This is a genomic window from Micromonospora sp. NPDC005174 (genome assembly GCF_040608495.1).
Classification (GTDB): domain Bacteria; phylum Actinomycetota; class Actinomycetes; order Mycobacteriales; family Micromonosporaceae; genus Micromonospora.
In genome coordinates this window covers 1-115001 of record NZ_JBEXIJ010000014.1, presented here as the reverse complement: position 1 = coordinate 115001, position 115001 = coordinate 1, and the positions used below count along the sequence as shown (strand labels likewise).

At 71.3% G+C, this 115001-nt stretch carries 96 protein-coding genes and 4 pseudogenes (1 of these 100 running past the window's edge); 46 read left to right on the top strand and 54 right to left on the bottom strand.

Features of this window, described 5'->3' with window-relative positions; genetic code table 11:
* The 3 genes from ABZU91_RS17490 to ABZU91_RS17480 all read right to left on the bottom strand — a co-directional run.
* Positions 1-588, bottom strand: partial view of a serine protease gene (locus ABZU91_RS17490; RefSeq protein ID WP_355240982.1) — the 5' portion only. It extends 198 nt beyond the left edge of the window; the window shows 588 of its 786 coding nt (coding positions 1-588); the start codon lies at positions 586-588; its stop codon lies off the left edge, out of view.
* Between the two features lie 56 nt (positions 589-644).
* Positions 645-857, bottom strand: a complete 213-nt coding sequence (locus ABZU91_RS17485) for a hypothetical protein (protein WP_355240979.1) — start codon at positions 855-857, stop codon at positions 645-647.
* A gap of 152 nt (positions 858-1009) precedes the next feature.
* Positions 1010-1951 (bottom strand): hypothetical protein, encoded by a 942-nt coding sequence (locus tag ABZU91_RS17480; RefSeq protein WP_355240976.1) that lies wholly within the window; start codon positions 1949-1951, stop codon positions 1010-1012.
* Between the two features lie 277 nt (positions 1952-2228).
* Here ABZU91_RS17480 and ABZU91_RS17475 point away from each other — a divergent pair, with 277 nt between their 5' ends.
* Positions 2229-3209 carry an ATP-binding cassette domain-containing protein gene (locus ABZU91_RS17475; RefSeq protein ID WP_355240974.1) on the top strand — a complete coding sequence of 327 codons (981 nt, stop codon included), beginning with the start codon at positions 2229-2231 and terminating at the stop codon, positions 3207-3209.
* The gene (locus tag ABZU91_RS17470; RefSeq protein WP_355240971.1) at positions 3206-4033 is read left to right on the top strand and encodes an ABC transporter permease; all 828 of its coding nucleotides are present in this window, start codon (positions 3206-3208) and stop codon (positions 4031-4033) included. Before ABZU91_RS17475 ends, ABZU91_RS17470 begins: the two co-directional genes overlap by 4 nt.
* A gap of 6 nt (positions 4034-4039) precedes the next feature.
* Here the strand turns inward: ABZU91_RS17470 and ABZU91_RS17465 are convergent, their stop codons facing one another.
* On the bottom strand, positions 4040-7219 hold the full coding sequence (locus ABZU91_RS17465; RefSeq protein WP_355240968.1) for a BTAD domain-containing putative transcriptional regulator: 3180 nt from the start codon (positions 7217-7219) through the stop codon (positions 4040-4042).
* A 151-nt stretch (positions 7220-7370) separates the two neighbouring features.
* Here ABZU91_RS17465 and ABZU91_RS17460 point away from each other — a divergent pair, with 151 nt between their 5' ends.
* Together ABZU91_RS17460 and ABZU91_RS17455 are read left to right on the top strand one after the other, a co-directional pair.
* A complete protein-coding gene (locus tag ABZU91_RS17460; protein WP_355240965.1) occupies positions 7371-8816 on the top strand; it encodes an SDR family NAD(P)-dependent oxidoreductase in 1446 nt (481 codons plus the stop codon).
* A gap of 18 nt (positions 8817-8834) precedes the next feature.
* Positions 8835-9311, top strand: a complete 477-nt coding sequence (locus ABZU91_RS17455; RefSeq protein WP_355240962.1) for a heme-degrading domain-containing protein — start codon at positions 8835-8837, stop codon at positions 9309-9311.
* Positions 9312-9362: 51 nt separating this feature from the next.
* Here ABZU91_RS17455 and ABZU91_RS17450 read toward each other — a convergent pair whose 3' ends face one another.
* Positions 9363-10739: an FAD-dependent monooxygenase gene (locus tag ABZU91_RS17450; protein WP_355240959.1), complete on the bottom strand. Its 1377-nt coding sequence runs from the start codon at positions 10737-10739 to the stop codon at positions 9363-9365.
* 227 nt (positions 10740-10966) lie between these two features.
* On the opposite strand from ABZU91_RS17450, the gene ABZU91_RS17445 reads away from it, so the two are divergent.
* Positions 10967-12352 (top strand): serine hydrolase domain-containing protein, encoded by a 1386-nt coding sequence (locus tag ABZU91_RS17445; RefSeq protein WP_355240956.1) that lies wholly within the window; start codon positions 10967-10969, stop codon positions 12350-12352.
* A gap of 16 nt (positions 12353-12368) precedes the next feature.
* On the opposite strand, the gene ABZU91_RS17440 is transcribed toward ABZU91_RS17445, so the two are convergent.
* Positions 12369-13589 carry an MFS transporter gene (locus ABZU91_RS17440; protein ID WP_355240953.1) on the bottom strand — a complete coding sequence of 407 codons (1221 nt, stop codon included), beginning with the start codon at positions 13587-13589 and terminating at the stop codon, positions 12369-12371.
* Positions 13590-13630: 41 nt separating this feature from the next.
* On the opposite strand from ABZU91_RS17440, the gene ABZU91_RS17435 reads away from it, so the two are divergent.
* Positions 13631-14788 (top strand): ROK family protein, encoded by a 1158-nt coding sequence (locus ABZU91_RS17435; RefSeq protein WP_355240950.1) that lies wholly within the window; start codon positions 13631-13633, stop codon positions 14786-14788.
* Here the strand turns inward: ABZU91_RS17435 and ABZU91_RS17430 are convergent.
* The 4 genes from ABZU91_RS17430 to glsA form a co-directional block, all read right to left on the bottom strand.
* On the bottom strand, positions 14764-15141 hold the full coding sequence (locus ABZU91_RS17430) for a MerR family transcriptional regulator (RefSeq protein WP_355240948.1): 378 nt from the start codon (positions 15139-15141) through the stop codon (positions 14764-14766). The genes ABZU91_RS17435 and ABZU91_RS17430 overlap by 25 nt on opposite strands.
* A 184-nt stretch (positions 15142-15325) precedes the next feature.
* Positions 15326-16645, bottom strand: a complete 1320-nt coding sequence (locus tag ABZU91_RS17425; protein ID WP_355240945.1) for an ammonium transporter — start codon at positions 16643-16645, stop codon at positions 15326-15328.
* Between the two features lie 80 nt (positions 16646-16725).
* A complete protein-coding gene (gene glnII, locus ABZU91_RS17420; RefSeq protein ID WP_355240943.1) occupies positions 16726-17745 on the bottom strand; it encodes a glutamine synthetase in 1020 nt (339 codons plus the stop codon).
* Between the two features lie 63 nt (positions 17746-17808).
* Positions 17809-19362 carry a glutaminase A gene (gene glsA, locus ABZU91_RS17415; protein WP_355240940.1) on the bottom strand — a complete coding sequence of 518 codons (1554 nt, stop codon included), beginning with the start codon at positions 19360-19362 and terminating at the stop codon, positions 17809-17811.
* Between the two features lie 400 nt (positions 19363-19762).
* On the opposite strand from glsA, the gene ABZU91_RS17410 reads away from it, so the two are divergent.
* Positions 19763-20443 (top strand): SDR family oxidoreductase, encoded by a 681-nt coding sequence (locus tag ABZU91_RS17410; RefSeq protein ID WP_355240937.1) that lies wholly within the window; start codon positions 19763-19765, stop codon positions 20441-20443.
* A gap of 76 nt (positions 20444-20519) precedes the next feature.
* On the opposite strand, the gene ABZU91_RS17405 is transcribed toward ABZU91_RS17410, so the two are convergent.
* From ABZU91_RS17405 to ABZU91_RS17375, 7 genes are all read right to left on the bottom strand, one after another.
* The gene (locus ABZU91_RS17405) at positions 20520-21497 is read right to left on the bottom strand and encodes a hypothetical protein (protein WP_355240934.1); all 978 of its coding nucleotides are present in this window, start codon (positions 21495-21497) and stop codon (positions 20520-20522) included.
* Positions 21498-21529: 32 nt separating this feature from the next.
* Positions 21530-23059, bottom strand: a complete 1530-nt coding sequence (locus ABZU91_RS17400) for a plastocyanin/azurin family copper-binding protein (protein WP_355240931.1) — start codon at positions 23057-23059, stop codon at positions 21530-21532.
* An 8-nt stretch (positions 23060-23067) separates the two neighbouring features.
* Entirely contained in the window at positions 23068-27018 is a 3951-nt protein-coding gene (locus ABZU91_RS17395) for a ThuA domain-containing protein (RefSeq protein ID WP_355240928.1), read from the bottom strand.
* 18 nt (positions 27019-27036) lie between these two features.
* Entirely contained in the window at positions 27037-28041 is a 1005-nt protein-coding gene (locus ABZU91_RS17390) for a multicopper oxidase domain-containing protein (RefSeq protein WP_355240925.1), read from the bottom strand.
* 232 nt (positions 28042-28273) lie between these two features.
* Positions 28274-29113: an amino acid ABC transporter ATP-binding protein gene (locus ABZU91_RS17385; RefSeq protein ID WP_355240922.1), complete on the bottom strand. Its 840-nt coding sequence runs from the start codon at positions 29111-29113 to the stop codon at positions 28274-28276.
* Positions 29114-29118: 5 nt separating this feature from the next.
* Entirely contained in the window at positions 29119-29913 is a 795-nt protein-coding gene (locus tag ABZU91_RS17380) for an amino acid ABC transporter permease (protein WP_355240919.1), read from the bottom strand.
* 78 nt (positions 29914-29991) lie between these two features.
* Positions 29992-30810 (bottom strand): basic amino acid ABC transporter substrate-binding protein, encoded by an 819-nt coding sequence (locus tag ABZU91_RS17375; RefSeq protein WP_355240916.1) that lies wholly within the window; start codon positions 30808-30810, stop codon positions 29992-29994.
* Between the two features lie 350 nt (positions 30811-31160).
* Here ABZU91_RS17375 and ABZU91_RS17370 point away from each other — a divergent pair.
* A pseudogene (locus ABZU91_RS17370) lies at positions 31161-31547 on the top strand (helix-turn-helix transcriptional regulator); the annotation flags it as partial.
* Positions 31548-31761: 214 nt separating this feature from the next.
* Here the strand turns inward: ABZU91_RS17370 and ABZU91_RS17365 are convergent.
* From ABZU91_RS17365 to ABZU91_RS17355, 3 genes are all read right to left on the bottom strand, one after another.
* Positions 31762-32670 carry a hypothetical protein gene (locus tag ABZU91_RS17365; RefSeq protein ID WP_355240914.1) on the bottom strand — a complete coding sequence of 303 codons (909 nt, stop codon included), beginning with the start codon at positions 32668-32670 and terminating at the stop codon, positions 31762-31764.
* Between the two features lie 73 nt (positions 32671-32743).
* Complete coding sequence (locus ABZU91_RS17360) at positions 32744-33406, bottom strand: response regulator transcription factor (protein WP_355240911.1); 663 nt, start codon at positions 33404-33406, stop codon at positions 32744-32746.
* Positions 33403-34521, bottom strand: a complete 1119-nt coding sequence (locus ABZU91_RS17355) for a histidine kinase (protein ID WP_355240908.1) — start codon at positions 34519-34521, stop codon at positions 33403-33405. Before ABZU91_RS17355 ends, ABZU91_RS17360 begins: the two co-directional genes overlap by 4 nt.
* Positions 34522-34732: 211 nt before the next feature.
* Here ABZU91_RS17355 and ABZU91_RS17350 point away from each other — a divergent pair, with 211 nt between their 5' ends.
* On the top strand, positions 34733-35116 hold the full coding sequence (locus tag ABZU91_RS17350) for a DUF6223 family protein (RefSeq protein ID WP_355240905.1): 384 nt from the start codon (positions 34733-34735) through the stop codon (positions 35114-35116).
* 69 nt (positions 35117-35185) lie between these two features.
* On the opposite strand, the gene ABZU91_RS17345 is transcribed toward ABZU91_RS17350, so the two are convergent.
* Positions 35186-35608 carry a DUF6069 family protein gene (locus tag ABZU91_RS17345; RefSeq protein ID WP_355240903.1) on the bottom strand — a complete coding sequence of 141 codons (423 nt, stop codon included), beginning with the start codon at positions 35606-35608 and terminating at the stop codon, positions 35186-35188.
* Between the two features lie 152 nt (positions 35609-35760).
* Between ABZU91_RS17345 and ABZU91_RS17340 the strand changes: the two genes are divergently transcribed.
* Positions 35761-36255: a MarR family transcriptional regulator gene (locus ABZU91_RS17340; RefSeq protein WP_355240900.1), complete on the top strand. Its 495-nt coding sequence runs from the start codon at positions 35761-35763 to the stop codon at positions 36253-36255.
* 23 nt (positions 36256-36278) lie between these two features.
* Entirely contained in the window at positions 36279-37790 is a 1512-nt protein-coding gene (locus tag ABZU91_RS17335; protein WP_355240897.1) for a PLP-dependent aminotransferase family protein, read from the top strand.
* On the opposite strand, the gene ABZU91_RS17330 is transcribed toward ABZU91_RS17335, so the two are convergent.
* The 10 genes and pseudogenes from ABZU91_RS17330 to ABZU91_RS17285 form a co-directional block, all read right to left on the bottom strand.
* A complete protein-coding gene (locus ABZU91_RS17330; protein ID WP_355240895.1) occupies positions 37735-39195 on the bottom strand; it encodes a UbiD family decarboxylase in 1461 nt (486 codons plus the stop codon). The genes ABZU91_RS17335 and ABZU91_RS17330 overlap by 56 nt on opposite strands.
* On the bottom strand, positions 39192-39560 hold the full coding sequence (locus ABZU91_RS17325; RefSeq protein WP_355240892.1) for a chorismate mutase: 369 nt from the start codon (positions 39558-39560) through the stop codon (positions 39192-39194). The genes ABZU91_RS17330 and ABZU91_RS17325 overlap by 4 nt, the downstream gene beginning before the upstream one ends.
* Complete coding sequence (locus ABZU91_RS17320) at positions 39557-39904, bottom strand: cupin domain-containing protein (RefSeq protein WP_355240889.1); 348 nt, start codon at positions 39902-39904, stop codon at positions 39557-39559. The genes ABZU91_RS17325 and ABZU91_RS17320 overlap by 4 nt, the downstream gene beginning before the upstream one ends.
* Positions 39894-40592, bottom strand: a complete 699-nt coding sequence (locus ABZU91_RS17315) for a flavodoxin family protein (RefSeq protein ID WP_355240886.1) — start codon at positions 40590-40592, stop codon at positions 39894-39896. Before ABZU91_RS17315 ends, ABZU91_RS17320 begins: the two co-directional genes overlap by 11 nt.
* A 60-nt stretch (positions 40593-40652) precedes the next feature.
* On the bottom strand, positions 40653-41957 hold the full coding sequence (locus ABZU91_RS17310) for a TrpB-like pyridoxal phosphate-dependent enzyme (protein WP_355240883.1): 1305 nt from the start codon (positions 41955-41957) through the stop codon (positions 40653-40655).
* Between the two features lie 25 nt (positions 41958-41982).
* Complete coding sequence (locus ABZU91_RS17305; protein ID WP_355240880.1) at positions 41983-43203, bottom strand: MFS transporter; 1221 nt, start codon at positions 43201-43203, stop codon at positions 41983-41985.
* Positions 43194-44429 carry an ATP-grasp domain-containing protein gene (locus ABZU91_RS17300; RefSeq protein ID WP_355240877.1) on the bottom strand — a complete coding sequence of 412 codons (1236 nt, stop codon included), beginning with the start codon at positions 44427-44429 and terminating at the stop codon, positions 43194-43196. Before ABZU91_RS17300 ends, ABZU91_RS17305 begins: the two co-directional genes overlap by 10 nt.
* Positions 44426-45214, bottom strand: coding sequence for a phenylalanine--tRNA ligase beta subunit-related protein (locus ABZU91_RS17295; protein WP_355240874.1), 789 nt, complete (start codon positions 45212-45214; stop codon positions 44426-44428). The genes ABZU91_RS17300 and ABZU91_RS17295 overlap by 4 nt, the downstream gene beginning before the upstream one ends.
* 125 nt (positions 45215-45339) lie before the next feature.
* Positions 45340-45903 (bottom strand): annotated as a pseudogene (locus tag ABZU91_RS17290) (aminodeoxychorismate/anthranilate synthase component II); the annotation flags it as partial.
* Positions 45900-47360 (bottom strand): anthranilate synthase component I family protein, encoded by a 1461-nt coding sequence (locus ABZU91_RS17285; protein ID WP_355240871.1) that lies wholly within the window; start codon positions 47358-47360, stop codon positions 45900-45902. The pseudogene ABZU91_RS17290 and the gene ABZU91_RS17285, both read right to left, overlap by 4 nt.
* Positions 47361-47772: 412 nt before the next feature.
* Between ABZU91_RS17285 and ABZU91_RS17280 the strand changes: the two genes are divergently transcribed.
* Entirely contained in the window at positions 47773-49122 is a 1350-nt protein-coding gene (locus ABZU91_RS17280) for a PLP-dependent aminotransferase family protein (protein WP_355240868.1), read from the top strand.
* On the opposite strand, the gene ABZU91_RS17275 is transcribed toward ABZU91_RS17280, so the two are convergent.
* Positions 49123-49581 (bottom strand): GNAT family N-acetyltransferase, encoded by a 459-nt coding sequence (locus ABZU91_RS17275; protein WP_355240865.1) that lies wholly within the window; start codon positions 49579-49581, stop codon positions 49123-49125.
* Positions 49582-49636: 55 nt separating this feature from the next.
* The gene (locus tag ABZU91_RS17270; RefSeq protein ID WP_355240862.1) at positions 49637-50344 is read right to left on the bottom strand and encodes an alpha/beta hydrolase; all 708 of its coding nucleotides are present in this window, start codon (positions 50342-50344) and stop codon (positions 49637-49639) included.
* A gap of 363 nt (positions 50345-50707) precedes the next feature.
* On the opposite strand from ABZU91_RS17270, the gene ABZU91_RS17265 reads away from it, so the two are divergent.
* The 11 genes from ABZU91_RS17265 to ABZU91_RS17215 all read left to right on the top strand — a co-directional run bounded on the left by ABZU91_RS17265 (position 50708) and on the right by ABZU91_RS17215 (position 63477).
* A complete protein-coding gene (locus tag ABZU91_RS17265; RefSeq protein WP_355240859.1) occupies positions 50708-52216 on the top strand; it encodes a family 43 glycosylhydrolase in 1509 nt (502 codons plus the stop codon).
* A 91-nt stretch (positions 52217-52307) separates the two neighbouring features.
* Complete coding sequence (locus tag ABZU91_RS17260; protein ID WP_355240856.1) at positions 52308-53363, top strand: SMP-30/gluconolactonase/LRE family protein; 1056 nt, start codon at positions 52308-52310, stop codon at positions 53361-53363.
* Between the two features lie 69 nt (positions 53364-53432).
* Positions 53433-54578, top strand: a complete 1146-nt coding sequence (locus tag ABZU91_RS17255; protein ID WP_355241104.1) for an AAA family ATPase — start codon at positions 53433-53435, stop codon at positions 54576-54578.
* Positions 54575-54985 carry a hypothetical protein gene (locus tag ABZU91_RS17250; RefSeq protein WP_355240854.1) on the top strand — a complete coding sequence of 137 codons (411 nt, stop codon included), beginning with the start codon at positions 54575-54577 and terminating at the stop codon, positions 54983-54985. Before ABZU91_RS17255 ends, ABZU91_RS17250 begins: the two co-directional genes overlap by 4 nt.
* Positions 54982-56649: a hypothetical protein gene (locus tag ABZU91_RS17245; RefSeq protein WP_355240851.1), complete on the top strand. Its 1668-nt coding sequence runs from the start codon at positions 54982-54984 to the stop codon at positions 56647-56649. Before ABZU91_RS17250 ends, ABZU91_RS17245 begins: the two co-directional genes overlap by 4 nt.
* Complete coding sequence (locus tag ABZU91_RS17240) at positions 56646-59342, top strand: bpX6 domain-containing protein (RefSeq protein WP_355240848.1); 2697 nt, start codon at positions 56646-56648, stop codon at positions 59340-59342. The genes ABZU91_RS17245 and ABZU91_RS17240 overlap by 4 nt, the downstream gene beginning before the upstream one ends.
* Before the next feature lie 303 nt (positions 59343-59645).
* On the top strand, positions 59646-60161 hold the full coding sequence (locus ABZU91_RS17235) for a hypothetical protein (protein ID WP_355240846.1): 516 nt from the start codon (positions 59646-59648) through the stop codon (positions 60159-60161).
* A gap of 9 nt (positions 60162-60170) precedes the next feature.
* Positions 60171-60743, top strand: coding sequence for a hypothetical protein (locus ABZU91_RS17230; RefSeq protein ID WP_355240843.1), 573 nt, complete (start codon positions 60171-60173; stop codon positions 60741-60743).
* Positions 60744-60750: 7 nt separating this feature from the next.
* Positions 60751-61968, top strand: coding sequence for an MAB_1171c family putative transporter (locus tag ABZU91_RS17225; RefSeq protein ID WP_355240840.1), 1218 nt, complete (start codon positions 60751-60753; stop codon positions 61966-61968).
* The gene (locus ABZU91_RS17220) at positions 61965-62831 is read left to right on the top strand and encodes an oxygenase MpaB family protein (RefSeq protein ID WP_355240837.1); all 867 of its coding nucleotides are present in this window, start codon (positions 61965-61967) and stop codon (positions 62829-62831) included. The genes ABZU91_RS17225 and ABZU91_RS17220 overlap by 4 nt, the downstream gene beginning before the upstream one ends.
* An 88-nt stretch (positions 62832-62919) precedes the next feature.
* Positions 62920-63477: a hypothetical protein gene (locus ABZU91_RS17215; RefSeq protein ID WP_355240834.1), complete on the top strand. Its 558-nt coding sequence runs from the start codon at positions 62920-62922 to the stop codon at positions 63475-63477.
* A 67-nt stretch (positions 63478-63544) separates the two neighbouring features.
* On the opposite strand, the gene ABZU91_RS17210 is transcribed toward ABZU91_RS17215, so the two are convergent.
* Positions 63545-64780, bottom strand: a complete 1236-nt coding sequence (locus ABZU91_RS17210) for a low temperature requirement protein A (RefSeq protein ID WP_355240831.1) — start codon at positions 64778-64780, stop codon at positions 63545-63547.
* Positions 64781-64971: 191 nt separating this feature from the next.
* Between ABZU91_RS17210 and ABZU91_RS17205 the strand changes: the two genes are divergently transcribed.
* From ABZU91_RS17205 to ABZU91_RS17195, 3 genes are all read left to right on the top strand, one after another.
* Entirely contained in the window at positions 64972-66819 is a 1848-nt protein-coding gene (locus ABZU91_RS17205; protein ID WP_355240828.1) for a glycoside hydrolase family 15 protein, read from the top strand.
* A gap of 86 nt (positions 66820-66905) precedes the next feature.
* A complete protein-coding gene (locus ABZU91_RS17200; RefSeq protein ID WP_355240825.1) occupies positions 66906-68024 on the top strand; it encodes an IS630 family transposase in 1119 nt (372 codons plus the stop codon).
* Positions 68025-68950: 926 nt separating this feature from the next.
* Positions 68951-69328, top strand: a complete 378-nt coding sequence (locus tag ABZU91_RS17195; protein WP_355240822.1) for a hypothetical protein — start codon at positions 68951-68953, stop codon at positions 69326-69328.
* Positions 69329-69386: 58 nt separating this feature from the next.
* Here the strand turns inward: ABZU91_RS17195 and ABZU91_RS17190 are convergent.
* A pseudogene (locus ABZU91_RS17190) lies at positions 69387-69968 on the bottom strand (ice-binding family protein); the annotation flags it as partial.
* 390 nt (positions 69969-70358) lie between these two features.
* On the bottom strand, positions 70359-71252 hold the full coding sequence (locus ABZU91_RS17185) for a LysR substrate-binding domain-containing protein (protein ID WP_355240819.1): 894 nt from the start codon (positions 71250-71252) through the stop codon (positions 70359-70361).
* Between the two features lie 70 nt (positions 71253-71322).
* Here ABZU91_RS17185 and ABZU91_RS17180 point away from each other — a divergent pair, with 70 nt between their 5' ends.
* Complete coding sequence (locus tag ABZU91_RS17180) at positions 71323-72204, top strand: NAD(P)H-binding protein (RefSeq protein ID WP_355240816.1); 882 nt, start codon at positions 71323-71325, stop codon at positions 72202-72204.
* On the opposite strand, the gene ABZU91_RS17175 is transcribed toward ABZU91_RS17180, so the two are convergent.
* Both ABZU91_RS17175 and ABZU91_RS17170 read right to left on the bottom strand, forming a co-directional pair.
* The gene (locus ABZU91_RS17175) at positions 72190-73008 is read right to left on the bottom strand and encodes a class I SAM-dependent methyltransferase (RefSeq protein WP_355240813.1); all 819 of its coding nucleotides are present in this window, start codon (positions 73006-73008) and stop codon (positions 72190-72192) included. The two genes, ABZU91_RS17180 and ABZU91_RS17175, sit on opposite strands and share 15 nt — an antisense overlap.
* 35 nt (positions 73009-73043) lie before the next feature.
* The gene (locus tag ABZU91_RS17170; protein ID WP_355240811.1) at positions 73044-73196 is read right to left on the bottom strand and encodes a VOC family protein; all 153 of its coding nucleotides are present in this window, start codon (positions 73194-73196) and stop codon (positions 73044-73046) included.
* Between the two features lie 99 nt (positions 73197-73295).
* On the opposite strand from ABZU91_RS17170, the gene ABZU91_RS17165 reads away from it, so the two are divergent.
* Together ABZU91_RS17165 and ABZU91_RS17160 are read left to right on the top strand one after the other, a co-directional pair.
* Positions 73296-74783, top strand: a complete 1488-nt coding sequence (locus tag ABZU91_RS17165) for a sulfatase (RefSeq protein ID WP_355240808.1) — start codon at positions 73296-73298, stop codon at positions 74781-74783.
* 416 nt (positions 74784-75199) lie between these two features.
* A pseudogene (locus ABZU91_RS17160) lies at positions 75200-75950 on the top strand (IS481 family transposase).
* Here ABZU91_RS17160 and ABZU91_RS17155 read toward each other — a convergent pair.
* Entirely contained in the window at positions 75947-77584 is a 1638-nt protein-coding gene (locus ABZU91_RS17155) for a lectin (RefSeq protein ID WP_355240805.1), read from the bottom strand. The pseudogene ABZU91_RS17160 and the gene ABZU91_RS17155 overlap by 4 nt on opposite strands.
* Positions 77585-77842: 258 nt before the next feature.
* Here ABZU91_RS17155 and ABZU91_RS17150 point away from each other — a divergent pair, with 258 nt between their 5' ends.
* Positions 77843-78328 carry a GNAT family N-acetyltransferase gene (locus tag ABZU91_RS17150; protein WP_355240804.1) on the top strand — a complete coding sequence of 162 codons (486 nt, stop codon included), beginning with the start codon at positions 77843-77845 and terminating at the stop codon, positions 78326-78328.
* Positions 78329-78466: 138 nt separating this feature from the next.
* Here ABZU91_RS17150 and ABZU91_RS17145 read toward each other — a convergent pair whose 3' ends face one another.
* On the bottom strand, positions 78467-79534 hold the full coding sequence (locus ABZU91_RS17145) for a hypothetical protein (protein ID WP_355240801.1): 1068 nt from the start codon (positions 79532-79534) through the stop codon (positions 78467-78469).
* An 811-nt stretch (positions 79535-80345) separates the two neighbouring features.
* Between ABZU91_RS17145 and ABZU91_RS17140 the strand changes: the two genes are divergently transcribed.
* Both ABZU91_RS17140 and ABZU91_RS17135 read left to right on the top strand, forming a co-directional pair.
* The gene (locus ABZU91_RS17140; protein ID WP_355240798.1) at positions 80346-80924 is read left to right on the top strand and encodes an SMI1/KNR4 family protein; all 579 of its coding nucleotides are present in this window, start codon (positions 80346-80348) and stop codon (positions 80922-80924) included.
* Between the two features lie 115 nt (positions 80925-81039).
* Positions 81040-81774: a hypothetical protein gene (locus ABZU91_RS17135; RefSeq protein ID WP_355240796.1), complete on the top strand. Its 735-nt coding sequence runs from the start codon at positions 81040-81042 to the stop codon at positions 81772-81774.
* Positions 81775-81835: 61 nt separating this feature from the next.
* Here ABZU91_RS17135 and ABZU91_RS17130 read toward each other — a convergent pair whose 3' ends face one another.
* Genes ABZU91_RS17130 through ABZU91_RS17120 form a run of 3 tightly spaced genes read right to left on the bottom strand, consistent with a single transcriptional unit; the run spans position 81836 to position 86604 of the window.
* Positions 81836-82273, bottom strand: coding sequence for a DUF2690 domain-containing protein (locus tag ABZU91_RS17130; RefSeq protein WP_355240793.1), 438 nt, complete (start codon positions 82271-82273; stop codon positions 81836-81838).
* A gap of 14 nt (positions 82274-82287) precedes the next feature.
* The gene (locus tag ABZU91_RS17125; RefSeq protein ID WP_355240790.1) at positions 82288-82719 is read right to left on the bottom strand and encodes a DUF2690 domain-containing protein; all 432 of its coding nucleotides are present in this window, start codon (positions 82717-82719) and stop codon (positions 82288-82290) included.
* Between the two features lie 18 nt (positions 82720-82737).
* Positions 82738-86604: a hypothetical protein gene (locus ABZU91_RS17120; RefSeq protein WP_355240787.1), complete on the bottom strand. Its 3867-nt coding sequence runs from the start codon at positions 86602-86604 to the stop codon at positions 82738-82740.
* 142 nt (positions 86605-86746) lie between these two features.
* On the opposite strand from ABZU91_RS17120, the gene ABZU91_RS17115 reads away from it, so the two are divergent.
* From ABZU91_RS17115 to ABZU91_RS17090, 6 genes are all read left to right on the top strand, one after another.
* Positions 86747-87472 (top strand): alpha/beta fold hydrolase, encoded by a 726-nt coding sequence (locus ABZU91_RS17115; RefSeq protein ID WP_355240784.1) that lies wholly within the window; start codon positions 86747-86749, stop codon positions 87470-87472.
* A gap of 36 nt (positions 87473-87508) precedes the next feature.
* Positions 87509-89953: a tetratricopeptide repeat protein gene (locus ABZU91_RS17110; RefSeq protein WP_355240782.1), complete on the top strand. Its 2445-nt coding sequence runs from the start codon at positions 87509-87511 to the stop codon at positions 89951-89953.
* A gap of 145 nt (positions 89954-90098) precedes the next feature.
* Complete coding sequence (locus tag ABZU91_RS17105; RefSeq protein ID WP_355240779.1) at positions 90099-90965, top strand: ABC transporter permease; 867 nt, start codon at positions 90099-90101, stop codon at positions 90963-90965.
* An 11-nt stretch (positions 90966-90976) separates the two neighbouring features.
* Positions 90977-92005, top strand: coding sequence for an ABC transporter substrate-binding protein (locus ABZU91_RS17100; RefSeq protein ID WP_355240776.1), 1029 nt, complete (start codon positions 90977-90979; stop codon positions 92003-92005).
* A complete protein-coding gene (locus ABZU91_RS17095) occupies positions 91992-92762 on the top strand; it encodes an ABC transporter ATP-binding protein (RefSeq protein ID WP_355240774.1) in 771 nt (256 codons plus the stop codon). The genes ABZU91_RS17100 and ABZU91_RS17095 overlap by 14 nt, the downstream gene beginning before the upstream one ends.
* Positions 92759-93616, top strand: coding sequence for a TauD/TfdA family dioxygenase (locus ABZU91_RS17090; protein ID WP_355240773.1), 858 nt, complete (start codon positions 92759-92761; stop codon positions 93614-93616). Before ABZU91_RS17095 ends, ABZU91_RS17090 begins: the two co-directional genes overlap by 4 nt.
* Before the next feature lie 29 nt (positions 93617-93645).
* Here the strand turns inward: ABZU91_RS17090 and ABZU91_RS17085 are convergent, their stop codons facing one another.
* The 11 genes from ABZU91_RS17085 to ABZU91_RS17035 form a co-directional block, all read right to left on the bottom strand.
* Complete coding sequence (locus ABZU91_RS17085; protein ID WP_355240770.1) at positions 93646-94773, bottom strand: LLM class flavin-dependent oxidoreductase; 1128 nt, start codon at positions 94771-94773, stop codon at positions 93646-93648.
* Between the two features lie 19 nt (positions 94774-94792).
* Entirely contained in the window at positions 94793-95860 is a 1068-nt protein-coding gene (locus tag ABZU91_RS17080) for an LLM class flavin-dependent oxidoreductase (protein ID WP_355240767.1), read from the bottom strand.
* The gene (locus tag ABZU91_RS17075) at positions 95857-96372 is read right to left on the bottom strand and encodes a GNAT family N-acetyltransferase (protein ID WP_355240764.1); all 516 of its coding nucleotides are present in this window, start codon (positions 96370-96372) and stop codon (positions 95857-95859) included. The genes ABZU91_RS17080 and ABZU91_RS17075 overlap by 4 nt, the downstream gene beginning before the upstream one ends.
* Entirely contained in the window at positions 96369-97724 is a 1356-nt protein-coding gene (locus ABZU91_RS17070) for an NtaA/DmoA family FMN-dependent monooxygenase (protein WP_355240761.1), read from the bottom strand. The genes ABZU91_RS17075 and ABZU91_RS17070 overlap by 4 nt, the downstream gene beginning before the upstream one ends.
* Positions 97725-97739: 15 nt before the next feature.
* Positions 97740-98948 (bottom strand): LLM class flavin-dependent oxidoreductase, encoded by a 1209-nt coding sequence (locus ABZU91_RS17065; RefSeq protein ID WP_355240758.1) that lies wholly within the window; start codon positions 98946-98948, stop codon positions 97740-97742.
* The gene (locus ABZU91_RS17060; RefSeq protein WP_355240755.1) at positions 98945-100588 is read right to left on the bottom strand and encodes an ABC transporter ATP-binding protein; all 1644 of its coding nucleotides are present in this window, start codon (positions 100586-100588) and stop codon (positions 98945-98947) included. The genes ABZU91_RS17065 and ABZU91_RS17060 overlap by 4 nt, the downstream gene beginning before the upstream one ends.
* Positions 100588-101478 carry an ABC transporter permease gene (locus ABZU91_RS17055; RefSeq protein WP_355240752.1) on the bottom strand — a complete coding sequence of 297 codons (891 nt, stop codon included), beginning with the start codon at positions 101476-101478 and terminating at the stop codon, positions 100588-100590. Before ABZU91_RS17055 ends, ABZU91_RS17060 begins: the two co-directional genes overlap by 1 nt.
* A 4-nt stretch (positions 101479-101482) precedes the next feature.
* On the bottom strand, positions 101483-102418 hold the full coding sequence (locus ABZU91_RS17050; RefSeq protein ID WP_355240749.1) for an ABC transporter permease: 936 nt from the start codon (positions 102416-102418) through the stop codon (positions 101483-101485).
* 1 nt (position 102419) lies between these two features.
* Positions 102420-104066 carry an ABC transporter substrate-binding protein gene (locus ABZU91_RS17045; protein WP_355240746.1) on the bottom strand — a complete coding sequence of 549 codons (1647 nt, stop codon included), beginning with the start codon at positions 104064-104066 and terminating at the stop codon, positions 102420-102422.
* A 460-nt stretch (positions 104067-104526) separates the two neighbouring features.
* Entirely contained in the window at positions 104527-105060 is a 534-nt protein-coding gene (locus ABZU91_RS17040; protein ID WP_355240743.1) for a flavin reductase family protein, read from the bottom strand.
* Positions 105057-105959 carry a DUF1684 domain-containing protein gene (locus ABZU91_RS17035; protein ID WP_355240740.1) on the bottom strand — a complete coding sequence of 301 codons (903 nt, stop codon included), beginning with the start codon at positions 105957-105959 and terminating at the stop codon, positions 105057-105059. The genes ABZU91_RS17040 and ABZU91_RS17035 overlap by 4 nt, the downstream gene beginning before the upstream one ends.
* A 595-nt stretch (positions 105960-106554) precedes the next feature.
* On the opposite strand from ABZU91_RS17035, the gene ABZU91_RS17030 reads away from it, so the two are divergent.
* The 8 genes from ABZU91_RS17030 to ABZU91_RS16995 all read left to right on the top strand — a co-directional run bounded on the left by ABZU91_RS17030 (position 106555) and on the right by ABZU91_RS16995 (position 114524).
* Positions 106555-107067 carry a flavin reductase family protein gene (locus ABZU91_RS17030; protein WP_355240737.1) on the top strand — a complete coding sequence of 171 codons (513 nt, stop codon included), beginning with the start codon at positions 106555-106557 and terminating at the stop codon, positions 107065-107067.
* Positions 107068-108132, top strand: coding sequence for an ABC transporter substrate-binding protein (locus ABZU91_RS17025; protein WP_355240734.1), 1065 nt, complete (start codon positions 107068-107070; stop codon positions 108130-108132). It begins immediately after the preceding gene.
* A complete protein-coding gene (locus ABZU91_RS17020; RefSeq protein WP_355240731.1) occupies positions 108129-108965 on the top strand; it encodes an ABC transporter permease in 837 nt (278 codons plus the stop codon). The genes ABZU91_RS17025 and ABZU91_RS17020 overlap by 4 nt, the downstream gene beginning before the upstream one ends.
* The gene (locus ABZU91_RS17015) at positions 108941-109678 is read left to right on the top strand and encodes an ABC transporter ATP-binding protein (protein WP_355240728.1); all 738 of its coding nucleotides are present in this window, start codon (positions 108941-108943) and stop codon (positions 109676-109678) included. Before ABZU91_RS17020 ends, ABZU91_RS17015 begins: the two co-directional genes overlap by 25 nt.
* 2 nt (positions 109679-109680) lie before the next feature.
* Positions 109681-111012 carry an LLM class flavin-dependent oxidoreductase gene (locus ABZU91_RS17010; protein ID WP_355240725.1) on the top strand — a complete coding sequence of 444 codons (1332 nt, stop codon included), beginning with the start codon at positions 109681-109683 and terminating at the stop codon, positions 111010-111012.
* Between the two features lie 20 nt (positions 111013-111032).
* A complete protein-coding gene (locus tag ABZU91_RS17005) occupies positions 111033-112097 on the top strand; it encodes an aldo/keto reductase (protein WP_355240722.1) in 1065 nt (354 codons plus the stop codon).
* A 62-nt stretch (positions 112098-112159) separates the two neighbouring features.
* Positions 112160-113401 carry a vanadium-dependent haloperoxidase gene (locus ABZU91_RS17000; RefSeq protein WP_355240719.1) on the top strand — a complete coding sequence of 414 codons (1242 nt, stop codon included), beginning with the start codon at positions 112160-112162 and terminating at the stop codon, positions 113399-113401.
* Positions 113402-113462: 61 nt separating this feature from the next.
* Positions 113463-114524, top strand: a complete 1062-nt coding sequence (locus tag ABZU91_RS16995) for an LLM class flavin-dependent oxidoreductase (protein WP_355240716.1) — start codon at positions 113463-113465, stop codon at positions 114522-114524.
* Positions 114525-115001: the final 477 nt, after the last annotated feature.

Genomic DNA, 115001 nt, shown 5'->3' with positions numbered 1-115001 from the left:
GTAGCCGGCGCAGATCTCCTCGGCGGGGATGAGATCGCCTCCGTAGTTGGAGTTGCAGGTGGAGTCGCTGACGAACGGCACGGTGGCCTTGAGCAGGTACCGCTGCTGCGCGCCACCCTCACGGGCCGCGCCCCAGCCGGCGACCGTGAAGGTGCCACTGTCGTACGCGGTCGTGGTGGCGATCTTCAACGTGCTCAGCCCGGTGACGGGGGTGGCCAGCCGGATGAGCGCCCAGTCCTTGCCGGACCCGTTGTAGCCGGGCGCGCGGTAGACGTAGTTGGACCGGACGGTGATCCGGCTGGACGACTGGAGGTCGACGACGCCGAGCGTCGCGGTGATGCTGGTGTTGGTGCCGGTCGCGCCCACGCAGTGTGCGGCGGTGAGCACCAGCCGGGAGCTGTAGAGGGCTCCGCCGCAGCCCATCGAGAGCCGCACCATGAACGGGAACTCGCCCTGGGTGGCGCGGGTGCCGCCAACCACGTTCGGCGTGACGGGGTTGTCGGCCGCGGCGGCGGGCGCCGCGAGGGTGAGGCTGGCCGCGGCCAGCGCGGCGGCCACCAGGCCGGTGAGGGTACGCCAGCGAACCATGCATTCCTCCGCTTCGGTACGGCACGCCTCGTGAGCGCACCTGATCGAGATAACGGTCATCGTATTGATTCGCATGGATGTTGCGCGTCATCTCCGCTGGGTCGTACCTCGGAGTTATGGAACCGCTGGACGTCGCGGTCCCGCCGGCCGCGACGCCCGCGAGCGGTGGCGACCGCCAGGAGGCTGACCACGGCGGCGGCCAGTTGCAGCACCGCGCCGAGCAGGTCGACCAGGCTGGAGAGGGCGGTAGCGTCGGGGACAAGGTCCATCGCGGCCTCCGGGTTTCGACCCCCACCGTCCGCGCCTTGCGGAGGGCTTCCCCCGGGCCCAACCGACATCGACGGGCGCCACCGTCAGTATGGCAGCGGCCGGCGAGGCCACCAACCCCGAATTCCGGCCCCTGGACCCGACGCTGGCCCGCTCACCGCGGAACGGACTCCTGCCCGGCAAGCACCACCAGGTCGTCGGCCACGACGGACACGGGGGCCGTCGCGCCGTCGGGCCAGACGAGGTAGCCCACCGGCGGCCCCGCCGACCCCCACCGCGCTCCGACGATCGTGGCCAGGCGGACGTCGGCCGCCCCCGTGACACGTCGTACCCGGGTGCCCGGCGCATGCCCGTCGTCGGCCACGATGAGCAGCGCGTCGAGGATCTGCCGTACGCCGGTGGTGGGTAGTCCCGGCACGTACGGCTCGTCCGCGTACCCCAGGCGCGGCGTCATCATCGTGCGCAGCAGCGCTGCCTGGCGGACCGCCGCGTGCCGGAGCTGCCCGTCGACGCCGGCCTCGACGACGGCCAACGCCTCCTCGATCGCCGACCAGAGTCGCGTCGGCGTCTCCTCGAGCAGCCGGCGGGCCTCACGGTCGACGTCGGCGCAGGCCGTGTCGACCGCCGTGTCCTCGCCCAGCTCCGCGATCCAGGCGACGTCCCCCACCTCGGGCAGCAGTCCCGGCGACTCGGCCGCGACCACGAGGTACAGCATGGCGAGCAACTCCTGCCGACCCTCGCCGTGATAGAGCCGACCGACGCCGGAGCCGGCCGGCCCACGGCTGGGTGGGAATCGCTCGACGAGGTGAGCGGCGCGGCCCTCCGGCAGGGTCGCCGCGCGGCGCGTGTCTGCCACCCGTTCGCCGAACGAGCGCCGTTCGCGGTGGTCGACGAGGGCCTGACGGTACGGGTCGACGCCGGTCGGATAGATCGTCCGGCCGTACGTGGCGAGAGTTTCGCCGGGCGTCAGACCGGCCGAGTCGAGGTGCCGGGCGGCCATCGAGTAGGCGACGCCGCTGCGGGCCGCCTGCTCCCGGATGGCGCGCCTGCGGGCGCGGCCCGCAACGGGGGTACGGCGGGACGGGTGATCGGACATGACGCCTCCGGTGCAGCCCCACGCGCTCCACGGAGCGGGCGGCGTGACCGGCACGCCGAGAATCGACACGACCGCGCGGAGTCGGCGACTCTTGGCCCCTGGCATGTGGTCGGGCGTGGGCCACCACATCGGGCGCGGGCAGGCGCTCTGCCGCCGTCAGCATATCGTGACCCCGCGCCCGGGGCGGCCCTCGCGACGCCGTGGTGTCAGCCCGCGTCGGCGCGGCTGTCAGCGGCGTGTCGGAGGCGTGTCAGGCGCGCGGCGCACGCTGGTCGGCATGACAAGCGATCTGGTGATCGAGGCCGAGGGCCTCGTCAAGACGTTCGGGAAGACGAGGGCCCTGCAGGGCGTGGACCTCGCCGTACCCCGGGGAACGGTGCTCGGGGTGCTCGGCCCCAACGGCGCCGGCAAGACCACAGCCGTCCGCATCCTCTCCACCCTGCTGACCCCGGACGCCGGCAGCGCCCGCATCGCCGGCTTCGACGTCGTCCGCGACGCCGGGCGGGTCCGGCAGCGTATCGGCCTCACCGGTCAGTACGCGTCGGTCGACGAGGACCTGACCGGTCGGCAGAACCTGGAGCTGTTCGGCACGCTGCTGGACCTCGGTCGCGCCGGCGCCCGGCGGCGGGCCACCGAACTGCTCGACTGGTTCGACCTGACCGAGGCCGCCAACCGGCCCGCCAAGACGTACTCCGGAGGTATGCGCCGACGGCTCGACCTGGCCGCCAGCCTCGTGGGCTCGCCGGAGGTGATCTTCCTGGACGAACCGACGACCGGACTGGACCCGGCCAAGCGCGAGGACATGTGGGACGTGGTCCGGTCGCTGGTGACCAACGGCTCGACGGTGCTGCTCACCACGCAGTACCTGGAGGAGGCCGACGCGCTGGCCGACGCGATCACGGTGATCGACCACGGCCGGGTCATCGCGCACGACACGCCCGACGGGCTCAAGCGGATCGTCGGCGGGCAGACCCTCGAAGTCCGGCCGTCCGACCCGGCGCAGCTCTCCCGGACCGCGGCGATCCTGACCGAGGTCGGCTCGGGCGGGCAGGCCGACGAGATCCGCAGGGGCGTCCTCGCGGTGCCGGTCGCCGACGACACGGCGCTGACCGAGAGCGTCGCTCGTTTCGCCACCGCCGGCATCGCGGTCACCGAACTGTCCCTGCACCTGCCGAGCCTGGACGAGGTGTTCTTCACCCTCACCGGGCGTACGGCAGCCGAGGACGACACCACTTCGCGCACGGAGGTAGCGGCATGAGCACCCTGGTCGGCGCACCACCCACACCGAACTCCACGCCGTCGACGGCGGCGGTGAACCCACGACCGTTCCGGCTCGTGCGGCACTCGCTGGCACTCGCCAAACGCAGCCTCATCAAGACCTGGCGTACGCCCGAGGCGCTTATCGACGTCACGCTGCAACCGGTGCTGTTCCTGGTCATCTTCGTCTACATCTTCGGCGGCGCGGTCGCCGGCTCCACCCACGACTACCTGCAGTTCCTGCTACCCGGAATCCTGGCGCAGACGATCGCCACCGGGGCCATCGCGATCGGCGTCAACCTCAACACCGACATCGCCAAGGGCATCTTCGACCGGTTCCGGTCACTGCCGGTCCCCCGCTCCGCACCGCTGGTCGGCGCGGTCCTCGGCGACGTCGTCCGGTACGTGATCGTCACGGTCTCGACCCTCGCGATCGGCTACCTGATGGGTTTCCGGATCGACACCGACCCGTTCCGGGCCATCGCGGGCTGCGTGCTCGCGGTGCTGTTCGCGCTCTGCCTGAGCTGGCTGCCGGTCTGGGTGGCGATGAAGGTGCGCACCCCCGGCGCCGTGCAGGGACTGATGTTCGCCCTGATCATGCCGCTGAGCTTCGGATCGAACGTGTTCGTCGGCACCGACACCCTGCCCGGCTGGATGCAGGCCTTCGTGAAGGTCAACCCGATGACCCATCTGGTGGCATCGGTACGCGGCCTGTTCCTCGGCACCCCGCTCGACGCGCACGTGTGGTGGACCCTCGCCTGGTGCGCCGGCTTCGTGGCGGTGTTCATGCCGATGGCGCTGCGCGCCTACCGCAAGAAGGTCTGACCCGGGCTAGGCGAGCAGGTCCTCCATCAGCTCACGGACCCGGGTGACGGCCGCGGCCACCGGCCGGGCACGCCAGACGGCCAGCAACGACTCACGCTGCTCCTCGTTCCCGAGGGCGGCGTCGAGTCGTTCGCTGCGTTCGCTCGGGAAGAACAGCTCCATGTGCGTCCCGAGCCGCCTCGCGAGCGCGGACAGCTCGCGGGTGGTGGCGATGTCGTCCCGGTACGCGGCGAGGTCCGCGCCGCCCGACGCCCACGCCCCGATCACCGGCAGGTCCTTCGAGTTGAGCGCGTCGTCGCGGGCGAGCGCCAACAACGTGGCCGCCTGGGCGGCGGCGTCGGCGCCCGACAGCCCTCGCGCCTCGGCCACCCGCAGGTACAGGACCGCCACCGAGGCCCGCAGCATCACCCGCGGCTGCGGTGGCGGGCCGGTCCAGCCGGCGAGAGTGCGGTTCACCTCGTCGGCGTGGGCCAGCGCCTCGTCATAGCGCTCGCGCTGCCAGGCGAGGTGCGCCAGGCCGAGAAGCGCCTGCGCGACGTCCATCTGCTCGGCCTGGCCCCGCGTCGCCGTCTCACCCAGCCGCCGTTCCGCGTCCGCGTCACCGGTCAGGGCGAGCTGCACGTCCAGCCGCACCCGGATCGACCGGGCGTCCTGCTGTGCGCCGATCATCTCCATGTGCCGGACGCTGCGCGCCAGCCACTCGGCCGACCGCCCCTCCCTGCCAGGGAGCAGGAACTGCCCGACGGCGCCCGCGGCCATCGCCATGCCCCAGTGGTCGCCCGCGACCTCGAAGCGGTGGTACGCCTGCTCGGCGTCCTCGATCGACGCCTCCGGCAGGCCGCTGTTCTCCCGTACCGCCGCGCGCGCGATCAGGCCGAGCGCCTGGACGTACGGGTCCGGGTTCGCGATCAACTCGGTCGCGGCCTTCAGGCTCTTCTCCGGGTCGGCCTCGTCGAAGCCGGGCAACGCCACCGCGAACGCGGTCAGCCGCGGCGACACCTCGGCGGGCCGCTCCGCGAGCAGCGTGCGCAGGGCGCGTCGCGCGAGCACGGCAATCCGCAGGTCGGCGCTGATGCCGCCGTTCGCGCTGGTCAACAGGCACGTCCAGGCGAGTCGGTCCCCGTGCGGCAGGGGCCGGCCGCTGGCCCGGCCCCGCAGGATCGCCGAGCGTCGACGCCGGTGCGGCTCGTCGACGTGCAGCATCCAGCGTGCCCAGGCGAGGACTTCCAGGTGCAGGCCGCGCACCGTCCAGAGGTGCAGCAGCGCGGTGGCGACGTCGACGGCTGCCGGCTCGTCGTCCTGACCCAGCGCCCACCGCAGGCCGGCGACCAGGTTGTCCTGCTCGGCGGCGCAACGGTCGAGCGCCTCCACCTGGTCGGGGCCGACGAAACGGTCGCCGAGCGCGACGGCCTCGTCCCGGCACCACCCCGCCAGGCCGGCCATCGCCGCGTCCCGGTCGCCGGACGCACCGAGCCGGGCCTCGCCGTACTCGCGGACGGTCTCCAGCATCCGGTAGCGGGGCGGCCCGTCCCCCTCGACCAGGGTCAGCAGGGACTGTTCGACGAGCCTCGCCAGACCTCGTCGTACGTCGGGGGTCCGCGCGACCGCGGCGGCGAGGTCGGCGGTGAACGGCGCGGGGATGACGGCGACCCGCTCCAGCAGCGCACGGTCGTCGGGCGCGAGCAGTTCCCGGCTCCAGTCGACCATCGCCCACAGGCTCGCGTGGCGTTCCGGCAGACCCCGCAGCGCGTCGTCGAGCAGGGCGAACCGGTCGGTCAGCCCGGCGAGCACGTCGTCGATCGGCATGTGCCGCAGCCGCGCGGCGGCCAGTTCGAGGGCCAGCGGCAGGTTGTCGAGCCGGTTGCAGAGCGCGAGAACCCGGGCGGTGGCCCAGGTCGGGACCGCGCCACCGGCCCGCGCCCGGGACTCGACCAGCCCGAGCGCGTCGGAGTCCGGCAGGGCGGTCAGTCGGTGGACCCGCTCACCGGCCAGGCCCAGCGGGGCACGGCTGGTGGCGAGCACCGCGACCTCCGGTGACGTCACCGCGAGCAGGTCGGCGACGACGGTGGCCACCGCGTCGAGGACGTGCTCGCAGTTGTCCACCACGATCAGGCCGTCGAGGTCCGGCGCCACGGCACGCATCCGCTCCTCGGGACTGAGCACCCGGCGTTCGAGGCCCAGGTTGCCGCCGGTGGACGAGGTGTCCGCGCCGCCGAGCGCCGCGAGCACGGTGGGCAGCACCTCGTCGGGCGAGCGCAGACCGGCCAGCTCGACCACCCGTACCCCCTGCCCGGCCGCCGCCGCGCGCCGGGTTACCTCGGCGGCGAGGCGGGTCTTGCCCGCGCCGCCGGTCGCCACGATCGTCACGAGCGCCGACTCGTCGAGCGCCGCGTCCAGGGCCTCGACGTCCCGCTCGCGGCCCAGCAGGGCGGTCATCGGCCGGCGCCACGCGGCGGGCAGGACGACGCGCGCCGGCGGACGGGGTGGTGCGACGACGGCCGGCGCGGTGAGTTCGCCGCGCAGGAGGGCCAGGTGGACCTGTGTGATCACCGGGGACGGGTCGGTCCCGTAGCGGTCGGCCAGCTCGTCGCGGAGACGCTCGACCACCTCCAGCGCCTCCGCCTCCCGCCCCTGGACGGCGAGCACCCGCACGAGCAGGGCGGCCGACGGCTCGTCCGGGGGCGTCCGCGCGGCCAGCCGGCGCAGGTCGGCCTCGTCGTACGGCCCCGCGCCGACGAGCGCCGCCTCGGCGCGCAGCGCGGCGACGTCGGCGAACAGGCGCGTGTCGTCCGCACTGACGATCTCCGGCACCTCGGGGAACAGGGCGCGGGCCCGGTCGGCCGAGTCGCGGGCCGCGCGTGCGTCGCCGGTCCGCAGGGCGGCCCGACCATGGTCGACGAGCGCCCGTGCCTCGACGGCGTCGACGGTAACCTGCTCGGGGGGCAGGCGGTATCCCCCCGGTACGGCCACCACGGGCAGCCCGAGCCGGCGTACGCGGGACACGAGCGCCTGCACGGCGCCGGTCGCGTCGTCCGGCGGGGCACCAGCCCAGACCGCGTCCACGAGCAGGCTGGTGGAGACCGCCCGGCCACGCGCGTCCACGAGCGCGCGGAGCACCGCGGCCAACCGCTCGCCCCGGACCGGCCGGCCGTCGACGGCGAGGGGACCGAGGATGGTGATCTGCACGGGACCAGCATCCCTCACGCGCACCACAGAGCCGTGCAGGGTGCCCGACGGCGCGGGGTGCGGCCGGGACGCCGCGGTGCGTACAGTTTCGGGTCGGACTTGGGGTGGGCCGGCGAAATCCGGCACAGGAAACGGGACGAGACAACGACGCATGACGGTGGACAACATTCCCGACAACGCTCAGGGCGGCATCGACCGGAACCGGCTGGAGACCTGCCTGAGCGTCTTCGAGGCGTTGGAGGCCCTTCCTCCCGACCACCCCGACGTGGTGCGGGTGCAGCGGGCCACCGCACGGCTCTACAAGGTGATCAAGCAGCGGCGTCGTGAGGAGCGGCGCGACGCCATCCTGGCGGCCGACCGGGCGGTGACGGAGGCCACGGCCACCGGCGCTCCGGGCCGGATCGACGACGAGACGCAGGGCATCCCCCTCGCCTCCCCCACCACCGGCACGACGGCGGGGCTCCTGCACAACCCGCGCGGCTGCTACATCTGCAAGCAGCGCTACCGCGAGGTGGACGCCTTCTACCACCAGCTCTGCCCGTCCTGCGCCGCGCTGAACCGGGAGCGCCGGGACGCCCGTACCGACCTGAGCGGCCGGCGCGCCCTGCTCACCGGCGGGCGCGCGAAGATCGGCATGTACATCGCGCTGCGGCTGCTGCGCGACGGCGCGCACACGACGGTGACGACCCGGTTCCCGCACGACGCGGTCCGCCGGTTCGCCGCGATGCCCGACAGCGCGGACTGGCTGCACCGCCTGCGGGTCGTCGGTATCGACCTGCGGGACCCGGCACAGGTGATCGCCCTCGCCGACTCGGTCAGCAGCCAGGGCCCTCTCGACATCCTGATCAACAACGCGGCGCAGACGGTCCGCCGGTCGCCCGGGGCGTACGCCCAGCTCGCCGCCGCCGAGGCCGCAGCCCTGCCGGACGGTCCCCTGCCGGAGCTGATCACGTTCACCAAGCCGAGCGGTCCAGGCGGCAGCCTCACGGCCGGGTCGTCCGCCCTCACCCCGCACGCGCTCACCGCACTGGCGTTGACCAGTCGTTCCGCCTCACCGGAGCGGATCGCGGCGTCCACCGCCATCGACGCCGGTGGGCTCGTGCCGGACCTCGACCCGGTCAACAGCTGGGTGCAGCGGGTGCAGGAGGTCGACCCGGTCGAGCTGCTGGAAGTGCAGTTGTGCAACGTCACCGCACCGTTCGTGCTGGTCAGCCGGCTACGTTCGGCGATGGCCGCCGCGTCGGCCCGCCGCAAGTACGTGGTGAACGTCTCCGCGATGGAGGGTCAGTTCGGTCGCGGCTACAAGGGTCCGGGGCACCCGCACACCAACATGGCCAAGGCCGCGTTGAACATGCTGACCCGCACCAGCGCCCAGGAGATGCTGACCGACGGCATCCTGATGACCAGCGTCGACACGGGTTGGATCACCGACGAGCGGCCGCACCCGACGAAGATGCGAATGGCCGACGAGGGGTTCCACGCACCGTTGGACCTGGTCGACGGCGCGGCGCGGGTGTACGACCCGATCGTGCGCGGCGAGCAGGGCGAGGACCTGTACGGCTGCTTCCTGAAGGACTACGCGCCATGCGCCTGGTGAGACGACGAGGAGACACCCATGCCAACTGACAACGAGTCCTGGCCGACGCTGGACGAGCTGCTGCGCGAGGAGGAGGAGCTGGAGCGTACCGGCCTGTCCGAGACCGACGCGTACGAGCTGGGGATGCGCGCCGTGGCCGCCGCGAGCGAGCGGGGACTGCCGGTCGCGGTGGGCGTGTGGCGGGCGGGGCGTCAGTTGTTCCACTGTGGCCTGCCCGGCTCGACGCAGGACAACGACGCCTGGCTGCGCCGCAAGGGGCGGGTGGTGATGCGGTTCGAGCACTCCTCGCTCTACATGGCCCGACTCTGCCGGGACAGGAACGTGACGCTGACCGAGCGCTACGGCCTGCCGGCCGCCCGGTATGCGGCCGCCGGAGGCGCGCTGCCGCTGCGCGTACGCGGCACCGGCGTGGTGGGTTGGATGGGCGTGTCGGGGCTTCCGCAGGTGGAGGATCACCGCTTCGTCGTCGACGTCCTGCGCAAAGCCGCGCAGTAGTCGGCGAACCCGCCGCCCACCAGGCTCCTGGCGGGCGGCGGGGCGCATCGGTCAGCCCGCGCGTCGGTTGGCGCGCACGGCGCCGAGGATCACGCCGGGGGTGGCCAGCGACAGCGGGTGCGCGCGCATGGAGACGACCTCGTTGAACCGGCGCGCGATCGCCACGTCCGTGACGGTCGCCGTGAGGATCTGCCGGCTCGCCCAGCTGGTGACCCGGTAGCCGCGCGGGTAGGGCCCGTCGACGTGCGGCAGCGCCAGGTCGGCGGAGGTGGACGTCGACCAGGCGGCGTCGACCACGACCTTCTGCAGGTCGAGGAAGTGCCGGGCGGGGACGCTCAGGTCGGGCCCGGAGCGCAGGTACGCCGACAGGCAGGCCGCGTGCAGGGCCGCCGCCGTCATGCCCTGCCCGTAGACCGGATTGAACGACGCCACGGCGTCGCCGACGCTGACGAGCCGCGCCGGGAAGCGCGCCAGCGCGTGGAAGTCCCGTCGCCGGCTGTCGGCGTGGTGGTAGGTCTGCACGTCGCCGAGCATCTCCTGATCGGCGAGCTCGCCGAACTCGGGTGGGAACTGCTCGCGCAGCCGCCGGACGAAGTCCTGCGCGGTACGTCCGGGCCGGTCGTCGCCGTAGCCGGCCATCATGGCCATCCACCGGTCGTCCTCGATGGCGAAGAAGGCGGCGCCGGCGACGTCCGTCATCGTGCCCGGGGTGTGCAGGGCCATGACGACACGGGTCTGCGGGCTCTGCTCCGGGCGCCGGAACAGCGCGGTCGCGTAGTTGAGGTGCACGGGCATCCGGCGGGTGGCGGGGCGCTCCCAGCCGGTCTGCTCCAGCCAGTCCGAGAGCCGGCTGGACCGGCCCATGGCGTCGACCACCAGGTCGCCGCCCTCGACGCCGGCTACTCCGTTGACCTCACAGCGCACGCCGGTGACCGCGTCGCCGTCGACGGCGAGCCCGGTGGCGCGGGCCGTGACCGTCTTGACGTTTGGCAGTCGGAGCACCTGCTGACGGATCAGCCCCTCCAGCAGCGGCCGGCTGCCCGCCAGGCTGTTGTCGTCGTCGGGTACGACCACCTTGCGGCGACCGTCGAGGTAGCTGCGTCGGGTGGCGGGTGGCGCCTCGACCGCGCCGTGAGCCAACGCGTGCTGGCGGAACCCGGGAAACAACTGCTCCAACTGCAGGAGACCGCCGGGCAGCAGCGCGTGCAGTTGGGTGCCCTGGGGCACGCCGGGCCGCGCGCCGCTGACCTGCGGGTCGTCGCGGTCGATGAGGACCACGCTCTCGGCGTGATCGGACAGGACCCGGGCGGCGAGCAGGCCGGCGACGCTGCCGCCGACCACCACCGCCTTGCCCAGGATCGGGTTCGGCTGCTCGGGGAGCCGCACGGCGTTCAGTGCGGCGAAGGCCCGAACGGGGGAGAGGGACATGGTGCTCTCCAAAGGAGTACGAGGCGGGGCACCCTCCCCCGGGTCTGCCGCACGGACAGACCGGCGGCGCCGGCCAGTCGACTGGATGCCCGACGATCGTTGCACAGGCGGTCACGGTCGCCCGTACGGCCCGCTCGGTTGTCGGAAACCGGCCAGAACGCTGGACGCCACCGGCGTACGGGTGATCGGGGTTGGCGTACCAGTTCGGGTCTGTCAGCATCACCGGCATGCCTGTCGCTCGTCGTACCCTGCTCGGGGTTGGCTTGGCCGCTGCGGCCTCCGCCCTCACCGGCTGCGGCGACGGCGGCGGTGAGTCGCCGGGCGGGGCCGACCCGGGCGGCACGGTGACCGCCACCGACGCGGCGGGGAACAGGGTGGGGTTCGGCGCCGCCGGGAAACCGGCGGCCTCCTCGTCGGGTACGCCGAGCACCTCCCCCACGGCCGGCGCGGGCGCGGCGGGCAACCAGGCCCGGTACGCCGCGGACGTGACCGCGCTGCTGAGGCGGCACCTGCCCGCCTCACCGCAGACCGTCACGCACCACGATTTTCCCGGTGCGGTCGCCGTCGTGCTGGTCAACGGGAAGGTGACAGTGCACACCGCCGTCGGGGAGGCCCTGCGCTACGCGGCCGGCCCGAAACTGCTCACGGCGAAGAGCCGGGTCGCGATGCGCCCGGACTCGATCTTCGATCTCGCCTCGGTCACCAAGGTCTACACCGCCATCCTGCTGCTCCAGCAGGTCGACAAGGGCCGCGTCGACCTGGACGCCCCGGTGCGCGACTACCTGCCGGCGTTCACCGGCACGGGCAAGGACCGCATCACCGTCGAGATGCTGCTCACCCACACCAGCGGCCTCCCCGTCGGCGCCAAGGTCACCGGCCTGTCCGACAACGCCGCCCGCTGGAAGGCGGTCCTCGCCACCCCGCTGGTCTCGGGCGCGGTGCCCGGCGACACGTTCCGCTACTCCAGCGTCGGCGTCATGACCGCCGGCAAGATCGTCGAGAAGGTCACCGGCAGCCGCCTCGACCAGGCGCTCAAGGCGAATCTCACCGGTCCCCTCGGCCTGCGCGACACCGGCTTCAACCCCACGACCTGGCTGTCGGCCACCGACAGGTCGGCCCGGATGGTCGCCACCGACGCCCGCTCGTCCCGCGGCCTGCTCCGCGGCACCGTGCACGACGACGTCGCCAACAACCTCGGGGGCGTCGCCGGTCACGCGGGTGTGTTCGCCAGTGCCAGCGATCTCGCGGCCGTCGGCCAGATGCTCCTCGACGGTGGCACCTACCAGGGCCGGCGGGTCCTCGCCGCCGGTACGGTGCGCCGGATGCTGACCAACCACAACGCGGGCAAGCCGGCCGTCGACCCCGAGCGCCCGCAGCGCACGGCCGCCCACGGTCTCGGCGTCGTCCTCGACCAGCCGTGGTTCATGGGCCGGCTCGCGTCGGTGAGCACCTTCGGCCACACCGGCTTCGCCGGCCCCTCGCTGCTGGTCGACCCGGGCCACAAGCTGGTCCTGGCCCTGCTCACCAACCGGGCCCACCCCAACTGGTCCTGGGCGAACCCCGATCCGGTCCGGGCGGCCGTCGGCGACCTCCTCGCCTCGTCGGTCAGCTGAGCCGGACCGCCAGGAGTCAGCCCGCCACGGCGGCCGGTTCCCGGTCCCGGCGACGCCCCGCGTAGCTGACGATTCCCACGCCCAGCCCGACGACCGCCAGGACCAGTCCCACCCGGGCCGGCGCGAGGTAACCGAGCCCGGCGGCGATGGCCACGCTGCCCAGGGCCGCGCCCAGGCTGTTCGCGATGTTCATGGCGGACTGGTTGAGGGCGGCACCCATCAACTGGGCGCCGGGAGCGACCGTGATGAGGCGTGCCTGCAGGACCGGACCGAGGTAGAGACTCGTCGCGCCGACCAGGAACGCGCCCACGAACAGACCCACCGGATGCGACGCGACGAGACTGAACGCGCCGATGCTGGCGATCATCGCGACGAAGCCGATCAGCTGGCTGCGACGCAGGTCCCGGTCGGCGAGCCAGCCGCCCAGGGCGTTGCCGACGGTCATGCCGAGGCCGACCGCGACCAGCACCCAGGGCACTGTCGCGGCGGAGAGGCCGGCGACGTCGGTGGTGACCGGCGCGATGTAGGAGTCGACCGCGAAGAACCCGGCGAAGCCGATCGCGCCGGTGGCCGCGACCAGCCAGACCTGCGAGGTCCGCAGCGCGCGCAGTTCGGCGGCCGGCGAGCCGTCCGCCGCCGCGGCCACCTCCGGGACGACCGCCAGGACCGCCAGCAGCGTGAGCAGGAAGACCCCGGCGATGACCAGGTACGCCGTCCGCCAGCCGGCTGCCTGCCCGAGCCGGGTGATCAGTGGTACGCCCACCACGTTGCTCACGGTCAGGCCACCGAGCACGGTGGCGAAGCCCCGCGCCTCGTTGCCGGGGCCCATCAGGGTCGCCGCGAGCAGGCCGGCAGCGCCGAAGTACGCGCCGTGCGGCAGCGCGGCGACGAACCGCGCGACGAGCACCAGCTCGAAGTTCGGGGCGGTCGCGGAGGCGATCGTGCCGGCGGCGAAGAGGACGAGCAGTCCGAGCACGAGCCTGCGGCGGGGCAGGCGCGCGCTGAGCGCGGCGATCAGTGGAGCGCCCACGACGACGCCCAGCGCGTACGCCGTGATCATCCAGCCTGCCGTGGCGACGGCGTCCGACGAGGATCGGGCGTAGTCCTGGGCGAGCAGGTCGCGTGCCATCTCGGGCAGCAGGCCCATCGCCACGAACTCCGTCAGGCCGACCGCCACGCCGCCCAGTGCCAGGGCCGCCAGCGCCGCGAGGCGCTGACCTCTGCTCAGTCCGTTCACCGAGCGAATTTAGCAACAGCGTTGCGTAATAGGCTGGCGAGATGACGCGCACCACAGCCGACGTGACGTTCCTGCGCGGATACAACCAGGCGCTCGTCATGGCCGTGGGGCGCACCACGCGGACGTTCGAGCGGTCGACTGTCGTCGCCGCCACCGGCCTGACGCCGCAGGCGGTCTCCAAGGTCATCGCCCGCCTGACCGCCGACGGGCTGATCCGCCCCGCCGGCGTCCGACGCCCCGGCATCGGCAAACCCGCGGTCGTCTACGAGTTGGTCCCCGACAGCCGGTACGCGATCGGCGCGCACGTCGCCCGGCGCACGCTGCGACTGGTCCTGGGCGACCTGGCCGGCGTCGTGCGCCACTCGACGGTCAGCCCGCTGCCGGAGGACTTCACCCCGGAGCAGCTCCTCGACGCCCTGAGCGCCGGCATCGACGCGATCACCGCCGACACCGCGCCGCGGAGCCGCCTGACCGGGGTGGGTCTCGGCATGATCGGGCCACTCGACCACGCGAACGGGCTGGTCCGCGACGCACACGGCCTGCGGCACTGGCACGACGTACCGCTGCGCGCGTTGGCCGAGGCGCGGCTGGGGCTGCCGGTGCACCTGGACAAGGACGTGACCGCCGGGATCACGGCCGAGGCGTGGCGGCAGGGTGCGGCGTTCGGTGACGCGGCGCTCGTCATGGTCGAATCCGGCATCGGCGGTGGCTTCTGGCTGGGCGGCGCCGCCCACCGGGGCGCGCACACCAACGCCGGTGAGTTCGGGCACACGGTCGTCGCCCTGGACGGGCCGGGCTGCGTCTGCGGACGGCACGGCTGCCTGGAGGTCGTCCACCTGCGCGCCACCGAGGCGGGGGACATCGCTCGTGCGGCCCGCGTCCTGGCGATCGGCGTCGTCAACCTGCTCCAGACCCTCGACCTCGCCCACGTGGTGCTGGCCGGTGCGGATCTGCTACGCCACGCGGAGGTCTACCGCGCGGCGGTCGAGCAGGCCGTCCGCACGGACGTGCAGCGCACGGACTGGCTGGCCCCGACGGTGACCCTGTCCAGCCTGGGCGCGGACGTGATCGCCGCCGGCGCCGCGATGCAGGTCCTGGACCAGCTCTACGGCATCCCCGACCTCACCCTCGGCGCCCCGCCCACGACCGTGCGACAGCACCGCCCCACGGGCGACTACCGCGGTGCGGCGTCCGTGTAGACGCAGCCGTTGCCCGGGGCCTCGCTGGCGCTGATCACCGCGTCGAGCCGGTCCCTGACCTGGGCGAGTTGGCCGATCTGCCGGGTGATGCGGTCACGTTCGGCGTTCAGCAGGGCACGGGACTGCGGAGTGTTGACCTTCGCGTCGACACAGGGCAGCAGATCCAGGATCGTCCTGCTGGACAGGCCCGCGGCGTACAGCGTCTGGATGAGCTGGACGCGGTCGACCGCGTCCTGGTCGTAGTGGCGCTGGCCGCCGCCGCTGCGCCCGGGGATCAGCAGCGACTGTTCCTCGTAGTAGCGCAGGGCACGCACCGACACACCCGTGCTGGCGGCGAGCTCTCCGATCCGCACGACCCCTCCCCTCACCTGGCGACGCCGACGATACTACCTCTCACGTCAGCGTCAGATTCCAGCGTGGTTCAGGGGCTGCCGGCGCGGGGCGGCTCCTGCCGACGCACGCACCCGTACGCCTGCGGACCGGGAGGGTTGGCGTACCCCTCCCGGTCCGGACCACTGCGACGTTCGTCGCAGTCGGTCAGCGGGTGTACGGGCCGTTGACGACGCCCGCTGTCGGGTGCTGGGCGGTCCTGCCCTGCGCCCAGTCGCCTGTCGAGTCGGCAGGGGCGGCCTGCCCCCTGCTCGCGTCGAAGTCGTAGGCGCTCTCCGCGTGCAGAACCTGGTCGATGCCGGTGACCTCGTCCGATCGCGGCACCCGGAAGCCGATCGTCATATCAATGATCTTGACGAGCAGCCAGGTCAGCGCCACCGAATACGCGGCGACGGCGAGGGCGCCGACCGCCTGCTTCCCCAGTTGCCCGGCACCGGCACCGGCGACGAGGCCGTCGGTCGTGTCGAACACTCCGATGAGCAGCGTGCCGACGAAACCACCGACCGCGTGAACCGCCACGACGTCCAGCGTGTCGTCGTAGCCGAAGCGGTCCTTGAGGCCGACGGCCAAGGCGCAGACGACACCGGCGATGACACCGATGGCGATCGCACCCCAGGTGTTCACGACCGCACAGGCGGGGGTGATGGCCACCAGGCCGGCGACCGCGCCCGACGCGGCGCCCAGGGAGGTGAAACCACCCTTGCGTACGCGCTCCCAGAGAAGCCATCCGATCATGCCGGCACCGGCCGCCACCTGGGTGTTCATGAAGGCGACGCTGGCGGTGCCGTTGGCGGCGAGAGCCGAACCGGCGTTGAACCCGAACCACCCGAACCACAGCAGGCCCGAGCCGAGCATCACGAGCGGCAGGCTGTGCGCCCGCATCGACTCACGCCTGAAGCCGACCCGGTTGCCGAGGACGAGGAGCGCGCCGAGGGCGGCCATACCGGCGTTGATGTGGACCGCCGTGCCTCCGGCGAAGTCCTTCACGCCGAGCTTGAAGATCCAACCGTCGGCCTGCCACACCCAGTGGGCCACCGGGAAATACACCACGGTCACCCAGAGCGCGACGAACAGCATCCACGCGCCGAACTTGGCACGGTCGGCGATCGCCCCGCTGATCAGCGCGGGCGTGATGACGGCGAACATCATCTGGAAGACCGCGAAGGCGAGCACCGGAATGCTGCCCGTCAACGTGGTGTCCGAGATCCCGCTCATGCCCACGTTACCCAGGTCACCGATGAGTCCGCGTCCACCGACGTCATCGCCGAAGGCGAGCGAGTATCCGTAGGTCACCCAGAGCACGCTGACGATGCCCAGGCTGATGAAGCTCATCAGCAGCATGTTGAGAACGCTCTTCACGCGAACCATGCCGCCGTAGAAGAACGCCAGGCCCGGGGTCATCAGCATGACCAACGCGGCGCTGATCAGAACGAATGCGGTATCCCCCGCGTCGAAGCCGTCTGGCATCGAGATGCACTCCATGTCGTGGTAGCTGCCGCAGCAGTGCGGCGTGGTGAATGTCGTCCGCGGACCGTGGTCCGCGTGCCTCACACGAGGTCGGCGGCCTCCAGCGCGCTGCAGCAGGTGTCGACGATGAGGCGGGTGACGGTGTACGGGTCGACGTTGGCGTTGGGCCGACGGTCCTCGATGTAGCCCTTCTTGTCGATCTCCACCTGCCACGGGATGCGGACGGAAGCACCGCGGTCGGAGACGCCGTAGCTGTACTCGTTCCAGGGCGCCGTCTCGTGTGCGCCGGTCAGGCGGGCCTCGACGCCGGCGCCGTAGTTGCGGATGTGCTCCGCGGGCTTGTCGCCCCGACCGAGGGCCTCGCAGGCCTCGATGATCGCCGGGTAGTTCTCGCGCATGGCGCGCGTCGAGAAGTTGGTGTGGGCGCCGGCGCCGTTCCAGTCACCCCGCGCGGGCTTCGGCTCCAGGGTCGCGGAGATACCGAAGTCCTCGGCCGTGCGGTGCAGGAGCCAGCGGGCGATCCACAGCTGGTCGGAGACCTCCAGCGGGGACAGCGGACCGACCTGGAACTCCCACTGGCCGGGCATGACCTCGGCGTTGATGCCGGAGAGGGACAGGCCCGCGGCGAGGCAGTTGTCCAGGTGCTTCTCGACCACCGCGCGGCCGTAGATCTCGTCCGCGCCGACGCCGCAGTAGTAGCCACCCTGCGGAGCCGGGTAGCCGCCGTCCGGGAAGCCGAGCGGGCGGGAGCCCTTGAAGAACGTGTACTCCTGCTCGATGCCGAACAGCGACTCCTGGGCGGCGAACTGCTCCGCCACCGGGCGCAGCAGCGCCCGCGTGTTGGACTCGTGCGGGGTGCCGTCGGTGTTGAACACCTCGCAGAGCACCAGCAGATGCGCCCCACCGCGGATGGGGTCGGCGTAGGTGGCGACCGGCTCGAGGACGCGGTCGGAGCTGCTGCCCTCGGCCTGGTTGGTGCTGGAGCCGTCGAAGCCCCACGTGCCCGGTGCGACGCCGTCCTCGATGATCTTCGTCTTCGACCGGAGCTTCGCGGTCGGCGCGGTGCCGTCGATCCAGATGTATTCAGCCTTGTACGCCATGGGTCTCTTCTCCTGTGAACGGGCCGGATGGCCCACGAAATCGTGATCGGTGGAACCGACGGTTCAGACCGCCGCGAGCGGCGCGTCGGTTCGCACGGGGGTCGCTGACGCCTGGCTCTCGCCCAGCGTCGACCCGAGCAGCGCGACAACGTTGTCGTGTGCTCCGCGTTCGGCGTCGGAGAGCGCAGTGCCTCCCCAGCGGTCCCGCAGCGTTGGATCGGCTCCGCGGTCCAGGAGGTACTGGACCACGTCGAGGTTTCCGTCGGAGGCAGCCAGGTGCAGCGCGGTCCGCCGGTCGTAGTCAGCGGAGTTCGGATCCTTCCCCGCGGCCAGCGCGAGCCGGACGTACTCCAGATCGCCGTGACTGGCGGCCCACAGCAACCGCGTGGTCGACGCCACCTCGTCCTCGTTCCTGCCGCGACGCGGGTCGCGTTTGCCGGAGTCCTCGCCGGCGGCCAACGAGTCATAGACGTGGAAGTTGAACCGGTTGATGAGTTCCTTGCAGAACGCGACTCCCCGGACGGAGTTGCCGAGCGCGTCGAGGCGGGGCGACCAGACGCAGACGCCCATCACGCCGGGAACCACGATCATCAGTCCGCCGGAGACACCGCTCTTGGCCGGCAGACCGATCGTGAAGGCGAACTCCCCCGAGTAGTCGTACATCCCGCACGACGACATCAGCGACAGGCACTTGCGCGCGGTGTCGGCGGAGAAGATCCGCTCCCGGGTCAGGGGGTTGACACCACCGTTGGCGAGCGACGCGGCAACGACCGACAGCGACCGCGCGTCGACCTCGATGGAACAGCACTGGAAGTAGAACTCCAGCGTCTCGGTGAGGTCGGTGCCGTCCGGAAAGGCCCGGTGTTCGCGCATGAAGTACCCGAGAGCGAAGTTCCGATCCGCCGTACGCCGTTCCGAGAGATAGATGGCATTGTTGAAGCCGACCGTCCCACCGCCGGCCAATCTGCGCCATGTCTCGGCGACGTGGTCGAAACGGTCGGCCATCTCCCAACTCGGGCGCAGCAGCGAGCAGCACATGATCGCGCCAGAATTGATCATCGGGTTGTGCGGAAGGCCCTCGTTGTTCAATGTCAGCTCGTTGAACCCGCGACCGCTGGGCTCCCGTCCCACATGCCGGTGAACCTGTTCGGCACCGTGCTGCTCCAGCGCGAGACAATAGTTGATCGGCTTGCAGACCGACTGGACGCAGAACGGGGTCTCCGCATCCCCCACCGCGAAGCGCTGCCCGTCGGTGGTGCACAGCGCGATCCCGAAATTCTCCGGATCGACGCGGCCGAGCTGCGGGATGTAATCGGCGACCTGCCCCCCGTCGACACCCCTGAGGCCCTCGTAGATCGAGAAGATCTCCGCCTGCAATGCGGCGAAGTCCGGAATCACGAGGTCCCCGCGAAGTGACCTTTCGATGACACCGCCACTCGCCCTGCACCACGCAATGAAGCGAGACATGTCGATGCGTGTCGGACCGACGCCGCTGGTGACGGACCGCACCTCGACCAGGCGCGGGTCCGTCTCGGAGATGCCTGCGGCTCGCAGCCGGTCGACAAGTTCCCGCACCGCGATCGTTCCGTCGTCGTCGACCGCGAAAGATCCGAACAACTTCCCGTACTCCCCGGCTGCGAAATCGTCGAAGCCGGACGGCTCAAGGCCGTGGGACCACGCCTGATCGGGACGACGTGGCGCGGCTCTGGTTTTCCTGGTCGCGGGCATAGCGTGTTTCAACTACTCCGTAATTGTCGGTGACGGCGTGGTGGCGACGCCATGACGCGGCAGTCCCGCTCTGGTGGCAGTCGACCCACCTTGGAAAGACTAGGAAGGGCCGGTGTACGGCCGCTGGATTTCGACTTACCGGCGACTGGTCCCGGCATCCGCACCATCGCGGGTGCCGGGACATGTGAGTGAATTGGGGCGGCGGCGCACCTTCGCTGGCCGAATTCCTTACCGGTACGGTGATTTCCCGCACACCAGAGAGAGTGAGCAGGTTGTGAGAATCGTTGTGGTGGGCGCCACACAGGGCATTGGCCGCGAATTGGCCGCCGAGTACGCCAGGCGGGGCAATGAGGTGATTATTACCGGACGGGCGGCGGAACGGGCCGGTGTCGAGGCGAAGCGACTCGCCACCGAGACCGGGGGCCCGGTGTCCGGACTGGCGCTCGACCTGTCCCACCCGGAGTCGGTCGCGGAGGCGCTCAGGAGTGTGGAGCGAGTGGACCGGGTCGCCGTCGCCGGCATGATCCGGGACCGGAACACCGTAGCGTCCTTCTCGGTGGCGGAGGCGGTGGCACTCGCGACCACCAAGATCGTCGGCTATGCGGCGGTGGCGGCCGCCCTCCGCGACCGCCTCGCACCGGGTGCCGCCGTGCTGCTGTTCGGTGGGATGGCGAAGGATCACCCGTACCCCGGCTCCACCGTGCTGTCCAGTGTCAATGCCGGGGTGGTGGGCCTGGTGCGCACCCTGAGCGTGGAACTCGCCCCGGCACGGGTCAACTCGATCCACCCGGGCGCGGTCACCGACAGTCCCGCGTGGGTGGACAAGCAGGCCGTCCTCGACCCGCTGCGCAGGATCTCCCTGACCGGGGAGCTGCCCACCATGCGGCAGATCGTCGACGGATGCGTCTTCCTGCTGGAGAACGCGGCTGCCAACGGCGTCAACCTCACCCTCGACGCCGGGCGCGCGTAGCCCCTGCCGGGGCCGCCACGACAACGGCCGGTCTCCCCGGATCCGGGGGTGACCGGCCGCCGCCGTGACCTGACCGTCAGAGCTTCGCGGCGCCCGCCTCGGCGGCCTCCCGCACCGCCGAGGTACGACGAACCTCGGCCCGCTGGTCGCCCGCGTCCTCCCGGTCGGCCGCGGCCATCCGGGCCGCCCGGTTGGCGCTCGGCGCGGCCTGGTCGCCCGTCACACCGCCCCGGATGCGGTTGTTCGCGGCCACCTGCGCGGCCGGGTTGTTACCCGTCACGGTCAACTGACCGTTGATGATGTTGTCGTCGACGGTGACGCCACCGGTGGTGCTGGTGACGCTGACGTCCGTGCCCCAGTAGCCGCCCGAGGCGCAACTGTCGAGGGCGCCGTTCGGCCCGAGCTGGACGCCGCCGAGGTTGCCGGCGAAGGTGGCCCTGCCCCGGACGGCACTGCCGCACACGACGCTGCCGGTGGCGCTGTTGAGCACCGACAGGGTGCCGTCGACGAACGAGTCGTGCACGTCGGTGTAGTAGGTGCCGGTGCTGCTGAGGTTGCGCGTCACCTGCGTGCCGTCGTCGAGGCGTACCTCGCCGGCGCCGACGGTGACGTTGCCGCCGATCGTCGACGCCTCGGCGAACAGGAAACTGTCGATGGTCGCCGAGCCCTTCGGCCGGACGGTCAGCGCACCGGTCTGCGCGTTCTTCAGGAAGAGGCCGTAGCCACCGGCGGCCACCACCACCTGGCCGTCGACTGTCGTGTCGGTGGCGTCGAGGTAGCCGTCGGCGGCGACGCGTACCTCGCCGCTGACCCGGCCGCCGGTCACCACCAGGTTGGCGCCGGCAGCGACCGTGACGTTCCCGGTGATGGTGGTGCCGGTCAGCGCGCAGGACTCGCCGGCCGGGACGAGCAGGTCGTTGGGCACGGTCACCGCACCGCCCGTGCCGATGCAGTGGGTGACCAGGTCGGCGTGGGCGGTGGGCGCCACGGCCAGCACCGAGGCGGCGATGACGGCGCTCACGGTGGCCAGCTTGGCGACGGTACGTCCGGGCATCGTGGTACTCCCTCTCGATGGGATTCGGGTGCTCATGCGCCGACGTCCGATCGGGCCGCGGCCCGGACGATGGCGCCCTGCTGGCGCTTGTTGAGCGTTCCGGCGGTCACCAGCGCGGCGGTGACCGCCTCGACGTGCCGGACGAAGTCGGCGTGGCCGGGGTAGTCGGCGTGCTCGTCGATCAGATCGTTGATGGTGCAGCCGTCGCCGGTGTCGACGTTGGCGACTCCGGTGTCGGCGCCGTCGATGACCACCGTGTCGCGGGTGTCGGACGCGGGGCAGGCATCGGTGCCGTCGGCCACCACCGTGAACGTCGCCGACTGCTCGGCGGAGGTGTTCTGCGCGGTGTCGGTCGCCCGGTAGCGCAGGGTGTGCGCCCCCACGGTGCGGACGGTGACCGGAGCGGTGTACGCGGTCCACGCGCCCGCGTCGAGGGCGTACTCGATCTTCGCCACACCCGAGTCGGCGTCGGTGGCCGTGACGGTCACGGTCGCCGCGCCGACGTACGCGCCGTCGCCGTCGCGGTCGCCGGCCACCGTGGCCGTGACGGTGGGTGCTGTGGTGTCCTCGGCCGGCGGCGCGACGACCGTGAAGTGGGCCATCTGCTCGGCCGAGGTGTTGCCGGCGACGTCGGTGGCCCGGTAGTGCAGCATGTGCATCCCGGCGGCGGTCACCACGATCGGGTTCGTGTACGCCGTGAAGGCGGCGTCGTCGAGGGCGTACTCGATGGTGGCGACCCCCGAGCCGGCGTCGGTGGCGGTCAACGTGGCGGTGGCCGTACCGACGTAGTTGCCGTCGCCGTCGCGGTCGCCGGCCAGCGCGGCCGTGACCACCGGCGCGGTGGTGTCCTCCTCGGTCGGCTCGACGACCCGGAACGACACCGAGCCGACCGCGCTGGTGTTGCCGGCCTGGTCGGTGGCGCGGAACTGCACCGAGTGGTCGCCGACCGCGCTGACCTGCACGGGCTGGGTGTACGGCTGGAAACTGGTGTCGTCGACCTGGTATTCGACTGTCCCCACGCCGGAGTCGGCGTCGGTGGCCGTGACGGTCACCGTCGCCGCGCCGACGTAGTTGCCGTCGCCGTCACGGTCACCGGACACGGCGGCGGTGACGGTCGGTGGCGTGGTGTCGCCGCCTCCCCCGCCGTCGGTGACCACCAGCTCGCCGACCATCTGGCTGTGGCCGGGGATCGAGCAGAAGTAGCGGTACCGGCCCGGGGTCAGCGTGACGGTCGCCTGGTGGCGGCCGTCGTTGGCGTCGAACGGGCTGGCCAGGATGTTGAGTGTGACGTCGTGGTTGTAGCCCTCGGTGGACGTGTCGAAGGTCAGCGTGTGCGGCATGCCGGTGGTGTTGCCGGTGGCCGCGCTGTTCTCCCAGATGATCGTCGTCGCGCCGGCCACCGCCGTGGTGGGCGTGGACTTGTAGCGCGTGGTGTTGTCGTCGGCGGTCCAGGTCAGCACCTGGTCCGCGGCGGCGCGCGGCGCGGCGGACGCGGGCGGCGCGGCCAATGGTGCGGCCAAGAGCATGAACGCCGCCAGCGCTGCCGTGAGTCGTCGAATCATCGTCTCTCCTAGAGTTCCCGCACGCGGATGTTGCGGAACTCGGTCAGGTCGTTGTCACCGTGGTTCTGCAGGCCGATGAAGCCGCGCAGGAACTGCCGCAGGTCGGTCGGCGGGTCGCCGGCCCGGGACGACTGCTTGCCCGGCGTGTTGTCGAACTCGTTGATCACCACGCCGTTGCGGATCATCGTGTAGTGCTGCCCGACCACCCGGATCTCGTAGTCGTTCCACACGTTCTTCGGCGTGACGCGGGCCTCGGCGAGTGACACCGGGTCGAAGTTGTAGACCGAGCCGGTCTTCTGCGGCTCGCCGCTGTCACCGTCGTAGATCTGGATCTCGTGTCCGCAGTAGATCGCCATCCAGGCCGTCGAGGTCCGTGCCGACCCGATGGTTCCGCAACTGCCCGGTGGCCGCTGCTCCAACGGAACCCGCAGGTCCGGGAACCGGATGAAGACACCGGTGTTGGCCCGGTTGGTGCCCGGTGCGATGTCCTTGAACTGCACCTTCAGCGAGAAGTCGCCCAGCTCCTTGGTGTGCCAGAGCATGCCGAGCCCCCCGCTGGAACGCAGTGCCCCGTCGGGCTGGATGCTGAACGACCCCGTCGGCGCCTGCTGCCAACCGCGCAGCGACTCGGCGGTGCCGTCGTAGAGCGGCTCGTACCCGGTGCGACCGTCCCGGCCGATGTCGGACGCGGCGGCCAGGCGGGTGAGCGTGCCCGACTCACGGGCGTTGAGCAGACCGTCGTCCTGCAACGTGCGGGTCACCGCGCTGACGTGCCGGACGAAGGCGTTGTGGTCGGGCCAGGTGCTCTCGTCGTCGATGAGGTCGTTGATCGTGCAGCCCTGCCCGACCGTACGACTGGGCACGCCGGTGTCCGTGTCCCCGAGCCACACCGTGCCCCGGGCGTCGGGCACCGCGCAGCCGACCGTGACCGTGGTCCGCACCGTCGCCGTCTCGCCGTCGGCGTACGTGACGGTGAGCTTCGCGGTGTAGGTGCCGACCTTGGCGTACGTGTGTCGGGGGTCGGCCTCGGTCGACGTGGCGCCGTCGCCGAACTCCCAGCGGTGGCTGACGCCGCCGGACTTCGAGCCAGTGAACGCGATCGTCAACGGCTTGTTCTGCACGGCCACCGAGGTCGCGGCCGGCGCCGGGGTGGGCGCGCCACCGGTGTAGCTGATCCGGATCAGCTTCTGGTTGGGGTGCAGGCTGAAGAACCCGCCTCCGTAGTCGAGCAGGTAGAGCGCGCCGTCCGGGCCGAACTTGGCGTCCATCCAGCTCTGCAACCGGTTGTCGCCGTTGCCGCTGGGGATGATCGCCCGCAGCGACTCGGCGTACACCGGCGGGGCGGCCTGCGGCACGCCGGCCTCGTCGACGGTGACCGCGACCCGGTTGGCCGCGTTCGACTGGTCGCCGATGAGCCACTTGCCGTCCCAGTGCTCCGGCCACGCGACGCCACTGTCGGTGTCGACGAGGCTGCGGTGGTAGGTGGGCCCGGACATGATGGCCTGCCCGCCGCCGCGCAGGTACGGCTGGGTGTAGGTGGCGTCGGCGGCGACGTAGGTGGGCAGGCCGCTGCCGTCGGTCCGCTTCGGGAAGACCGGACCGCCGCCGTCGGGTGAGTACCAGATCATGTTGTCCCGGGCGGCGGGGATGTCCACCAGGCCCGTGTTGCGCGGTGAGGTGTTCGTCAGGTTGTCGCAGTCGTACCAGCCGGTCAGCACGGTGGCGTCGGTGTTGCTGCGGTCCCGGTACGGCTGTCGGTCACCCATGCAGTACGGCCAGCCCTGGTTCCCGGCCGAGGTGATGATGGTGGCCGTCTCGTACTTCGCCGGGCCGAGGGTCGGGCTGGGCGACGGGGCGTCGGGGCCGACCCAGCCGGCGGTCAGCCACTGGTGCACCGGGTCGATCTGGAGGCGGGCGATGTTGCGGACGCCCATCACGTAGATCTCCGGCCGGGTCTTCTCGGTGCCCGGTGGGAAGAGGTTGCCCTCCGGGATGGTGTACGTGCCGTCCGACTCCGGGTGGATCCGGATGATCTTGCCGGCGAGGTCGTTGGTGTTACCCGACGTGCGGCGCGCGTCCTGGAACGAGGTCCCCTGGTACTCCTGCGTCCAGTTGTTGCCGGAGTATCCCTGCGACCCCTCGGAAGAGTTGTTGTCGCCGGAGCCGACGTAGAGGTTGCCCTTCGCGTCGAACGCCATGCCGCCGCCGGCGTGGCAGCAGCTGTGGATCTGCACCGGGAACTGCAACAGGTCCTTGCGGGTGCCCTGGTCGATGGTCTGCGCCTGACGGTCGTACGTGAAGCGGGAGACGGTGCGCTGCCCGATCCGCTTCACCCGGTCGATCGACTCGTGCGGCATCCAGTAGACGTAGAGCCAGCCGTTCTCGGCGAACGTCGGGTCGGGCACGATGCCGAGCAGCCCCTCCTCGTTCTTCACCAACTCGGAGCCGCTGCCCCGGTTGCCCATCACCTCCAGGGTGGTGAGCAGCTTGGCCTGCTTGGTGCGCGGGTCCCAGGCGTGGATGGTGCCGCAGCCCTTGCCGACGTTCGGGTCGTTCCAGTCCTCGATCGGACCGCTCGGACAGGCCGCCTTGCCGACGTAGAAGACGGTGCCGTCGGGCGCGATGGTGAGTCCGTGCGGCTCGCCGATCTGGTCGAGCTGCCCGGTCTGGTTCGCGGCGGTGAGTCGCTCCACCTTGTAGTTCGCGGCGATCGTCGCCTGGCAGTCGCCGCGTACGCGGCCGGTGGTCCAGTTCAGCGCCCCGGTCAGGTGCGCGCGGAACGCCTCCTCGCCGTAGCTGCCCTCGGTGTGGCCCATGCCGGTGTAGAAGGACCGACCGCCGTCGTAGTCCCGGCACCAGGACACCGGGTGGAACGGGCCGTTGGCGCCGGGGCCCGGGTCGTAGTGCCGCTCCTGCACCTGGGCGAGGGTGTGCACCGAGCCGAGTGGGTTCGGGTCCCAGTTGTCCCAGCGGTCCGAGCGGGTGAGGGTCAGCGGCAGCGACGCGGTGGCCGGGTGTTTGCGGTCCAGGATGTCGACCACCGCCCGGTTCACGGGGGTCGGCGGCGGCGCGGTGGCCGCGCCGGTGAACAGGCGCAGGTCGGCGAGCTGGATCAGCGGCTCACCGCTGTTGGCCGTGATGGTCAGCCGGTAGCGGGTGAACTCCTGCGGCGTGGCGATGTCGAACCGGCGGGTCTGGAACCGTTCCGCGAAGCTCTGGTTGGTGCGCTGGTCCAGATCGGACCAGTTCTGACCGTCGGTGGAGCCCTGGAGGGTCCAGTCCTTCGGGTCCCGCCCGACGAAGTCGTTGGCGGACGTCAGCGCGTACCCGGTGATCCGTTTCGGCGCGGCCAGCTCGTACGTCACCCACGCGGTCGGGGTGCGGACCAGCCACTTGGTGTTGGCGTCGCCGTCGGTCAGCTTCTCCTTGGTCTCGGTGGGCGGGTTCTCGCCGCTGGCGGTCACCCGGGCCACCGGCTCGGCCACCGGGATCGCGCCCGCCGGGCGGGCACCGATCAGGCCGGTGAACCAGGCCGAGTCGACCTGCGCGCGAGCGGCGTCGGCGATGCCGACGAAGCCGCCGCCGGCCTTCATGTAGGCCTGCAGCGCCGACTCCTGGTCGCGGTTGAGCGCGGCGCCCGTCGCGGACAGGAAGACCACGCTCCGGTACGCGGACAGTCCGGCAGCGGTGAACACAGCCGGGTCCGTGGTGGCTGTGACATCGATGTCATGACTGACCGCAAGCTGTCGGATGGTGTCCACGGCGCGGGCCACCGGGTCCTGCTGCTCGGTCACCGGCCCGTGGAACACGAGCACGGCCGTCCTGGTCTGCTGCGCCTGCGCTGGCGCCGCGGTCACCGCTCGCGGCGCGGCTGCCGCCGCCGTGGCCGTGGTCGTGGCTGGGATCAGCGTGGCGAAGGCCGCTATCGCGGCGAGGGCTCGTCGTACGTCTCTGGTCATCCCCGTCCCCACTTTCGGTCAGCTTCCGTGCGTGTGGGTGTGGCCCTGGAACCGGTGGATCGCCTCCTCGGCGCCGGGGGGCATGCTGCCGTCGGCGTTGCGCACCAGGAAGATCCCGGCCATGCCGCCGTCCGAGTGGTTCTGCACGTGGCAGTGGTACATCCACGCGCCGGGTCCGACGCCCTCCCCGGCCAGCACCTGGAACCCGAACGAGCTGCCCGGGTTGAGGTCCTTGTTGTCGACGACCAGGCTCGGGTCGGCCGGCCCTTCGAGCATCCCGGTGCGGTTGTCGGCCCAGCGGTGCGCGTGCAGGTGGAAGGTGTGGAAGAGGTTGCCGTGCCCGATGGCGAGCCACTCCACCCGCTGGCCCAGGTTCGCCTCGAAGATGGGCGTGTCCGGGGCCATCCGGTTGTTGATCGTCATGTCGTGGAACACGACGGTGAACTGCCTCTCCGGCAGGATGTCGCCCCGACGTCGGACGATCAGCGCGCCGTACAGGCCCTTCGCGACTCCGGCGGTGCCGTGGTCGGTGCCCATGGCGTGGTCGTGGTAGTGCCAGTAGCCGGCGCTGCCCGGCATGTACCGGCGTCCCGCCGCGGCGACCATCTCGTGCGAGCGCCAGACGTACGTCCGCGTCTCGCCCGGGTCGTTGAAGGAGTCGTTGAACGGGCTGCCGTCCGAGTCGGTGCTGTAGTCCACCCCGTGCGGATGGATGGACAGCCGCTGGGTGGTGGTGTTGACCAGCGTGATCTCCAGGGTGTCACCCTCGTAGATCTCCAGCACCGGCCCGGGCACGGTGGCCTGGCCGGGCGCGAGGCCGTACCCGAACAGCCCGCCGGGCAACTGCTCGGCGTAGATGGTGACCTTCCTGGTCACTCCGGCGGCGGCCTGGGCTGGGCTACCTCCGAACGCGCCACCGAGCGTGGGGGCGGACGCGCCCAACGCTCCGGCTGCGAGCGCCCCGGTGGCGATCAGTGATCGACGGGACAGGTGGCGATGGGAGCCAACGGCGTGATCGTCCATGGGTCTCCGTTCCCGACCGGGCGAAGACGCGACGAGCGCAGGGTGCATCGACCGCCGAGCACAAGGCGGCTGCACGACTGGGGTGAGGATCGTCGCGGACTTCGCTCGGAAGACTCAGAACTTTCGATGGATGAACCCAACTTATGTAATCCATCGACGAAAGTACAGGGTCTGATTGCAGGAAGATTACCGTGACATCACGAGGGCCATCTATCGACGAGGCCCGGGAGGGTCAGAGATCGTGTCGGTCGTCGGCCGGCAGGCTGGGGGTTTCGGGCTGCGCGGGCGACTGCTCAGGCTGACCGAGCCGCGCCACGTGGGTCGGGTCGAGGACCCGGGAGAGGAAGGCGCGCGTCCGCTCGTGCTTCGGCGCGCCCAGCACCTCCTGCGGCGGCCCCTGCTCGACGACCACGCCACCGTCCATGAACACGACGCGGTCCGCCACGTCCCGGGCGAACGCCATCTCGTGGGTGACCACCATCATCGTCATGCCGTCCTCGGCCAGCCCGCGCATGACGGTGAGCACGTCACCGACCAGCTCAGGGTCCAACGCCGAGGTCGGCTCGTCGAAGAGCATCAGCTTCGGCTCCATCGACAGCGACCGGGCGATCGCGACCCGCTGCTGCTGCCCACCGGAGAGCTGCGCCGGGAACGCGTCGGCCTTGTCGGTCAGGCCGACCCGCTCCAGGTTGGCCCGCGCGACCCGCTCGGCCTCGGCGCGGCCGCGCCGCAGCACCTTGCGCTGCGCGACCGTGAGGTTGTTGAGCACGGTCAGGTGCGGGAACAGGTTGAACGACTGGAACACCATGCCGATGCCCCGACGCACGGCGTCGATCTCGACGTCCGGGTCGGTCATCTCCACGCCGTTGACCCGGATCGTGCCCGCGGTCGGTTCCTCCAACAGGTCCACACACCGCAACAGGGTCGACTTGCCGGACCCGGACGGCCCGATCACGCAGACCACCTCGCCCTGACCGACCTCGAAGTCGATGCCCTTGAGCACCTCGATCGGGCCGAAGGACTTGTACAGGTCGCGGATCTCGACGGCGGGGCGGGACGGACTGGTCGTCATGCGGGTCACCGGGCCTTGGCGTAGCGGAGTTCGAGGCGGCGTACCACCTGGGACAGCGGCAGGGTGATGACCAGGTAGGCGAGGCCGGCCACCAGCAGCGGGGTGGCGTTCACCCGGTCGTTGAGCATGTCCCGACCGAACTTGGTGATCTCGATGGTCTGCGCCGTCACGCCCAGCACGTACGCCAGCGACGAGTCCTTGGTGAGCAGGATCAGCTCGTTCGTCAGCGGCGGGATGACGATCCGGAACGCCTGCGGGATGACGATCGTGCGCATGGCGGTGAAGTGCGACATACCGAGGGTGCGGGCCGCCTCCATCTGCCCCTTCGGCACGGCCTGGATGCCGGCCCGGATGGTCTCGGCCATATACGCCGCGGCGGTCAGTCCGAGACCGATCGCGATCGCGCCGAACACGCCGCCGGGGATCTCCCGCTCCGGGAAGGCGATGGGGATGCCGTACCCGACGAGGAAGAGGACCAGCAGCGCCGGCAGACCCCGGAACAGCTCGATGTACGCGGTCGCCAGCCAGCGGTACGGCGCCACCCGGGACAGTCGCATGAGCGCGAGGACGGTGCCGAACACGAGACCGAACGCGAACGCGCCAAGCGTGTAGAGGATCGTGTTGCGCAGCGCCACGGTGATGATCGTCGGGAACATCGACTCGATGATGTCGACGCGGAAGAACGCGTCGGCCAGTCGACCCCAGTCCGCGGCGGCGAGCACCGCGACGATGATCGCGGCGAAGACCAGGTACTGGATACCGAGGGACAGTCGTTCCCGCTGGCGGCGGCGCAGCTTCACGTTGGCTCGTTGCCTTCCCGGAGTGTGTGCTGACGGGAAGGGCGCGCATCCCGCGCGCCCTTCCCTCCTGAGCTTCGATCAGGCGTTCGGCCGCTTGCCGATCCACTTGGAGTAGATCGTGTCGTACGAGCCGTCCTGCTTGGCCTTGGCCAGCGCCTCGTTGATCTTCTTGAGGAGCTCCGGGTTGCCGTCCTTCTTCACCGAGAACCCGTACTGCTCGCCGGTGTCGAACTCGGCGGTCACCGTGAACCCACCCGGGTTCTTGCGGAGGTACTCGGTCCACACCGGCAGGTCGTTGACAGCGGCCTCGACCTGACCGTTCGCCACTGCCTGCTGCAGGCCGGCGAGGTCCTCGAACTCGACCAGCTGCAGGCCCTTCTCCTTCTCGAACTTGCGCGCGTAGTCACGACCGGTGGTGGCCGCCTGCACGCCGAGCTTCTTGCCCCGCAGGTCGTCGAGCGACTTGTACGGCTTGCCGGTCTTGACCAGCATCGCCTGCGTCGCGTCGAAGTACGGGTCGGAAAAGTTCATCACCTTCTGCCGTTCGGCGGTGATGGTCATGCCGGCGGCGGCCGCGTCGCACTTGCCCGTGTTCAGGTCCTGACCGGACTTGATCCCCTCGAAGGGCGTGTCGATGATCGTCTGCTCGACGCCCAACTCCTTTGCCACGAGGTCCATCACGTCGACGTCGAACCCGGTGACCTTGCCGCTGGCGTCCTTGGACTGGAAGGGCGGGTAGGGCAGGTGGGTGCAGACGGTCAGCTTGCCGCTCTCGACCAGCTTGACGCCGCTGGCCTGGACCTCGCTGTCGTCCTTCTTGGCACATCCGGCGGTCACCGCCAGTGCGGCGATCGCCACGACGAGGCCGGCCTGGCGGACTGCGCTACGGACCCTCACGAGTGTGTCCCTCCGGTTCGGCTCCCCTGTTGTGACGGGCAGCCAGGTTGGTACGAAGACGATGTGACAGGGGACGGTACCTGATTCGTGAAACGGTAACTCAGGTCACGCGGTGTAGCCGACGTGCTGCGGCGACCATCACAGTCCGTGAACAGGACAGTCGACCCCGAAGGGGACGATGTGCTGCTCCAGCCGCGACGATCGACATTTGAGTATCCGAGCCACCCCGAACGAGTAGGCCACCGCCCCGGCGACCGCTGCGCCGCCACGAAAGCTGATAGACGATCAGTGGTACCGCCGCCACCAGAGGGTGAGCAGATCCGATCCCGGATGGGAGGGCAGGCCTGAGGATGGACACCTACCCCACGACACCTCAGATGGCCTTCGCGCAGTTCGTCCGCCAAGCCGTCGACGACGCCCGCGAGGAGCACGGCTGGACCGTCGGCGACATCGCACACCACACCGGGGTGAGCCGCTCGACGCTGTTCCGCTGGCTCGCCGGTGACTGGCAGCGTTACCCGGAACTGGCAAAGGTCCGCAGCCTCTGCGCCACCCTCGATCTCTCCATCGCCGCCGCCATCCGGCCACTCGCGATGCCGAACGCGTCAGTGACGCCCCGGGTGCTGGCCGAGGTCGAAACGGACATGGTCTCCATCCGTCGGCGGTTGCTGGACGACACGGTCTCGGCTGCGGACAAGCGCCACATCCGGGACCTCCTGCGCCGCCTCGCCGGACGGGACCTTCCGGTCGAGGCGTCGTCGCCGTCGAGAAACGGCTCCGGCGCCACCCCGCTATCCCCGTCGCGGGCAGGCGCGCCGCGCCGGTAGCCCGATCGGACGAGCGCCGCACAGTCAGCCGGCATCAGCGCGCGGCGCAGCGCGACCTCAGCGCGTGGCGCAGCGCGACCTCAGCGCGTGGCGCAGGCGACCTCAGCGCGTGGCGCAGGCGACCTCAGCGCGTGGCGCGACCTGGCCGGCCCGGACCGGTGCCGGAGCGTCGGGAACCGATGCGGGGAGCCCGCACCACAGGTGAGCTGCCGGCTCCGGGGCGGAAGTCCCGGGCCGCGGCGGCCACCATCTCGTCGGGATCGCCTTCGAGCGTCTGCCGGACGTGCGCCGGGACGATCTCGGACGTGGCCATCGCCAGCCGGACCTGCACCGAGCGGTCGTCGACAAGGGTCGCCAGATCCGCCTCGTCCAGCTCCAGCGCGCGGACCAGCGCGGCCCGTACGTCGACCGCCGGGTCCCCGGCCAGAGCGCTACGCTGCGCGGCGGTGGTCCGCGGGTTGCGGGCGAGCCCCTTGCGGACGCGGACGGTGCGATCGGCCAGCAGGGCGGCGATGACGTCGGGGTCCTGGGTGTGCGTGGCGAGGCGTTCCCGCACCTCGGGTGAGACGTCGTCGACCAGGCGGGCGGCCAGCTCGGGCTCCAGGTCGCGGGTCTCGGCGAGCAGGCCCCGGAGCTCCTTGTCAGGCGCGGCGACCATCACCCGGCGGACCGACTCGTCGCAGGCCGGGTTGCCGGCGACGGCCCACCGGACCCACCGGTCCGCGTCCTTGACCAGACGCAGGAGATTGCCGACCGAGGTCGCGGGATTGCGCGCCACGGCTTCCCGGACATGACGATCATGGTCGCGGGTCAGCGACCGCAGGGCCTGCGCGGGCGCGTCCGGCCGCGCCGCGACCGCCTTGCGAACCGCGACCGACGCATCGGACGCCAGGTCGATGAGGGTCATCTGTGGCGTTGTGGGGTCGTGTGCGACGGCGAGCCGCGCGTCCGCCCCATCACCGGTCGGACGGTCGGTCGTGGTGCCTGACCCGCTGTTCCGGTCGGCCCCGCCGACGTGCTGCTGCTTGCCCATGGGCGCAATCATGGCACGCGCCGAGGCGGACCCCGCGCCGCGCAGCCGTGCCCGCCGCGCCGAGCAGCCGAGGTCAGTCGCGCCGTGGGGCCACCAGACCGGACTCGTACGCGACGACCACGAGCTGGGCACGGTCACGGACGTGCAGCTTGGTCATCGCCCGGTTCACGTGGGTCTTGGCGGTCAACGGGCTGATCACCATGCGCGCCGCCACCTCGTCGTTGGACAGCCCCTGGGCGACCAGGACGACGGCCTCGCGTTCCCGGCTGGTCAACTCCCCGAGACCGGTCGGGGCACGCAGATGGCGTGGCTCGGCGACGTACCGGTCGATGAGCCGGCGCGTGATCGACGGCGCGAGCAGCGCGTCACCCCGCGCGGCGACGCGTACGGCGTGCAGGAAGTCCTCCGGCTCGATGTCCTTGACCAGGAACCCGGCAGCGCCGGCGCGCAGCGCGTGGAAGACGTGTTCGTCGAGGCCGTAGTTGGTCAGGATGACGACGTGCACTCCGGCCAGGGCTGGATCGGCGGCGATGAGCCGGGTCGCCTCGATGCCGTCCAGCACCGGCATCTGGATGTCGATGAGGGCGATGTCGGGTAGGTGCCGACGGGCGAGGGCCACACCCTCCCGGCCGTCGGCGGCCTCGGCCACCACCTCGATGTCGTCCTCGATGTCCAGGAGCGCGCGGAAGCCGCTGCGCAGGAGCGCCTGGTCGTCGACCAGCAGGACGCGGATCACGCGGACGGCCCGACCGGCAGTTCGGCGCGGACGGTGAAGCCACCCTCGTCGCGGGGCGCCGCGTGCAGGTGCCCACCCAGGGCGGTGACCCGTTCGCGCATGCCGAGCAGCCCGACTCCGGGCGTCGGTACGGCGGCCGGTGTGGCCGTGCCGTCGTCGTCGACACGGATCGCGAGGGCGTCCGGACGGTAGTCGACGCGGACCGACGCGGTGGCCGCGGCGGAGTGCCGGGCGACGTTCGTGAGCGACTCCTGGACGATCCGGTAGGCGGTCCGGTCCACGGCCACGGGCACGGCCTGCCGTCGCCCCTGCACCGTCAACGTCGCGTCCAACCCGGCCATCCGCGCCCGCTGCACCAGCTCCGGCAGGTGGTCGAGGCCGCGCGGCGGGTTCCTGCCGTCGTCGCGCAGCGCCTCCAGGGTCGCGCGCAGCTCACGGCTGGCCTCACGGCCGGCTTCGCGGATCGCCAGCAACGCCTCCGGTACCGCCTCGCCACGCCGACGGGCCACGTGGACGGCCACCTCGGCCTGCACCTTGATGATCGAAATCTGGTGGGTGAGCGAGTCGTGCAACTCCCGGGCGATGTGCAGCCGTTCCTCGTCGGCGCGTCGACGCGCGGTCTCCTCCCGGGTGCGCTCGGCCTCGTCGGCCCGTCGCTCGGCCTGCCGCAACGCCTCACCGGCGGCGCCGGCGGCGATCAGCCACGCCACCTCGAGCGCGCCCCGGGCCCGTGCGAGCGCCTCGCCCAACGGCAGGTCCTGCGGCGGGGCGAGTGCCGTGAGGGGCAGCGCGACGAGCATCAGCACGGCGGCGACGACCGTGACGACGCGGTGGCCGGCCCGGACACCGGTGTAGACCGCGACCAGGAAGGCGACGGCCGGCACGTCGAAACCGACCGCCTGGTAGCCCACGGCGCACAGCCCGGTGACGGCCAGGACGGCGACCGGCCACCGACGGCGCACCGCCAGCGCCAGACCGCCGGCGGCCAGCAGCGGATAACCGAGCAGGTCGACGTCGATCGTGGACTGCTCCGCGGACAGCCCGGCGACCACCAGCACCACCGCCACGCCGACGGCGATGGTCCAGTCCCGGACACCGGCACGCCCTGTGCTCATGGGCGCACCCTAGCCCGAGGTACGCCCCCGGCGACTCCTGCGCGCGAACGACCGGCGACTACCACGTTCGCGGTAGACACGCGGCGCACGCGCCGTACGTGGCAGGCGAGTGCGCCCATGGTGGCAGCCCGAAGAGCCTCCGGCTGCCGGACGACCGGCGGCCGACGTGGCGACACGATCGAACGACACGACGTACGAGAGGGAGAAGCACATGTCGGTGTTCACCGCTGCCAGGTCCGCTCTGATCGAGGGGTTCGCCGCCCCTGAACAGCCGTTGGCGGCCACCGTCACCACCATGAGCGCCGGTCGGCTCGGGGCGAGCGTGGGTGGTCTGCTGGCCCTGGCGGGGGTGATCGTCGGCGCGGTGGCCCTGGCCCGACCGAGAAGTCGCGTCGGTACCGGCACCGGCATGCTCGGCGCCACCGTGGCCCTCACGTCGGGACTGCTCGGTGTGTGCCTCGGCGCGCTGGTAGTGGCGACCTCCGACAACGGGATCGGCACCGGCAACGGGCGGGGCGGGGCGTACGTGGCCCTGGTGGTGGGGTTGGCCGCCCTGGGTCTCGGCGGCCTGGCGTTGAGCCGCGTACGCGGTTGAGCAATCGCCCGTCCTGCTCGGCGCGGGAGCAGGACGGGCGATCACCAGCGGCTGTTGGACCATCCGTCGTCAGGCGTGCCGCGCGCCTCTGCGGAAGCCCAGGATCACGACCGCGCCCACCACCAGGTGCATCAGGACGAGGGCGAACCTGGTGCCGGCCGTGGCGTCGACCAGGGACGCGGGCACGAGAGACAGCACGAGGACGGCGACGGCGATCCCCGTCCAGATCGTCGTGGCGCGCGCCGAGACCCGCTCGAGCACCGCGAGCAGGCCCCAGCCGAGCAGCGCCGCCACCGCTGCGTTCAGGACGACGGCGAGCACCGTGACGTCCCGCGGGCCGGCGCCCTGGTCGACGGTGAGCTGCGCGCCGGCGAGGGTGGCGATCGACCACACGGCCACGGCGGCGAGCACGGCGACCACGGAGGCGATGGACCGGTCTCGCACGCGCGAAGCGCCGTCGACGGCCCGGGGAGCAGAGGTTTCCGCAGACATCAGGGTGACTCCTCAGTGGAGGGAAGGGGTGTCGAGATCGAACCGTACCAGAAGGTTCCGTTCTTAACTATCTCGTTCTTAACTTGTTGCCGGCACCGGGATGCTCCGCTACGAGATAGTTCGAATCACGAACCAATTGCTAGGCTGCCGCCATGACCACCCGAGCCTCGGGAGCCGACGCCGTAGCGCCCGACCTGATGTTTCTGATGTCCTGGGCCACCCACGCGCTGGCGCAGGAGCACGCCGCCGCCCTCTCCGGACTGGGCGTCTCGACGCGTGCCTACTGCGTGCTCGACCGCGGCAGCACCGGCGAGTTCACCCAGAGTCAGCTGGGCGAGATGTGCGGCATCGACAAGACGACGATGGTCGTCACCCTCGACGAGCTGGAACGCGCCGGCCTGGTCGGACGCCGCACCTCGACGACCGACCGACGCGCCCGCATCGTCACCGTCACGCCCGACGGCGAACGGTTGGTCGCCGAGGCGCGGCAGATCGTCACGCGACTGCAGGGTGACATCCTCGCCACGATCCCGGCGCGTGACCGCACGACCTTCCTGGACGTGCTCGGGCAACTGGTGGACGGCCGACTGTCGACGTTCGTGCAGGCCGAGCGTCCCGCCCGCAGGCGATCCTCCCGGGCAGCCTGACCTCGACCGGGGAGCATGGACAGGTGAGTTCGGATCGGCTCCTCGTCACGCTGGACCGCGCGAGTCCGGTGCCGCTGCAACAGCAGCTCTGTGACCAGATCAGCTCATCCGTACGCGCCGGCCGGCTGCGCCCCGGTGACACGGTGCCGCCCAGCCGCGAGCTGGCACACCAGCTCGGGGTCTCCCGGACGGTGGTGACCCGCGCCTACGAGCTGCTGCGGGCCAACGGGGTACTCACGTCGCGCCGCGGTTCCGGTACGCGGATCAGCGCCGCCCTGGCCGGCTCACCACCACCCGCCCCGCACGTCGCCCGCGCGCACCTGCGACCCGAGCCCCCGCTCCCCACCGACGCCGGAAGCCCACTGTGGAAGCCCTGGGAGCCGGCGCCGATGCACCGGCCGGACGGGACGTACGACTTCCGGCACGGCACACCGGCGCTGGCCAGCTTTCCGGTGACCCGGTGGCGGCAGTCGCTCGCCGACGCGGTCAGCCGGGCTGACGCGGTGGCGTTGGGCTACGGCCCGGCGGAGGGTTCCCCGTCGTTACGTACCCAGATCACCGCGCTGCTGCGGCGCAGCCGGGCACTGGACGCCCGCCGCGAGGACACGGTCGTGACCAGCGGCGCGACCCAGGCCATGGACATCCTGGTCCGGCTGCTCGTCGGCCCGGACGACGTGGTGGTCATCGAGGACCCGAGTCACACCGTGCTGCGGCAGATCTTCGGCTACTCGCGGGCCGCCGTGGTGCCGGTGCCGGTCGACGAGGAGGGCCTGCGGGTCGACGAGATCGACCGCCGGGTCCGCGCGCACGGCCTCGACCCGGCCCGGGTACGCCTCGTCTACGTCACCCCGTCGCACCAGTTCCCGACCGGGTTCATCATGTCCGAGCGGCGACGACGGGCGCTGCTGCGCTGGGCCCGCGAACACGCGGCGACGGTGCTGGAGGACGACTACCACAACGAGTTCACCTTCGCCGAGGAGCGGCTCCCGTCGCTGGCCGCCGACCCGCAGGACGCGGACGTCGTCTACGTCGGCAGCTTCAGCAAGACCCTCTTCCCGTCACTGCGGATCGGGTACGCGGTGTTGCCGCCGCACCTCGTCCGCTCGTTCCTGGGCGTCAAGTGGATCACCGACCGGTTGACCCCGACGTTGAACCAGGAGGCGCTGGCCGAGTTCATCTCCTCCGGCGCGTACGCCCGGCACATCGGCCGGATGGACCGCCTCTACCGCCAACGGCGGGCCCGGCTGCTGGAGGCGCTGTACGAGCACTTCGGCGCTGGGGTGCGGATCTCCGGCACGGCGGCCGGGCTGCACGTCCTGGTGACCCTGGGCGGCGCGCCCGACGTCGACGAGGCCGAGATCGTGCGCGCCGCCGCCGCACGAGGCGTACGGGTCTACCCCGCCTCGGGCTACTTCGTCACCCGCCCGCCCACCGAGCCGACCTTCCTGATCGGGTACGCGGCACTGCCCGCCGCACGGATCACCGAGGGAGTGGCGCTGCTGGCCGCCGCGGTGCGGGGCGTGACGGCTCGGTGAAGCGGGGCCGGTGGAACCGGGCGCTCTGCGCGTACGGGACGGTGCAGTCGAACACGGCCTTGGCCGTGCGCCCGTCGGCCGAGAGCGACGGGGAGTAGCCGGTGTGCTGGCTCGGGTCGAGGGGAAAACCCTCCCGGTCGGGCAGCACGACGAGGTCCTGGTCGGCCTGGAAGCGGGTGACCATCGCCCACCACAGGTCCTGGTCGGACTCGATGTCGACGTCCTCGCCCACGCACAGCACCAGCTTGGCCATCCGGAACTGCTCCAGCACCGCCTCGGCGGCGGCGCGTACCGCGACGTCGTCGTCGGGCCCGCGCTTGGCCGGCCACTGGAGCACCACCATGAGCTGGCCTCCGCCGGAGGTGTGGCAGTGCGCCGCGAGCGCCGGTGTCCCCCGCTGCCGCAGCACGTCCAGCACGGCGGCCTCCATCCCGAAACCGAGCAGCACCGACTGCTCGTGGCCGGGCCCGGAGACCGCCTGCAGGATCGGGCTCTCCCGGGCGGTGATCGCGGTGACCCGGATCAGCGGCAGCGACGGATGTGCCCGACCCTGGTAGCCGAGGAACTCCGGCGTGGCCACGGTGCCGTGCGCGCTCTCCGGCGCATGGTCGGCCAGCAGCTCGCCCTCGATGACGTACTCGGCGTGGGCGATGAACTCGGCGTCCACGGTGGCGCAGGGCAGCAGCTCCACCGCCTGACCGGCGAGCGCACCCGCCACCGCCAGCTCGTCGAGGTCGGACGGAACCAGCGACGTCGGGCAGCAGGAGGACAGCAGCACCGCCGGGCTCAGGCCGAGGTGGATCGCCACCGGCAGCGGACGGCCCCGGCGCAGGGCGGCCTGGTACGCGAGTTCCAGGTCGCGCCCCGGCACCATCCAGATCGTCAGCGTGTCGGGGCCCTGCACGCACATGCGGTGCACGGAGAGGTTGCGGACCCCGGTGTCCGGGTCGGTGGCGAGCACCGCGCCGAGGGTCAGATAGGGCCCGGCGTCCTCGTCGGTGAGGACCGGCACCGGCAGCGCGGTCAGATCCAGCGGCAGCCCCTCGCGGGGCCAGCGCGACGGGTCGGCGCAGGACACCGACGGCCGGGGAGCTGCCACCGCGTCGAGCAGCCGGTGCGGCAGTTCGGCAGGCGTGCAGCCGAGCAGCCCGGCAGCCCGGCGGCGGGTGCCGTACAGGCCCATCAGCACCGCACGGGTGGGCCCGTCGTCGGGGCGTACCCGGTCGAACAGCACGGCCGGGCCGGCGCCCGTGGGCGGGGCGGCGGGCGCACCCGCCCAACGGGCGTAGTGGGCGGACACGCCGTAACGGGCGGGCAGTTCGGTGGCGACGCGCACCAGCTCGCCGGGGAGCGGATCGAGGCTGGCCAGGGCGTGCCGCAGGTCGATCGGCGAGCGATGGCTCATCTGGTGTCCGTCGGCGGCGCGGCGGCGCGGCGGGCCGCCAACATGTCGAGCTGCATCAGGGTCAGCTCCTCGATGAGGGCTCGGTACGCGCCGACGGCCACCTCGGGCGGCATGCCGTGCCCGACGGCCAGGCCGTGTACGCGGTCGAGGACCTGCCGCACCCGCTCGGGTGAGCGGACGGTCGTCTCGTCCGTCTTGTGCACGGTCAGCTCCCGCACCACGCGGGTGCGCTCGGCCAGCAGGGCGATGATCTGCCGGTCGAGCCCGTCGATGGCGACCCGCAGCTCGGCGATCCGCGCCGGACCGTCGGCGTCGCCGGCCCCCGTCGACCCGGCCGGCGACACGACACGGTGCTGGTCGCTCACGGCTGCGGCACCTCGTCGACCACGAAGACGACCGTGGGCTCGGCGTCGCTGCCCTGGGAGCGGTGCTCCTCGTCGTCGGGGATGACGAAGCCCATGCCGGGCCGGCACGGCACCGACCGGTCCCGGAAGTGGATGGTGAACTCGCCCTGGAGCACGTAGCCGGTGTGCCCGCGCAGACACCAGTGGTGCTCGTCGAAGCCGGGCGGCAGCTCCAACAGGCGCAGACGCTGACCGCCCACGAAGGTCATCTTGACCCGGCCCTCGGCGCCCGGCTTGTCCCACCTCTGCCACTCGGTTGCCGGGAAGTCGATGCCGACCGGCGCGGCGACCTGCTCAGTGGACATTCTCGATATCTCCTCTGCTCTGGACGGGTTCGGTGCGGCGGGGCCGCGGGACGCGTTCGTTGCGGTCCCGGCGCGGGAGGACCGGACCACCGTCGGCCCGCTGGTGCCGCTTGAGCAGCTGCACCATGTCGAGCATCCGGTGCACCATCCGCTCGAGCGCGTCGACGCCCTCGGCGTCGGTCAGGCCGGGACTGCCGGTGGTGTTGCGCAGCAGGACGGGGAATCCGCTGCCCACCAGGATCATCCGGTTGAGCAGCAGGTTGTTGACGATCTGGTTGTGCACCGAGGAGTCGCTGTACCGACGCCCGGTGACGATGATGCCGCCGACCTTGTCGGCCAGCGGGCGGGTGAACCGCAGATAGCCGACGCCCGCCCGCTCGATGAAGACCTGCATGAGGTGGGCGAGGCCGAAGCCGTGCACCGGGGCCGCGTAGATCAGCCCGTCGGCGGCGGCCATCTGCTCCACCAGGGCGGGGACGTCGTCGTCCACCACGCAGGGCAGCGTGCGGCTGTTGCAGTCGCCGCACGGGCTGCACGGCGAGATGCGGTGCTCACGGAGCACGATGCTGCGCAGGGTCGCGCCGCGCTCGGCGATCAGGCGGCCGGCGTACGCGATGGCGTGGTCGGTGTTGCCACCGGCCCGTTCCGATCCGTTGATGGCGAGGATGGTCGCTGCTTCGCTGTGCATTGGCACCCCCGGTGCTCGGCGCGGGGGCGGACGCCACGACGGCGTCCACCCCCAGCGAGATCAGTCCGTCAGCTTTCCGGCGAAGTAGTCGATGTAGGCCTGCATGTCGAAGTGGCCGTGCCCGGAGAGGGAGAAGACGATCGCCTTGGACTCGCCGGTCTCCCGGCAGTGCAGGGCCTCGTCCACCGCGACCCGGACGGCGTGGGTGGACTCCGGCGCCGGCACGATGCCCTCGCTGCGGGCGAACAGCACACCGGCCTCGAAGCAGGCGCTCTGTGGCACCGCTCGCGCCTCGATGAGGTCGATGTCCCGCAGCGCGCTGATGATCGGGGCCATGCCGTGGTAGCGCAGGCCACCGGCGTGGATGGCCGGTGGCCGGAAGTCGTGGCCCAGGGTGTGCATCTTGGTCAGCGGAGTGAGGCCGGCGGTGTCGCCGAAGTCGTAGTCGTAGGTGCCCCTGGTCAGCGACGGGCAGGAGGCCGGTTCGACCGCGACGAACCGCACCGCCGGGCCGCCGCCCAGTTGCCGGCGCAGGAACGGCAGGGCCAACCCGGCGAAGTTGGAACCGCCGCCGGCCGCGCCGATGACGACGTCCGGGTAGTCGTCGGCCATGGCGAGCTGGAGCAGCGCCTCCTGGCCGATGATCGTCTGGTGCATCAGCACCAGGTTGAGCACCGAGCCGAGGGCGTACTTGGCGGTGCCGCCGCTGAGCATCGCCGCCTCCACCGCCTCGGAGATGGCCAACCCGAGGCTGCCGGTGGAGTCGGGGTCGGCGGCGAGGGCCGCCCGGCCCGCCTCGGTGCGATCGCTCGGGCTCGCCGTGACCGACGCGCCGAACGTCTCCATCAGCCCGCGCCGGTACGGCTTCTGGTCGTAGCTGACCCGCACCATGAAGACCTCGCAGTCGAGGCCGAAGTACGTGCAGGCCATCGAGAGCGAACTGCCCCACTGGCCGGCGCCGGTCTCCGTGGTCAGCCGCTGCACGCCGTCGAGCTTGCTGTAGTACGCCTGCGGCACGGCGGTGTTCGGCTTGTGGCTGCCGGACGGGCTGACCCCCTCGTACTTGAAGTAGATCCGGGCCGGGGTGTCGAGGGCCCGCTCCAGGCGGTGGGCGCGCACGAGCGGGCTGGGCCGCCACTGGCGGTAGATGTCGAGCACCGGCCCGGGGATGTCCACGTCCCGTTCGGTGCTGAACTCCTGCTCGATCATGCCGCTGGCGAAGAGCGGTGCGAGGTCCGCCGGGGTGAGGGGTTCCCGGGTGCCGGGGTGCAGCATCGGGGGCAGGCCCTTGGGCAGGTCGGGAACCACGTTGTACCAGGTCGTCGGGATGTCACTCTCGGGCAGCACGAACTTCGACGTGGTCATGGCCTCTTCCGATGAGGGGTGGGTGTCAGGGACTGGCGGTGGCCGGTTCGACGGACGTCGGCACGGGCCGGACGGCCGGTCGGATTCGCAGCGCCGCGAACGCGACCACGCCGACCACCGGGGTCAGCAGGAGTATCAGAAGGACCGGTCGGTGCCCCTGGGTCTGCCAGACGAAGCCGAGACCCATCGGCACGACCAACCGGGCGGAGCTGAGCACGAAGGCGTTCAAAGCCATGAAGCTGCTGACCCGGCGCTCCTGCACGTGATCGGCGATGTAGGTGGGCACCACCACCGAGGCGATGATCTCCCCGAGGGTCCAGACCACAGTGGAGAGCAGGACCGCGGGCAGCGAGAAGGCGAACACCAGGACGGCCATGCCGGCCGACCAGAGCAGGCCGGCCACCATCAGCAGGACCCGGGTGGAGTACGCCTTCATCCGCTTCTCGATCAGCAGGCTGGCGCTGACCACGACGACGCTGTTGATGGTGTAGACCGCGCCGACCACCGCCACCGACGAGTGCAGCACGGTGGTGACCGCGAGGGGCAACGTGTATTCCAGGCCGATCAGCGGGGCGACGTAGCAGAACGAGACCAGCACGAGCAGCGCCACGTCGACGTCCCGCCGCAGCCCGGCCCACCGGGTGGTGACGGCCGGCGCGGCCGTGGGGGCGCGCCGGGTGTCGGCGGGTACGAAGAGCCAGATGGTGGCCGCCGCGAGCAGACCGAGCAGGATGTTGCCGGCGAACATCAGCTCGTACGACAGGGCCGCCGCGAACCCGCCGAGCAGCGGCCCGACCCCCATGCCGAGGTTGTTCGCGAGGTAGCTGACCGTGTACGCGAAGGGCCGCTCACCCGGCTCGGTCAGGTCGGCGATCAGCGTGTTCGCCGCCGGGGAGAACATGCCCATCCCGACCAGCGCGACGAAGAGCAGCACCGCGTACGTCCAGGTGGGACCGTCGACCAGAGCCAGGCCCAGATAGCCGGCGGCGTTGAGCAGCAGGCTCGCCACCAGCGCGGCGCGGCGCCCGGCCCGGGCGCAGACCGGGCCGCTGAGCAGGCTGCCGGCGAGCAGACCGGTGCTGCCGACGGAGATCAGCACGCCCGCCTCGCCGGTGCTGAGGTGCCGGCTCTGCACCAGGTAGACCGCCAGCAGTGGGAAGACGAACATGCCGGCCCGGTTGATGAAGGACGCGTAGACCAGCATCCGCAGCGGGCGCGGCAGGGCGCGGAACCGGGTCAGCCACATGAGGACTCCCCCACCGGCTCGGTGCGTACCTCGAAGGAGTCCCGGATGACCTTGAACCGGGCGCGGACGTCGTCGAAGTCCCGGCCCTCGCAGACGTACCAGCCGAGCACGTCGTTGGAGGCGGTCGGCACGGCGAGCACGTCACCGACGCTCTTCCACACGTCCGCGTCGCGCACCGCGTCGAGCGCCCGCAGCTCCTGCGCCGACGTGATCGCGGTGATCCGGCCGTACCGGTCGGAGCACAGGTACTCGGTGCCGATCTCCGGCCCCAGAGCGGCGGCGGGCACGTGCTCCGGGTCGAGTTCGAGGCGGCACCACTCCCCCGCGAGGTTGATCCCGCGCCCGGCCTCGATGGCCGGGACGATCGAGCCGCCGCCGGCCCGGGCAGCCGCCTCGCCGAAGATCACCTCGCCGTCGTCGCGGAGGAAGAACTCGACGTGCGCCACGCCCGTACGCATCCCGAAGCCGCGCAGCACTGTCGCGCTGGCGGTCAGGATGTGCCGCTCCGCCGTGGTCAGGTCGTGCTTGCGGGAGACCGTGCCGCCGGGCTCGTCGCGGAACTCGAGCACCGAGTACGTGTAACGGGAGAGCTGTTCGAAGACCACCTCGCCGTCGCGCAGCAGCGAGTCGACGTGGTACTCGGCCCCGCGGACGTACTCCTCCACGCGGTAGTCGTGCCGGTCGTCGGCGATCAGCGGCCACACCCGGGCCAGGTCCTCGGCGGAGTCCACCCGGTGGGTGTCGCCGCAGGCCCAGCCGGCGTACGGCTTCACGACCACCGGCCAACCCACCTCGGCGGCGAACTCGGCGACCGCCCCCACCGTCTCGGGGCGGCACGAGCGCGCCACCGGCACGCCCAACTCGGTGGCCCGCCGGTGCATGACGTTCTTGTCCCGGAAGGTCAGCGCACCCTCCGGGTCGAGCCCGTCGATGCCGTGGTCACGCCGGCAGTAGGCGGCGGTGAGCACGTCACCCTCGAAGAGCGGGAAGATGCGCCGCACCGGGTGGGCGGCGACGATCGTCGCGACGACCGATCGAACGGCCTCGCGGTCGTCGAGGTCGGCGTGGTAGCAGGGCAGCCCGGCGACGTCGGCGGACGGCTGCCCGGTCGGCAGCAGCGCGACGGCGGCCACACCCCGCTCGGCGGCGGCGGTGACCACGGCGCGGAACTGGGCCGCGTACCGACCGGCCGCCGGGCGGTAGATCACCAGGATCGCGCCGGTCACGGCCGGCTCCGATTGTTGCTGCCCGCGGGGCTCAGCGGTCCCGCGGTACGCAGGACGGCGCTCGTCGCGTCGCGGTCGAGCACCGCCTCCTGCCGTTCGCCGACGGTCATCTCGTCGAGGACGCCACCGAGCCGGGCCAACGCCTGCGTCACCTCCGCGCGTCCGCCGGGGTGGGCCGACTCGACGGTGAGCAGCAGCGCGTGCCGGCCCAGGTCGGTGCGGACCAGGTGACCCTGCCGCCAGTTCCAGCGCCGCGAGTGGGCACGCCCGTCGGCGTCGGCATAGACGACCTCGCCCGGTTCGGGGTGCTCGGGCGCATCGGGAGCGCCCAGTGGCAGGTAGGTCTCGGTGCCGTCGGCCGGCCGCACGACGAGGTCGGTGACACCGTCGACCGCGCACGAGGCCACCGGCAGCGCCGCGCCGAGCGACACCGCGTTGCAGAGGTCGACCAGGGCGTTGATCCGGGGCAGCCGGTCACCCTTGGCCACCCTCCGTGCGATCGACTCGGCGGCGCACGGGAACCGGTTCGGGTTGACACCCACCGCCCGGTACGCCTCCCGCCACGCCGCGATGCCCGGCAGCTCGGCCACGCCGGCCTTGTCCAGGCCGGCGGCGTGCAGCGCGTCCTCGGAGGCGGTCAGCAGCGCCGACACGGTGGGAGGTGCCGGCGCGACCTCGACCACCGGCAGGGCGAGCACGCCGAGCACGTAGTCGGGCACCGCGGTCAGCACCCGGTCGTCGATGCGGACGGTGAGAGTGGCCGCACCGTCGCTGAGCTGGGTCATCGTGATCCTCGTGAGGGTCGGGTCCGATTGTCCGCCCGACCGTACGCAGCGGAACGACCACCGGTTGTGGCCAATCCGGGGTGATCCGGTGAGTCCAATCCGGGTGGCCGGTCCACGGCCGCGGAGGCGTGCCGCAGGAAGTTGTCGAACAGCCGCAGCCCAGCCTCGGTGAGCACGCTCTCCGGGTGGAACTGCACCCCCTGCACCGCGAGCGTCCGGTGCCGTACGCCCATCACGTAGCCGTCGTCGGACGACCGGGCGGTGACCCGCAGGGCCGGTGGGGCCGGGTCGGCGACGATGAGCGAGTGGTAGCGGGTGACGGTGAGCGGGGCGGGCGCGTCCTCGAAGATCCCCTGACCGTCGTGGGTGACCACGCTGGTCTTGCCGTGCATCAGGTGCCGGGCGACCGCGACCGTCCCGCCGTAGGCGAGACCGATCGCCTGGTGGCCCAGGCAGACCCCGAGCAGCGGGACCAGGCCGGCGAAGGCGTGCACCAGCTCGACGTGCCCGGACTCGGCCGGATGGCCCGGCCCGGGGCCGAGCACCACCGCGTCGGGCCGCAGGGCCGCGAGCTGGTCACTGGTCCGCGTCCGGGAGCGGACCACCACGGTCCGCGCGCCGAGGGTCCGCAGGTACTGGTCGATGATGTGGGTGAAGCTGTCGTACGCGTCGACGAGCAGGACCCTCACGGCAGCAGCTCCGAACCGGTCAGGGCCCAGTAGGTGGCGCTCATCTTGGCCAGCGTCTCGCGCCACTCGTCGCCCGGCGTGGAGTCGGCCACGACGCCGGCGGAGGCCTGGGTGCGGTAGTGCCCGTCGTCGTGCACGGCGGTGCGGATGCAGAGGGCGAGCACCGCGTACCCGCGGACGTCGACAAGCCCGACCGCGCCGGCGTAGACGCCTCGGGGCTCGTCCTCCAGGCCGTCAATGATCTCCATGGCCCGCAGCTTCGGCGCGCCGGTCATCGTGCCGGCCGGGAACGTGGCGCAGATCGCGGCCCACACGTCGGCGTCGTCGGCGAGCTGCCCCGAGACGGTCGAGACCAGGTGGTGCACGTACGCGAACGGCTCGACGTCGAACATGGCGTCCACGCTGAGCGTCCCCGGCACGCAGACGCGGCCGATGTCGTTGCGGCACAGGTCGACGAGCATGACGTGCTCGGCCCGCTCCTTCTCGCTCGCCGCCAGTTCGGCCACCCGCCGACGGTCGGCCTGCGGGTCGGCGGCCCGGGGCGCGGTGCCGGCGATCGGACGCATCGAGAGCCGGCCCTGCTCGATGCGCAGGAACAGCTCCGGGCTCGCCCCGATGACGGTCCGGCCGGCCCACGGGGTCAGGTACATGTAGGGCGACGGGTTGCGGTGGCGCAACCGTTGGTAGACCTCCAGCGGCGTGAGCGTGGTCTGCACGTCGATCCGGTGGCCGATCTGGATCTGGTAGCTGTCCCCGACCTCGATGTGCCGCAGGCACTGCTTCACCCGGGCGGCGAACATCTCCTCGTCGACGGTGTCCCGGATCAGGCTCGGTGGCGGGGCGGCCGGCACGTGCGGGTGGTCAGCGGCCAGCCGCTCGGGCAGCTCCGGCAGCCGGGCGTCGTCCGGTGGCAGGTGCGGGCCGCTGGCGCGGAGCTGCCGCACCGTGCCGGCGCGCAGATCCCACCAGACGGTGTGCCGGAACAGCGCGAGGGTGCACCGGGGGATGTCGTCGACCACCCGGTCGACCCCGAGGTCGTCCATGTCCCGCGCCGCCTCGTACGCCAGGGTGGTGAGGAAACCGAACGCGAAGCTGTCGGTGGGGACGGTCGTGCGCACGGCGAACGCCCGCTGTACCGCCCGGACGGCGGCCCACACCTCCGGCGGGCCGGGGACCGGCCAGACCCGCCGCGCGGCGGACTGCCGGACCGGCTCGCCCAGGATGGCGGTGAGCACGGCGGCCAGGGCGTCGCCGAGCGGACCGTCGGCGGTCAGCTCCAGGCGGTCGGCGATGAATCGCACCTCGGCGAGAAGGCCCCAGCCGACGGCTGCGGCATACCGGTCCTGAGCAGGACCGTCCAGACTTTCGAACAGATACAGATCGTCGCGGGAAAGGCTTTCGGTGAGTGCCTCGTAGAGCGACAACGGATCGATCGATGGCAGTGTGACAGATGTCACTTCCACCTCTATCGAGTTCGCCAATGGTGTATGCGCACCGCTCGAAGAATGTGACCAGATCGACCACGTGGCGCGTTCGGCTGACAATAGGGACACTTGCGGAACCCCCTCTGAACAGCCCGATTCCGCGCCGCCGTTGGCGCTTACCCCGCCGACGACACGGCAGGTCGGACCCTTCCCCCAGGCGAAAGGACTCGCACGGACGCCTCGATGCCGGCAGCGGAGGCGTCCGCATTGGACACGCTCGGAACGTACGCCCTGATTCGCCGGTCACCGGGCGGCTGCGTACCCGACCAACACTTTCCACAGGCACGGATCACGCTGTCCATACCACTTCGGCGATCGCGGAGCGGACCACTTGTCCTTCAATCTAAGCCTGTCAATAGATGGTCAATCGCACGGAACACTGTCGGTGCAGCTCCGTAACGCATTTCGGACCCAGATCGAGGAGGGTGTGCTCCGTCCCGGCACCCGCGTCCCGTCGAGCCGGCAGCTCGCCGCCGACCTCGGGGTGTCCCGGAGTGTGGTCGTCGAGGCGTACGAACAGCTCTGCGCCGAGGGGTACCTCGTCTCCCAACACGGCTCGGGCACCTCCGTGGCGGCGACGGCACGCGCCGAGGTCGGCTCGGCGCTCACCCCGGACGACCACGCGCCCACACCGGCGGTCTGCGACCTGCGCACCGGCAGCCCGCACGCGTCGACGTTCCCCCGCCAGGACTGGATCCGGGCGGTCAGCGCGGTGGTCACCTCGGCGGGCCGTCGCGAGCTGGCGTACGCCCCGCCGTCCGGCCTTGCCGTTGTCCGGCACACCCTCGCCGGTTACCTCGGTCGCGTACGCGGGGTGCGGACCCGACCCGACCGCGTCATGGTCACCTCGGGCTTCGCGCAGGGCCTCGCGCTGCTCTGCCGGGTGCTGCGGGACCGTGGCCACGACACGCTCGGGGTGGAGGACCCGGGGCACCCGGGCGAGTGGGAGTTCATCGCCGGGGCCGGACTGCGTCCGGTGGGCATCCCGGTGGACCGCGACGGCCTCCGGGTGGACGCGCTGGCAGGCAGCGGGGTACGCGCCGTGCTGGTCACCCCGGCCAGCCAGTTCCCGACCGGAGTCACGCTCAGCGCGGAGCGGCGGGCGCAGCTCACCGCCTGGGCGAAGGAGGTGGACGGCTACGTCATCGAGGACGACTTCGACGCCGCCCTCGTCGCGCCGGCACAGCGGATGCCCGCCCTGCAGAGCCTCGCACCGGACCGGGTGGTCTACGCCGGCAGCGCCAGCAAGGTCCTCACGCCGGCGCTGCGCCTCGGCTGGCTGGCCACCCCGGCCGACCTGACCGCGCCGGTCGAGCGGGTCCGGGCCAGCTGGGACATCGGCTGCTCCGGCCTGGAGCAGCTCGCCCTGGCCCGGCTGATCGACACCGGCGCCTTCGACCGGCACCTGCGCCGACTCGGCGCGGACGTACAGAAACGTCGCCAGACGGTCCGGGACTTCGTCACCGCGCACCTGCCCGACGTCACCCTCTACGGCGCGACCAGCGGACTCCAGGCGTACCTGCTGCTGCCGGAGCGATGCGCGGAGGAGGCGCTGGTGCACGCGGCCCGGCGGCGCTCGGTGCTGGTGCGCGGTGGCCGCTCCTACGCCCTGCGACCGGATCACCGGCCGCCGGCCCTGGTCCTGGGCTACGCCGGGGTACGCGGCCCGGAGCTGGGCCGCGGTCTGGCGGGGATCGCCGCGGCGTACCGGGAGACGACCGGACGGGTCGCTTGATCAGCCGACCGGCGCGGCGCGAATCGGCTCGCGCACCATGAACACGTCGACCGGGTCCTCGGCTTCGAGGGTGAACCCGTGCCGCTCGTACAGCCGCCGGGCCGGGCTGCCGCGCAGCACGTTCAACCGGACTCGGACGCCGTCGCGGTCACACCGCGCCAGCAGCGAGCGCAGCACCGCCGCGCCGACGCCATTACCCTGCAGGTGGGGCGCGAGGTAGAAGTGCTCCAGCCAGTGGGCGTCCTCGGCCGGCCGCAGGGAGACGCAGCCCGCGAACGCGCCGCCCATCTCGATCAGCCAGGTGTGCGCCGGCGAGAACCCGTCCCGCAGTCGCTGCCGAACCCGCTGCTCGTCGTACCGTCCGAGCCGTTCCAGATCCGCGCGCAGCACCACGGACCGCAACTCGGCAACCGCCTCGACGTCCGCCGTCAGCGCCGGCCGAAGCTCCCAGTCCCCCACGCTCAGCAGGCTACGCGGGCGGCTTTCCGCTCATGTCGAGCCGCCGGTCGGACGCTCAGCCCCGGACCGCTTCGATGATCGTCTCGGCGACCTCGCCCGGCCGGGCCGCCGCCATCGCGTGCGACCCGCCCGCCACCTCGCGCTGCCCGCGCGGCGCGGCCCGCTCGGCCATGAAGCGGTGTACGGCGACCGGGATGTTCTTGTCGGCGTCACCGAACACGAACCAACTCGGCAGGGACCGCCAGGCGGGTTCTCCGGTGAGACCGTCACTCAGGGCCTGCTCGGTGATCGGCCGTTGGGTGCGGGCCATCAACGAGGCGAGGTCGTCCGACGCGTCGGCGCAGAACTGGGCGTGGTAGGCGTCCTGGCCGATCACCACCTCGTTGCCGCCGGTGGACACCGGGTACTGCACGAGCGTGTCCGCGAGCGTGCTGCCGGGGAACTTCGCGGACAGGGAGAGCGCCGACTCACCCGTGTCCGGGCACAACGCGTTGACGTAGACGAGGGCGCGCACCGACGTGTCGCCCGCCGCGGCCTGCGTGATCACCATGCCGCCGTACGAGTGGCCGACGAGGACGACCGGGCCGCCGATCCCCCGCATCACGTCCCGCAGGTACGTGGCGTCGCCGGCGACGCCACGCAGCGGGTTGGCGACGGCCACGACGTCGTACGCGGACCCCAGCCGCTCGATCACGCCGTTCCAGCTCGCCGACTCGGCGAACGCGCCGTGCACCAGGACGACGGTGGGCTGCGAATCGGGCATGACAGGCGCTCCCTCGCTTCGTGACACTGGTTCCACCGGCCGCACCGGTGCGCCTGAATACCCGTCACACGATGGTGAAACATCCGTTACCAAGCGACCGGGGCAGGGTGCCGGGGCCTCGGTTCGGCCGGCCCCACCGCTCGACGCCGAGCTGCCACCGCGGCTCGCGGCGCCGGGCACGCGGCCTACCGGAACATCTTGACACTCGTCGATGTTAGCGCCAACACTTAGGCCGTTACCTGGGCGCAACACACCCGTCACACACCCCTGCCCACGGGCGTTCCTGCCTTCGGCGGGCACCGCAGCGGGTTGGCCGTCGCAGCAGCGTCGACCAGCGCCGTGCACACAGCTCACGGAGGACAGATGTCGCTGCCACCGGACCGAAGCGTTGCCGTCGCCCGCCGAGCGGCCGGCCCGGGGCGTACCGGTCCCGGCGTCCGCCGACGGTCCGTCCTGGCCGCGATGCTGGTGCTCCTCGCCGTGTCGGCCGGGCTGCCCATGGCCGGGCCCGCGCAGGCCGCGCCCGCCGTGAACTACACCAACCCGCTGGTCAACCAGCGGGCCGATCCCCACATCTTCCGCCACACCGACGGCTACTACTACATGACCGCGACCGTGCCGCAGTACGACCGGATCGTCCTGCGCCGTGCGACCACCCTGCAGGGGCTGTCGACGGCGGCGGAGACGACGATCTGGAACCGGCACACCAGCGGAGAGATGGGCGCGCACATCTGGGCCCCGGAGATCCACTTCATCAACGACCGCTGGTACGTCTACTTCGCCGCCGGCCGGACCGACGACGTGTGGCGCATCCGGATGTACGTGCTGGAGAACGCCAACGCGAACCCGCTCACCGGCTCGTGGACCGAACGCGGCCGGATCACGACACCCTGGGACACCTTCAGCCTGGACGCCTCGACCTTCGTCGCCAACGGGGTGCGCTACCTGACCTGGGCGCAGCAGGAGCCGGGCATCTCCAACAACTCGAACGTCTACCTCGCCCGGATGGGCGCCAACCCGTGGCAGATCACGGGCACCGTGGCCCGGCTCGTCGTACCGACGTACGCCTGGGAGACCCGCGGCTACCGGGTCGCCGAGGGGCCGGCGGTGATCCAGCGCAATGGTCGTCTCTTCCTGACCTACTCGGCCAGCGCCACGGACGCCAACTACTGCCTCGGGATGATGAGCGCCTCCGCCACCGCGAACCTGCTCGACCCGGCGTCCTGGAGCAAGAGCCCCAACCCCGTCTTCGCCACCAACGCCGCCACCGGCCAGTACGGCCCCGGCCACAACTCGTTCACCGTCTCCGAGGACGGGCAGAGCGACATCCTCGTCTACCACGACCGCAACTACCGCGACATCAGCGGCGACCCCCTGAACGACCCCAACCGGCGCACCAGACTCCAGAAGGTCTACTGGAACGCCGACGGCACCCCCAACTTCGGCATCCCGGTGCCCGACGGGGCCACCCCGGTGCGGCTGCGGTCGCACGACCTGACCACCAGCTACATCCGGCACTACGACTACCGGGCACGGGTCGAGGCGAACGTCACCAACCTCGCCGACTCCCAGTTCCGCATCGTCAACGGCCTGGCCGGCGGCGGAAGCGTGTCGTTGGAGTCGACCAACTACCCGGGCTACTACCTGCGCCACTACGGCTTCGCCCTGTCCATCGCGCCGAACGACGGTTCGTCGATCTTCGCCAACGACGCGAGCTTCCAACGCCGGTCCGGCCTGGCCGACAGCGCCGGACTCTCGCTGGAGTCACAGAACTACCCGGGCCGCTACGTACGCCACCGCGACGGTCTGCTCTACCTGGAGGCGGTCAGTTCGACCGCCGAGCGCAGCTCCGCCACCTTCCACCTCGAATAGCCGAACCGGACGGGCCGCACCGCGCCCGCCTCGCGTTCTCGACACCGTCGGCCGGGTCCCCGCGACCCGTCGACGCCGATTGGAGCATCCGATGAACCGGCGTACCACCATCTCCGTCCTGGCCGGACTCTGCCTCGCGGTCAGCGCGGCGCCCGTCCCCGCTGGTGCGACTGCCCGAATGTCGGGCACCGCCCAGGTGAACGCTCACGCCGCGCTCGCCGGCCCGCCCGGCACACCGCCCGGAGCCTGCCTCACCGGGGCCGGGTCCGGCTCGCCGCTGCCGTCCAGCTCCCTGACGGCGACGAAGATCCGGAGCGGATTCACCTTCCTCGAAGGGCCCGTCTGGGTCGCCGACGGCGGCTACCTGCTCTTCTCCGACATGGCCGGCGGGACCGGGCCGTACAACGTCCAGCCGTCCACGATCCGCCGGTTCACCCCGCCGTCGACCTTCGACACGTTCATCGCCAACTCCGGCAGCAACGGTGTGGCGCTCAGCGCCGACGGCCAGCAGCTCGTCGCGGCCACCCACGACCAGCGCAACGTCTCCGCGTACCGGCTGAGCGACCGGAGCCGCAGCACCGTCGCGGCGAACTACCAGGGTCGGGCGTTCAACTCGCCCAACGACGTCGCGGTCCGCTCGGACGGCGTCACCTACTTCACCGACCCCAACTTCCAGCGCGGCAACCGCCCGGACCAGATGTACGGGCGCACCAGCGTCTTCCGTGTCGTCAACGGGCAGGTGTCCCTGGTGGACGACCAACTGCGCCAGCCCAACGGCATCTCGCTCTCACCGGACGGAAGCACCCTCTACGTGGGCGCCTACTCGGAGAACAAGATCTACAAGTACGCCGTCCAGCCCGACGGCAGCACCGGCGCGCGCAGCGTCTTCGTGAACTACATCGGTGGCCCGGACGGCGGCACGATCGACTGCGCCGGCAACGTGTACTGGACCTCCGGCGCGGACTCCCTGGTCCACGTCTACTCCCCCACGGGCACCCAGCTCGGCACGATCCGGCCCGGCTTCTCCGGCACGACGAACGTGGCCTTCGGCGGGCCGGACCGGCAGACCCTCTACATCACCTCGGGTCCGTGGGGCGACTCCGGCCTGTACAGCGTGCGGCTCAACATCCCGGGGTACCCGTACTGACGCGGCCCCTGGCCGGACGTTAGCGGGACGCGGCGGACGGGGCGGTGTCCGTAGACTTCGCCGGTGCAGATGATCTCCACGCAGCCGGTCACCCTGTCGACGGACGCCGCCCTCCTCCGGGACGCCATCGCACGGGCACGAACCGGTCTCGTCGACCGGGAGGTGGTCGCCGAGGTGGTCGTGCTGTGCGCGGTCGCCGGCGAGCACGTGCTCGTCATCGGCGCGCCGGGCACCGCCAAGTCCGAGGCCGTCCGCCGGACGGCCGACCAGCTCGGCGGCCGGTACTTCGAGTACCTGCTCGGACGGTTCACCGAGCCGAGTGAGATCTTCGGCCCGGTGGACCTGCGCCGGCTGCGTGAGGGGCTGGTGGAGTTCGAGACCGCAGGCATGCTGCCCGAGGCCGAGGTGGCGTTCCTCGACGAGGTCTTCCTCGGTTCGACGGCGGTCCTCAACACCCTGTTGGGGATTCTGAACGAACGGGTGTTCCGGCGCGGATCGACGCGCCTCTCGTGCCCACTGCGGGTGTGTGTGGGTGCCGCCAACACCCTGCCCGACGACCCGGCCCTCGCCGCGTTCGCCGACCGCTTCCTGGCGCGCGTCTTCGTCACCCCGGTCGCGGACGGGCGGCTCGACGAGCTGCTGGAGGTGGGGTGGGGCGCGGGTTCCCGACCGGCGCCAACGGCGGGCGCGCTGCTGCCGACGGTGGATCGCCTGTCGGAGGCGGCCCGCACGTGTGATCTCGGCGCGGTACGCGGCCCGCTGGCCGCCGCGATCCGCCGGATGCGCCAGGCGGGCGTACCGCTGAGCGACCGCCGGGCGGTGCGTTCGCAGCGTCTGGTGTCCGCGGCGGCGGCGCTGGACGGCCGCACCACGGCCTCCGCCGACGACCTCTGGGTGCTCCCGCTGATCGCGCCGACCCTCGACGCCCAGGCCGCCGCCCGGGACGTGCTCGCGGACCTGGTGGAGTCGGGACGGAACGGCAGCCTGGTGTACGCGGCGGAGGAGTTCGCCCGGGGTCAGCAGGCCCGCGCGGCCCGGCTGGTCGAGGCGGGCCGGCGGCTGCTCGACGAGGTGGGCACCGGGCCGCCGGGGCACGACGAGCGGCTGCGCGTCGAGGCGACGCTACGGGAGATCGACGCCGGGTTCGTGCTGGCCGACGCCCCGCAGGCACTCCGGGACGTCCGTGGCCTCCTGGTCGCCGCGATTCACGCATGAGCGCACAGGCGCTGTCCCTACGGTGGCGACGACGCGACGTCCCGCTCCCGGCCGCGGCCGTGGCCGCGTCCGGCGCCGTGGTGGACGGGTTGCGCGCGGACACGCTGCTGCGGGTGACCGCCGGCGCTCGCCTGCGCGCGTGCGCCGGTCGTGACCAGAGCTGGTTGGTCGTGCTCGGCGATCGGACGGACCTGCCGTGGGCCGACGGAGCGGTCTACCTCGGCTGGGACGACGGCGTGCTGGTCCCGACGCTCGCCGAGCCCTGGCCGTGCGTCGATCTGTTGCGCGAGCCGTTGCGTCGCCGTACCGCCCAGCCGTCCGGGTTGATCGCGCTGCTGCCCGGCCTGGTCCTGGCCGGGCCGCTGCCACGGGAACCGCTCGACCCCGCGCGGTTGACGCCGACATGACCGGACATCCGGCCCTCCCGGCGTCGCTGGCCCCCTGGGCGCCGGCGCTGTCCGCCCTGACCAGCGACGTGGCCCTCGCCCTGGGTCCGCTGGTCCGACAGATCGACAGCCTGTTCCCCTCGGCCGAGGACGGCTCGGCCGGGGACGGCCAGCCGGACGGGTACTCCGGTCTGGCGACCAGTGGCGTCATCGAGCGCCTGCTTCCGTCGCAGCTGCTGCTGATGCGGGAGCTGCCGGACGAGTTCGTCCGCCGCGCCGCCGGCGGGGAGCTGCTGTACCTCGCGCCGGCAACCCGCTCGGCCGCGGTGCGGGGACGGGTGGTCGTCCTCGTCGACACCGGTCCGGAGCAGCTGGGGGCCGCGCGACTCGTCCAGCTCGCCGCGCTCGTCGTGCTGCACCGGCGGGCCGCAAGCCAGGGGCGCTCGTTGGTGCTGGGCGTGCTGGGTGACCGACCCGGCGACTGGCGCGAGGGTGACCTGGGCGGGCAGCTCGCCGGCTGGCTGGCCGCCCGCAGAGCTGTCGAGCCGACCCCGCCGACGGTACGGGAGTGGACGGAACAGCTGGACGCGGCCGATCAGGTGTGGCTGCTGACCGGGCCGCACCTGGCCAGCCAGCTCGGTGACCGGAGCCGGGTGCTGGCGAGCCACGAGCAGGACTGGAGTGACGAGGGGGCGCGCAGCGTACGGGTCGTCGTGGGCGAACGGCGTCTCGACCTCCCGCTGCCAGGCGGCGAGGTGGCGTTGCGGGTGCTGCGCGGCGCCGGTTTCCGCGCTGCCTCCGCCGGTGCCCGCGCAGCTGGCGGTCCGCTGCGGGCACCCGTGTTCCCGAGCGCGGATCCGTACCTGCTCACCCGCGGCGACCGTCCCGCCGAAATGGTCTCGGTCCGGGTGCCGACCGGGCGACCACGACGTCATCACCTGCCCGGTCCGGCGTTGGCCGCCGCCTGGCTGGGTCGCCGCCTCGTGGTCCTGACCAGCGTCGACGAGACGTTACGGGCGGTCGTGATCGGCAAGCCGCTGGGCCGCCTGGAGGACCTGGCGGTGCCACTGGACGCGGTCGGCCTGTCGGCAGCGGAGGTCGAGACGGCCGCCCAGGGCGCGCTGTCGCCGCTGTACTTCCAGGGTGGCCATCTGCTGTGCGAGCTCGGCGGAGACTGGTGGAGTTTGTCCACGAAGGGCACTGACCGCCTGCCGTCGTACGTGACGGTCGCCCCGGGCACCCAGATGGACGTGCCCCGCATGGCCTGGCGCGCCGGCGACCACATCGAGGTCACCGACCGCACCGCGGTGACGCCGATCCCGGCCACCGCCCGGGTCGTCCTCGGCGTCGGAGCGCGGACCGCCTGGTCGCTGGACGCCACCACCTGGCGCGTCCACGGCGCGTCCGGTCTCGTCGGCGACGTGGACGTCGCGCGGGACGCCACGGTCCTCGGCATTGTCGACGTCGACGGTCCACAGTTGGTGACCCTGTCCGGCGGCGGGTTGATCGTCCGTCTCGTCTCGCCGGCCAGGACCCAGACCCTCACCCGTTGGTCGGGGGGAACCGGCGCGCCGGCCCTGCATCCGAGCCGGCCGTGGTTGGCCGTGCCGCGCCCGGACGGGCTGATCGAGATCGCCGACCTCGCCACGAACGACGTGCTGTGCGCGCTGCGGAGCGCCGGATGAGCGCGTTCCGCGGCCGGCTTCCCGCCCGCGCCCTGCTGGTCGACGTACGCCTCCTCGGTGCGGACGAGGCGCGCCGGCGGGTCGTGGATGCCTGGCAGCCCGGCGCCGCGCTGTTCGAGGTGCCCGGCAGCGGGTGGCTGGTGGCGTTCGACCAGCCGGTCGACGTCCGCGCGGAACTGGCCCCCGGCCTCGTCCTCGTCGACACCGGCGGCGTCCTGCACCCGCACGGCACTCCCGTCGACGACGCCGAGCCCGGGGACGTGCTGGTGCCGCGCGCGGGAACGACGAGCCGGTTCAACCGGAACGCGCTGGCGCTCGTCGACCGGAATTCCTGGGTCGACCTGACCGCCCTGCGGGTCGAGCCGCTCGCGGCGCTGGACCGGCAGGTTGTCGCGGCGACGGCACCCGCGCCCTGGCAACCGCCGCCACCGACGCCCGACCTGCGCGCGCTGGCCGCTGTCGCCCCGGCTCCGCGGCGTACCCGCCGGTTGCTGGCCGCGTCCGCCCGACCGCGCCGTCGACGCCGCGTGCCGGACACCGTCGTCGCGAAGGTGGTCGCGATCGGCGCGGCCGTCGCCGTGTTCGGGGTCGCCGCGCTCGTCGCGGCACCGCTGCGGATGGTGATCATCGGTGCCGGGACGGCCCTGCTCTACGGCGTGAGCGGGGCGACCGCCTCGGGCCGCGCCGGCACGGCGGGCGCCGCTGCGCCGCCGACCGGCCGCGGCGTCTCGTCGGGTGGCTGGTGGCACGGACTGCTGGCGCGACTCGTGCTGGCCAGCCGCGCCGCCCGGTTGGCGGCGGACGCGCAGCATCGCTACGTGCGACGGCTCAGCACCGCGTTCGCGCGTCGGGACTGGGACACCGCCCTGCGCGGGGCGATCGGGGTGGGCGGCTCCGGTGGACGCCCGACACTCCGGCTGCCGCGACCCCGCACCGGCGAACTGGTGCCGCAGCCGCACCGCACGGGTGGGACGGCGGTCCCGCTCGGCCCCGACGCCGTACGGCACCTGCGGACGCTCTACCGGCAGGCGGTCTCGGAGCTGGACCGCGCCGGGCGGGTCGAGGAGTCGGCGTTCGTCCTCGCGGACCTGCTCGACGTACCGGTCGAGGCGGTCTCGCTGCTGGAGCGCAACCGCAGGTATCGGCTCGCCGCGGCACTCGCCGAGGGACGTGATCTCGACCCGGACCTGGCGGTACGGCTGTGGTGGCGGGCCGGCGAACGCGACCACGCGCTCCAGGTGGCGCGGACCCGGGGCGCCTTCGCCGGGGCCGTCGAGCGACTGGCAGGCGTCGACGTCGCGGCGGCCCGGCAGTTGCGCATCGAGTGGGTACGCGCACGGCAGGCCGCCGACGATCACATCGGCGCCGTCGAGGCGGCCTGGCCCGACGAGGGGCTGCGCGCGCTCGTGGTGACGAACATCCAGGCCGGCATGGCGCTCGGTGGACACCCGTCGGGGTACCTGTTCGCGCACCTCGTCACGTGGCGTCCGAACACCGACACCGTCGCCGCCGCGATCGCGCTGCTCGACGGTCGTGATCCGGAGTTGGCAGCGGCGCAGCGCGGTTTCCTGGCGGCGTTGGCCGAGCTGAGGTGCGCCGACGCGGCACGCGACCGCCAACTCTGCACCGCTGCGCTCCGTCTCCTGGTCCGCGACTGCGCGGACGACCCGGCTGACGACGGCGGCGAGCGCAGGCGGATCGCGGGCCGGCTGCGGCAGCGGGCGGACCGACTCGCGGCAGCCGACCTGCCACCGTTGCCGGCCGGGCGTACGCCCGGTCGGGGCGTCCGGGTCGACATCCTGGCACCCGACGAGGCCGGCCAACTGCCGATCCAGGACGCGGTCCTGCTGTCGGGCCGGGTCATCCTGACCGCCCACGGCGAGTTCGGGGTACGCCTGGTCGGCCTGGACGGCCGGGTCCGCGCCCGCTGGGACACGCCCGCACACCAGCTCGTCGTCGCCGATCACGGCGGCAGTGTCCTCGTCGTCGCGCAGCGCGGTGCCACCTGCGAGATCCGTGGCCTGGACCTGAGCACACGGCGACTGCGGCCACCGATCGCCGTCTCGGCGCGGCGGGTCCTGCCGAGTTTCGACGGCACGCTGCTCCCGGTGGTGGACGACGACGGCCTCGCCTTCGTCGAGCTGACCTCCGACGCCCCCCGTATCGCCTGGCGCGAACTCGACGCGAGCAGCGCGGTCCTCGACATCGCGCGCAGCCCCACCAGCCTCGCCGCCGTGGTCCGGATCACCGGTCAGCAGGGTCTCGGCGCTGTCACCACCGAGGTGTGGCGCTGGGACCTGCCGTCGCTGATGCTGCGCAGCCGCCGCGCGGTCGACCTCGACGGCCTCACCGGCGTCGCGGTTCTCGCGTCCTCGACCCTGGTGACGACGGCCCGGGACGAGCAGGGCGGCACCCACCAGGTCGTCGGGCACGGCGCGACGGCGCTGACCCTGGACACACCGCCGAAGGTGCTGACCAGCGGTGGAACGTCCGCGCTGCGTATCGACAGCCGGACCGCCAGCACCGTGGAGATCGCCGACCGCGACCTCCGTGTCGTGTTTCCACCCGCCGTCGACATCGTCGGTGTACGCGAGCACGCCGGCACCCTCGCGATGTGGGAGCCGGAGGGTCGACTGGTCGTCGTCGATCTCGCTCGTCGACAGCCCGTCGCCCGACTGCGGACGCGCCTCTAGTTCGCGGATGACAGCCGGCGCGAAGCGGCACCTGCCGCGACGGACCGGACTGGCAGTGGGAGGAATCCCCCGTTGTGCTCCTTGCGGAGCGGATTCCTCCCCGCTGGCCCCCCCAGGTTCGTTTGGACGCGTCCCACAGGACCCGCCGCGCAACAAGCGTTGAGCAAGAACGCGTTCCAACTCAACACACGTTGCTCCAAACAGGAGCGAGCTTACGCTCACGTTCGGTACGGGTGTCAACGTCTGTTTCGTCGCCGGGCACATCTGCGACACTGTCGTTCAGGTCGCCGGAGGGTGAGAAGCATGGTGGACGTTCGGCGTGCGGAGCGGGAGTTGCCGCCCCTCGACACGTTGGCAGCACGGCTGGAGTACCTGTTCGACAACATCCGTCCGACGCCTGACGAACTCGGCGACTCCGACGAGCCTGGTCGCAGGTACACCAACCGGGAGATCGCCGACAAGATCAACGAAGCGGCGGCCGAGACGGGCGTGACGATCAGCGCGGCCTACATCGGCGAGCTGCGCCGTGGCGTGGCCAGCGATCCCCGCACCTCGCACGTGCGCGCCCTGGCCACCGCCTTCGGTGTCAACTCGGGCTACTTCGTGGACGACGCGGCCGCACGACGCATCCAGGACCAGATCACGCTGCTCAGTGAGCTGCGTCGGATGGACGTCAAGCGGGTGGCGCTGCGGCAGGTGCTCGCCGACAACGGCCTCTCCGCGACCGACACGCGGCTCGTCGAGCAGATGGTGGCCCGGCTGCGGGCCGTGGCCGAGGGCACCGACACGACCACCGCCGCACCCGGCGATGGCCGATAGCCGATGGCCGTGCAGATCCTTCGGTGGGAGCACACCGACGAGTGGGGGAACGCCGACGTGACGTTGCATCGCCTACGCAGACGGTGCGAGCGCATCGTGGCCGAGCTGGAGATGCCGGACCCGTTCGACATCCGCACGCTGTGCGACATCCTCGGCGAGCGGCGTGGTCGGCCCATTCACCTGGTGCCGATCAAGCTGCCGGCGCACTCCGTCTGCGGGATGTGCGTGCCGACGAACGACTTCGACGCGATCTTCTACGAGCAGGACACCTCGCCGCTGCACCAACTGCTGATCATCGGTCACGAGTTGGGTCACCTGCTCGCCGGCCACCAGGCGACCGAGGTGCTCGACGCCGACGCCTCCCGGCTGCTGCTGCCGGACCTCGACCCGCAGCTCGTGCGGCGCAGTCTCGGCCGCAGCAACTACGCCGCGGCCGAGGAACGCGAAGCCGAGATGATCGGGTCACTGCTCCTGCGGCGCATTCGCGGTGGTCGCGCGGACGCGGACGAGCCGCCGGTCGACGGGCAGAACGCCGAGCTGTACGGCCGGCTGCGGCACTCACTCGAACACCCCCACTGGTAGCGCGGGGATGGACACCGTCCTCTACGCCGTGTGCGCGGCGTCCGGCTGGGTCGCGCTCGCGTACATGGTGCGGCTGCAACGTCGGCATCCCAGCCGGGCCCGTCGCGCGATCTGCGCGGGCCTCGGGGCGTTCGCCGCCGGTATCACCGTCGCCATCCCGCCCGTCGCCGCCGCGATCGACGACGTGTCGGGCCTGCCCAACCTCGCCAAGGTCATGTCGCACGCCGGCGCGCTGACCATCTCGGCCAATGCCGAGATCATGCTGCTGCACTTCGCGCTCCCCCCGGCGACGGCAGCCGTGCGGGCACGCCGCTGGGTCTGGGTCACCGCGTGCGCATTCCTGGTCATGCTCGGCCTGTTCGCCCACACCCTCACGTACGACGAGCCGGTGCTCCTGACCGTCGAGTACGCGACCGACCCCGTCGTGACCGCGTACCTGCTGATCTTCCTGCTCCTCGGGTTCTTCGCCTACTGCTTCGACATCACCCGGCTGTGCTGGGGCTTCGCGAAGATCTGCGGACGCCCCTGGCTGCGCCGGGGCCTGCGCATCACCGCCGTCGGCGCCGCCTTCGCGCTCCTCTACAGCACCAACAAGATCGTCTACCTGGTCGCCTACTGGGCCGGCTACCGGCCCACCGGCGAGCGTCAGATCGCGGCGGTGCTGGTGACCATCGGCGCGTTGCTCATCACGATCGGCCTCACCATGCCGGCCTGGGGGCCGACCCTCAAGATCGGCCAGCGGTGGGAGGACTTCCACTCCCACCGACGGCTCGAACCCCTCTGGCGGGACCTCGTCGCGGCCCTTCCCGAGCTGGAACTCGACCCCACCCTGCGACGCCGGTTCGCGGCCATCCGCGACACCGACTACGCGCTCACGCGCCGGGTCGCCGAGATCCGCGACGGCCGCCTGGCCCTGCGCCCGTACACCGATATCGGGGTGACCGCGCTGGCCGAGCGGTTGGCCGAAGGGGCCGGTCTGAGCGCGGCGGAGCGGCAGGCGGCGGTCGAGGCCGCACACCTGGCGTGCGCGCTGCGGCGGCACCACGCCGGCATCGTCGCCGCGACCCCGCAGCCCGCCGACGAACTGCACCGCCCGGACGGTGGCTATGCCGGTGAGGTGGCGTGGCTAACGCTCGTCACCGACGCCTATGCCCGATCGCCGGTGGTGGCCCGGACGCTCGCCGAGGCCATCCCGCACCCGACGGCAGGAGACGCCCGCCGATGAAGGGCCGCTACGACAAACTGAAGCGGGTCCGCACGCTGGACCCGCAGCGCGACTACCTCGACATCTACCAGACCATGCTGCGCTACGAGTTCCCCTGGGACATGAAGCTGGGCCTCAACCTGGCGTTCAACAGGTCCTTCTCCGTCCCGGCCATCGCCGCCGTGCACACCACCACCGGCGAGCTGACCGACCGCACCCAGAAGCGCATCGACGACACCGGCCTGCTGATGTACGAGATGGTCCTCAACGGCTTCGACGAGCCCCGGGGCCGCGACGCGCTACGGCGCGTCAACCAGATCCACCGTCCGTACGACATCGGCAACGACGACTTCCGCTACGTCCTGGGCTGCCTCGTCGTGATCCCGACGCGCTGGCTGCGCGAGTACGGCTGGCGTCCACCCTGCTGCCACGAGCGACAGGCCACGTACCTGTTCTACCGGGAACTCGGCCGACGGATGGGCATCACCGACATCCCCGGGTCGTACGACGAGTTCGAGACCTGGTTCGACGCCCACGACGCCGCCCACCTGCTGCCGAACGACGACGCGGTGGCCATCGAGCGGGCCACCCGCATGCTGATGCTCGCTCGCCTCCCCCGGACGCTCGCGCCGCTGGGCAACGCCCTGGTCAGCGCCATGTACGACGAACCCCTGCGGCGCGCGACGCGGGTCGACGCGCCGGTGTGGCCGGTCCGGGCCGGCCTGCGACTGGCGTTGCGGTCGCGCGCGCGGTGTCAACGGTGGTTCGGCGCACCGCGGACCACACCACTGTTCGCCGACGGCATCAAGGCCAGGACCTACCCCCAGGGGTACGACATCAGCCAGCTCGGCCCGCGTGGATCGGCCGCTGACGAAGGCAGGTAGCACCGGGGCCCGGGAATGGCTTGACGCACCGGCTTCCATCGCGGATGGTCAGATATCGGCAGCCTTCAATTCGTTACGGGGAGGACCGATGAAGACCTTCGCCACCACCGCCGCGGCCCTACTGCTCCTGGTCACGGGTGCCGCGTCACCCGCCTCATCCGCACCACCGGCACCGGACACGCCCTGCGCCGGGCAGATCCACCCGAACCCTTCGTTCGAGCGTGGTGCCACCGGCTGGACCGCCGGCCCCCGCGTCGTCGTGCTCGGCGACGAGACCCGGCCCGCACACACCGGCCGCGCGTACGCCACCTTCGCCGGGCTGGACGTGACGCGTACCGACCTGCTGCGCACGACCGTCACCGTGCCGGCCGACTGCAATCTGACGGTCCGCTTCTGGGTCCGGACCACCACCACGGAGACCACCCGCGGCGACTACCTGAACGTCGGGCTGGCGGTCACCGGCATACCTCCGAAGACGAGGTTCTCGCTGGCCTTCGACGGCGGCGCCCAGTGGCGGCAGTACAGCATGTCGAGCGGAACGGCGGCGGCCGAGCGCACCGCGACGGTCAGCTTCCTGGGCAGCGAGATGGCCGGCAACGGCGTCACGGCCTTCGACGTCGACGACGTCACCTTCGATCTGAGCTGACGAAACACCGGGCGGGCGGTCGACGCGACCGCCCGCCTTCGCGTCGCCCACTTCCCCGCGGTCCCGCTCACGCCTCGAGGTCGGGTCGGCCGGGCAGCTTGCGTCCGATCGGCGGGGCGGGGGCCTCCGGCGCGTCATTGCGACTGCCCCACGCGTCGAGCACCGCGACCAGGGTCAGCACACCGGCCACCACACACAGGCCGACCATCGGCGGCAACCGGGTCAACGCCGGCGCGACCAGCAGCAGGACCACGAGTCCGATCGTCCGCGAACGGGAGAATCGGCCGAACACCTCGTACTCCAACCGCAGCCGCCCGACGAGGAAGAGCGCCGGACCACCCACCACGAACAGGAGCCACGCCGGCCGTGGCTCGCCGAACGGATCGTCGATCACCAGTTCGTAGCCGACCGAGGTGAGGAGCACGCTGAGCACGATCAGCAGGTGCGTCCGCTCCGACACCCTGCCCAGGCTCGCCGGCTGGTCCGCCCGCCCCAGTGCCTCCGTCAGCAGCAGACCGGCGCGGTGGAAGTAGATCCGCCAGATCAGGGCGCTGGTGACGAACGCGACAGTGAAGGCGGCGGCCCGCTCCGGGGAGTAGTACCGGCCGCTGAACACCACGCCGATCACCAGGATCGACTCCCCGAGCGCGATGAGGAACATCTGCTGGTAGCGGTCGGCGAGATGCGTGCCGGCGATCCGCCAGTGCGCCACCGCCGCGGCCCCCAGCCGCGGAAGCGGCCACCCCAGGAACCAGGCGAGGTAGTCGACGCCGAGGGCGACAGCCCACAGCGGCAGGCGCAGCCGCTCCGGGCCGAACGCGCCGACCAGCCAGATCGGCGCGCTCAGCACGGCCCACGCGGAGAGCCGGAACGCGACCAGCCGCCTCGGATGGCCCCGCAGCGCGGCCGCGATCACCATCGGCCGCACCACCATCACCAGCAGGTACGCGACCACGAACGGCACGGCCCGCTCTTCCATGGCGCGCGGCAGCGTCACCGCCATGACCAGGCCGGCGAACATCGTGCCGACCACGACGGCCTGGATGACCGACCGCTCCGGCTCGTAGCGGCTGGTGATCCAGGTGGTGTGCGACCAGATCAGCCACAGCGCCAGGAACAGCAGCAGGGTACGACCGAGCCCGGTGACGAGCGCCCACCCGGCGTCGCCGTTCAGCTCGACGAAGCGCTGCGAGACCCGCGTGAGAGCCACCACGAAGGCCAGGTCGAAGAAGAGCTCCAGGAACGTGGCGCGGCCCGCGCTGTCGGGAGGGCGCAGGAGATCCGCACCATGTCTCGTCGACATCGCCCGCCTCCGTCCGCCCTCGTCGCACCAACGAGCGGCCCGCCACGGGGATGTGCCGGCGACCGGTCACGGCGTGGGCGCGAGGCGGGGTGGAGGGCACGCGGCAGGGTGGTTGAGGCCGAATCCCACCTTATTCGACAATTTCTCCCTTTAAGTTCGATGCGCAGGACGCGGCCGAACCGGGGAGAGACGTGGACAGCTATCCGGCGATCGAAGATCACGGTCTCATCGGTGACCTGCAGACCGCCGCGCTGGTGACCTGCGACGGCACCGTCGACTGGTTCTGCGCGCCACGCTTCGACTCGCCGAGCATCTTCGCCGGGCTGCTCGACAAGGAGAAGGGCGGCTACTTCCGGATCGCACCGGACGGCGTGCGGTACGTCACCAAACAGCTCTACCTGCCCGGCACGCCGATCCTTATCACCCGGTTCATCAGCGTCGACGGGGTGGCCGAGGTGATGGACTTCATGCCGGTCACCGGCGAGCGGGCCACCGACGCGCACCGCCTGGTCCGCATCGTCACGATGGTCCGCGGCAGCATGCGCTTCCGCGTGGAGTGCCGGCCACGGTTCGACTACGCCCGGGAGGAGCATGAGCTGGAGCGCCACCACCACGGCTACGTCTTTCGCAGCCGGTCGGCGACGCTGACGTTCAACCCGGTCGACCCGGTACGGCGACTGATCTCCGAACACGGCGACGTCCGCCTCGAGGGCGGCGACCTCGTCGCATACGGCACCCTCAACGAGGGCGACACCGGCGGGGTGGTCCTGGAGACCGGCGGCACCGAACCACGGATCTTCCCACCGGAGGAGATCCAGGGCATGTTCGAGTGGACCCGGGACTACTGGCGACGCTGGCTCGAACGCTCCAGCTACACCGGCCGCTGGCGGGAGATGGTGGAACGCTCCGCCATCACACTGAAACTCATGACGTACGCGCCGACCGGCGCGATGATCGCCGCGCCCACCGCCGCCCTGCCCGAACTGGTCGGCGGATCCCGCAACTGGGACTACCGCTACACCTGGGTACGCGACACGTCGTTCTCGGTGCACGCGCTGCTCGGTCTCGGCTTCACCGAGGAGGTCAGCCGCTACATGGACTGGCTGGACGAGCGCATCCGCACGGCCAGCGAACACCAGGACCCGCTGAAGATCATGTATCGCGTGGACGGTTCCTCCGACCTGCACGAGGAGGTGCTCGACCACCTGGAGGGGTATCGCGGCTCCCGGCCGGTACGGATCGGCAACGGCGCCGCCGACCAGCTCCAACTGGACATCCACGGCGAGGCGCTCTACGCCATGCACCTCGCCGACGAACAGGGCATCCGCGTCTCGCACCAGGTGTGGAAGAGCACCGTCCGGCTCGTCGACTGGCTCTGCCACAACTGGGACCAGCGCGACGCCGGAATCTGGGAGAGCCGGCACCATCCCCGCAACTACACGTTCGGTCGAGTCATGTCGTGGGTGGCGCTGGACCGGGCCATCCGCCTGGCCAACCGCACCGGCCGTCCCGGCGACCTGACCTGTTGGACCGAACAGCGAAACCGGATCTACAACCAGGTCATGGCCCGCGGGTACCACCACGACCGCGGCAGTTTCGTGCAGGCGTACGACGAGAACGTCCTCGACGCCGCACTGCTGGCGATGCCGGCGGTCGGCTTCGTCACCCCGAGCGACCCGCTGTGGCAGTCCACCCTGAACGCGATCGAACGCGAACTGGTCTCCGACAGCCTCGTCCACCGGTACGACCCGGTCCACTCCCCCGACGGCCTCCCGGGCCACGAGGGCACCTTCAACATGTGCACCTTCTGGTACGTCGAGGCCCTGGCCCGTGCCGGTCGCCTCGACGACGCCCGTCTCACGTTCGAGAAGATGTTCACCTTCAGCAACCACCTCGGCCTCTACGCCGAGGAGATCGCCGCGAGCGGGGAGCAGATCGGCAACTATCCCCAGGCCTTCAGCCACCTGTCTCTGATCAATACCGCGCTGACCCTCAACAGCCTGCTCGACGCCGAGGCCGACGCCCACCGCCGCCGCTAGTGCCGTGACCACGAACGTTCACGGTGTTGGATGACACGCCGTGGGGCCTGTCGGCTGGGCGGCGTCGGGGCGGTCAGGCTGTAGCGGTGGCAGATCCTGTACGCGTGAGGCGGCTGAGTGATCAGGAAGGTCAGCAGCTGCTCAGAATCACCCGCCGGGGAACCGGTTCCCCGATCCGGCTGAGGCGGGCGATGGTCGTGCTCGCTTCGGCCGGTGGGAACACGGTGCCGGCGATCGCCCGCCTGGTCCAGGCCGATGAGGACACGATTCGGCAGGTCATTCACCGGTTCAACGAGATGGGGATGGCCTGCTTGGACCCTCAGTGGGCGGGTGGCCGTCCCCGCCAGATCAGTCCTGACGAGGAACAGTTCATCGTCGAGACGGCCAACACCCGCCCCGAGAAGCTGGGGCGGCCGTTCACCCGCTGGAGCATCCGCAAGCTCGCCGATCACCTGAGCTCGCATGCCGTTCGGCGGGTCCGGATCGGTCGGGAACGACTGCGGCAGATCCTGCACCAGCACAAGATCACCTTCCAGCGGACGAAGACGTGGAAGGAGTCCACCGACCCTGACCGGGACGCCAAGCTCGCCCCGATTGAGTACGTGAGCAGCCGTTTCCCGCAGCGGGCGTTCGCGTTCGACGAGTTCGGGCCCCTGGTGATCCGGCCGCAGGCCGGTGCCGGTTGGGCGCCGGCCGGGCACCCTTCCCGGCTGCCCGCGAACTATCACAAGCTGCACGGGGTCCGGCAGTTCCACGGCTGCTACTCCGTCGGCGACGACCAGCTTTGGGGCGTCGTGCGGCGGCGCAAAAGCTCGGCGAACACCCTCGCCGCGCTCAAGTCGATCCGCGCCGCCCGCCCGGACGGCGCACCGATCTACGTGATCCTGGACAACCTGTCGGCCCACAAAGGCTCGAAGATCCGCAGGTGGGCGGCCCGCAACAAGGTCGAGCTCTGCTTCACCCCGACCTACGCCTCCTGGGCCAACCCGATCGAGGCCCAGTTCGGGCCGCTACGCACCTTCGTTATCGCCGGCTCGAACCGCCCGAACCACCCCACGCTGACCCGGAAACTGCAGGCCTACCTGCGCTGGCGCAACGCCAACGCCCGCCACCCCGACGTCCTGGCCGCCCAACGCCGAGAACGAGCCCGCATCCGCAGCGAACGACAACGACGCTGGGGCCAACCCGCCACCCGAGCAGCCTGACCCCAACACCGTCAACGTTCGTGGTCACGGCACTAGACCGCGTCTTCACAGGTTTACAACCATCGAAGTAGCGCGGCGATAGTGACGGTGGCCTGGAACGAGGTCGCAGTCTTTCGTAGCGGCGGGGCCGCCGGCGGATGCGGGCTTGGCAGACCGATCCGTCCGCGCCGCCCGTGGTGTTGCTGCACTCCCCGGCGGAGCTGGACATCTGGCTGAGCGGGCTGCCTCGTCCGTGAGGACCAGATCACCGCCGTCCTGCACAGCTAGGCGCGGGCCGTCGAGGCCGGCGGCAACGGCGCCGTTGCCGCGACCTGCAGACGAGACGTACATCGAGGGTGACCCGGACAGGACGGCGGCCGGTCATCAACGACGCCGGGTACGGGCCCTTCTCGACGAACGCCACACGGCGGTGACCGAGCAGTCTGGTGTGACCGGAGCCCAGGTGACGATCCTGGACGTTCTCGATATCGCACCGGGGGTACGTCCTCGTACCGGCCGAGTGGACGTTGGCCTTCGCGCCGCCGCAGGGCAAGGCCGGCAGCGTGCGGTTCGCACAGACCCACGTGGTGCGCTGCGACGGCGACCGGCCACAGACCCTGCTCTACCTCCCTCCCGCACGAGCGCGAGGACGACGTCATACGCGAGCTGAGGCTCACCGGCTGACCGTCCATGGCGAATACGTCGTCGGCCCGCCCCCGGTGGGGAGCGGGCCGACGACGTGAGGTGACCCGGCTGGGTTCACACCAGCCGGGCCACCGATCAGGACTCCAGGCGTCGACGCCGGGCGAGGAAGAACGCGACCGCGCCCAGGATGACCATCACACCTCCGACGCCGGTCATGGCCGGGACCACACCGCCGCCGGTGACCGGCAGGATGGGTTGCTTGCCGCCACCACCAGGACGGCCGGGCGCGCCAGGACTGCCGGGTGCACCGGGCGCTCCGGGGGGCCCGGACGGACCAGGTGCACCGGGGCTACCGGGTGCACCGGGCGCTCCGGGGGGCCCGGACGGACCAGGTGCACCGGGGCTACCGGGCGCTCCGGGGGGTCCGGGGGATCCGGACGGACCAGGCGCCCCCGGGCTACCAGGCGCCCCCGGGCTACCAGGCGCTCCCGGGCTACCAGGCGCCCCCGGGCTACCAGGCGCTCCCGGGCTACCAGGCGCCCCCGGGCTACCAGGCGCTCCCGGGCTACCAGGCGCTCCGGGGCTGCCGGGCGGGCCGGACGGGCCGGGTGGACCGGTGGGCCCGGGTGGGCCGGTCGGTCCGGGCGGGCCCGTCGGTCCGGCGCAGATCGGTGCGCTGATGACGTTGGTGTCGAGGGTGACGGCGGCGGTGCGCGCCAGTGCGCGGCCCTGGAGGGTTGCGCCCGTTGCCATCGTGATCGCGGCCTGAGCCATGATGGTGCCCACGAAGGTGGTGCCGGTGCCGATCGTCGCCGAGCTGCCGATCTTCCAGAACACGTTGCAGGCCGAAGCTCCGTTGATCAGCACGACGCTGCTGTTCGATGCCGTCGTCAGCGAGGAGTCGACCTGGAAGATGAACACGGCCGACGGATCGCCCTGGCCGTTGAGCGTCAATGCCCCGGTCAGTTGAGCCGCCCCGATCCGGTAGACCCCTTCGTTGAGGGTGTTGCCGCCCAGCTCGGCCGGGAGGTTGGTGAACGGGGTCCGGCCGGCGGCGTCGTTGAAGGCGATGGTCAGGTCACTCTGAGCCTGTAGAGCAACCGCGTCGCCGAGGTGCACCTCGCCACCGATGGTTGCTGTTCCGAATCCGGACGCGGTGTTTCCGGGGAACCGCCCGAGGCTCTGGGCCAGGAAGCTGGGGCCGGTGTTGGTGGGCTCCGCTCCGGCGAGGACGGAGAAGTCGGCCGCCGTCCCCAGGTTGACCGGTGCTTCCTGCGCGTTTGCGGCGGTCGAGCTGAAGAGCAGCAGGCTGGCTGCCACCGTGGCGGCTGCGCCAGCCACGAGCGACGGCAGGGCCACCCGCCGCCGTAGCCAATTCTTGGGTCTAGCTGTCACAGAACACCCTCCGTGGGTACTACTCGCAGGAGGCGTCCAACGCGCGGCGCCCTGCGTGATATGGCCTGATTGGCGCCGATGAAGCGCGCTGACTACCACATCACACCGGGTGTCCCAATGAAGGCAAATCGGGACAATATCCCCAGTCTGTCTATCTGGATCAGAGCGGTCGAACCAGCCAAGCCAGGCCGCGTCGCAACCCGCTACGACAAGACCGCGACCTCGTATCAGGCCACCGTCACCATCCCCGCGCTACTTCGATGGTTGTGAACCTTTGAAGACACGGCCCAGGGGCGACGGTGCTGCCGAGCGTCGTCAGGCGGTCTCCGCGGCGTCCGCCGACAGGCTGTTCCGGCGGCGTGTGGAGACCGCCGTGGCGACCCGGACGAACGCGGCGACCGCGAGCGAGTGCGAGTTCTGCGGCCACGCCACCGCGAAGGCCGCCTCCGGGGCGTCGTCGACCGGACGCCACGCCAGCTGCGGCCGGGCGTTGCGCGCGGCGAGCGACACGGGAAGCAGCGCGAGCATCCGCCCGAGCTCGATCTGACGCAGCATCTGCACCATGTCCCCGAACGGCGGTGGCTGCTCCCCGTGTCGCACGTAGACGTGCGCGCCGGAAACGGCCCGCCGGTGCGCGGCCTCGATGTCGGCCATCCGCAACCGGGGCCGTCCGGCGAGCGGGTGCCCGGCCGGTAGCGCCAGCACCTGCTGCTCGGACAGCAGCGGCTCGACATCCAGGCCATCGGCGTCGAACGGCTCGACGACGATCGCCACGTCGGCCTCGCCCGCGCGGAGCAGGGCCGGCTGCTCGCGCCAGCCGCTGAACCTGACCTCGACGGGTACGGCGGCGTGCTCGGCCTGGTACGCCGCGAGCACGTCGTCGAGGAGGCCCCCCTCGACGTCGGCCTTCACCGCGAGCACCAACCTGCCGCCGGGCACACCCGCGGACCGTCGGGCACGCCGGGTGGCGGCGTCGAGCGCGACGAGCGCTGCCCGTGCGTCGGCGAGGAGCACCGCGCCCGCCTCGGTGAGCGCGACGCTGCGGGTGGTGCGGTCGAGAAGACGTACACCCAGCTCTGCCTCGAGCCCGGAGATCGCGCGCGAGAGTGCCGGCGACGCGATGCCGAGCCGCTCGGCGGCTCGGGTGAAGTTGAGCTCCTCGGCGACGGCCACGAAGTAGCGCAGCGGCCTGGACTCCACGGGATTCATACCCTGAGGATAATAATGCCGCCCGAACTGGTCCTTCTGCCCACACCCGCCCCGCGCGACGATGAGAACCATGATCGTCATCACGACTCCCACGGGCACGATCGGCGCCGCCGTCGCCGAGTCCCTGCGCGCCACCGGCGCGCCGCTGCGCCTGATCGCCCGCGACCCCGCCCGCCTGCCCGAGACCCTTCGGGAGTACGCCGACGTGGTCGTCGGTTCGCACGCCGACCCCGAGGTGCTCAATCGTGCGCTGACCGGTGCCACGGCGCTCTTCGTGCTCGTACCACCGAACTTCGGCGCTCCGGACGTCACCGGGCACTACCTCGGCTTCGCGCGTCCCATCGCCGACGCCGTCCGCGCGCACGGCGTACCCCGCGTCGTGGCCGTCTCCTCACTCGGCCGCGGATTCGCCGGCCCGGCCGGGCTGCTCTCGGCGGCCTGGGCGATGGACGACATGCTGCAGTCCAGCGGCGCGGCCTACCGCTCGCTACAGCCGGCGTTCTTCATGGAGAACCTGCTGCACCAGGTCGAACTGATCAGGGGCCCGGGGATGTTCGTGCTCACCGCCGACCCCGACGCGCCGCTCGCGGCGGTAGCGAGCGCGGACATCGCCCGCACGGCCGCCGACCTGCTCGCCGACGACACGTGGACCGGCCAGGAGGACGTGCCCGTGCGCGAGCCCGTCGACCACACCCCGCGCGAGATGGCGCAGGTCATCGCCGAGACGCTCGGGCGGCCGGTCACCTACCAGCAGGCCAGCCTCGCCGACTACCGCGCCCGGTACGCGTCGTCCGGAGCGAGTCCGGCGACAGTCGACGCCATGATCGAGATGGCCGAGGCGCAGACGGCCGGCGTCTACCCGCCCGTCCCCGAAGGAGGCGGGGGGACGACCTTCCGCCGGTGGTGCGAGTCGGTGCTCGCGCCTGCGGTGAACCCGTCAACGCTTCGTTGACGGAACGGTCCCGGTCGCCGGGACGCCGCGGACCGCCCAGGCCCTGGCCGTCAACCGGATCGAGCCGTCGGGCTCGGTGGGCAGACGGGTGGCGAGCAGATCGCGCAGGGCGGTCCGCTGCGACCCGCTGAGCGAGGCCAGATAGCCGGGGGCGGAGCCCTGCCCGCCGAGGAACGGCTTCCAGTAGTCGGTGAAGTCGGTGAAGACCGTGGGCACGGCGAGCGCCTGCACCGAGACATCCGTCAGCCCGGCGTCGGTCCACAGCGCTCGCAGCGGCTCGGGACGGCACAGCGCGAAGCGCTGCCAGTCGTCGCGGGCCGCCGCGGCGGGATCGAGCGCGGCGGCAGCGTCCCAGAAGTGCCGCATCATCGCCATCCCCTCGGCGTAGTCCCACACGTACGCGGCCACCGTCCCCCCGGGGGCGACCACACGGGCGAACTCCGCGGCCGCCAGCGCCGGCTCGGCGACGAAGTTCAGCACCAACCCGCTGACGACCACGTCGACGGCGCTACCCGGCAGGGGCAGCACCCGGGCGTCACCGACCGCGAAAGCCGCGCGCGGATCGGTGACCTCGGCGCGGGCCTGCCGCACGAAGCCGGCGGACGGGTCCACGCCGGTGACCTGACGCGGCTGCGCTGTCCTGAGCACGGTCGAGGTCAGCACACCGGTACCACTGCCCACGTCAAGCCACCGTAGCCCGGCCGGCAGGTCGAGCCAGCGCAGGAACTCCACCGCGACGAGCCGGCTCCATCGGCCCACGTACGCCTCGTACGCCGCACCGTCCCGCCAGACCGCAGATGTCATTCCGGCACCATACGGCGAACCCGGCGGGACAGGCTCTACAGGACGTCGAACTCGTTCCCCTCGGGGTCGGCCATCGTCACGTGGTCAGGCCTACCGTCCGTCTCGTCCACCCGGAGCAGGATGCCGCCTGCCGCCACCAGTTCGTCGACCATCGCCTGGACCCGCGGCCAGCGCGCCTCGAACGGCACGTGCCGGCCACCGCCCACGTGCAGGGGAACGGCATGGTGTTGATCGGATCATCACCACCTGTTGAACAGACGCTGACAAGTGTTCGTGAGGCTTGACGGATGGCCATCACCCAGCGACGTCTCGTCGCCACCGCCCTCGTGGCCGGGCTCGCCCTGCTCGCCGCATGGACACCGGCACGCGGCGCGGAACCGACGCCCACCGCCACCGCACCCAACATCATCTTCGTACTCGTCGACGATCTCGCGTGGAACCTCGTGCCGTACCTGCCGCAGGTGCGGCAACTACAGAACGAGGGCGCCACCTTTACCAACTACACGGTGACCGACTCGCTGTGCTGCCCGTCCCGCTCGTCGATCCTGACCGGCCAGTTCCCGCACGACACCGGCGTCTTCACCAACGGTGGAAACGATGGTGGGTTCGCGGTCTTCAAGGGCCGGGGCAACGAGAACCGGACCTTCGCGACCGCGTTGCAGGGCAGGGGCTACCGGACCGGGTTCATGGGCAAGTACCTCAACGGCTACCTGCCGGCGGACACGCAGGGCGGGTCGCTGCCGTACGTCCCGCCCGGCTGGTCGGAGTGGTACGTGGCGGGCAACGGGTACCCCGAGTACAACTACGACCTCAACGAGAACCACACAGTCGTCCACTACGGCAGTCAACCCGCCGACTACCTGACCAACGTGCTGTCCCGCAAGGGCAGGGACTTCATCCAGCGCTCGGCGGCCGCCAACACGCCGTTCCTGCTGGAGGTCTCCACCTTCGCCCCGCACAGCCCGTTCACCCCGGCCAACCAGGACCTGGACGACTTCCCGGGACTGACCGCCCCGCGCACCGCGGCGTACGACCGACTGCCCACCAACCCGCCGTCCTGGCTGGCCGGCAACGGGCCGTTGACCGCGCAGGAGAAGAGCACCCTGGACACGAACTTCCGCAAGCGCGCCCAGTCCGTCCAGGCCGTCGACCGGCTGATCGGCAACCTGCGCGCCCAGCTCACCACCAGTGGCATCGCCGACAACACCTACGTGGTGTTCAGCTCCGACAACGGCTTCCACATGGGCGAGTACCGGTTGACCGGTGGCAAGCAGACCGCGTTCGACACCGATGTGCGGGTCCCCCTCGTCGTCGCCGGACCCGGTGTCGTCCCCGGCTCGCAGCGTGCCGAGATCGTGCAGAACATCGACCTGGCGCCGACCTTCCAACGCATCGGCACCGCCGATGTCGGCACACACGTCGACGGGCGCAACCTGCTACCCCTCGCACAGGGCGACCCGGCGCCGAACTGGCGTACCGGGGCGCTGATCGAGCACCACGGCCCCAACCAGGCGGCTGACGACCCCGACGCGCAGGACCGCCGCAACGGCAGTCCGGTCACCTACGAGGCGCTGCGGACAGCGACCTACACCTACGTCGAGTACTCGAACGGCGAACGGGAGTACTACAACCGGGTCGCCGACCCGGACCAGCTCAACAACATCGCCTCCGGGCTCTCGGTCAGCCGCCTGGCCACGCTGCACGACGCGCTTGCCGCGTACGTCGCCTGCCACAGCCACTCGGCGTGCTGGACTGCCGGGCACGTGCCGGCCTGACGCCCGACCGATGCGACGGCCCTGGCCTGCGGCTGAGCACTGCGCAGGCCAGGGCCGACCGCTCCGGCGGACCCGACTCCTAGGCCGTGTGTCAAAAGCCCCTGGCCGGCCTGCGGAGGCCGAGAGGACCGGCCGTTTCGGCCGCTGGTGAAACGCCGCTCGCGGGCCCGTGGTCCGGCCGGATCGGAGCCGCCCGCTCCATTGAGCGTGATGCCTGTGGGTCATCAAGATGACTCACAGGCATCACCCTCATTGTGGTGTCCGCCGTCCGCCCCTCGGCTCGACCCAGGACCTTGACACACGGCCTAGGTGTTCTGTCCATGGACGTTGGTGACAGGGCGTAGATCTTGAAATGGGTGAGGACCTCCGGGTGAGGTGGAGCTTGTCGAAGGTTCCGCACCACCCAGGAGGTCCTCGTGACCCACGCTAATGCACCCCTGACCGAACGCGGCAGACTGCGTTTGGCCCGCTGCGTCGTCGACGACGAGTGGCCCCTGCGCCGGGCCGCGGAACGGTTCCAAGTCAGCCCGACTACAGCGAAACGCTGGGCCGAGCGTTACCGCGTCGAAGGCGTCGCGGGCATGAAAGACCGCTTCAGCCGGCCACACCACAGCCCGAACCGCACCCGCCCCCAGGTAGAACGCCAGGTGCTGCATCTACGGACGAGCCGGCGTTGGGGACCCGCCCGCATCGCAGGACGCCTGGATCTGCCCGCCTCCACCTGCCACGCGATCCTGCGCCACGCGGGCGTCACCCGCCTGGCCCATCTCGACCGCGCTACCCGAGAACCGATCCGCCGCTACGAACACCCCCACCCCGGCGACCTGGTCCACGTCGACATCAAGAAGCTCGGCAACATCCCCGACGGCGGCGGCTGGCGCACCCAAGGGCGTGCTCGCGGGAAACTCAACCGCACCGCCACCCCCGGACACACCACCGACCGTCAAGAAGACCCGCCCCTACCGGCCACAAACAAACGGCAAGGTCGAGCGTTTCCACCGGACCATGACCGACGAATGGGCCTACGCCAAGCCCTACCGATCCGAGACCGCCCGACGAGCCGCCCTACCCGCCTGGCTCCACGCCTACAATCACCACCGCCACCACACCGCACTCGGCGGCCCACCCCCCAGCCGCGTCCCCAACCACTCCGGACAGAACACCTAGACGAGGTCGAAGGACTCCCACGGGCCGACCGCCGTGCGATTCGCGATCAGCGCACCGGCACCGGCGTCCTCGGCGCAGACGTACCTGCCGTTCGCGCCACTGCGGAAGCTGACACTGCCGTCCGGGTTCGTCACCCTCGTGAACGTCTCCCAGCCGCCGATCGTGTCGCGGTCGGCCACCAGCGCTGCCGCACCGGCGTCCTCGGCGCAGACGTACTTTCCGGTCCTGCTGGATCGAAGGGCGACGAGCCCGCCACCGGCGTCGACGATGGTGAACTTCTCCGACGCGGACGTCAGCGAGGCGACCAATGGCGACCCTCCGACGAAGCGGCCGTTGGCCCGGGACCGCACGCCGACGGCGGCGGGCGGCGTCGGCGTGGAGCCGAGCACCGGCGCGGTCGGTCGGGTGGCGGTCAACGCGATCGCGCCCTTGAGCATCCGGCCGCCGTCACCGCTGAGCCGCAGGTAGTAGTCCGCCGAACACTTCGTACCGTCCTCGTCCAACGGCAGGAACTTCGAGCCGACCGGAACGAACGCGGCTGTCTCGGCCGTCTTGGCGATCTGGTTGCCCTCGTTGTACTCGTCGAACATCGAGATGTAGATCGCCGGCGCTCCGGCCCGGATCACGTTGTAGAACTGCCGCCACATGAAGTCACCGTGCGCGCGCTGGCGCTCCTGCAGATCACCGGGCAGCACACAGGGCTGGTAGTCGATGCCGTGCGCCACGCAGTCCTGCACGTCGGGAAGCGTCACGTTGGTGTAGAACCAGTCCGACCCGGCCGCGTCGCCGATCCGGCCGACCATCCACGGCGAGATCATGTTGTACGCGTGGTAGACGTCGGAGAAGCCGGACCGCGAGTCGCTGTCGCCGTTGCGCCAGTGCGTCGGCGTGCCACCCATGACGTACACGCCCTGCGCCTTGAACCAGTTGATCACGTCGAGGCAGACGGCGGCGCTCCACGGGTGGTTGCTGTCGTTGAAGCCGAACCCCCAGATGCCGACGACGGGCTTGCCGTTCTGTTTCGCGTACGCCGGGGAGGCCATGTACGCCTTCATCTTGTTGGTCCAGTCGTCCTTGATCTGCTGCTGCATGTCCGTCCAGCCGCTGACGTCGTACATGATGTAGAACTTGCGGCCGAACTCCTCGGCCGCGTTGCGGACCTTGATCGTGACGGCGTCGCGGATCGGGCCCTCCCCGCCGACCGGGTTGAAGCGCTGCAACGCGGCGGTGTCCAGCCCGTTCTCCTGCATCCAGCGGAAGTGGGTGTCCACGGTCTGCTGGTCGTAGGACGAGAACAGCGACGCGGGCTGGCCGTTGCCCAGGTTCTGGTATCCGGTCTTGTACACCCGGTCGTAGTCGCGCACGTCCGGCCATGACTTGAGTGCCTCGTTGACCGGCGAGGGGATCTTCTGCCAGTCCTGGCCGTAGTGCCACCAGCCCGACAACGGGCTCCCGTCGCCGGCCCCGGTGAACCAACCCTGGTAGCCGACGGTGATCTTTCCGACCACGTCGCCGGGCGGGCTCACCGCGGCGGCGGCGGGACTGGCCGCGAGGGCGTCGAGCGAGACGCCGGCGACGGTGGCCGCGGCGCCGGCCATCGCGGAGCCGAGCAGGGTACGGCGGGTCAGCCTCATGACGGTGGCAACTTTCCTCAGGGGATGTTTCGCCCGGATCGTGGAGCTGGGGATGATCCGGACGAGATGAGGTTAGTGAGCCGGTTTGCCGACCATCAAGCTGCGCGGAAGAACTTCAAAGAAGCTTAAGAGTACGAGGATTGCGAACGCGGAACGCCACCGGCGCTCACTCCCGCCGTCGTGAGCTGACGCCGGGCGTGATCCTCATCATCCCGGCCAGATCCGAACTTCTCGTCCGCCACGAACATCAGGTAGGTGATGAACGAGTGCTCTGAAGCGCCGCGGGAGGCGGCCGAGGTGACCACCTCGGCAGGACACCGGCTGCACATACGTCACGCCACACCGGGCGATCTCCACCTCGTCAATCAGTTCCACGCGCAGGACTGCTCCCCCGCGAGCCGGGCCGCGCGGTACCACGCGGGGCGGAGCCGGATCCGGGCAAGTGAGTGGCGGAACCTGACCCATCCCGACAAGGGCTACACCGTTCTGGTTTCGGTACCGGGCCAGGACCGTCTGGTGGGCCTCGCCCACCTCTTCTGGCAGAAGTCCGCACCGCCGGAGGTGGCGATACTGGTCGCCGACGACTGGCAGGGGATCGGCGTGGGTAGGGCGGTCGCCGGGTGGCTGGTCGGACTCGCCACCGCGCACGGGCACCGTGTCCAGCAGGCATACATCGTGCCGCAGAACGTACGCGCCCTCCGGCTGGCCCAGCACTTCGGCGCAGTCGTCGATCACGTGGGCTGAGCGGACGGCAGTGGGCGTTCCGGATCGCCATCCGTGGCGACCGGCTCTGCAATCCCGGACCGCAGCCGGGCAGGTCGATCCCGCCTCGACGGTCGACCTGCCCGGAGTCAGCCAGCACGGCTGCTGACGAAGCAGACCCTAGGCGCGCTGGGCGCGGTCATAGAGCGGCCTGGTGATCGCCGAGGTGAACTGGGGGCCGATGAGGTGACGGGTGCAGGCCTCGTCGCCGCGCTCACACACCGTGCCGGTGTTGTCGAGGAAATCGGACCAGGTGTTCACGCCCACCACGGTTCCCAGGCCGGACACGACATCGAATCGGGCCATGCGCGGACCGCCACTGGAACCACCACCCATCACGCAGGCGGCGCCCCACTGGCCCTTCGGAGTGGGCCAGTCGGTGCTGCCGGGATCCTCGCTGGCCTGGCCCGTGCAGTAGGCGAGCCGCCGCCCCGTGAACTCCGGAAGACCGTCCCGGGCAGGGTCCGACGCGGCGCGAGGGTAGCCGAACTGGAAGACGAGCTGCGCTCCGGGCAGGTCGAAGCCGACGCTCTGCGCCGCCCCGACCGCATCCTGCACCCTTTGGCCACGCTCATTCTTGTGGAGCACCACGAAGGCCTGGTCGTACGAGTCGAACTTCGGGTCCTGGCCGTTGTTCCGCAACCAGGTCGAATCGGCGACTCCGATGCGTCCGACGAACGTGCCGTAGGGTGCCCGACCCTCACGATAGCCGGGTACGAACATCACATTCGTCGCCCACTCGCCGTTCTCACCGAGAAGATCGGTGCTGTGCACGCAGTGCCCGGCCGTCACCACGGTGCTTCGATTGGCGCTGTCGACAACGGTCGCCGTGCAACTGGAGTCTTCGCCCTGGCTGGTGAAGAAGAGTCGGCCCACCGTCGACGCCACGGCGTTGGACCGGGTCCAGGGAGCACCGTCGGGTCCACTCGTCGCAGGGTTGCCGGAGAGGGGCTCGTTCAGCGCCGCGAGCCGCTCCGATGTCCAGTAGTCGAGGACCGCCTGCCGCTCGGCGGCGTTGACCGCCTGCGCATGCGTTGCCACGTTCGCTGCCCTGCCGACAGTCGACGAGGCAGCCGCGGCGGCCGCGCTCGGTAGGGAGATGGCGGTTCCGAGGACAAGCATTGCCGACGTCAGCATGATCGAGGCGCGTCTGCCCTCGCCCCACCATCGGCGTTCCGGTGTCGTCATGCGCGAGAACCTACGGACCGGGTGTCAGGAACCTGTCAGAAAGCGTTGAGGGTGTCCCTGCATTCCTGTCCAAGCCGGGTGTAGTCGGGACTGGTCCACACTCCACGGCTCCGCGACTTCGGCAGCCCTGATTCCCGCTTCTCGATGATCGGCTCACAGTCCCAGGTGGTCGTGCCAGCACACCGGAACCCGTACCGGCGACAGCGGCTCGATGACCGCCCACCGTCCATCTCGCACAACAGCCCCTACGCCGCGTCGACCGTGCGGCGACGCCGGCACGAGCTTCGCGCACACGCCGCAGGCGGTGGTCAGGGTGGCGTGTGCGGAACCGTTCCGCACAGGTCAGATCCTTGTCGGTGTCGGAAACCAGCGGCGAGGCTTGGTGACTCGGCGGCTGGTGCAGGTTCAAGAACTCTTCGGGAAACTGGTGGTACTACGTCAGTGTCGGAGGAGCGGCGCCGTACGGCTGGATTTACGGGGGGAATGTCTCAGGCGAGGAGACGATCACGACGCCCTGCACGGGCTGATGTGAGCCGCATGATTCCGTGATTCGACGCGGGAGCTTCGGGGTCTGTCCGGTTCTGCCGGGCAGACCCGACTCGCGCGCACGCTCACGAGTGCTGGTGGTCGAAGCCGCCGGTACCGCCCTTCAAACTCGACGGTGACCGGGTTCTGGCCGAGGTGCCTCACACGACTACCAAGCGGTCGCTCGATCCAAGGCCAGCAGAAGGGAGTGCCCACGTTCAAAGGTGCCATCGCGCCACCGGCAGAAGCAGCCGTAGGCTGACAGCACCGCACCAGGATGAGGAACATGTGGGACGTTGAGGACATCCAAGCCCGCCTTGCAGTTATGCGAGCTGAAGACCCGGAACTCCGACGCTCCGGGGCGCGGCGCCATCGATACCAGCTCGGGGCCACTCTCAGCGAAGCCGACCTGGCCGCGTTCGAGTGCCACCACCACATCACGTTGCCGGACGCCTACCGCAGCTTCCTTCGGGAGGTCGGAAACGGCGGCGCGGGCCCACACTACGGCCTATTCACTCTCGACGGCGACGGTCTGCGCGACCACGAGCGAGAAGCGCGTCACCGGCCTGGCTATCTTGCCACCCCCTTCCCTCACACCCAGGCATGGAACCCGGCTTACCACGTGCCAGACCCGTGCGTCCCCGGACCAGTCGACCTGATGACCGAGGACGAATACTTCGATGAACGAGAAATCGCTGGCTCGCTGATAATCGCCGAATTCGGCTGCGGCGCCTTCCACCGCCTGATCATCACGGGACCAGCCCGAGGCCAAGTCTGGTTCGACGACCGAGCCGCCGACGGTGGCCTCAGCTCCGAGGCCGACTTTGCCGACTGGTACCAGGACTGGCTACACGATCGCGAGTAGCTCCGCTCGCGGCAGTTCGGCACAGTTACCCAGGTATGACAAAGGGGCCGTCGGTTGGACGCGCCTGCCGCACGGACCGTTGCGTGAAAAGATCACCTGCGGCACCATGATCACGATGACTCAGCACCTGGACTGGCTGAACCGCTACGTCGCCGGGCAAGAAGATCATGTATGGCATGAGATGCGGCAGCTTGGTGACCGCGTCCGCGAGCCAGACTTCGCCCCGGAGGCGCAGGCGGTGTGCGACGAGATGGCTCGCCGGGCACGGAGCAACATCGAAACCCTGGTCGCGCGCCTACGCGAGCAGGGTTACCGATTCCACCAGAACGACGACGACCAGACTCCGACAGAGCCATACACGCCACCCGGCGCGGAGGCGGAAGAGCTCCTTCACTGGCTGGAACAGCGTCTGGGCGCACTTCCGATGACGCTCTCGTCGTGGATCCGCATCGTGGGCGACGTGTGGTTGGTGGGAACGCACCCCCAGTGGCCCAACTCGGCTGCGGCCGACCCGCTCGTGCTGGAGCTGGCGGGTTCCCGCTACCCGGACAGCGACATCCGCGAGTACTTCGCGGAGGAGATCGAGGCGTGGCAGGACGACCCGGATGAACCATTCCTCCTGCCCGTCGCGCCCGATCACTTCCACAAGGACAACGTCAGCGGCGGCGGTCCGTACGGCATCATCCTTCCCGACGCATCCGCCGACGCGCACTTCGTGGGCGAGGCTCGCATGCCGCTGGTGGGCTACCTGAACTGGACCTTCCGGCACGGCGGCTTTCCCCGACCCACCGCCGACGAAGCACCGTGGCACGTCATCCACCAGTTGACAGAGGGTCTCCACCACCTCTGACGGACACCAGCCGGGCAGCGCCCTCCGGCGACCCCTCAGGGCCGTCGGAGGGCGCTGTCGATCACACGCAGGCCGTAGCGCCTCTGCCCGGGCCGCCATTCCAGAGCGCCCGAACCGACTTGTACGGTGAGTAGATCATCCGACTCCACGACCACGTCGAGTTCGAGGCCGAGACGCCAACCTGCTGGTAGCCGGTCGGGCACTGGTAGGCCACAAGGGCCTGCGGCTCATTCGTGCCATACACAGCGGGAAGCCGCGCCCAGTTTGCCCTGCACGTCGGCGACCAGCGCAACTCCACGTAGGAGCCGGAGGTACCCCACATCGGCCCGGAAGCCACGGTCACCGCGTCCGCGCCACAGCCGGTTTCCTCCGGGTCGCGGCCCGAGCAGTAGTCGCCCCAGCAGCCAACCGCCCGGGCCGGTGCGGGGGCGACGACGACCCCGGACAGTGCGACCAGTGCCACACCGAACAACGCCATGGTCCGAGTACGTGTGCGCATGCTGGCGGTCCCTCTCACGCGCACGCGGTGCTGGTGTAGCCCGGGGCGCCGGTCCACCGGGCGCTGACACCGAGCTTGGGTGAATAGATCATCCGGCTCCAGGAGTAGGAGGCGTTCGAGGCTGAGACACCGGACTGGTTGTAGCCGGTGGCGCACTGGAATGCCTGCACCTGCGACGGGTACGAGGTTCCCCACGAGGCGGGCACGCGGGCCCAGTTCGTCTTGCAGGTCGGCGACCAGCGCAACTCGATGTAGGAGTAGGTGCCCCAGATCCGGGCCGACGCCGTGGTCGTGGCGTCCGCGCTGCAGCCCGAGGCCTCCGGGTCCTGGCCCGAGCAGTAGTCGCCGTAGCAGCTCACCGCAAGGGCCGGTGAGCCGACCGCGATGGTGCCAGACAGGCCGAGGGCGACGGCGCCCAGCAGACTGATGAATCGAGAGTGGTTCATGGCATTTCCTCGCTTCCGTTACATGCCCATGGCGGGCACGGTCTGGTTCATGGCCTGGGCGTAGAGGGTCGTGCCCTCGTTCTTCGGGTGGAACGACTGCTGCGACGCGCTCATCCCAGGGCTGTCACCGGGCGTCTTGGCCATCACCACGCCGTGGATCGACTCGGGTGAGCCGCAGGCACCCTTGCCGGCGAACTCGTCGTTGGGGTCGGAGTACCAGGCCCATCGCGTGCCCTGGCCGTTCGCCGTGGCAACAGCAGCAGCCAGATGCTGATCCAGCAGCTGACCCATCTGGGCCAGCCACTGCGTCTCGGCCGGGCTGATGCCGATGCCCGCAACGCCGGCGAGGCAGACGCCGTCGTTGTCGATCAGCCTGGGATATCCCATGAGCAGGACCTTGGCGTTCGGCGCCTTGACGTGGATCTGGCGTAGAACCTCGGCCACCTTGGGCTCGACGGCATTCAGCAGCTGCGGCTCGGTGACCCTCAGCGGCTGGGTCTCGCCGTCGAGCGTCTCGTCCTGGCAGTCATGGAAGAGGTCCGCGATGCACTTCTTGATGATGTCGCTGAACAGGGCGTCGTTGCCGCCGACCGAGAGCGTGACGAGCGTGGTGTTCTCGTCGACGAATCCACGGTCGAGCTGGTTGAGCTCGCCGTACTGCTCCACGTGCTTGTCATCCGGCCCGGGGCGGTAGGGCAGCAGCGGCATGACGCCGTTGGTCCAGGCACCCGAACAGGCCAGCAGGTGGTAGTCCATCGAGGTGTCCCAGGCGTCGGCCCGGATGCCGATCGGCAGCGACGACGACGGGAGTACCGCCTTGCGGCTCCAGGCGTTGCGCGAGCGATGGCAGGCGTTGCGGGTGGCCTCGTCGCCGCCGTTGTTGTCAGTCTCGCGGTAGTAGTCACCACCGCCGGTGACCGAAGCGCCCTCTCCGGACGAGTACGAGTCTCCGAGTGCGACGACCTGATCGTGCGGCTTGCCGGGCAGCGGCTGGAACGCGACGGCATCGAAGGCGATGTCGTCATTGCCGGTGCCGTCCAGAGTCTGCGAGCTGAGCCGGACCCGTGGCACCCCCGCGAAGGGGAACGCCCCGAGCGACACCCAACGGTTCTGCAGGGTCCGCTGCAGCACGACTCGGGTCTTGGTGCCGTTGCCGAGGTCGATCTCGTACCTCGCCTGCTGCGTGTGGGCCCCATGGTCCGGCATGTGGACCATCACCCGCGCCCAGCCCGACAACGACCGGTTCAGGGTCCAGGTGCCGGTGACCTTCATCTGCGCCTCGCCGCTCTGGCGCGTGCGTGCGAACCAGAAGTGGCCGCCGAAGCCGCCACCGATCTGGTGGAAGTCCACCTTCGACGGGTACGTGCCCGAGCCGTCGGCGGCGAACGTGAGGCCGAAGGTGCCCTGGTTGATCCAGGGGTGGCCACACGAGGTGCGCACCGAGGGCACCGAGTCGGCGACGTCGTCGATGACCAGGGCGCCGGCTGGCAGGCCCGCCAGCGCGCAGTTGGGCGGATAGCTCACGCCATCCGGCTGCTCAGGGTACGTCTCATCGAACCGCAGGAGCTCGTACCCGCAATCGGTGTTGCAGTCCTTCCAGGCGGTGGACTGGTGGTACCAGCACTGCAGGTCGTACTTCCCGGACGCGTTGCGGTGTCCGCACGGACCGGCCGGCTCGCCGGCCACCGATGGATCGTTCGGGACGAAGACCATTCCGGGGTGGCAGTCGTTGGAGCTGTCGCAGAACTGGTCGACGGGCGGCTTCGCCGTCTCCCGGTTCGCCTCCGTCGTCCACCATGCGGCCCGGTAGCCGGCGATCATCGTGTCCGGCGCGACCACCGAGTCGATGGGGTGGCCCGCCCAGCCGAGGACCTTCTCCTCGTACGGCCAGTACTGCGGGTGGGCGGCGTCCGCGTACGCGTACTCGAGGAACGGCAGCCGGTCGGCCGGATAGCGCGGGTTCGCCGGATTGTTCGCCCAGCCCACCCCCCAGGGTTGGCCGGCGTCGGCCTCGGGATGGAAGCCCGAGTTGTACGCCCACACGGCGAAGAACCAGTTCTCAATGTTTGCCGGATCGCCGTCGTTGACGATCAGCCCAGCCGCGCGCGTCTCGTTCCATTTCGCCACCAGGATCCGCAGCCCAGCCGCGATGTTGGTGGCATAGTCCAGGGCGATTGCCCGTTGCTGGTTCGCCGTGCGGGCCGGATCACCCAGACGCATGCCGTCCGTGACCTGGGCGACCCCGTAGCCACAGTCCGCGCTGCTCCAATCGATGATCCAGTCATCGCCGGTGTTCTGGTTGTACAGCTCGCGACCGTAGAAGTTGCCGATGAGCGGATTGGCGGTCGCGCCAGGCAGGGCGACACTCGACGCCTGCCACAGGTTCGACTCCTGGGTCAGGATGCCGAGCAGCACCTGGACCGGGACGCGTCCCCCGCCAGCGAGGGCCGGCCGCGGGAACATCCCCTGTGGGCTCCACGCTGGCAGGCCCGACTGCCGCCAGTTGGCCGGTCGGGTCATCGTCAGGTGCCCGGTGACCGCCTGATCGGCCGCCCACTCGACCTGCCGGGGCGTCGGCTGGTATACCTGGGTGCGCGGATCGTTGCGCGGCACCGAGCAGGTCCGGTCGGCGTCGACCGGGTCGGTCGGCGAGCCCGCGACGAGACCCCGAGCACCGCTCCCGGCCATGATCGGGTGTTCGGCGGACCGCCCCGCCGCCTTGGTGGGCGCCACCGCAAAGCTGACCCGCTGGCCGCTGGCCACGACCTCGGCGTCGATGCGCAGCGAACGAGACCCGCCCGGATCGGCGCCGGCGCTGCCCGGTCGCTGCTGCTTCAGCTTCGTGACCGTCAAGTGGCCTCGGCTGGACAGTGGCGCGAAGCGGCCAGCCTTCGTGCGGAGCACGCTGGTCGGCAGCCTGCCGACCGTGTCGGGAGTACCGGCGAGGAACACGCGGCCGCCGACCGGCGAGAGCGGGCCGACGCTGCCGGCGACGCCGGTGGCCAGCAGCGAAGCCGCCGCGCCAGGCCGGGCCGAGGTTCGGTTGATCCGGACCCGGTCCCCTGACCGCTCCGTGTAGACGACCGCACCCGAACCGTCGGCCCTCAGGTCGAACGGCACATTTGTGGTCCGGACGAGGCCGATCGGGGCGCCCTTGTCCGGGATGCGGACCAGCCGCGCGCCGTTGGCCGCCACCAGACCGGCCTTGACCGGCACGGCCGACGTGATCGTTCCGTCGAGCGAGATTTCGCGGATCGCCTCCTGACCCGTCGCACTGACGACACTGAGCCGGGTCTGGGCCGCGCCCTGCACCTCGTCGTCGCGGAACCGGGTGAGCACTCCCGTCTCGCCGGCACCGCAACCGGGGCTGAAGTACGCAAGCGTGGACAGGCTGGGCAGCTTCGTCACCGCACCCGTCTGCAGATCGACGACGGCGGTGAACGCGCCGCGGTCGAACAGACTGGTGTCGTTGGCGAAGGTTCGCGGCGCGTAGACGACGAAGGCCCGCCGACCGGAGCCAGTGACGCACGCGTTGCCAATCCATTGATCGGCGTCGAAGCCCGGCTCGGCCAGCGTGGCGACGGTACGCCAGGCATAGCCGGCGCTCTGGTCGGCGACGAGCACGTGCAGGCCGGCGGCGTCGCCGCTGGTGATCATGATGCGGTCGTCGGATGAGCGCCAGCCGCGGGGCAGCACCTTGTCGCGCTCCCGGTCGGGCACCGCGGCCGAGGGCTCATCAGTGGTACCGCTGGGTGGCCGCGGGGCCTGAATGGAGGGCGGCGCGGCGGTCGCCAGCGTCGGGACGAGCAACAGGGTGAACAGTGCGGTCGCCGCGATGGCGACACGTCGTCCGATCGCCGGTCCGGTTCGTGGTGCGGTTCGCATGAGGCTTCCTCCGAGGTGGATCTGCCAGTGCGTCCAGTTCTACGGACGGCCGTCGTTGTCCGGGTATCGCGGCGGACAACCGGCCGCGGACGGCAGCGTGGTGACCGCCGATGGACCAGAACGGCCCGACGACGGAGGTCGTGTGCACGTGTTGTGGGAACCGGACGGGACCGGACGGGGCACGGTCGTGTTGCTGCACGGGGCGATGGCTACCGCGGCGACCTGGTGGCGGATCGGGCCGGCGCTGGCCGGTCAGGGCTGGCGGGTGTACGCGATCGACCTGCCCGGCCACGGCGACGCGCCCCGGTTGGACGGTCCGTTCAGCCTGCGGCGGTTCGCGACGCTGACCGCCGAGCGGTTACCGGAGCGAATCGACCTGCTCGCCGGGCACAGCCTGGGTGCGGTCGTGGCACTTCTGCTCGCGGCGGGACGGCTGCGGAGGGTCCGGGCCCTGGTACTCGAGGACCCGCCGGACCGGATGCCCGACGCCTGGGAGGTACCGCCCGCAGACCGGGATGCGGCGCTGCGGCGGGTCCGACGGCTGCATCCGCGGTGGGCCGACGAGGACGTCGCCAGTGCCGTGGACGGGGCCAGCGCGGCCGACCTGGCCGGCATCAGGGCCGCAGTCGCCAGCCGGCCGCGCTGGAACCTTGGCCAGCTGGTCACGGACGCCGCTGCGCCAATCGCAGTGCTCACCCCACCCGCCGGCACCGGTGGCGCGCTGTCGGCGTCGCGGACCCGACTCCGGCGGCTGGTCGGAGCGGATCGGTTCGTCGAGATTGACGGCGGGCACTGCGCCCACCGGGCCTGCCCCGACCTCTGGCTGACGTCAGTGACCAGGTTCGCCGACGCCGTGTTGGACGAGTAAACCGCCGGCACCGGCGGATATGGGGGTCACGGGCGGATGCTGGTCCCGTCACCGGCGCACACCGTGGCATGTCGGGCGTACGGACGCCAGACCGTTCCGCGTTCGTCGATCCTTCCAGGGTGGCGGCGGTCTTACCAACCGTTACCATCTCGTCACGGCAATCGACCGGTCGAGTACTTGGAGCGCTGCATGCCCCGCCCCGAGCGCGCCCTGTTTCCGGAGCTCAGTCCTCTGCACGCCTTCGCCGCCGCCCTACGCGCGCTGCGCGGGCGGGCAGGAAATCCGACCTACCAGGCGATGGCCCGGCACACCGGCCGCTCCCGGACGGCTCTGTCCGAGGCGGCTGGTGGCGACGTGCTGCCGACATGGGACACCGTGATCGCCTACGTCTCGTACTGCGGCCAGGACCCGAACGACTTCCTCCTCGCCTGGGAAGCGTTGCAGGAGCACCGGGAGCAGGACAGCCTGCACGGCGCTCGCCCGCCAATCGCCGCCAGCGCAGGGCCCGCTCCGGCCGATGTGTCGAACCTGCCCCGCCGCCCCGCCGGCCTGTTCCTGGGCCGCGACGACGCGCTGGGGCATCTGGATGAGATTCTCGGCGGTGCCGACCGGGGACTGGTGATCGGCCCGGCCGTGCACGGTCTCGGCGGGGTGGGCAAGACAGAGCTGGCGCTGCAGTTCACCGACGTACACCGGCAGCGATACAACCCGGTGTGGTGGATCAGCGCCGACTCGGCGGAGAACATCGCCACCGGGCTGGCCGCGCTGACCCGTACCCTCGCCCCGCAGTGGTCTGCGGCGACGAGCGTCGACGACACGGCTGCCTGGGCACGTCGGTGGCTCGCCACGCACGACGGCTGGTTGCTGGTCCTCGACAACGTGGTCGATCTCGCCGCGATCGAACCGGTCCTGGCGACCGGGTCCAACGGACGGGTCATCGTCACGAGCCGCCGCTACCTGGACTGGAGCACGTTGAGCCTCGCGCCGCTGGCGCTCCCGGTGTTGACCGCCGGCATCGGCCTCGATCTGCTGCTGCGCCGCACCGGCCGGCAAGCTGAGCGGACCGAGGCCGAACTGCTCGTCGACGAGCTGGGCGGCCTGCCGCTCGCCTTGGCCCACGCCGCCGCGTACCTCGTCGAGCGGCCGCACGTGAGCATCGCGCAATACCGCCGTTGGCTCGCCGAACAGCCGAGCCGCATCCTGGGCGCGCCAGCGATGGCTTACCCGAGCGACGATCTCGTGGCCCGCACCTGGCAGGTGTCTCTCGACGCGGTGACCGCCGACGATCCGCTCGCCGCCCGCCTGCTCGGCGTCGCGGCCTATCTCGGTGCCGATCACATCCCGGTAGATCTGTTCAATCCGCTGGCCGACGCGCTGTCGGTCGAGGAGGCCCTGACCACCGCGGCGTCCTACAGCCTGATCAGCCGGTCGGGCCCGGCCATCGGTATGCATCGGCTGGTGCAGACGGTGATCCGCCTCAGCCAGCCCGGCGAGCGGTCGCTGGCGGACGCCGTCGCGCTGCTGCAGGTGGCCCAGCCCGTCGGCGACCCGGAGACCACCGTCGCCCAGTGGCCTCGGTGGGCGCAGCTGGCCCCGCACATCGACGCCCTGGCGGCGCGCCTGCGAGGCGAGCACGCAGAGACGCTGAGCGCCGAGACAGCCGACCGCACCGCCGAGGTGCTCATGCGCGGCGCCTCGTATCACCGCGGGCAGGGCCGATACGAGGCGTCCCTGGCGCTGTACCGTCACTCGTTGCAGCTACGTGAGAGCACCCTCGGCCTGGACCACCCCGACACCATCACGTCGCTCTACGGTGTCGCCGGCGGGTGTTGGTCCACCGGCCGTTTCGTGGAGGCGATCGCCACCGCCCGCGCCGTTCTGCAGGCCCGCGAGCAGCGCCTCGGCCCCAGCCACCCGGAAACTCTCGATGTCGCGAGCAACATCGCGGTCGGTCTGCGAGAACTCGGACACCACGACGAGGCGATCGCCATGGCTGAGCAGACTCTGACACACCGCGAACAGATCCTCGGTGTCGAACACCCCGAAACCCTGCGCTCGCGGAACAACCTCGCCGGCTGCTATCGCGCGGTCGGCCGCTTGTCCGAGGCGATCGACCTCTACGAACGCAATCTCGAGGCCCGAGTGAGGGTGCTCGGCCCGGACCACCCCGACACCCTGCAGTCGCAGCACAACCTGGCCGGCGGGTACGAGCATGCCGATCGACCGGCCGAGGCGATCGAGCTCTACGAGGCGACCCTCGCGAGCCGGCTGGCGCTGCTCGGCCCGGACCATCCCGACACGTCGCACTCGCGGTTCAAGCTGGCCGGTGCGTATCTCACCGTTGGTCGTTCAACAGATGCCGTCGCCCTGCTGACGCAGGCCTTCGCTGCGCAGCGCTGGCTGTTGGGACCCGATCACCCCGACACCCTCAAGACGTACGCTGCCCTGCGGCAGGCGACGGCGGCCGCCGACCCGCCCTAACCCGACGACGGGTCACGCCGCAGTGACTCCGGCGCAGCCGCTCGGCCCCCGGTGACGGCGGACGACCCCGCTGGGCGGACCCACCGCTCTCCCACCCCTCGATCTCCCCCTTGCTCATTTCCTATCTACGCGATAGGAAAAGTAGGTGACTACCACGGTCCCCGCGCCACCTGCCGCGGACACCTCGATCGGCGCGCCAGCGGCGACCCCTGCCGCAGCGACACCGCACGGCGGACGCCGCCGCCGGGTCCTGCTCCGGCTCCTCGCCCTCGTCGTGCTCTACGCGCTCTGGGAGATCGCCGCCCGCGCCACCAGAAACCCCACCTTCATCCCCTCGCCCGGCGCGGTGTGGCACCAACTCATCCAGACGTCGACCACCCACGACGGCATCCGTGGTTACAGCGGACGCCTGCTCATCGAGCACCTCGGGGTGAGCCTGCGCCGCATTCTGATCGGCTCCGTCATCGGTGTCGCCGGCGGAGTGCTCCTTGGCGTGGTCATGGGCACGGTCAGCTGGATCCGGGTGGTCGTCGAGCCGGTCGTCACCTTCATCCGGGCGCTCCCACCCCTGGCCTACTTCAGCCTCTTCATCATCTGGTTCGGCATCGACGAGACGCCCAAACTCTGGCTGCTCTCCATCGCCGCGCTGCCCCCGGTCGCGGTCGCCACCGCGGCAGCCGTCCACTCCGCGCCGACCGGTCTGGTGGAGGCCGCGCAGGCACTGGGCGCCAGCCGCGCACGGGTGATCCGCGACGTGGTGCTGCCCAACGCGCTACCGGAAATCTTCACCGGGATCCGGATCGCCGTCGGAGTGGCGTACTCCTCGGTGGTCGCCGCGGAGACGATCAACGGCGTTCCCGGCATCGGCGGCATGATCCGCGACGCCCAACGCTACTCACAGACCGACGTGGTCGTCCTCGGTCTCTTCGCCATCGGCCTGTCGGGCCTGCTCATCGATGCCCTGCTGCGGACCGCCGAGAGCCGGCTGATCCCGTGGCGCGGCCAGCTATAGGAGAACAACAGATGCGCAAGATTCTCAGCCTCGTGGCCGCCGCCACCCTGCTGCTGCCCACCGCCTGCGGGGACGGTGCCGCCAGCGGCGGCGGCGACCCGGACCGCAAGAGCATCCGGATCGCCTACCAGGCGTTCCCGAGCGGTGACCTCATCGTCAAGAACCAGGGTCTGCTGGAGAAGGCCCTACCCGACTACCAGATCACCTGGACCAAGTTCGACTCCGGCGCCAGCATCAACACCGCGTTCGTCGCCGGCAGCGTCGACATCGCGGCGATCGGATCGAGTCCGGTCGCCCGCGGGCTCTCCGCACCGTTGAACATCCCGTACCAGGTCGCCTTCGTGCTCGACGTCGCCGGCGACAACGAGGCACTTGTCGCCCGCAAGGGCTCCGGGGTCACCGACGTGAGCGGCCTGCGCGGCAAGAAGGTGGCGACCCCGTTCGCCTCCACCGCCCACTACAGCCTGCTGGCCGCGTTGGACCGCGCCGGCGTCAAGGAATCCGACGTCACCATCGTCGACCTGGAACCGCAGGACATCCAGGCCGCCTGGACCCGCGGAGACCTGGACGCCGCCTACTCCTGGCTGCCGTCGCTCGACGAACTCAGGAAGACCGGCACCGTGCTGGTCACCAGTCGCGAGTTGGCCACCGCCGGCAAGCCCACCCTGGACCTCGGTGTCGTCGCCACCGACTTCGTCACGGCACACCCCGCCGCCGTGGACGCCTGGCGTAAAGCGCAGTCCCAGGCCCTCAACCTGATCCACAACGACCCCGCCGCAGCCGCGAAATCGGTGGGCGTCGAGCTCAACCTCAGCCCGGAGGAAGCACAGCGGCAACTCTCGCAGGGTGTCTTCCTCAAGCCCGCGGACCTGGCCAGCCCCGCATGGCTCGGCACCTCGGCAGCCAAGGGCCAACTCGCCGACAACCTCGTCAGCGCGGCACAGTTCCTCAAGACCCAGCAGAAGATCGACGCCGTGCCGGACCTGGCGACCGTCCAGGCCGCCATCTACGCCGAAGGGCTTCCGGATGTCCTCGGCTGACCCTGGCGGGACGGCCGCGATCGCCGTCAACGACGTCGAGCACGCGTACGGCGACGTCATCGCCCTTGGTCCGCTCGACCTGACCGTACCGACGGGTGAGTTCCTCGTCCTGGTCGGCGCCTCCGGCTGCGGCAAGAGCACCCTGCTGCGGCTGATCGCCGGCTTCGAGCGGCCCACCACCGGGACGGTCCTGACCGCGGGGCTGCCGCCGGTTCCGGGGCGCGGGGCCGGCCTGGTCTTCCAGCAGCCCCGCCTGTTCCCGTGGATGACCGTCGGCGGCAACATCGAGTCGGCCCTGCGCTACGCCGGACAGCCCACCGACGGTGTCGGTCGGCTCCTCGCCCGGGTCGGCCTACCCGATGTGGCCAGGCGCCGTACCTGGCAGATCTCCGGCGGTCAGCAGCAGCGAGTCGCGATCGCCCGCGCTCTCGCCGCGGACCGTCCGCTGCTGCTGCTCGACGAACCGTTCGCCGCGCTCGACGCGCTGACCCGGGAGCGCCTCCAGGAGGACCTGCGCGCGGTCAGCACCGTAACCGGTCGGACCTCGGTGTTCGTCACCCACAGTGTGGACGAGGCCGTCTTTCTGGGCAGCCGGGTCGTGGTACTCAGCCCGCGCCCCGGCCGGATCGTCCTGGACCTGCCCATCGACCTGCCGCGCACCGGCGTCACACCGGACGACCTGCGGGGCCTGCCCGAGTACGCCGCACTGCGAGCCGAGATCGGGCACGCCGTCCGAAGCGAAGGAGCATCCACATGACCACCGTGCTCGTGCAGCTCGACCTCGAACCGCTGGGGCCACACTTCGGTGCCCTCGTGCACGGGTTGGACCTGGCCACCGCCAGCGACGAGGAGATCGTCGCTCTCCGCGCCGCCCTGGTCGACCGCAAGGTGCTCTTCCTCCGCGACCAGCACCTCGACGACGACGCTCAGGTACGCCTGGGACGCCGGATCGGCGAACTGACCGCCTCGCATCCGGTCGTCGGTGGCGTCGACGCAGCCCACCCGGAGGTGTACGCCCTGGACAGCACCGACAATGGCTTCGCCGACGTGTGGCACACCGACGTCACCTTCATGAAGCGGCCGCCACTCGGCTCGATCCTGCGGGCGGTCACCCTCCCACCGACCGGCGGCGACACCAACTGGGCCGATGCGCAGCTGGCGTACGACTCGCTCAGTGCGCCCGTACGACGACTTGTCGACCGCCTCACCGCCGTCCACGACGGCACCCGCGAGTTCGGCTACTACCTGGCCCAACGCGGGGGCAACGTGTGGGAGGGCCAGCCGGTGTCCCGGCTCGACCCGGTCGAGCACCCGGTGGTCCGGGTACATCCCGAGACCGGCCGAAAGGGAATCTTCGTGAACCCCGGCTTCACCTCGCACATCGTCGGGGTCTCCGACGTCGAGAGTCGGGCCATCCTGGACCTGCTCTACGCCCACCTCACCAAGCCGGAGCACATCGTGCGGCACCGCTGGCGCCCCGGCGACGTGGCACTCTGGGACAACCGCAGCACGGCCCACTACGCCAACCGCGACTACGGGTCCGAACGGCGGGTCATGCATCGCATCACCCTGCGCGGGGACGTCCCGCGCGGACCGCAGGACCTTCGATAGTCGACGATCCCGCACCGGCGCGGACGTCGTCAGTCCCGCCACTCCTTGGCGAGCAGCTCGTACGAGCCGACCCGGTCGCCGTGCGCGTGGGTGATCGTGGTGATCAGCAGTTCGTCGGCGGCGGTGACGTCACGCAGGACGCGCAGCCGTTCGACGACCGTCCCGGGCGACCCGACGAACTGGGTGTCCACCCGGTCGGCGACGAATTCGCGGTCCTCGTCGGTCCACGGCAGCGCGGCGGCCTGCTCCGGGCGTGGGAACGGGATCGCGCCGTCACCGCTGCGGATGCTGCGTACCCAGGGCCCGTACGGCGCGGCGAGGCGACGTGCCGCCTCGTCGGTGTCGGCGACGACCACGTCGGCGGAGACCACCACGTACGGCTGGGCCAGCACCGCCGAGGGTCGGAACGCGGCCCGGTAGGCGGTCACCGCGTCGAGCACCGAGGAGGGGCTCACGTGGTAGTTCGCGGCGAACGGCAGGCCGAGCGCGCCGGCGAGTTGGGCGCTCTCGCCACCGCTGCTGCCCAGCAGCCACACCGAGAGGTCGGTGCCCTCCCCCGGTACGGCGTGCGCGTCCAGACCGTTCTCGTCGGTCCAGTCGCCGCGCAGCAGGGCCAGGACGTCGGCCACCTGGTCGGCGAAGGCCGGCGGCTGCGCGCCCGGTTGGTGCAGCAGTGCGCTGGCCAGCGCGAAGCGCGGTGAGGCGAGCACGCTGGCGTAGGAGAACGGCGGCGGGATCAGCAGACCGTCGACGACCCGGGCCTCGACGGGCGGCACGTTCGGAGGCGCGGTGGGTGCCCGGGCCGCCTCGACGCGCCGCTGCCCGGAACGACCGAGTCCGAGGTCGATCCGCCTGGGGTACAGCGCGGCGAGGGTGCCGAACTCCTCGACGACCGACAGGGCCGTGCGGTGACCGAGCTGGACGGCGCCGGAGCCGACGCGGAGCACGCTGGTGGCTGCGGCAACCTGCCCGATGAGGACTGCGGGCGCCGAGCTGGCGACGCCCGTGGCGAGGTGGTGCTCGGCGAGCCAGTAGCGGTGGTAGCCGGACTGCTCGACCCGGCGGGCCAGGTCGACGGTGTTGCGCAGGGCGTCGGCGACGGTGCCCCCGGCGGGCACCGGCGACAGGTCGAGGACGGACAGTGGCGTCGATGGCATGGTGGTCTCCCGTTCCTTGTCAGACCGCCGGCGTGGCGGTGACCGCCGGCGCGAAGGGGCGGCTGGGGATCTCTCGTCGCAGCACCGGCGCCACCTCGGCCTGGAACAGCTCCAGGCTCTCCCGGTGCTGCTTGTCGGTCAGCCCGTCGTGATCGGCCTGGAGGTGCATGACCTCGTGGCCGAACTCCTCGTGGTAGCGCAGCACCTTGTCGACGATCTGCTGCGGGCTGCCGACCAGGATCGAGCTGCGTTCGATGGCGTCCTCGATGCTGGGAAAGACCGTCGGCAGGCCGAACCGCCGGAATGCGGCGACCCGGGCGTCGAAAATCGGCCGGTACCGCTCGATCGCCTCCTGCGAGGTGCGCGTCACGTAGAAGCCGGCCGAACCGGCGCCGACCAGGGCGTCGGCCGGGTCGTGGCCGTAGTGCACCCAGCGGTCCCGGTAGTGGCGGATCAGTTCGGCGTACGGCTCGCTGGTGTTGGTGACGTTCGCGGAGAAGATCGGGTCGCCGTACCGGGCGGCCAGGTCGACCGACTCCCGGCTGGTGGCGCTGCCGTGCCAGACACGGATGGGCTGTTGCAGCGGGCGCGGCCAGGTCTCGGCCTCGGTCAGCGACGGCCGGTACGTTCCCGACCAGGTGACCGTGTCCTCCCGCCAGAGCCGACGGAACAGCTCGTAGCCCTCCCGGTTCCGGTCCCACTGATCCTCGGCCGTGACGTGGAACAGTTGCGCCTGCGCGGCGCCGTTGCCCTTGCCGATGATCAGTTCGAGTCGGCCGCCGGAGAGGTGGTCGAGGGTCGCGTAGTCCTCGTACGCGCGGACCGGGTCGAGCAGGCTGAGCGTGGTGACGGCGGTGAAGAGGCGGATGGTGGAGGTACGGGCCGCGATGTGGCTCAGCACCACCGGTGGCGAGGAGGAGATGAAGGGCCGTTCGTGCCGTTCGCCGACGCCGTAACCGTCGAAGCCGAGTTCCTCGGCGAGGACAGCCGTGTCGACCACCTCCCGGAACCGTTCGCTGGTGCTGGGGCGTCGACCGGTGACCGGGTCGGGCAGGTGGGTGATCAGGGTGATCAGCAGGAACTTCATGCGGGGACCGTCGCTTCCGGCACTGAGATCATGGGGCGGCGCACCGCCAGGGCGAAGCAGCGCGAGTAGGGCAGGGTGTCGTACGGGGCGAAGACCGGGATGGGCCGGTAGCCCGCCTGCTCGTACCGGCGGATCGCGTCGGGCTGGCGGTCACCGGTCTGTAGCACGATCCGTACCGCGCCGAGCTGACCGGCGGCCTCCCGGGCCGCGTCGAGCAGACTCTCGGCGATGCCGCGCCCCCGGTGGGCGGGCGGGACGTACATCCGCTTGAGTTCCAGGTCGGCGCCGTGCCACCGCATGGCGGCGTGCCCGACCGGCGTGGCGTCGGCCGTGTACGCCACGCCTGTCCACGCCACCGAGGTCGGGGTGAGCACCTGGGCCGTGGGCAGGTGGATGGGGTCGGCGGGACGGTCGGCGTACCGGTGGCGCAGTTCGGCGGTCATTCCCGACCGCAGGGCTGTGGCGTCCGGGTCGTCCCACCGCCGGCGGCAGACCGTGACGGGCGTGGTCACGCCGCACCGACGCGGCCGGACGGGCGGGCGGGGCCGAGACCGAGGTGGTCGCGCAGGGTGGTGCCGGTGTACTCGGTGCGGAAGACGCCGCGTTCCCGCAACAGTGGGACGACCTGGTCGACGAACTGGTCGAGACCGCGCGGGGTCAGGTGTGGCACCAGGATGAACCCGTCGGCGGCGTCGGACTGGACGAAGTGGTTCATCCGGTCGGCGACCTGCCGGGGGGTGCCGACGAACGACTGCCGGCCGGTCACCTCGATGATCAGATCGCGGATTCCCAGGCTCTTCTCCTCGGCCAGGGCACGCCACCGACGGGCGGTGTCGAGCGGGTCCGGGTACATGCCGGCCCGGCCTCGGCTGATCGCGTCGGCGCTCACGTCCGGGTCCTCGGCGGGCAGCGGGCCGTCCGGGTCGTACGCGGACAGGTCCCGGTTCCACAGCTGTTCGAGCAGCAGGATCGCGGTCTGTGGGCTGACCTGCTGGCGGCGGATGTGGTGGGCGCGTTCCTGCGCCTCGGCGTCGGTGTCGCCGAGCACGAAGGTGACCCCGGGGATGATCTTCAGGTCGTCGGGGTGGCGGCCGTGCCGGGCGAGCCGGGACTTGACGTCCCGGTAGAACTTCTGGCCGTCCTCCAGCGTGCCGTGCCGGGAGAAGATCGCGTCGGCGCTGGACGCCGCGAACTCCCGTCCGTCAGGCGAGTCACCGGCCTGGAGGATCACCGGGTGCACCTGCGGGCTGCGCGGCACGGTGAAGTGCCCAGCGATGTCGAACTGGTCGCCGTGGTGGGCGAACGCGCCGGGGTCCGCCTCCGTCACGTACCGTCCGCCGTCGCGGTCTCCCACGATCGCCTCGGCCGGCCAGGACTCCCACAACTCGCGGGCCGTCCGGACGAACTCGGCGGCCCGCTCGTAGCGCAGGGAGCGGTCGAGGTAACCGCCCCGGCGGAAGTTCTCCCCGGTGAACGCGTCGGACGTGGTCACGACGTTCCAGGCGGCGCGCCCGCCGGAGAGGTGGTCGAGGCTGGCCAACTGGCGGGCCAGCTCGTACGGCTCGCGGAAGGTGGTGTTCAGGGTGCCGGCCAGCCCGAGGTGACTGGTGACGCTCGCGAGGGCGGCCAGCAGGGTCAACGTGTCCGGGCGGCCCACCACGTCCAGGTCGTGGATACGGCCACGCTGCTCGCGCAGGCGCAGCCCCTCGGCGAGGAAGAGGAAGTCGAACGTGCCACGCTCCGCGGTACGGGCCAGGTGGACGAACGACGAGAAGTCGATCTGACTACCGGAGTCGGGGTCGCTCCACACCGTCGTGTTGTTCACGCCGGGAAAGTGCGCGGCCAGGATGATCTGCTTCGGCATGACGGTCTCCAGAGATCAGGCGGTTGCCGCGACGGCGTACCGGCTGGCCGGTCGGGGCAGGCCGAGCAGGTCACGCAGCGTCCCGCCGGGATATCCGACGCGGAACAGACCACGGCCCCGCAGCGCGGGCACCAGCGCACGGGTGATCAGGGTCAGGTCGTGGGGAAGCACGGCGGGTCGAAGCCGGAAACCGTCCACACCGGAGTGCTGCCAGCTGGCGATCAGGTCCGCCAGGTCGGCCGTTGTTCCGGTGAAGGTGGCTGCGTCCGACCGGTACTCCTGGCCGTGCAGCTCGTCGAGACGGGCGCCGCGCCGGCGGGCGAGGGTCGGCGACTCGTCGAGCAGGACACCCAGGTCGGCGAACACGCGCAGCGGCGGTTCGGTCCGGCCGACGGCCGCCTCGGCCGCCCGGACCTCGGCGACGATCGCGGCGGCGTGCGCGGCGTCGGTCGGGGTGACGAAGACGACGTCGGCGTGCCGGGCGGCGAAGGCGTACGGCACCGACGAGTGGGCCAGCGCGGCCACGACCGGCTGACCCTGCGGCGAGCGGGGCACGATGGAGGGGCCCTTGACGGAGAACCACCGACCCACGAAATCGATGTAGTGCAGCCGCTCCCGATCGACGTAGCGTCCACTCGCGACGTCCCGGATCTCGGCGTCGTCCTGCCAGCTGTCCCACAGGCGGCGGACCACCTCCACCGCGTCGCCGGCCTCGGCGAAGAGGTCACCGACGAGTCGGACGACCTCCGGGTGGTCGAGCCGGGTCGGATCCAGGGCGGGGATCTCCCGGCGACCGAAGTGACCGGCCTCGGCGCGCCGGGCGGAGACCCGGGGTCGCCAGCCGGCCCGGCCGCCGCTGAGGTGGTCGAGGGTGGCCACGCCGGTCGCGAGGTGGAACGGTTCGGTGTGGGTGGTGCTGGTGGTCGGCACCAGCCCGATGTGCCGGGTCAGCGGGGCCAACCGCGCCGCGATCTGCACCGCGTCGAGACGGCCGCGGAGTTGGTCGACCCGGCCGTCGGGGCCGTCCGGTCGCGTCGACTGGAGGTCGAGGCTGTCCTCGACGGTGAGCAGGTCCAGGGTGGCGCGTTCGGCCTCCCCGGCGAGGGCCGCCCAGTAGCGTGCGGTGAGCGGTGCCCACGCGTCGGCGCGGGACAGACGCCAGGCGGCGGGATGCCAGCCGAGGCCGTCGAGGGCGACTGCCAGGTGCAGGGTCTTTCCGGTCATGGGCGTTCCTCCTGCGGTCGGCCGGCGGCGACGAGCGTGGGCAGCGCGTCGAGCAGGGATCGGGTGTAGTCGTGCCGGGGGTAGGTGAAGACGTCGCCGACCGGACCCTGTTCGACCACCGTGCCGTCGTGCATCACCAGCACGCGGTCGCTCAGGTGGTGCACGACGCCCAGGTCGTGGGAGATGAACAGCAGCGCGGTGCCGTCGGCGGCGCGTAGCTCGGCCAGCAGGTCGAGGACCTGCGCCTGGACGGAGACGTCGAGCGCCGAGACCGGCTCGTCGCAGATGATCAGACTCGGTCGGGGGGCGATGGCGCGGGCGATGGCCACCCGCTGCCGCTGCCCGCCGGAGAGCCGTCGGGGGTGCCGGTCCAGCAGGTCCGGCCCGAGACCGACGCGACGCAGCAGGTCGACGACGTGGTCGCGCCGGTCCCGCCGGTCGACGTCGGGGTCGAGGTTCTCCCCGATGACCTGGCCAACCGTGTAGCGGGGGTCGAAGGAGCTGAGCGGGTCCTGCGAGATCAGTTGCAGCCGGCGGCGCATCGGGCGGCGGGTCCGTTCGCGGGCGGCGGACCACGGCATTGCCTCGAAGGTGACGGTGCCGGCGTCGGGGTCGAGCAGACCGGCGACGATCCGCGCCACCGTGCTCTTGCCAGACCCCGACTCCCCCACCAGCCCGAGCGTCTCGCCACGGGCGACGGAGAAGGAGACGTCGCGGACGACTGTGTGCTCGCCGTACCTCCTGGTCAGCCCGCGTGCGTCGAGTACCAGGTCGTCGGGGCGGACCTCGCCGCGGGCGGGCAGGGTCGCCCGGGCACCCACGACCGTGGCCGTCGCGGCGAGGCGGCGACCCCGCGACGACGCCGACGGCACCGCGGCCAGCAACTGCCGGGTGTACGGGTGTTCCGGTGCCCGCAGCAGCCGGCCGGTGGGTCCGTCCTCGACGATGCGACCGTCGCGCATGACCAGGACCCGGTCGGCGACCTGGGCGACCACCGCCAGGTCATGACTGATCAGCAGCAGGCTCACGCCGGCGGCCCGCCGTTCGGCGAGCAGCCGCAGGATCTGGGCCTGCACGGTGACGTCCAGCGCGGTGGTCGGCTCGTCGGCGATGAGCAGCGCCGGTTCCCCGGCGATCGCCGAGGCGATCAGCGCTCGCTGTCGCAGCCCGCCGGAGAGCTGGTGGGGATACTGTCGGGCCCGACGCTGCGGCTCCGGCAGGTGGACCAGGTCGAGCAGGTGGGCGACGCGACCGGCCCGTTCCCGTCGGCCGACGATGCCGTGGGTGGCGAGCACCTCGCCGACCTCGGCACCCACCGTGCGCAGCGGGTCGAGGGAGACCAGCGCGTCCTGCAGGACCAGCCCGGCGAGGCGGCCCCGGACCCGCCGCCAGTCCCGGGGGCGGTGCGTCCGCACGTCCTCGCCGGCCAGCTCGAGCCGGGCCGCGCGGACCCGCGCGCCCGGGCCGGCAAGACCGACGAGGGTACGGGCGGTGACGCTCTTGCCGGAGCCGGACTCCCCGACGACGGCCACGCACTCGCCACGCTCGACGGTGAAGCTGATCCCACGCACCGCGGCCACCTGGCCGGTCGGGGTGTCGAAGTCGACGTGCAGGTCCTCGACCGTGACCAGCGGGCCCATCAGCGTCGCCGCCCGTCGAAGCGGGCCTGCCAGTGCCGGCCGACGACGGTCAGCGAGACCACCGTGGCGGTGACGGCCAGGCCGGGGACGATGCTGATCCACCAGGCCACCTGGAGGTAGTTGCGTCCCTCGGAGAGCATCGCGCCCCACTCCGGCGACGGCGGCTGGGGGCCCATGCCGAGGAAGCTGAGCCCGGCGGCGGCCAGGATCGCCTCACCGAGCCCGATCACGGCGAGCACCGGCACCGGGCCGACCACATTGGGCAGCACGTGCCGCAGCACCAGCCGAGGCCGGGACTGCCCGAAGGTGACGGCCTGTTCGACGAAGCCGGAGCGGCGCACGACGAGCGTCTGACCACGGACCACACGGGCGTGGTGTGGGAGGGTGGCGATGCCGATGGCGACGATCAGGCTGGCGGTTCCGGGGCCGGCGATGGCGATGAACAGCAGCGCCAGCAGGAGCATGGGGAACGCCGACAGCGCGTCGAACGTACGGCTGAGCGCCTCGTCGGCGACCCGGTGCGTGAGCCCGGCGAGCAGGCCGAGGAGCACTCCACCGGTCACCGCGATCGCGGTCGCGGCCACACCGATGGTGAGCGAGTGACCGGCGCCGTGCACCACCCGGGTCAGGACGTCGCGGCCGAGGTGGTCGGTCCCGAACCAGTGCCCGGCACCGGGCGGACGCAGCACGGCGAGCGGATCGGCCGCGAGCGGGTCGCCGGGGGCCAGCGCCGCCGGCCAGGCCATGGCGACGACCAGCAGGACGAGGTACGCCCCGGCGGCGAGCAGACCGGGTCCCGGCCGTGCGCGTCGACGTACGGCCGGTTCGGTCGGGTCGACGAGGATCCCGGCGGGCGCGTCGGTGAGTGGGGTGCCCAGGGTGACGGTCATCGGGTCAGCTCCTTCGCAGACGCGGATCGACAAGCAGGTACGCCAGGTCGGCGGTGGTGTTGACCACGACGTAGCCGGCGGCGGAGAGAGTGACCACGGCCAGGACCACCGGCATGTCCCGGGTGGTGACCGCGGAGAGGGTGACCTGGCCGAGGCCGGGTCGACCGAAGACCTGTTCGACGATCACGGTGCCGCCGATGACGATGCCGAAGACCCAGCCGGCCAAACTGACGGCCGGCAGGACGGCGTGCCGCAACGCGTGGCGCACCAGGACCGATCGTTCCCGTACGCCTCGGGACCTCGCGGTGAGCACGAACGGCTCGTCGAGCGCCTTGTCGATGCCGTCGCGCAGCACCTGGGCGAGCAGCCCGGCGATGGGCAGCGCGAGGGTGACGGCGGGCAGCACCAACGCGACGACGCCCTGGTCACCCGATACCGGGAAGAAACCGAACCGGAACGACAGCACGCTGAGCAGCAGGAGCCCGATCAGGAACGACGGGGTGGAGACCAGCAGCAGTTCGGTGCCGGAGCTGAGCCGACGCAGCCACGGTCGCCGGTACCCGGCGGTGGCCACCGCGATGAGCAGGGCGAGCAGCACCCCGAGCCCGGCGGCGGCGACCGCGAGCGTGAGGGTGGGGGCGAGCTGTTCACCGATCACCTCGGTGACGGGTCGTTGCAGGAGGTACGAGCGACCCAGGTCGCCGCCGCCCAACCGCCCGAGGTAGTCGAGGTACTGCACGACGGCGGGCCGGTCCAGGCCCCAGTCGGCGATGATCTCGGCGCGGATCTGCGGGGTGTCCGCGCCGTCCCCGACGATGTTGTCCACGGTGTCGCCGGGGGCGGCCAGCAGCGCCAGGTAGGCGGCGGTGGCCGCGACCCAGAGGACGACCAGGCCGGTGCCGAGCCGGCGGGCCACGGCACGCACGGGTGGGCTGCTCATGTCACTTCCCGATCCACAGGTCGTACGCGCTGGCGGGCACCCCGGCAGTGGGTTCGAAGCGGACACCGCCGACGCCGGTGCTGGCGGCGATCTGGTCGGCCGGCGCGTACAACGGGAGCAACAGGGCCTGCTCGACGACGACCCGCTGCTGCAGGTCGGCGTAGATGCCGGCCCGCTTCGTCGGGTCCACGGCGGCCTGACCGGCCTCCAGGAGCTGGTCGATCCCGGGATCGTTGATCTGGGTGCGGTTGATGCCGCCCTTCGAGTGCAGCAGCAGGTTCAGTGCCGCCCCGGCGTCGGTGTCGGCCCGCGAGTTGTCGAAGACCTCGTACTCGTTGCGCTGGATGGCGTCGGTGGCGGTGCCCTGGTCGACGAGCGACACCTTCAGGTCGATGCCGGCACTCCGCTTGACGGCCGCCTGCACGGCCTGCGCCAGCACGTCGCGTCGGTCGCGGACGAAGGGTGCGGACTGCACGAGCCGTACGGTGAGCCGTTTGCCGGCCTTCACCCGGTAGCCTTCGGCGTCCCGGGCGGTCCAGCCGGCCTGGTCGAGCAGGCTGTTCGCCTTGGCGGCGTCACCGCTGTACGCGCTGCCGTCCAGCCGCTTGTCGTAGAGCGGGCTGGACGGGCTGATCACGCTCCAGGCACGGGTCGCGGTGTCCCGGTAGACCGACCGCAGCACGGTGTCCACGTCGACGGCCTCGCGGAACGCCTGGCGGACCCGCACGTCGTCGAAGGGCGGGTGGGAGGTGTTGAAGTAGTAGGAGTAGGCCGAGCCCGAGTTGAGCTCCCGGGTCAGGCGCAGCGCCCGGTTGCCGGTGACCAACGGCTGGTCGGTGGCGGGCACGCCCTCGATGACCTGCACCTGGCTCGACGTGAGGGCGCCGACGCGCACCGCCGACTCCTTCAGGAAGCGGTAGGTGACCTCGTCGAGGTACGCGGGGCCGGTGTGCGTCGCGGTCGGCGGCGCCCAGTCGTAGCCGGGGTTTCGCCGGTAGTGCAGCTCCTGACCGGCGACGTAGCGGTCCAGCACGAACGGTCCGGTGCCGACCACGTCGACGCCACCGGCCTTGAGGTTCTTCGCCTCGCGCAACGACCTCGGCGAGATCTGGGCGCCCTGCGGGGAGGCGAGGAAGTCGAGGATGAGCACGTCGGGGGTGGTGAGGATGAGCCGTACGGTGCGCGGGTCGACGACCTCGACGGCCGTGAGGTTGCGCAGTTGCACGGCGGCGACGGCGGGGGCGTACCCGGGTTCGCGGAGTTTGTCGATGTTCGCCTTCACGGCCGTGGCGTCCAGGGGCGTGCCGTCGGAGAAAATGACGCCGTCGCGCAGTGTCAGGGTGTACGACAACCCGTCCGGGGCGACCTGCCAGCCGGTGGCCAGCCAGGGCGCCAGCTTGCCCTGCTTGTCGTAGGTGAGCAGGGACTCGAAGGTGTTCCAGACCAGCAGGCGGGCCTTGGCCTGGGCGTACTGGTGCGGGTTGAGGGTGATCGGCTCGGTCTCCACGGCCCAGGTGAGGCCGCCGCCGGAGCGGGGCTGGCCGGCGGCCTCGGCGGCCGGCGTGGCACCGGTGGAGCAGCCGGCGACGACGGCGAGCAGCGGGGCGAGCGCGGCGGCGGCGAGGGTTCGCAGACGGTTGGCGGGCATGGCGAGGTCTCCTGTCCAGGCAGGCGGTACGGGGCACGCCGACACCCGGCCCGGCGCGGTGGCGCGGGTCGGTCACGGTGTCGGTGCGTGAAGGCTCGGCGGTCGGCTCGGCAGTGAGCCCCACCTCGGCAGGCCGGTGCGGCGGGCCGGGTTGACGGGGTGCCGGTCAGGCCAGACAGGAACTCGACCACACCCGACCGAAGTCGATGTGGCCGCGGATCGTCAGCCGCAGCTCGCTGGACATGAGCCGAGTCCACTCGCCGCGCGGATCGGTGTCAACACATCGGTCGATGGATGTCGGCTATCGCACGTGGGGACGCCGATTCGTTGACGCATTACCTACTAAGGCTATAGGATTTAGAGGGAATGTGCCCGGCGGGTCGACCTGGACCCGCGCCGGGCCGGGACCGGTCCGCCGGACACCCCACCGCATCCGGCTGAAGACCTCGGCCCGTTCCGGTCAAGCGGCGGCGCGGCGGGCCGTGCCGTCGGAAGTGTCCGCGAGACCGGCGTAGCGACCCCGGTGGTAGAGCAACGGTGAGCCGACGTCGGCGTGCCGGAGCAGCTCCGGCTCGGCCAGCACGACCACGTGGTCGCCGACGACCACCCGGTCGACGACCCGGCACACCAGCCAGGCCAGGGCGCCGTCGAGGATCGGCAGCCCGTTCGGCCCGGGCCGCCAGCGGGTCGGAGCGGCGAAGCGGTCGATCCCGCTGGTGGCGAACGTCTGGGCCAACTCCTGCTGACCGTGCGCGAGCAGGTGCACCGCCACGTGTCGCGCCTGCGCCAGCGTCGGCCACGTGGACGAGCCGAGATTCAGGCAGAACGAGACGATCGGCGGCGTCAGGGACACCGACGTGAACGATGTCGCGGTGAAGCCCACCGGCGGCGCACCGGGGGCGGTGACCACCGTGACGGTGCTGGCCTGGTGGCGCAGCAACCTGCGCAGCGCGTCGACGTCGGCGTCGGTCGGGTCGTCGGTGGACGAGGTCATGGGCGTTCCTCCCGAGGGGGTGGGGGCGCGGAGCGCTGGGAGCGGGCGGCGGGGTCGGCCGTCAGCCGCTCGAACGGAATCTTCTCGCCGGCCTCGACGGCGACCGGCAGCCGGTTCTCCGCCGGTGGCAGCGGGCAGGTCGCGAAGTCGGTGTAGGCGCACGGCAGGTTGACGGCCCGGTTGAAGTCGAGGATCACCCGGCCCTGCTCGTTCGGCGTCCCGACGGCCAGCGACCGGTTGGCCCCGTAGGTGGTGACGCCGGACGTGGTGTCGGTGAACAGCACCGACAGGCTGCCGGGTGTCACACCGTTGAACGCGGTCAGGCTCAGCGGCAGCCCGTCGACGCTGAACTCGATCCGACCCGGCGCGTCGTAGACGTGGTGGAGCCCCTCCACAGCAGCGCCGACCGTGGTCGGTCGGGGACGGTCGAACGGCACGAACCGCCCGTGGAGCACCCACCGCTCGGCGGGCGGGTAGGTGGCGGTGCCCCGATAACCCCTCCGCAGCGGGTGATCGGGACGTCGCGGTCGAAGGATGTCGTGCCCACCCCGCCGGGCCACCTCGAGGACGCCCCCGTCGATGTCCACGGTGACGCCGGCTCGCTCGGCGATCGGCCCGAACTCATGCCGCTCCCGGACGCGCCGGCCGTCGACGACGATCTCCTCGTCGTCGGCGACGGTCACGACCGGCCCGGCCGTCCCGGTGTGCCACCTCCCGGGCACATCGGGGAACCCCTGCGGCTCCGTGGTGAGCCAGTGCAGTCCGGCCACGGCGAGGAAGCCGTGGCGGTCCGCCCGCGCCTCCTCGTGTCGGCGGTGCCACTCCTGCCAGTCCTCGGCGAACGCGCGAGCGGATCGGGCGTCGTCGGCGGGTGCGGACGGTGTGAGATCACGTGTCATGACCGATCCCTCTCGTTGGCGTACGACCACTCGGAACGGGTGCGAAGGTGCCGGACGCGAGCCGGCGGGACGACAGCCGGCGGGCGGAGATCGCCTGCTCAGGCCGGAAGGGTGGCCACGCGACAGAGCTGCGCGGCGACCCGCATCAGGTCGACGACCCGGCGGGAGGTGAGCAGCTGGACAAGCAGCATGGACCGATTTTCCTACCAGACAAGTAGGATTTCAAGCCCCTGGAGCCAGGCGGCACCGCATGTTCGCGGGCAGGTCGGCGGGTGGCCGGTCAGCCGGGCGGGTCCCAGCGCCTGAAACCCTACTTGACACATAGGAATTGTGGGTTAGCGTCGTATCCGTGACCAGCCAACACACCCTGCTTCAGGGCACCGCCATCGCGGTGTCGCGGGGATGCTGCCGTGGCTGGACCGCCGCCTGCGGCCGCTGCCGCTGAGCCCGCGCTCCTCTCTGTTTCCACTCGCGCCGCCGGCTCGACGACGACCGGCAGCCGACTCCTCGCACCGATCGACGGTTGCTCGCCGCCCTACGTCCACGCGCGCTCGTGGCGGCACGCAGCTGTCTTCGTCGACCCAGGAGGACAGCCATGACCGTCATCACCGAACCCGTGACCCCGGTCGACCCGACCATGTTCCGTGCTCTTCTACGCCGGCACGCTGCCGCGGTCGCGGTGGTCACCGCCGCCGGCGAGCCACCGGTCGGGATCACCGTCACCTCGCTCACGTCGGTGTCACTACGCCCATCGTTGGTGTCGTTCTGCCTGGCCCGATCGTCGTCGAGCTGGCCGACGATCGCCGACGCGGAGCACGTCGCGGTGCACCTGCTCGGCGACGACCAGGAGGACGTCGCGCGGACCTTCGCGACGAGCGGCATCGACCGGTTCGCCGCACATTCCGCGTGGCGGTACGGGCCGCACCGGGTGCCGCTACTGGACGAGCCGGTCGCCTGGCTCCTCTGTCGCGTGACCCAACGGGTGCCCGCGGGCGACCACGTCATCGTGATCGCCGAGCCGCTGCTCGCCAGTCACCGCGACGGCGCGCCTCTGCTCTACCACATGGGGCGCTACGCCGCCCTGCAAGCAGCGACGAAGGAGTTGTAAGTGACCTCATCATCCCTCCTGGACCGTCGGGCGTTCCTGTCCGCGACCCTCGGCGCGGTGACGCTGGGCCTGACCGCCTGCGCCGGTGACGACACACCAGCCGCGGCGCTGGCCCTGGGCGCTCCACTGCCACAGGCCGTGCCGAAGGGCACCAAGCTCGTCGTCGGGGACAAGGAGCACCAGAAGGCGATCGAGTTCTCCGGCGAGGCGGACACGTTCAGCTTCGAGGTGGAGTGGGCGAACATCAGCGGCGGCCCGCAGACCCTGGAGGCGTTCCGCGCGAAGGCGCTGGACGTCGGAGCGGTGGCGGACATCCCGCCGATCCACTCGCACTGGACGGGCATCCCCACGAAGATCGTGGCCTCGAAATTCCGCCAGGACCCGCTCAACCACGCCATCTACCGGCTCGGCATCGCACCGGGCGTCACGGTCGCCACCCTCGCCGACCTCGCTGGGAAGAAGATCGCGTACAGCCCGGGACAGGCGCAGGGGGCGCTCGTCCTGCGGGTACTCCACAAGGCCGGCCTCAGCAAGAAGGACGTCAAGCTGGTCGAGCTGCCGAGCACCGGCGATGTCTACAACACCGCGCTCGCGAGCCGCCAGGTCGAGGTCGCGCCGATCGGCGGGGTGCAGATCAAGCGCTACGACACCAAGTACAGCCGGGACGGCGCGACGACGATCGCGCACGGCCTGCGCGACGACCCCGGGCACCTCTACGCGCCCGTCACGGTGCTCGGTGATCCGGCGAAGGCAGCGGCGATCCGCGAGTACGCGCAGGCGTGGGCGCGGGCCTGGCGGTGGCGCGAGGCCAACCCGGACGAGTGGATCGAGCGGTACTACGTCAAGGACCAGGGCCTGACCGCCGACGACGGCAGGTGGCTGGTCCAGAACAGCGGCGTGGCCGACATCCCGGCGAGCTGGACCGAGGCCATCGCCCGGCACCAGGAGACCATCGACCTGCTCGCGAAGGAGACCGGCAACAAGCCCCTCAGGGCGGAGGACCTGTACGACCGACGGTACGAGTCGGTCGGCGCGCAGGCCCTGACCGCCGGGGGTGCCCAATGAGCGTCTCGGCACCGACCAGGCCCCGGTCGACCGCCGCCGCCGTCGCCGGCCGGCCGCGACGCCGACTCAAGCCGGGCCGCCCCATCCCGTTCGGGGCGGCGATCGGTCCGACCCTGCTGCTGGTCGTGTGGGCAGCTGGCTCGGCCGCCGGCTGGATCGACCCCCGCACCCTCTCGGCGCCCTGGACCGTGGTGATCACGGCGGGTGACCTCATCGCCGACGGTCGACTCCAGGACAACCTGGTCATCTCGGCTCAACGGGCGGGCCTGGGTCTCGCCATCGGCACGGCCGCCGGCACGGTGCTGGCCGTGCTCGCCGGTCTGAGCCGGTGGGGCGAGGCCATCCTCGACGGGCCGATCCAGATCAAGCGGGCCATCCCGGCCCTCGCGTTGCTACCGCTGCTCGTCCTCTGGTTCGGCATCGGCGAGCAGATGAAGGTCATCACCATCACGCTGGGCGTGTTCGTGCCCGTCTACATACATACGCACAACGGGCTGCGCACCATCGACAGCCGGTACGTCGAACTGGGCGAGTCACTGCGGCTGCGGCGTACCGCCTTCATCCGCCGGATCGTGCTGCCCGGCGCGCTGCCCGGCTTCCTGCTCGGCATGCGGTTCGCGGTCGTCGGGGCATGGCTGTCCCTGGTGGTCGTCGAGCAGATCAACTCCACCAGCGGCATCGGCTACATGATGGAGCTGGCCCGTGAGTACGGCCAGACCGACGTGATCATCGTTGGACTCGTGCTGTACGGGCTGCTCGGGCTGCTGTCCGATGGCGCCGTCCGGCTCGCGCAGAGGAGGGCGCTGTCGTGGCGACGCACGCTGGCGGACTGACCGCATCTCGCGCCGTACGGGTGCACGGCCTGGCTCGAGGATTCGGGGACCGGGTGATCCTCGACGGATTCGACCTGGAGATCGGCACCGGCGAGTTCGTCGCGCTGCTGGGTCGCAGCGGCTCGGGCAAGAGCACCATGCTGCGTGCGCTCGCCGGCCTGGACGGTGACGCCACCGGTTCGGGGCTGATCGACGTACCGGAGAACTCATCGGTCGTCTTCCAGGACGCCCGGCTTCTGCCATGGCAGCGCGTACTGGACAACGTCGTCCTCGGCCTGCGCGGGCCGGACGCCAGTGAGCGCGGCCGTGCGGCCCTCGCCGAGGTCGGCCTCGCCGGCAGGGAGCGGGCCTGGCCCAACGAGCTGTCCGGCGGCGAGCAGCAACGCGTGGCGCTGGCCCGGGCGCTGGTGTCCGAGCCGGACCTGCTGCTCGCCGACGAGCCGTTCGGCGCGCTGGACGCGCTGACGCGGCTGCGCATGCACGCCCTGCTGCGTGTACTCCATGCCCGGCACCGACCCACGGTGCTGCTCGTGACACACGACGTCGACGAGGCCATCACGCTGGCCGACCGGGTGCTGCTGTTGGACAGCGGCCGGATCGCTGTCGACCTCGCCATCGACCTGCCGACACCGAGGTCGTACCGACAGCCGCAGTTCCTCGCGTACCGCGAAACCCTGCTGCGGGCGCTCGGCGTCGACCAGACGGAAGGATGAGCATGCTGCACCTCAACGCGTTCCTCATGGGCGTCGGCCACCACGAGGCGGCCTGGCGGCTGCCCGAGAGCGACCCGTTCGCGCAGACCGACGTCGAGCACTTCACGCGCCTGGCCCGCATCGCCGAGCGCGGCAAGCTCGACTCGCTGTTCCTCGCCGACAGCCCGGTGCTGTGGAACAGCATCGGTCGACGGCCGGGCGGCACGCTGGAACCGACCGTGCTGCTCACCGCCCTCGCCGGAGCGACGAGCCGCATCGGGCTCATCGCGACGGCGTCGACGACGTACAACGAGCCGTTCAACCTGGCCCGCCGGTTCGCGTCGCTGGACCACATCAGCGGCGGCCGGGCCGGCTGGAACATCGTCACCACCGCTGGCGAGAAGGCGGCCCGGAACTTCAACCTGGACGACCTACCGGCGCACCGGGACCGCTACGAGCGGGCAGCCGAGTTCATCGAGGTGGCCCAGAAGCTCTGGGACAGTTGGGACGACGCCGCGCCGCTCGGCGACAAGGACGCCGGCCGGTGGGGCGACGACGAGCTGCTCTATCCGCCGGAGCACTCCGGGCGGTACTTCAAGGTGGCCGGCCCACTCAACGTTCCCCGCTCACCCCAGGGCTATCCGCTGCTGGTGCAGGCCGGGTCGTCCGAGGACGGCAAGGACCTGGCCGCCCGACACGCCGAGGCCGTCTTCACCGCCCAGCAGACGCTGAGTGAGGCGCAGGCGTTCTACCGCGACCTCAAGCAGCGTGCCGCCCAGGTCGGCCGCGACCCGGACACCATCAAGATCCTGCCGGGCATCGTGCCGGCCATCGGGTCCACCGAGGCCGAGGCCCGCGCGCTGGAGGAGGAGCTCGACCGGCTGATCAAACCGGAGTACGCCCGGCAGCAGCTCGCCACGACGTTGCGGGTCGCCGCCGAAGACCTCGACCTGGACAAGGAACTGCCCGCCGACCTGCCCAGCGAGGACGAGATCGAGGGCGCCAAGAGCCGTTACACACTGATCGTCACCCTGGCCCGACGGGAACGGCTCACCGTCCGTCAACTCATCGGCAGGCTCGGCGGCGGGCGCGGGCACCGCACCTTCGCCGGCACACCGGAGCAGGTCGCCGACGCCATCGAGCAGTGGTACCACGGCGGCGCGGCCGACGGCTTCAACATCATGCCTCCCGTGCTGCCGTCCGGGTTGGAGACGTTCGTCGACCACGTCGTGCCGATCCTGCAACGCCGCAAGCTGTTCCGCACCGAGTACACCGGGACCACCCTGCGCGAGCACTACGGGCTGCCCCGACCGACGAACCAGTTCACCCGGCAGCTCACCACCGCGTCCCACTGACCCACCGCGAAGGAGAAGTCATGGTCGACCAACGGCCCTTCGGGCGCACCGGCGTCCGCATCAGCTCCCTGACCCTGGGCGCGATGAACTTCGGACAACGGGGCAACCCGGACCACGAGGACGGCATCCGGATCATCCACCGCGCCCTCGACGAGGGCATCAACGCCATCGACACCGCGGATGTCTACTCCAACGGCGAGTCGGAGGAGATCGTCGGAAAGGCCCTCGTCGGCGGGCGACGCGACGACGTCTTCCTGGCCACCAAGTTCCACGGCCAGGTCGGTGACAACCCACAACACCGCGGTAACTCGCGCCGCTGGATCGTCCGATCCGTCGAGAACAGCCTGCGCCGGCTGGGCACCGACTGGATCGACCTCTACCAGGCGCACCGGCCGGAGCCGGACACCGACTTCGACGAAACCCTGGGCGCACTCAGCGACCTGGTGCGCCAGGGCAAGATCCGCTACATCGGTACGTCCACGTTCGAGCCGTCCGCCATCGTGGAGGGGCAGTGGATCGCGCAGCGACGCGGACGGGAGCGGGTGGTCAGCGAGCAGCCGCCGTACTCGATTCTGGCCCGTGGCATCGAGCGCGAGGTGCTACCGGTGGCCCAGCGGCACGGTCTGGCGGTCATCCCGTGGAGCCCGCTGGCAGGTGGGTGGCTGTCCGGCCGCTACCACTCCGGGCTGTCAGCGCCGATCTCCGGGCGCGCCGAAAGACTTCCGGCCCGGTTCGACCCGACCCTGCCCGCCAACGCCGCCAAACTGACCGCCGTCGACGAACTGGCCACACTCGCCGACGAGGCCGGACTCTCCCTCATCCACCTCGCGATCGCCTTCGTCCTGGAACACCCGGCGGTCACGTCGGCGATCATCGGGCCGCGCACGCTGGCACACCTGGAGTCCCAACTCGGCGCCGCCAAGGTGACCCTGTCCGAGGACGTACTGGATCGCATCGACGCCATCGTCCCGCCCGGCACCACCCTGAACCCCGCCGACGCCGGCTACCAGCCACCGTCGCTGACCGATCCGGCTGACCGCCGACGCGGCGGGTCGCCGCCACGCGTCGCCGGACCGGCCCGATGAGCAGCCGAGCGCGCGGCTTTCCCCTCCCTGCCTACCTTTCCCAGCCTAGGAGCCACCGCATCATGACCCTGTCGAGCCTTCGCGGCCGGCGCCGCGGTGTGGCGATGATCGCCGCCGCCGTCCTGGTCGCCGGCCTGCCCGCCGCGCCGGCCGCCGCCTCCCCCACGACGACGACCGACACCGCTCTGGAGTGGTACGACGCCACCGCTGCCGCCGTCGGGACCGGCACGCGGCCGCAGGTCACCAACAGCCGCGCGTGGGCGATCAGCTGGCTCGCCGCCGCGCGCGCCACCCGGACCGCGCCCACCGGAAACCCCCGCCACTACCGGGACGCCGCGCTCGCGTCCGCCGTCCACACCGCGCTGAGCACCCTGATACCCGACAGTGCTGCCGCGCTGGACTCGGCACTGCGGACCACACTGGACCGGATACCGGACGGGCGGGCCAAGGAACGAGGTGCGGCGACCGGCCGCGTTGAAGCACGTTGGCTGCTGACCCAGCGGACGGGCGACGGGCTTGACCCCGCCTCCGTCAACCCGGCGTATCCGAACCCCGAACCGGGTCCGGGTAGCTGGCAGCCCACCCCACCGGACTTCTCCCCCGCCCAGCAGGCCGGAACCCGCTTCGCCCGGCCGTTCCTGCTCGACCACGCGGACCGGTACCGGCCCGGTCCACCGCCCGCCCTGAACTCGGAGCCCTACCGGGCGGACCTCGCCGAGGTCCGGGCGTACGGGGCTGTGGACAGCGCCGTACGCACACCGCAGCAGACCGACACGGCGACCTTCTGGCTCGGCTCCTCACTGACCCTCTACACCGGGATCCTGCGCGCCGCGCTCGCGCAGTCTGCCGGGCCGGTCGCCGAGCGGGCGAGCCTCGTGGCCATCTTCCACGTCGCGCTCGTCGACACCCAGATCGCGACCTCCGACGCCAAGTACGCATATCTGCGCTGGCGACCGGTCACCGCCATCCGGGCCGGCGCAGACGGGGATCCGGCCTGGACGCCCCTGCACGCGACGCCGGCGCACCCGGACTACCCGAGCGGGCACAACACCTACTCCGGTGCCGCCGAGCAGGTGCTCACCGCCCTGCTGGGCCCACAGGCCCGGGAGCCGTACACCATCACCAGCCCGAGCCAGCCCGGCGCCGCCCGGACCTACCGCGACTGGCGGCGACCCACCAGGGAGAACGTCGACGCCCGGGTGTGGTCGGGCATCCACACCCGTAGCGCGGACGAGGCCGGCGTCCGGCTCGGCCGTGACGTGGCCGCGCACACGCTCCGCACCGCACGACAGCTGTTCCGCTGACCGAACCCATCGGGGCGGGGCGGCCGTCGCCGCTCCGCCCCCGAAGCGGGGAGACCCTGTGATGAGCCTCGAGTTCCTCTGGTACATCCCGAACCAGGTCCAGCCCGGCCACCGCGGCGACGACGTGACCGACAACCACAACAGCCTGGAGACCCTCACCAACCACGCCAGGGCTCTCGAGCAGCACGGATGGGGAGGCGCGCTCATCGGAACCGGCTGGGGCCGGCCCGACACGTTCACCGTGGCCACCGCGCTCGCCGCCCGGACGACCACGTTCCAGCCGCTGATCGCGATCCGACCCGGCTACTGGCGGCCCGCGAACTTCGCCTCGGCCGCCGCGACTCTCGACCACCTCAGCGGGGGCCGAACGCTGATCAACATCGTCTCGGGCAAGGACGCCCTGGCCGCGTACGGCGACGGCGAGAGCGATCCGGCCCACCGCTACGCCCGCACCAGGGAATTCCTCCAGATCGTCCGCAAGCTGTGGACCGAGGAGAGCGTCACCTACCGGGGCGAGCACTTCACCGTCGCCGGCTCCACCCTGGCGCTCCGACCGATCGTCCGCGGCGAACGTCGACACCCCCGCCTCTACTTCGGCGGCGCCTCCCCCGCCGCCGAAGAGGTGGCCGCCACCGAGGCCGACGTCCAACTCTTCTGGGGCGAGCCACTCGACGGCGTGGCTGAGCGGATCGAGCGACTCAAACAGCTCAGCGAGAAACTGGGACGCGAGCACGCCCCGCTGGAATTCGGGCTGCGGGTCACCACACTGGTGCGGGAGACCACCGAACAGGCCTGGGCCGATGCCGAAGCCAAGGTCGCCGACATGGCCATAGCCCAAGGCGCCGCGCGCGACCGGAACTGGCAGAGCGCCGTCGGTCAGCGCCGGCTGCTCGACCTCGCCGCACGCGGAGAGGTCCTCGACGACAACCTCTACACCACCCCTGGCAGATTCGGTGGCGGCGGAGCAGGCACCACCTGGCTGGTCGGCTCCGCCGAGGACGTGGCGAACTCGCTGCGCAAGTACCAGCGGCTCGGCGTCACCCACTTCGTGCTCTCCGACACGCCCTACCTGGGCGAGATCCGGCGTCAGGGCGACGAACTGCTGCCACTGCTGCGCGGCTGAGGAGCGGGCGGGCACCCTCCCCGGCGGCTGCGACGGATCACGTGGGCGCTCGCGGTGCCGGCAGACGAACCGGGCGGCAGTGCAGCAGCAGACGCACGGGGTCGGATCAGCCAGCGGATTCCCTAGGCCTTGTGTCAAGGTCCTCGGTCGAGCCGAGGGGCAGACAGCAGGTGTGAGGCCTTCGCCTTGAGCCTGGCGCGGCGGACACCACATTGAGGGTGATGCCTGTGAGTCATCTTGATGCCCCACAGGCATCACGCTCAATGGAGCGGGCGGCTCCGATCCGGCCGGACCACGGGCCCGCGAGCGGCGGCTCACCAACGGCCGAAACGGCCGGTCCTCTCGGCCTCCGCAGGCCGGCCAGGGGCTTTTGACACACGGCCTAGCTTGATCTTTAACCTGTGCGGCGTGGTCGAGGATTCGTTGATTTCTTGCTGGACTTCGGGTTTGTGGTGTCGCTGCTGGTGGCGGTGTGGA

Bases quoted from the DNA above. Each gene is read 5' to 3' on its own strand.
- ABZU91_RS17140 (WP_355240798.1), top strand. From the start codon at position 80,346: ATGTGGGACGTTGAGGACATCCAAGCCCGCCTTGCAGTTATGCGAGCT.
- ABZU91_RS17345 (WP_355240903.1), bottom strand. From the start codon at position 35,608: ATGTCTGCGGAAACCTCTGCTCCCCGGGCCGTCGACGGCGCTTCGCGC.
- ABZU91_RS17060 (WP_355240755.1), bottom strand. From the start codon at position 100,588: ATGGGCCCGCTGGTCACGGTCGAGGACCTGCACGTCGACTTCGACACC.
- ABZU91_RS17090 (WP_355240773.1), top strand. From the start codon at position 92,759: ATGACCACCGTGCTCGTGCAGCTCGACCTCGAACCGCTGGGGCCACAC.
- ABZU91_RS17110 (WP_355240782.1), top strand. From the start codon at position 87,509: ATGCTGGTCCCGTCACCGGCGCACACCGTGGCATGTCGGGCGTACGGA.
- ABZU91_RS17000 (WP_355240719.1), top strand. From the start codon at position 112,160: ATGACCCTGTCGAGCCTTCGCGGCCGGCGCCGCGGTGTGGCGATGATC.
- ABZU91_RS17310 (WP_355240883.1), bottom strand. From the start codon at position 41,957: ATGACCACGTCGAAGTTCGTGCTGCCCGAGAGTGACATCCCGACGACC.
- ABZU91_RS17305 (WP_355240880.1), bottom strand. From the start codon at position 43,203: ATGTGGCTGACCCGGTTCCGCGCCCTGCCGCGCCCGCTGCGGATGCTG.
- ABZU91_RS17260 (WP_355240856.1), top strand. From the start codon at position 52,308: ATGAACCGGCGTACCACCATCTCCGTCCTGGCCGGACTCTGCCTCGCG.
- ABZU91_RS17135 (WP_355240796.1), top strand. From the start codon at position 81,040: ATGACTCAGCACCTGGACTGGCTGAACCGCTACGTCGCCGGGCAAGAA.
- ABZU91_RS17480 (WP_355240976.1), bottom strand. From the start codon at position 1,951: ATGTCCGATCACCCGTCCCGCCGTACCCCCGTTGCGGGCCGCGCCCGC.
- ABZU91_RS17315 (WP_355240886.1), bottom strand. From the start codon at position 40,592: ATGCACAGCGAAGCAGCGACCATCCTCGCCATCAACGGATCGGAACGG.
- ABZU91_RS17340 (WP_355240900.1), top strand. From the start codon at position 35,761: ATGACCACCCGAGCCTCGGGAGCCGACGCCGTAGCGCCCGACCTGATG.
- ABZU91_RS17385 (WP_355240922.1), bottom strand. From the start codon at position 29,113: ATGACGACCAGTCCGTCCCGCCCCGCCGTCGAGATCCGCGACCTGTAC.
- ABZU91_RS17320 (WP_355240889.1), bottom strand. From the start codon at position 39,904: ATGTCCACTGAGCAGGTCGCCGCGCCGGTCGGCATCGACTTCCCGGCA.
- ABZU91_RS17350 (WP_355240905.1), top strand. From the start codon at position 34,733: ATGTCGGTGTTCACCGCTGCCAGGTCCGCTCTGATCGAGGGGTTCGCC.
- ABZU91_RS17040 (WP_355240743.1), bottom strand. From the start codon at position 105,060: ATGACCTCGTCCACCGACGACCCGACCGACGCCGACGTCGACGCGCTG.
- ABZU91_RS17085 (WP_355240770.1), bottom strand. From the start codon at position 94,773: ATGCCATCGACGCCACTGTCCGTCCTCGACCTGTCGCCGGTGCCCGCC.
- ABZU91_RS17225 (WP_355240840.1), top strand. From the start codon at position 60,751: ATGGACACCGTCCTCTACGCCGTGTGCGCGGCGTCCGGCTGGGTCGCG.
- ABZU91_RS17175 (WP_355240813.1), bottom strand. From the start codon at position 73,008: ATGACATCTGCGGTCTGGCGGGACGGTGCGGCGTACGAGGCGTACGTG.
- ABZU91_RS17070 (WP_355240761.1), bottom strand. From the start codon at position 97,724: ATGCCGAAGCAGATCATCCTGGCCGCGCACTTTCCCGGCGTGAACAAC.
- ABZU91_RS17475 (WP_355240974.1), top strand. From the start codon at position 2,229: ATGACAAGCGATCTGGTGATCGAGGCCGAGGGCCTCGTCAAGACGTTC.
- ABZU91_RS17255 (WP_355241104.1), top strand. From the start codon at position 53,433: ATGATCTCCACGCAGCCGGTCACCCTGTCGACGGACGCCGCCCTCCTC.
- ABZU91_RS17055 (WP_355240752.1), bottom strand. From the start codon at position 101,478: ATGACCGTCACCCTGGGCACCCCACTCACCGACGCGCCCGCCGGGATC.
- ABZU91_RS17035 (WP_355240740.1), bottom strand. From the start codon at position 105,959: ATGACACGTGATCTCACACCGTCCGCACCCGCCGACGACGCCCGATCC.
- ABZU91_RS17460 (WP_355240965.1), top strand. From the start codon at position 7,371: ATGACGGTGGACAACATTCCCGACAACGCTCAGGGCGGCATCGACCGG.
- ABZU91_RS17150 (WP_355240804.1), top strand. From the start codon at position 77,843: ATGAACGAGTGCTCTGAAGCGCCGCGGGAGGCGGCCGAGGTGACCACC.
- ABZU91_RS17245 (WP_355240851.1), top strand. From the start codon at position 54,982: ATGACCGGACATCCGGCCCTCCCGGCGTCGCTGGCCCCCTGGGCGCCG.
- ABZU91_RS17470 (WP_355240971.1), top strand. From the start codon at position 3,206: ATGAGCACCCTGGTCGGCGCACCACCCACACCGAACTCCACGCCGTCG.
- ABZU91_RS17165 (WP_355240808.1), top strand. From the start codon at position 73,296: ATGGCCATCACCCAGCGACGTCTCGTCGCCACCGCCCTCGTGGCCGGG.
- ABZU91_RS16995 (WP_355240716.1), top strand. From the start codon at position 113,463: ATGAGCCTCGAGTTCCTCTGGTACATCCCGAACCAGGTCCAGCCCGGC.
- ABZU91_RS17400 (WP_355240931.1), bottom strand. From the start codon at position 23,059: ATGATTCGACGACTCACGGCAGCGCTGGCGGCGTTCATGCTCTTGGCC.
- ABZU91_RS17100 (WP_355240776.1), top strand. From the start codon at position 90,977: ATGCGCAAGATTCTCAGCCTCGTGGCCGCCGCCACCCTGCTGCTGCCC.
- ABZU91_RS17365 (WP_355240914.1), bottom strand. From the start codon at position 32,670: ATGGGCAAGCAGCAGCACGTCGGCGGGGCCGACCGGAACAGCGGGTCA.
- ABZU91_RS17455 (WP_355240962.1), top strand. From the start codon at position 8,835: ATGCCAACTGACAACGAGTCCTGGCCGACGCTGGACGAGCTGCTGCGC.
- ABZU91_RS17395 (WP_355240928.1), bottom strand. From the start codon at position 27,018: ATGACCAGAGACGTACGACGAGCCCTCGCCGCGATAGCGGCCTTCGCC.
- ABZU91_RS17240 (WP_355240848.1), top strand. From the start codon at position 56,646: ATGAGCGCGTTCCGCGGCCGGCTTCCCGCCCGCGCCCTGCTGGTCGAC.
- ABZU91_RS17130 (WP_355240793.1), bottom strand. From the start codon at position 82,273: ATGCGCACACGTACTCGGACCATGGCGTTGTTCGGTGTGGCACTGGTC.
- ABZU91_RS17215 (WP_355240834.1), top strand. From the start codon at position 62,920: ATGAAGACCTTCGCCACCACCGCCGCGGCCCTACTGCTCCTGGTCACG.
- ABZU91_RS17265 (WP_355240859.1), top strand. From the start codon at position 50,708: ATGTCGCTGCCACCGGACCGAAGCGTTGCCGTCGCCCGCCGAGCGGCC.
- ABZU91_RS17045 (WP_355240746.1), bottom strand. From the start codon at position 104,066: ATGCCCGCCAACCGTCTGCGAACCCTCGCCGCCGCCGCGCTCGCCCCG.
- ABZU91_RS17235 (WP_355240846.1), top strand. From the start codon at position 59,646: ATGGTGGACGTTCGGCGTGCGGAGCGGGAGTTGCCGCCCCTCGACACG.
- ABZU91_RS17095 (WP_355240774.1), top strand. From the start codon at position 91,992: ATGTCCTCGGCTGACCCTGGCGGGACGGCCGCGATCGCCGTCAACGAC.
- ABZU91_RS17080 (WP_355240767.1), bottom strand. From the start codon at position 95,860: ATGAAGTTCCTGCTGATCACCCTGATCACCCACCTGCCCGACCCGGTC.
- ABZU91_RS17295 (WP_355240874.1), bottom strand. From the start codon at position 45,214: ATGACCCAGCTCAGCGACGGTGCGGCCACTCTCACCGTCCGCATCGAC.
- ABZU91_RS17125 (WP_355240790.1), bottom strand. From the start codon at position 82,719: ATGAACCACTCTCGATTCATCAGTCTGCTGGGCGCCGTCGCCCTCGGC.
- ABZU91_RS17020 (WP_355240731.1), top strand. From the start codon at position 108,129: ATGAGCGTCTCGGCACCGACCAGGCCCCGGTCGACCGCCGCCGCCGTC.
- ABZU91_RS17010 (WP_355240725.1), top strand. From the start codon at position 109,681: ATGCTGCACCTCAACGCGTTCCTCATGGGCGTCGGCCACCACGAGGCG.
- glnII (WP_355240943.1), bottom strand. From the start codon at position 17,745: ATGGCGTACAAGGCTGAATACATCTGGATCGACGGCACCGCGCCGACC.
- ABZU91_RS17180 (WP_355240816.1), top strand. From the start codon at position 71,323: ATGATCGTCATCACGACTCCCACGGGCACGATCGGCGCCGCCGTCGCC.
- ABZU91_RS17435 (WP_355240950.1), top strand. From the start codon at position 13,631: ATGACGCGCACCACAGCCGACGTGACGTTCCTGCGCGGATACAACCAG.
- ABZU91_RS17425 (WP_355240945.1), bottom strand. From the start codon at position 16,645: ATGCCAGACGGCTTCGACGCGGGGGATACCGCATTCGTTCTGATCAGC.
- ABZU91_RS17120 (WP_355240787.1), bottom strand. From the start codon at position 86,604: ATGCGAACCGCACCACGAACCGGACCGGCGATCGGACGACGTGTCGCC.
- ABZU91_RS17390 (WP_355240925.1), bottom strand. From the start codon at position 28,041: ATGGACGATCACGCCGTTGGCTCCCATCGCCACCTGTCCCGTCGATCA.
- ABZU91_RS17220 (WP_355240837.1), top strand. From the start codon at position 61,965: ATGAAGGGCCGCTACGACAAACTGAAGCGGGTCCGCACGCTGGACCCG.
- ABZU91_RS17330 (WP_355240895.1), bottom strand. From the start codon at position 39,195: ATGAGCCATCGCTCGCCGATCGACCTGCGGCACGCCCTGGCCAGCCTC.
- ABZU91_RS17185 (WP_355240819.1), bottom strand. From the start codon at position 71,252: ATGAATCCCGTGGAGTCCAGGCCGCTGCGCTACTTCGTGGCCGTCGCC.
- ABZU91_RS17270 (WP_355240862.1), bottom strand. From the start codon at position 50,344: ATGCCCGATTCGCAGCCCACCGTCGTCCTGGTGCACGGCGCGTTCGCC.
- ABZU91_RS17405 (WP_355240934.1), bottom strand. From the start codon at position 21,497: ATGCCCGGACGTACCGTCGCCAAGCTGGCCACCGTGAGCGCCGTCATC.
- ABZU91_RS17050 (WP_355240749.1), bottom strand. From the start codon at position 102,418: ATGAGCAGCCCACCCGTGCGTGCCGTGGCCCGCCGGCTCGGCACCGGC.
- ABZU91_RS17210 (WP_355240831.1), bottom strand. From the start codon at position 64,780: ATGTCGACGAGACATGGTGCGGATCTCCTGCGCCCTCCCGACAGCGCG.
- ABZU91_RS17005 (WP_355240722.1), top strand. From the start codon at position 111,033: ATGGTCGACCAACGGCCCTTCGGGCGCACCGGCGTCCGCATCAGCTCC.
- ABZU91_RS17065 (WP_355240758.1), bottom strand. From the start codon at position 98,948: ATGACCGGAAAGACCCTGCACCTGGCAGTCGCCCTCGACGGCCTCGGC.
- ABZU91_RS17450 (WP_355240959.1), bottom strand. From the start codon at position 10,739: ATGTCCCTCTCCCCCGTTCGGGCCTTCGCCGCACTGAACGCCGTGCGG.
- ABZU91_RS17445 (WP_355240956.1), top strand. From the start codon at position 10,967: ATGCCTGTCGCTCGTCGTACCCTGCTCGGGGTTGGCTTGGCCGCTGCG.
- ABZU91_RS17145 (WP_355240801.1), bottom strand. From the start codon at position 79,534: ATGACGACACCGGAACGCCGATGGTGGGGCGAGGGCAGACGCGCCTCG.
- ABZU91_RS17155 (WP_355240805.1), bottom strand. From the start codon at position 77,584: ATGAGGCTGACCCGCCGTACCCTGCTCGGCTCCGCGATGGCCGGCGCC.
- ABZU91_RS17030 (WP_355240737.1), top strand. From the start codon at position 106,555: ATGACCGTCATCACCGAACCCGTGACCCCGGTCGACCCGACCATGTTC.
- ABZU91_RS17355 (WP_355240908.1), bottom strand. From the start codon at position 34,521: ATGAGCACAGGGCGTGCCGGTGTCCGGGACTGGACCATCGCCGTCGGC.
- ABZU91_RS17250 (WP_355240854.1), top strand. From the start codon at position 54,575: ATGAGCGCACAGGCGCTGTCCCTACGGTGGCGACGACGCGACGTCCCG.
- ABZU91_RS17485 (WP_355240979.1), bottom strand. From the start codon at position 857: ATGGACCTTGTCCCCGACGCTACCGCCCTCTCCAGCCTGGTCGACCTG.